Origin of the sequence: Bradyrhizobium sp. CCBAU 11386 (assembly GCF_028128955.1) — a bacterium.
Lineage (GTDB): Bacteria > Pseudomonadota > Alphaproteobacteria > Rhizobiales > Xanthobacteraceae > Bradyrhizobium.
Window position 1 is genome coordinate 1 of the sequence record NZ_LBKA01000241.1, and the last position, 109,395, is coordinate 109,395.

108 protein-coding genes, 1 tRNA gene and 4 pseudogenes are annotated in these 109,395 nt (G+C 65.2%); 49 read left to right on the top strand and 64 right to left on the bottom strand.

Annotated elements, in window-relative coordinates; all coding sequences use genetic code 11:
* On the top strand, positions 1–287 hold a 287-nt coding region (locus tag XI09_RS26680; protein ID WP_271569494.1), incomplete at its 5' end, for a hypothetical protein.
* Positions 288–667: 380 nt separating this feature from the next.
* On the opposite strand, the gene XI09_RS26685 is transcribed toward XI09_RS26680, so the two are convergent.
* Entirely contained in the window at positions 668–1,645 is a 978-nt protein-coding gene (locus XI09_RS26685; protein WP_271569495.1) for a magnesium transporter CorA family protein, read from the bottom strand.
* Positions 1,646–1,982: 337 nt separating this feature from the next.
* Between XI09_RS26685 and XI09_RS26690 the strand changes: the two genes are divergently transcribed.
* Complete coding sequence (locus XI09_RS26690) at positions 1,983–2,663, top strand: L,D-transpeptidase (protein ID WP_092188530.1); 681 nt, start codon at positions 1,983–1,985, stop codon at positions 2,661–2,663.
* A 36-nt stretch (positions 2,664–2,699) separates the two neighbouring features.
* On the opposite strand, the gene XI09_RS26695 is transcribed toward XI09_RS26690, so the two are convergent.
* Entirely contained in the window at positions 2,700–3,770 is a 1,071-nt protein-coding gene (locus XI09_RS26695; RefSeq protein ID WP_271569496.1) for an extensin family protein, read from the bottom strand.
* 65 nt (positions 3,771–3,835) lie between these two features.
* Between XI09_RS26695 and XI09_RS26700 the strand changes: the two genes are divergently transcribed.
* Together XI09_RS26700 and XI09_RS26705 are read left to right on the top strand one after the other, a co-directional pair.
* On the top strand, positions 3,836–5,464 hold the full coding sequence (locus XI09_RS26700; RefSeq protein ID WP_271569497.1) for a fatty-acid--CoA ligase: 1,629 nt from the start codon (positions 3,836–3,838) through the stop codon (positions 5,462–5,464).
* 230 nt (positions 5,465–5,694) lie between these two features.
* Entirely contained in the window at positions 5,695–6,549 is an 855-nt protein-coding gene (locus XI09_RS26705) for a DUF1499 domain-containing protein (protein ID WP_271569498.1), read from the top strand.
* 65 nt (positions 6,550–6,614) lie between these two features.
* On the opposite strand, the gene XI09_RS26710 is transcribed toward XI09_RS26705, so the two are convergent.
* The 4 genes from XI09_RS26710 to XI09_RS26725 form a co-directional block, all read right to left on the bottom strand.
* The gene (locus tag XI09_RS26710; RefSeq protein WP_271569499.1) at positions 6,615–7,532 is read right to left on the bottom strand and encodes an MBL fold metallo-hydrolase; all 918 of its coding nucleotides are present in this window, start codon (positions 7,530–7,532) and stop codon (positions 6,615–6,617) included.
* Positions 7,533–7,711: 179 nt separating this feature from the next.
* On the bottom strand, positions 7,712–8,926 hold the full coding sequence (locus tag XI09_RS26715) for an acyl-CoA dehydrogenase (protein WP_135177394.1): 1,215 nt from the start codon (positions 8,924–8,926) through the stop codon (positions 7,712–7,714).
* A gap of 131 nt (positions 8,927–9,057) precedes the next feature.
* Positions 9,058–10,134: a 3,4-dihydroxy-2-butanone-4-phosphate synthase gene (gene ribB / locus XI09_RS26720; protein WP_271569500.1), complete on the bottom strand. Its 1,077-nt coding sequence runs from the start codon at positions 10,132–10,134 to the stop codon at positions 9,058–9,060.
* Between the two features lie 189 nt (positions 10,135–10,323).
* A complete protein-coding gene (locus tag XI09_RS26725) occupies positions 10,324–12,054 on the bottom strand; it encodes a cation:proton antiporter (RefSeq protein ID WP_271569501.1) in 1,731 nt (576 codons plus the stop codon).
* Between the two features lie 67 nt (positions 12,055–12,121).
* Between XI09_RS26725 and XI09_RS26730 the strand changes: the two genes are divergently transcribed.
* Positions 12,122–12,649, top strand: a complete 528-nt coding sequence (locus tag XI09_RS26730; RefSeq protein WP_271569502.1) for a DUF3124 domain-containing protein — start codon at positions 12,122–12,124, stop codon at positions 12,647–12,649.
* Between the two features lie 88 nt (positions 12,650–12,737).
* A complete protein-coding gene (locus XI09_RS26735; RefSeq protein ID WP_271569503.1) occupies positions 12,738–13,970 on the top strand; it encodes an aminotransferase-like domain-containing protein in 1,233 nt (410 codons plus the stop codon).
* A 7-nt stretch (positions 13,971–13,977) separates the two neighbouring features.
* On the opposite strand, the gene XI09_RS26740 is transcribed toward XI09_RS26735, so the two are convergent.
* Complete coding sequence (locus tag XI09_RS26740; RefSeq protein WP_027546217.1) at positions 13,978–14,250, bottom strand: helix-turn-helix domain-containing protein; 273 nt, start codon at positions 14,248–14,250, stop codon at positions 13,978–13,980.
* A 170-nt stretch (positions 14,251–14,420) separates the two neighbouring features.
* Between XI09_RS26740 and XI09_RS26745 the strand changes: the two genes are divergently transcribed.
* Both XI09_RS26745 and XI09_RS26750 read left to right on the top strand, forming a co-directional pair.
* A complete protein-coding gene (locus XI09_RS26745; protein WP_271569504.1) occupies positions 14,421–14,861 on the top strand; it encodes a hypothetical protein in 441 nt (146 codons plus the stop codon).
* A 95-nt stretch (positions 14,862–14,956) separates the two neighbouring features.
* Entirely contained in the window at positions 14,957–15,181 is a 225-nt protein-coding gene (locus XI09_RS26750) for a hypothetical protein (RefSeq protein WP_271569505.1), read from the top strand.
* Positions 15,182–15,247: 66 nt separating this feature from the next.
* Here XI09_RS26750 and XI09_RS26755 read toward each other — a convergent pair whose 3' ends face one another.
* The 8 genes and pseudogenes from XI09_RS26755 to XI09_RS26795 all read right to left on the bottom strand — a co-directional run bounded on the left by XI09_RS26755 (position 15,248) and on the right by XI09_RS26795 (position 21,459).
* Complete coding sequence (locus XI09_RS26755) at positions 15,248–16,066, bottom strand: aldo/keto reductase (protein ID WP_271569506.1); 819 nt, start codon at positions 16,064–16,066, stop codon at positions 15,248–15,250.
* Between the two features lie 296 nt (positions 16,067–16,362).
* A complete protein-coding gene (locus tag XI09_RS26760) occupies positions 16,363–17,928 on the bottom strand; it encodes an alkaline phosphatase D family protein (protein ID WP_271569507.1) in 1,566 nt (521 codons plus the stop codon).
* A 118-nt stretch (positions 17,929–18,046) separates the two neighbouring features.
* The gene (locus tag XI09_RS26765) at positions 18,047–18,379 is read right to left on the bottom strand and encodes a hypothetical protein (protein ID WP_271569508.1); all 333 of its coding nucleotides are present in this window, start codon (positions 18,377–18,379) and stop codon (positions 18,047–18,049) included.
* Positions 18,380–18,445: 66 nt separating this feature from the next.
* Positions 18,446–18,865 carry a hypothetical protein gene (locus XI09_RS26770; RefSeq protein WP_271569509.1) on the bottom strand — a complete coding sequence of 140 codons (420 nt, stop codon included), beginning with the start codon at positions 18,863–18,865 and terminating at the stop codon, positions 18,446–18,448.
* Between the two features lie 109 nt (positions 18,866–18,974).
* Positions 18,975–19,980, bottom strand: a pseudogene (locus XI09_RS26775) (NAD(P)H-dependent flavin oxidoreductase).
* Positions 19,981–20,042: 62 nt separating this feature from the next.
* Complete coding sequence (locus XI09_RS26780) at positions 20,043–20,801, bottom strand: SDR family NAD(P)-dependent oxidoreductase (RefSeq protein WP_333939133.1); 759 nt, start codon at positions 20,799–20,801, stop codon at positions 20,043–20,045.
* A gap of 102 nt (positions 20,802–20,903) precedes the next feature.
* On the bottom strand, positions 20,904–21,062 hold the full coding sequence (locus tag XI09_RS26790) for a hypothetical protein (RefSeq protein ID WP_177234562.1): 159 nt from the start codon (positions 21,060–21,062) through the stop codon (positions 20,904–20,906).
* Positions 21,063–21,084: 22 nt separating this feature from the next.
* On the bottom strand, positions 21,085–21,459 hold the full coding sequence (locus tag XI09_RS26795; protein WP_271569510.1) for a PRC-barrel domain-containing protein: 375 nt from the start codon (positions 21,457–21,459) through the stop codon (positions 21,085–21,087).
* Positions 21,460–21,589: 130 nt separating this feature from the next.
* Between XI09_RS26795 and XI09_RS26800 the strand changes: the two genes are divergently transcribed.
* Together XI09_RS26800 and XI09_RS46235 are read left to right on the top strand one after the other, a co-directional pair.
* Positions 21,590–21,817 (top strand): hypothetical protein, encoded by a 228-nt coding sequence (locus XI09_RS26800; protein ID WP_027546226.1) that lies wholly within the window; start codon positions 21,590–21,592, stop codon positions 21,815–21,817.
* 256 nt (positions 21,818–22,073) lie between these two features.
* Positions 22,074–22,148, top strand: a pseudogene (locus XI09_RS46235) (DUF3147 family protein); the annotation flags it as partial.
* Between the two features lie 201 nt (positions 22,149–22,349).
* On the opposite strand, the gene XI09_RS26810 reads toward XI09_RS46235, so the two are convergent.
* Positions 22,350–22,508, bottom strand: coding sequence for a hypothetical protein (locus XI09_RS26810; RefSeq protein WP_177234563.1), 159 nt, complete (start codon positions 22,506–22,508; stop codon positions 22,350–22,352).
* Between the two features lie 173 nt (positions 22,509–22,681).
* On the opposite strand from XI09_RS26810, the gene XI09_RS26815 reads away from it, so the two are divergent.
* Positions 22,682–22,942, top strand: a complete 261-nt coding sequence (locus tag XI09_RS26815) for a hypothetical protein (RefSeq protein ID WP_271569511.1) — start codon at positions 22,682–22,684, stop codon at positions 22,940–22,942.
* Between the two features lie 143 nt (positions 22,943–23,085).
* Here XI09_RS26815 and XI09_RS26820 read toward each other — a convergent pair whose 3' ends face one another.
* The 3 genes from XI09_RS26820 to XI09_RS26830 all read right to left on the bottom strand — a co-directional run bounded on the left by XI09_RS26820 (position 23,086) and on the right by XI09_RS26830 (position 23,821).
* Entirely contained in the window at positions 23,086–23,292 is a 207-nt protein-coding gene (locus XI09_RS26820; protein ID WP_271569512.1) for a hypothetical protein, read from the bottom strand.
* Positions 23,293–23,376: 84 nt separating this feature from the next.
* Complete coding sequence (locus XI09_RS26825; RefSeq protein WP_257787559.1) at positions 23,377–23,508, bottom strand: hypothetical protein; 132 nt, start codon at positions 23,506–23,508, stop codon at positions 23,377–23,379.
* Positions 23,509–23,626: 118 nt separating this feature from the next.
* Complete coding sequence (locus tag XI09_RS26830) at positions 23,627–23,821, bottom strand: hypothetical protein (protein WP_271569513.1); 195 nt, start codon at positions 23,819–23,821, stop codon at positions 23,627–23,629.
* 94 nt (positions 23,822–23,915) lie between these two features.
* Between XI09_RS26830 and XI09_RS26835 the strand changes: the two genes are divergently transcribed.
* From XI09_RS26835 to XI09_RS26845, 3 genes are all read left to right on the top strand, one after another.
* Complete coding sequence (locus tag XI09_RS26835) at positions 23,916–24,425, top strand: DUF4142 domain-containing protein (protein WP_271569514.1); 510 nt, start codon at positions 23,916–23,918, stop codon at positions 24,423–24,425.
* A 272-nt stretch (positions 24,426–24,697) separates the two neighbouring features.
* Positions 24,698–30,985, top strand: a complete 6,288-nt coding sequence (locus tag XI09_RS26840) for a HAMP domain-containing protein (RefSeq protein WP_271569515.1) — start codon at positions 24,698–24,700, stop codon at positions 30,983–30,985.
* Between the two features lie 13 nt (positions 30,986–30,998).
* Entirely contained in the window at positions 30,999–32,489 is a 1,491-nt protein-coding gene (locus tag XI09_RS26845; RefSeq protein WP_271569516.1) for an HWE histidine kinase domain-containing protein, read from the top strand.
* Here XI09_RS26845 and XI09_RS26850 read toward each other — a convergent pair.
* The gene (locus XI09_RS26850; RefSeq protein ID WP_271569517.1) at positions 32,486–32,914 is read right to left on the bottom strand and encodes a hypothetical protein; all 429 of its coding nucleotides are present in this window, start codon (positions 32,912–32,914) and stop codon (positions 32,486–32,488) included. The two genes, XI09_RS26845 and XI09_RS26850, sit on opposite strands and share 4 nt — an antisense overlap.
* Between XI09_RS26850 and XI09_RS26855 the strand changes: the two genes are divergently transcribed.
* Together XI09_RS26855 and XI09_RS26860 are read left to right on the top strand one after the other, a co-directional pair.
* On the top strand, positions 32,847–33,116 hold the full coding sequence (locus XI09_RS26855) for a hypothetical protein (protein ID WP_333939134.1): 270 nt from the start codon (positions 32,847–32,849) through the stop codon (positions 33,114–33,116). The genes XI09_RS26850 and XI09_RS26855 overlap by 68 nt on opposite strands.
* A gap of 95 nt (positions 33,117–33,211) precedes the next feature.
* A complete protein-coding gene (locus XI09_RS26860; protein ID WP_271569519.1) occupies positions 33,212–33,451 on the top strand; it encodes a hypothetical protein in 240 nt (79 codons plus the stop codon).
* Between the two features lie 94 nt (positions 33,452–33,545).
* Here XI09_RS26860 and XI09_RS26865 read toward each other — a convergent pair whose 3' ends face one another.
* Positions 33,546–33,755: a hypothetical protein gene (locus XI09_RS26865; protein ID WP_271569520.1), complete on the bottom strand. Its 210-nt coding sequence runs from the start codon at positions 33,753–33,755 to the stop codon at positions 33,546–33,548.
* An 18-nt stretch (positions 33,756–33,773) separates the two neighbouring features.
* The gene (locus XI09_RS26870) at positions 33,774–33,995 is read right to left on the bottom strand and encodes a hypothetical protein (protein ID WP_271569582.1); all 222 of its coding nucleotides are present in this window, start codon (positions 33,993–33,995) and stop codon (positions 33,774–33,776) included.
* 115 nt (positions 33,996–34,110) lie between these two features.
* Between XI09_RS26870 and XI09_RS26875 the strand changes: the two genes are divergently transcribed.
* Positions 34,111–34,305: a DUF3072 domain-containing protein gene (locus XI09_RS26875; RefSeq protein WP_271569521.1), complete on the top strand. Its 195-nt coding sequence runs from the start codon at positions 34,111–34,113 to the stop codon at positions 34,303–34,305.
* Positions 34,306–34,397: 92 nt separating this feature from the next.
* Complete coding sequence (locus tag XI09_RS26880; protein ID WP_271569522.1) at positions 34,398–34,655, top strand: DUF6496 domain-containing protein; 258 nt, start codon at positions 34,398–34,400, stop codon at positions 34,653–34,655.
* 12 nt (positions 34,656–34,667) lie between these two features.
* Here the strand turns inward: XI09_RS26880 and XI09_RS26885 are convergent, their stop codons facing one another.
* The 3 genes from XI09_RS26885 to ftsH form a co-directional block, all read right to left on the bottom strand.
* Positions 34,668–35,030: a hypothetical protein gene (locus XI09_RS26885; RefSeq protein WP_271569523.1), complete on the bottom strand. Its 363-nt coding sequence runs from the start codon at positions 35,028–35,030 to the stop codon at positions 34,668–34,670.
* A gap of 269 nt (positions 35,031–35,299) precedes the next feature.
* A complete protein-coding gene (locus XI09_RS26890; protein WP_271569524.1) occupies positions 35,300–36,847 on the bottom strand; it encodes a Do family serine endopeptidase in 1,548 nt (515 codons plus the stop codon).
* A 150-nt stretch (positions 36,848–36,997) separates the two neighbouring features.
* Positions 36,998–38,839 carry an ATP-dependent zinc metalloprotease FtsH gene (gene ftsH / locus XI09_RS26895; RefSeq protein WP_271569525.1) on the bottom strand — a complete coding sequence of 614 codons (1,842 nt, stop codon included), beginning with the start codon at positions 38,837–38,839 and terminating at the stop codon, positions 36,998–37,000.
* 172 nt (positions 38,840–39,011) lie between these two features.
* Here ftsH and XI09_RS26900 point away from each other — a divergent pair, with 172 nt between their 5' ends.
* Entirely contained in the window at positions 39,012–39,848 is an 837-nt protein-coding gene (locus XI09_RS26900; RefSeq protein ID WP_271569526.1) for a universal stress protein, read from the top strand.
* Between the two features lie 19 nt (positions 39,849–39,867).
* Here XI09_RS26900 and XI09_RS26905 read toward each other — a convergent pair whose 3' ends face one another.
* The 10 genes from XI09_RS26905 to XI09_RS26950 form a co-directional block, all read right to left on the bottom strand.
* Positions 39,868–40,080: a hypothetical protein gene (locus tag XI09_RS26905; RefSeq protein ID WP_271569527.1), complete on the bottom strand. Its 213-nt coding sequence runs from the start codon at positions 40,078–40,080 to the stop codon at positions 39,868–39,870.
* A gap of 387 nt (positions 40,081–40,467) precedes the next feature.
* Entirely contained in the window at positions 40,468–42,318 is a 1,851-nt protein-coding gene (locus XI09_RS26910; protein ID WP_271569528.1) for a putative bifunctional diguanylate cyclase/phosphodiesterase, read from the bottom strand.
* A 230-nt stretch (positions 42,319–42,548) separates the two neighbouring features.
* Positions 42,549–43,286 (bottom strand): ribulose-phosphate 3-epimerase, encoded by a 738-nt coding sequence (gene rpe, locus XI09_RS26915; protein ID WP_271569529.1) that lies wholly within the window; start codon positions 43,284–43,286, stop codon positions 42,549–42,551.
* Positions 43,283–44,215, bottom strand: a complete 933-nt coding sequence (cbbX, locus tag XI09_RS26920; RefSeq protein WP_271569530.1) for a CbbX protein — start codon at positions 44,213–44,215, stop codon at positions 43,283–43,285. The genes rpe and cbbX overlap by 4 nt, the downstream gene beginning before the upstream one ends.
* 99 nt (positions 44,216–44,314) lie before the next feature.
* Positions 44,315–44,719, bottom strand: a complete 405-nt coding sequence (locus XI09_RS26925; RefSeq protein ID WP_271569531.1) for a ribulose bisphosphate carboxylase small subunit — start codon at positions 44,717–44,719, stop codon at positions 44,315–44,317.
* An 11-nt stretch (positions 44,720–44,730) separates the two neighbouring features.
* A complete protein-coding gene (locus tag XI09_RS26930; protein WP_027546249.1) occupies positions 44,731–46,191 on the bottom strand; it encodes a form I ribulose bisphosphate carboxylase large subunit in 1,461 nt (486 codons plus the stop codon).
* 31 nt (positions 46,192–46,222) lie between these two features.
* A complete protein-coding gene (gene fba / locus XI09_RS26935) occupies positions 46,223–47,308 on the bottom strand; it encodes a class II fructose-bisphosphate aldolase (protein ID WP_092187632.1) in 1,086 nt (361 codons plus the stop codon).
* 12 nt (positions 47,309–47,320) lie between these two features.
* The gene (gene tkt, locus XI09_RS26940; protein ID WP_271569532.1) at positions 47,321–49,339 is read right to left on the bottom strand and encodes a transketolase; all 2,019 of its coding nucleotides are present in this window, start codon (positions 49,337–49,339) and stop codon (positions 47,321–47,323) included.
* A 16-nt stretch (positions 49,340–49,355) separates the two neighbouring features.
* Positions 49,356–50,231, bottom strand: coding sequence for a phosphoribulokinase (locus XI09_RS26945; RefSeq protein ID WP_271569533.1), 876 nt, complete (start codon positions 50,229–50,231; stop codon positions 49,356–49,358).
* A 12-nt stretch (positions 50,232–50,243) separates the two neighbouring features.
* Positions 50,244–51,281, bottom strand: coding sequence for a class 1 fructose-bisphosphatase (locus tag XI09_RS26950; protein WP_271569534.1), 1,038 nt, complete (start codon positions 51,279–51,281; stop codon positions 50,244–50,246).
* Between the two features lie 118 nt (positions 51,282–51,399).
* On the opposite strand from XI09_RS26950, the gene XI09_RS26955 reads away from it, so the two are divergent.
* Positions 51,400–52,377 (top strand): LysR family transcriptional regulator, encoded by a 978-nt coding sequence (locus XI09_RS26955; RefSeq protein WP_271569535.1) that lies wholly within the window; start codon positions 51,400–51,402, stop codon positions 52,375–52,377.
* A 257-nt stretch (positions 52,378–52,634) separates the two neighbouring features.
* On the opposite strand, the gene XI09_RS26960 is transcribed toward XI09_RS26955, so the two are convergent.
* The 5 genes from XI09_RS26960 to XI09_RS26980 form a co-directional block, all read right to left on the bottom strand.
* Complete coding sequence (locus XI09_RS26960) at positions 52,635–52,844, bottom strand: hypothetical protein (protein WP_271569536.1); 210 nt, start codon at positions 52,842–52,844, stop codon at positions 52,635–52,637.
* A gap of 138 nt (positions 52,845–52,982) precedes the next feature.
* A complete protein-coding gene (locus XI09_RS26965) occupies positions 52,983–53,402 on the bottom strand; it encodes a DUF4118 domain-containing protein (protein WP_271569537.1) in 420 nt (139 codons plus the stop codon).
* 124 nt (positions 53,403–53,526) lie between these two features.
* Positions 53,527–54,720, bottom strand: a complete 1,194-nt coding sequence (locus XI09_RS26970; RefSeq protein ID WP_271569538.1) for an MFS transporter — start codon at positions 54,718–54,720, stop codon at positions 53,527–53,529.
* A gap of 51 nt (positions 54,721–54,771) precedes the next feature.
* Positions 54,772–55,326, bottom strand: coding sequence for a TetR/AcrR family transcriptional regulator (locus XI09_RS26975; RefSeq protein WP_271569539.1), 555 nt, complete (start codon positions 55,324–55,326; stop codon positions 54,772–54,774).
* Between the two features lie 2,172 nt (positions 55,327–57,498).
* Positions 57,499–58,458: an N-carbamoyl-D-amino-acid hydrolase gene (locus tag XI09_RS26980; protein WP_271569540.1), complete on the bottom strand. Its 960-nt coding sequence runs from the start codon at positions 58,456–58,458 to the stop codon at positions 57,499–57,501.
* Positions 58,459–58,714: 256 nt separating this feature from the next.
* Here XI09_RS26980 and XI09_RS26985 point away from each other — a divergent pair, with 256 nt between their 5' ends.
* Both XI09_RS26985 and XI09_RS26990 read left to right on the top strand, forming a co-directional pair.
* Entirely contained in the window at positions 58,715–58,939 is a 225-nt protein-coding gene (locus XI09_RS26985; RefSeq protein ID WP_011085360.1) for a hypothetical protein, read from the top strand.
* A 204-nt stretch (positions 58,940–59,143) separates the two neighbouring features.
* The gene (locus XI09_RS26990) at positions 59,144–59,470 is read left to right on the top strand and encodes a hypothetical protein (protein ID WP_271569541.1); all 327 of its coding nucleotides are present in this window, start codon (positions 59,144–59,146) and stop codon (positions 59,468–59,470) included.
* Positions 59,471–59,479: 9 nt separating this feature from the next.
* Here XI09_RS26990 and XI09_RS26995 read toward each other — a convergent pair whose 3' ends face one another.
* Both XI09_RS26995 and XI09_RS27000 read right to left on the bottom strand, forming a co-directional pair.
* Entirely contained in the window at positions 59,480–59,641 is a 162-nt protein-coding gene (locus tag XI09_RS26995) for a hypothetical protein (protein ID WP_333939135.1), read from the bottom strand.
* Between the two features lie 392 nt (positions 59,642–60,033).
* Positions 60,034–60,110 (bottom strand) — tRNA-Pro (locus XI09_RS27000).
* Positions 60,111–60,178: 68 nt separating this feature from the next.
* Here XI09_RS27000 and XI09_RS27005 point away from each other — a divergent pair.
* From XI09_RS27005 to XI09_RS27030, 6 genes are all read left to right on the top strand, one after another.
* Entirely contained in the window at positions 60,179–61,168 is a 990-nt protein-coding gene (locus XI09_RS27005; RefSeq protein ID WP_271569542.1) for an L-threonylcarbamoyladenylate synthase, read from the top strand.
* Between the two features lie 99 nt (positions 61,169–61,267).
* Positions 61,268–62,695, top strand: a complete 1,428-nt coding sequence (locus tag XI09_RS27010) for an FAD-binding oxidoreductase (RefSeq protein WP_271569543.1) — start codon at positions 61,268–61,270, stop codon at positions 62,693–62,695.
* Entirely contained in the window at positions 62,692–63,132 is a 441-nt protein-coding gene (locus tag XI09_RS27015) for a GNAT family acetyltransferase (RefSeq protein ID WP_271569544.1), read from the top strand. Before XI09_RS27010 ends, XI09_RS27015 begins: the two co-directional genes overlap by 4 nt.
* A 20-nt stretch (positions 63,133–63,152) precedes the next feature.
* Positions 63,153–63,734 (top strand): NUDIX domain-containing protein, encoded by a 582-nt coding sequence (locus XI09_RS27020; RefSeq protein WP_271569545.1) that lies wholly within the window; start codon positions 63,153–63,155, stop codon positions 63,732–63,734.
* Between the two features lie 295 nt (positions 63,735–64,029).
* Positions 64,030–64,959 carry a glycine/sarcosine/betaine reductase selenoprotein B family protein gene (locus tag XI09_RS27025; RefSeq protein WP_271569546.1) on the top strand — a complete coding sequence of 310 codons (930 nt, stop codon included), beginning with the start codon at positions 64,030–64,032 and terminating at the stop codon, positions 64,957–64,959.
* 36 nt (positions 64,960–64,995) lie between these two features.
* Positions 64,996–66,189 carry a CaiB/BaiF CoA transferase family protein gene (locus XI09_RS27030; protein ID WP_271569547.1) on the top strand — a complete coding sequence of 398 codons (1,194 nt, stop codon included), beginning with the start codon at positions 64,996–64,998 and terminating at the stop codon, positions 66,187–66,189.
* 195 nt (positions 66,190–66,384) lie between these two features.
* On the opposite strand, the gene XI09_RS27035 is transcribed toward XI09_RS27030, so the two are convergent.
* Positions 66,385–67,149: an SOS response-associated peptidase gene (locus XI09_RS27035; protein WP_271569548.1), complete on the bottom strand. Its 765-nt coding sequence runs from the start codon at positions 67,147–67,149 to the stop codon at positions 66,385–66,387.
* A gap of 63 nt (positions 67,150–67,212) precedes the next feature.
* Here XI09_RS27035 and XI09_RS27040 point away from each other — a divergent pair, with 63 nt between their 5' ends.
* From XI09_RS27040 to XI09_RS27055, 4 genes are all read left to right on the top strand, one after another.
* Entirely contained in the window at positions 67,213–67,713 is a 501-nt protein-coding gene (locus XI09_RS27040) for a hypothetical protein (protein WP_271569549.1), read from the top strand.
* A gap of 18 nt (positions 67,714–67,731) precedes the next feature.
* Positions 67,732–68,166, top strand: coding sequence for an NUDIX hydrolase (locus tag XI09_RS27045; protein ID WP_271569550.1), 435 nt, complete (start codon positions 67,732–67,734; stop codon positions 68,164–68,166).
* Between the two features lie 47 nt (positions 68,167–68,213).
* Positions 68,214–68,594 (top strand): TIGR02301 family protein, encoded by a 381-nt coding sequence (locus XI09_RS27050; protein ID WP_271569551.1) that lies wholly within the window; start codon positions 68,214–68,216, stop codon positions 68,592–68,594.
* A gap of 252 nt (positions 68,595–68,846) precedes the next feature.
* Positions 68,847–69,113, top strand: a complete 267-nt coding sequence (locus XI09_RS27055) for a hypothetical protein (RefSeq protein WP_200453665.1) — start codon at positions 68,847–68,849, stop codon at positions 69,111–69,113.
* A gap of 163 nt (positions 69,114–69,276) precedes the next feature.
* Here the strand turns inward: XI09_RS27055 and XI09_RS27060 are convergent, their stop codons facing one another.
* The 5 genes from XI09_RS27060 to XI09_RS27080 form a co-directional block, all read right to left on the bottom strand.
* Complete coding sequence (locus XI09_RS27060; RefSeq protein WP_442869621.1) at positions 69,277–69,597, bottom strand: cupredoxin domain-containing protein; 321 nt, start codon at positions 69,595–69,597, stop codon at positions 69,277–69,279.
* A 10-nt stretch (positions 69,598–69,607) separates the two neighbouring features.
* Positions 69,608–70,129, bottom strand: a complete 522-nt coding sequence (locus tag XI09_RS27065; protein WP_271569552.1) for a DUF4142 domain-containing protein — start codon at positions 70,127–70,129, stop codon at positions 69,608–69,610.
* Positions 70,130–70,217: 88 nt separating this feature from the next.
* On the bottom strand, positions 70,218–70,910 hold the full coding sequence (locus XI09_RS27070) for an RNA polymerase sigma factor (RefSeq protein ID WP_271569553.1): 693 nt from the start codon (positions 70,908–70,910) through the stop codon (positions 70,218–70,220).
* Positions 70,911–71,031: 121 nt separating this feature from the next.
* Complete coding sequence (locus XI09_RS27075; protein WP_271569554.1) at positions 71,032–71,901, bottom strand: sulfurtransferase; 870 nt, start codon at positions 71,899–71,901, stop codon at positions 71,032–71,034.
* A gap of 156 nt (positions 71,902–72,057) precedes the next feature.
* Positions 72,058–73,392 carry a dihydroorotase gene (locus tag XI09_RS27080; RefSeq protein WP_271569555.1) on the bottom strand — a complete coding sequence of 445 codons (1,335 nt, stop codon included), beginning with the start codon at positions 73,390–73,392 and terminating at the stop codon, positions 72,058–72,060.
* A gap of 101 nt (positions 73,393–73,493) precedes the next feature.
* On the opposite strand from XI09_RS27080, the gene ygfZ reads away from it, so the two are divergent.
* From ygfZ to XI09_RS27115, 7 genes are all read left to right on the top strand, one after another.
* Positions 73,494–74,375 (top strand): CAF17-like 4Fe-4S cluster assembly/insertion protein YgfZ, encoded by an 882-nt coding sequence (ygfZ, locus tag XI09_RS27085; protein ID WP_271569556.1) that lies wholly within the window; start codon positions 73,494–73,496, stop codon positions 74,373–74,375.
* Positions 74,372–74,998, top strand: a complete 627-nt coding sequence (locus XI09_RS27090) for a DNA-3-methyladenine glycosylase I (protein ID WP_011085340.1) — start codon at positions 74,372–74,374, stop codon at positions 74,996–74,998. Before ygfZ ends, XI09_RS27090 begins: the two co-directional genes overlap by 4 nt.
* On the top strand, positions 74,995–75,609 hold the full coding sequence (locus XI09_RS27095; RefSeq protein WP_271569557.1) for an HD family hydrolase: 615 nt from the start codon (positions 74,995–74,997) through the stop codon (positions 75,607–75,609). Before XI09_RS27090 ends, XI09_RS27095 begins: the two co-directional genes overlap by 4 nt.
* A gap of 257 nt (positions 75,610–75,866) precedes the next feature.
* Positions 75,867–76,373: a tyrosine phosphatase family protein gene (locus tag XI09_RS27100; protein ID WP_271569558.1), complete on the top strand. Its 507-nt coding sequence runs from the start codon at positions 75,867–75,869 to the stop codon at positions 76,371–76,373.
* 53 nt (positions 76,374–76,426) lie between these two features.
* Positions 76,427–76,591 carry a hypothetical protein gene (locus XI09_RS27105; RefSeq protein WP_271569559.1) on the top strand — a complete coding sequence of 55 codons (165 nt, stop codon included), beginning with the start codon at positions 76,427–76,429 and terminating at the stop codon, positions 76,589–76,591.
* Positions 76,588–77,556 carry an NUDIX hydrolase gene (locus XI09_RS27110; RefSeq protein ID WP_271569560.1) on the top strand — a complete coding sequence of 323 codons (969 nt, stop codon included), beginning with the start codon at positions 76,588–76,590 and terminating at the stop codon, positions 77,554–77,556. The genes XI09_RS27105 and XI09_RS27110 overlap by 4 nt, the downstream gene beginning before the upstream one ends.
* Positions 77,557–77,606: 50 nt before the next feature.
* Positions 77,607–80,303 carry a DUF2339 domain-containing protein gene (locus tag XI09_RS27115; protein WP_271569561.1) on the top strand — a complete coding sequence of 899 codons (2,697 nt, stop codon included), beginning with the start codon at positions 77,607–77,609 and terminating at the stop codon, positions 80,301–80,303.
* Positions 80,304–80,473: 170 nt separating this feature from the next.
* Here the strand turns inward: XI09_RS27115 and XI09_RS27120 are convergent, their stop codons facing one another.
* Entirely contained in the window at positions 80,474–82,162 is a 1,689-nt protein-coding gene (locus tag XI09_RS27120; RefSeq protein ID WP_271569562.1) for a methyl-accepting chemotaxis protein, read from the bottom strand.
* On the opposite strand from XI09_RS27120, the gene XI09_RS27125 reads away from it, so the two are divergent.
* Complete coding sequence (locus tag XI09_RS27125; protein WP_271569563.1) at positions 82,137–82,385, top strand: hypothetical protein; 249 nt, start codon at positions 82,137–82,139, stop codon at positions 82,383–82,385. The genes XI09_RS27120 and XI09_RS27125 overlap by 26 nt on opposite strands.
* Before the next feature lie 51 nt (positions 82,386–82,436).
* Here the strand turns inward: XI09_RS27125 and XI09_RS27130 are convergent.
* The 6 genes and pseudogenes from XI09_RS27130 to XI09_RS27155 form a co-directional block, all read right to left on the bottom strand.
* A pseudogene (locus tag XI09_RS27130) lies at positions 82,437–82,895 on the bottom strand (methyl-accepting chemotaxis protein); the annotation flags it as partial.
* Positions 82,896–83,033: 138 nt separating this feature from the next.
* Positions 83,034–84,056 (bottom strand): annotated as a pseudogene (locus XI09_RS46240) (methyl-accepting chemotaxis protein); the annotation flags it as partial.
* 952 nt (positions 84,057–85,008) lie between these two features.
* The gene (locus tag XI09_RS27140; protein ID WP_092187665.1) at positions 85,009–85,242 is read right to left on the bottom strand and encodes a DUF6894 family protein; all 234 of its coding nucleotides are present in this window, start codon (positions 85,240–85,242) and stop codon (positions 85,009–85,011) included.
* Positions 85,243–85,404: 162 nt separating this feature from the next.
* Complete coding sequence (locus tag XI09_RS27145; protein ID WP_135179127.1) at positions 85,405–86,004, bottom strand: hypothetical protein; 600 nt, start codon at positions 86,002–86,004, stop codon at positions 85,405–85,407.
* Between the two features lie 112 nt (positions 86,005–86,116).
* Positions 86,117–87,103: an acrylyl-CoA reductase (NADPH) gene (gene acuI / locus XI09_RS27150; RefSeq protein WP_271569566.1), complete on the bottom strand. Its 987-nt coding sequence runs from the start codon at positions 87,101–87,103 to the stop codon at positions 86,117–86,119.
* Positions 87,104–87,143: 40 nt separating this feature from the next.
* Positions 87,144–88,397 (bottom strand): MFS transporter, encoded by a 1,254-nt coding sequence (locus tag XI09_RS27155; RefSeq protein ID WP_271569567.1) that lies wholly within the window; start codon positions 88,395–88,397, stop codon positions 87,144–87,146.
* Between the two features lie 341 nt (positions 88,398–88,738).
* Here XI09_RS27155 and nadA point away from each other — a divergent pair, with 341 nt between their 5' ends.
* The 3 genes from nadA to nadC all read left to right on the top strand — a co-directional run bounded on the left by nadA (position 88,739) and on the right by nadC (position 92,556).
* Positions 88,739–89,857: a quinolinate synthase NadA gene (gene nadA, locus XI09_RS27160; RefSeq protein ID WP_271569568.1), complete on the top strand. Its 1,119-nt coding sequence runs from the start codon at positions 88,739–88,741 to the stop codon at positions 89,855–89,857.
* 198 nt (positions 89,858–90,055) lie between these two features.
* Positions 90,056–91,666, top strand: coding sequence for an L-aspartate oxidase (locus XI09_RS27165; protein ID WP_271569569.1), 1,611 nt, complete (start codon positions 90,056–90,058; stop codon positions 91,664–91,666).
* Positions 91,667–91,677: 11 nt separating this feature from the next.
* Positions 91,678–92,556 (top strand): carboxylating nicotinate-nucleotide diphosphorylase, encoded by an 879-nt coding sequence (gene nadC / locus XI09_RS27170; protein ID WP_271569570.1) that lies wholly within the window; start codon positions 91,678–91,680, stop codon positions 92,554–92,556.
* A 124-nt stretch (positions 92,557–92,680) separates the two neighbouring features.
* Here nadC and XI09_RS27175 read toward each other — a convergent pair whose 3' ends face one another.
* From XI09_RS27175 to XI09_RS27185, 3 genes are all read right to left on the bottom strand, one after another.
* Positions 92,681–94,135, bottom strand: coding sequence for a cell wall hydrolase (locus XI09_RS27175; protein WP_271569571.1), 1,455 nt, complete (start codon positions 94,133–94,135; stop codon positions 92,681–92,683).
* 443 nt (positions 94,136–94,578) lie between these two features.
* Positions 94,579–97,527, bottom strand: coding sequence for a pyruvate, phosphate dikinase (gene ppdK, locus XI09_RS27180; protein WP_271569572.1), 2,949 nt, complete (start codon positions 97,525–97,527; stop codon positions 94,579–94,581).
* 96 nt (positions 97,528–97,623) lie between these two features.
* Positions 97,624–97,779 carry a DUF3096 domain-containing protein gene (locus XI09_RS27185; protein WP_074077234.1) on the bottom strand — a complete coding sequence of 52 codons (156 nt, stop codon included), beginning with the start codon at positions 97,777–97,779 and terminating at the stop codon, positions 97,624–97,626.
* 224 nt (positions 97,780–98,003) lie between these two features.
* On the opposite strand from XI09_RS27185, the gene XI09_RS27190 reads away from it, so the two are divergent.
* On the top strand, positions 98,004–98,357 hold the full coding sequence (locus tag XI09_RS27190; protein WP_271569573.1) for a DUF1236 domain-containing protein: 354 nt from the start codon (positions 98,004–98,006) through the stop codon (positions 98,355–98,357).
* Positions 98,358–98,690: 333 nt separating this feature from the next.
* On the opposite strand, the gene glyS is transcribed toward XI09_RS27190, so the two are convergent.
* The 6 genes from glyS to XI09_RS27220 all read right to left on the bottom strand — a co-directional run bounded on the left by glyS (position 98,691) and on the right by XI09_RS27220 (position 104,365).
* The gene (glyS, locus tag XI09_RS27195) at positions 98,691–100,817 is read right to left on the bottom strand and encodes a glycine--tRNA ligase subunit beta (protein ID WP_271569574.1); all 2,127 of its coding nucleotides are present in this window, start codon (positions 100,815–100,817) and stop codon (positions 98,691–98,693) included.
* Complete coding sequence (locus XI09_RS27200) at positions 100,817–101,752, bottom strand: glycine--tRNA ligase subunit alpha (protein WP_271569575.1); 936 nt, start codon at positions 101,750–101,752, stop codon at positions 100,817–100,819. Before XI09_RS27200 ends, glyS begins: the two co-directional genes overlap by 1 nt.
* 198 nt (positions 101,753–101,950) lie before the next feature.
* Positions 101,951–102,142: a hypothetical protein gene (locus XI09_RS27205; protein WP_027543611.1), complete on the bottom strand. Its 192-nt coding sequence runs from the start codon at positions 102,140–102,142 to the stop codon at positions 101,951–101,953.
* Positions 102,143–102,258: 116 nt separating this feature from the next.
* Complete coding sequence (locus XI09_RS27210; protein WP_271569576.1) at positions 102,259–103,167, bottom strand: S49 family peptidase; 909 nt, start codon at positions 103,165–103,167, stop codon at positions 102,259–102,261.
* Positions 103,168–103,383: 216 nt separating this feature from the next.
* Positions 103,384–104,145 (bottom strand): tRNA1(Val) (adenine(37)-N6)-methyltransferase, encoded by a 762-nt coding sequence (locus tag XI09_RS27215; protein ID WP_271569577.1) that lies wholly within the window; start codon positions 104,143–104,145, stop codon positions 103,384–103,386.
* Positions 104,138–104,365, bottom strand: a complete 228-nt coding sequence (locus XI09_RS27220; RefSeq protein ID WP_011085319.1) for a putative signal transducing protein — start codon at positions 104,363–104,365, stop codon at positions 104,138–104,140. Before XI09_RS27220 ends, XI09_RS27215 begins: the two co-directional genes overlap by 8 nt.
* A gap of 132 nt (positions 104,366–104,497) precedes the next feature.
* Here XI09_RS27220 and XI09_RS27225 point away from each other — a divergent pair, with 132 nt between their 5' ends.
* The 5 genes from XI09_RS27225 (at position 104,498) to XI09_RS27245 (ending at position 109,386) form a co-directional block, all read left to right on the top strand.
* A complete protein-coding gene (locus XI09_RS27225; RefSeq protein ID WP_028175606.1) occupies positions 104,498–105,505 on the top strand; it encodes a polyprenyl synthetase family protein in 1,008 nt (335 codons plus the stop codon).
* Positions 105,506–106,058: 553 nt separating this feature from the next.
* Complete coding sequence (locus XI09_RS27230; protein WP_271569578.1) at positions 106,059–106,574, top strand: winged helix-turn-helix transcriptional regulator; 516 nt, start codon at positions 106,059–106,061, stop codon at positions 106,572–106,574.
* A gap of 1 nt (position 106,575) precedes the next feature.
* Positions 106,576–107,838: a beta-ketoacyl-ACP synthase II gene (gene fabF / locus XI09_RS27235; protein ID WP_271569579.1), complete on the top strand. Its 1,263-nt coding sequence runs from the start codon at positions 106,576–106,578 to the stop codon at positions 107,836–107,838.
* 44 nt (positions 107,839–107,882) lie between these two features.
* On the top strand, positions 107,883–108,515 hold the full coding sequence (locus tag XI09_RS27240) for a LysE family translocator (protein WP_271569580.1): 633 nt from the start codon (positions 107,883–107,885) through the stop codon (positions 108,513–108,515).
* A complete protein-coding gene (locus XI09_RS27245) occupies positions 108,508–109,386 on the top strand; it encodes an alpha/beta fold hydrolase (RefSeq protein WP_271569581.1) in 879 nt (292 codons plus the stop codon). Before XI09_RS27240 ends, XI09_RS27245 begins: the two co-directional genes overlap by 8 nt.
* Positions 109,387–109,395: the final 9 nt, after the last annotated feature.

Genomic DNA, 109,395 nt, shown 5'->3' on the forward strand with positions numbered 1-109,395 from the left:
TCTGGTTCGACTCAACATCACCAGTCTGGCACACCGATGCCGTTCGGGGGCCGTCCACCCCATCATTGCGAGCGCAGCGAAGCGAAGCAATCCAGACAATCTCCGCAGAGACGGTCTGGATTGCTTCGTCGCACCAGCGCAAAATTGCTTCGCAATTTTGTCGCGGGCTCCTCGCAATGACGGAATTGGAAACAGTACCATGGGAAGCAAGGCGATCCAGACAAAGCCGCCGCAAGACCTGGATCGCCCTTACCTTCCGTTCCTCAATCGAGTCGAATCCGACGTGACCTCTCGCGTGGCCGTGGCGTGGCCGTGCTGAATGCAGTCGAGCAGTCGTCGTCGTTCTCACCATCGAGCAGCGGAGCACCACAGTGCCGGCACATGCGTGCCGACATCGACGACGCCTTACCGCTCGCCAGGACCTGACGATAGTTCGCCAGATCGATGACGTTGCGGGGCGACGTTATGTGTTTTTCAACCATGGCTGTTCCTCGCGGCTACGCCCTGTTTATCGCAGACAAGTTTCGCGCAAACGTTCAGCTCACTGCTCAAATTTTACCGGAGGAATTGGGGCGGCAGGCACGCATCACCGCACGGCCGCAATCTCGCTCTATTCTGCGACACCAACCACCATGTCTCTACGAACGGCGTAAGGTCTCGGTAGGTATCAGAGCCACTTCTTCCACTTGAAGATCCAGTACGGGACGATGGCCGCGATCAGCATCAGCACCAGTGCCATCGGATAGCCGTGCACCCATTCGAGTTCCGGCATCGACTTGAAGTTCATGCCGTAGATCGAGGCGATCAGCGTCGGCGGCATCAGGACAACAGCCATGACCGAAAACAGCTTGATGATGTTGTTCTGCTCGAGATTGACGACGCCGAGCATGGCGTCGAGCACGAAGGTGATCTTGCTGGAAAGATAAGAGGCGTGGTCGGTCAGCGAGGAGACGTCGCGCTGCATGGTCTTGAGTTGCTCGCGCATGTCCTTGGACCATTTCACGCCCTCCACCACCGCCGAAAGGAAGGCGACGACGCGGCCGATCGAGACCAGGCTCTCGCGAACCTTGGAGGTCAGATCGCCCTTGCGGCCGATCGAGATCAGGATCTGGGAATATTGCTTGGCATGGCCGTGACGCTCGCTCTCGGGCTCGAAGATGTCGTGCGAGACCTGGTCGATTTCGGCACCGCAGCGCTCCAGGATGTCGGCGCAGCGGTCGATCACGGCGTCCAGCAGTTCCATCAGCACCATCTCGCCGGTGATCGCCGGCGTGCAGGAGCGGGCGAGCTTGGCCTCAACCAGGGCGAACGGCTTCGGCAGGTCGTAGCGCACCGTCACCAGGCGGTGGTCGCCGAGAATGAAGGTCACCGCCGTGGTCCGGGGCATATCGGTATCGGAGTGGCACATCAGCGTCGCGGTCATGTAGCGCGCGCCGTTCTCGATATAGAGGCGGCTCGAGATCTCGATCTCCTGCATGTCTTCCCGGGTCGGGATGGCGATGCCCGCCAGCCGCTCCACCGCCTTGTCCTCGACCGCACTCGGAGTGAAGAGGTCGATCCAGACTGCGTTCTCGGGCAGCGCCGTGAGATCCTCGACGACAGCCTTCTTGAGGGAGGACTCGGAGGGGACAAACACCGAAAACATGAACAACTCCAGAGAACCTGCGACAGAATGACAGCCTTTAGCGCGATTCTGACAAGTTCATCATGACAAGCACATTAACGGAGCGTTTGCATTTGTGGCGACGCCGTGGCCCAACCGTGGCACGGAATCGACAGTTCGGCACGCTTTGCCCCAAAACCCGCTCAATGCCGAAAAACTTGCGGCAAAAAAGCCACAGCTGAGGTCTCGCAGCGCGGGAAAAGGCCTTGAGTGCTGGAATTGTGGCAGATTTCAACGATAATGGGATTAACGGAGTCGAGGAACTTGGGCGCTAAGCTCAGGCTTTCCCGCGCGGTATTGTTTTGATTGGAACCAAATCATGTCGTCGCTGAAAGTTAAGTTGGGGATTTTGGCCGCCGGCCTGATGCTGTCGGGCTGCATGCAGGCCACGCATTTCGAGGCGACCGACACCAAGGCCTTCAAGCCGAAGGACAAGGAACTGCTCGCCAAGGTCCGGTACGAGAATACCCCGGTCGCAGAGCCGTTCCGGCGCGCCATCGTCGAGTACCACCGCAAAGAGTCGCCCGGCTCGATCGTGGTCGATTCCGACAACCACTACCTCTATTACGTGCTGGATGGCGGCAAGGCGATCCGTTACGGCATCACCGTCGGTGAAGAAGCCATGGCCTGGTCGGGCATCGCCAAGGTCGGCAGCATGACCGAGTGGCCGGCCTGGCATCCGACCCCGGGCGAGATTTCGCGCCTGGGCGTGCCGACCTATGTTGCGCCCGGTCCGGACAATCCGATGGGCTCCCGCGCGATGTATCTCTACTCGGGCGGCAAGGACACGCTGTTCCGCATCCACGGCACCAACCAGCCGGAATATATCGGCGCCTCCATCTCGTCGGGCTGCATCCGCCTGACCAACGAGGACGCGATCGACCTCTATAACCGGGTCAAGGTCGGCACCATCGTCGTGGTGCTCGAGCCGAAGCACGGCGACTCGCCCTACAATTCGCGCCTTGCGCTCCAGGGTGGCGGTTCCAATTCTTCCTACTAAATCGGCCTTTCCCGAGGCTTTTCAAAAGCGCCGGTTTTACCGGCGCTTTTTTGTTGCAGGCTTGCGCTGCGGGACCTTGTCGCCGCTGGCCGCCGACTTGTCCGCAGGCGCGGGGGATTTCTCCGCCGCCTCATCATCAGCTCCATCCTTTGCCTCAGGCTTGGACGCGACCTCGCGCGGCGGCGCCTCCTCGGGCCGTTCCGCCGGCAGCAGCGGAGCGATCTGCGGCAGGGGATCCCAGACGTTCCACTGGCAGATCCGGTAGTCATTGCGCCGCTGCGCCAGGTCGAGATGGATATGGTCCTCGTGGTACCAGTCCGAGCCCGGGCCGAGCACGGTGGAAAAGCGCGCGCACACCGAATGCAGCACACGCTCGCGCACGTCACGCGACATGGTGCGATCGGTGAGGCCAATCGACTGCCCGTTGGCGAGCTTGATGGCGCGGACGTCGAGGGCGTTGGCCTTGCCGTGCTCGGACAGCATCGCGCCGGCGATGCGGTTGCGGCCGCGGCACTCGAAGCTATCGAAATTGTCGAGATCGGCGATGGTCGAGCCGAGGCTGGTGGCCAGTGGCACCATGTCCTTGCGCACCCAGTCGGCGATCGCAGACGCCATGGTGCAGCGGAGGATCGCCGCCGGCTTGACCGCTACCTTGCGCTTGTCCGGCAGCACGATCGCCTCCAGCCGCACCAGGTCCTCGCCGCCGCAGCCGCCGGGGCCACGGATATCCGGAATGGAGGGTGCAATCGCGATCTCCTCGGTCAGCGCGAGCCGGCAGGCCGAGACCTGCTTCTCGGGTGGCGGCGCGGCCTCGGCCGGCTTGTCCGGGGAAGGCTTGCCGTCGGCCTCCGGTGCGGCCTCGTCCGGTGCTTTGGGGGCTTCCTCGGGGCGTGGTTTCGGTAGCGGGATCTTGACTGAATGAACCGTCGCGCGCGGCCGTGGTGTACCAAAGCCAAAGATATCAAGCGGCGCAGCATATTTTCGCGCCTCCGCCCGATCCGCGAGCACAAGCGTTAGCCCCAGCGCGGCGGTAACCATTGCCGCGCCGGCGGACATATAGCCGCGACAAGACCATTTGCGGCGAAAGTCCGGCAGGCTAAAACTCATGACAATTCTTTGGCCCAACGCTGAGAGCGATAACGCGTCCAGCGACTTCTCGGAGGAACGTCGGAATGCTTGGTTTGATGCAAGACTGGCCCCTGCTCTGCCACCGGATCATCGAACACGCCGCCAGGATTCATGGCAAGCAGGAGGTCGTCACGCGATCGGTCGAGGGACCGATCCATCGCACCACCTACGCCGAAATCCACAAGCGGGCGCTCAAGGTCTCGCAGATGCTGGAGCGCGACGGCATCAAGCTCGGCGACCGCGTCGCAACGATCGCCTGGAACACCTGGCGCCATCTCGAGGTGTGGTACGGCATCATGGGAATCGGCGCCATCTGCCATACCGTCAATCCCCGCCTTTTCCCCGAGCAGATCGCCTGGATCATCAACCATGCGCAGGACCGCGTCGTGATGACCGACATCACCTTCGTTCCGATCCTGGAGAAGATCGCCGACAACCTGCCAAGCGTGGAGCGCTACGTCGTGCTGACCGACAAGGCGCATATGCCTGAGACCACGCTGAAGAACGTGATGGCCTACGAGGACTGGATTGCACAGGCTGACGGCAAGTTCAAATGGAAGGACTTTGACGAGAACACGGCGGCGGCGATGTGCTACACGTCGGGCACCACGGGCGATCCGAAGGGTGTGCTGTATTCGCATCGCTCCAACGTGCTGCACGCGCTGATGGCCAACAACGTCGATGCGCTCGGCACCAGCGCCTCCGAGACGATGCTGCCGGTGGTGCCGCTGTTTCACGCCAACAGCTGGGGCATCGCCTTCTCCGCGCCCTCGCAGGGCACCAAGCTGGTCATGCCCGGCGCCAAGCTCGACGGCGCCTCGGTCTATGAATTGCTCTCGACCGAGAAGGTGACGCACACCGCGGGTGTGCCAACGGTGTGGCTGATGCTGCTCCAGCACATGGCCGCCAACAATCTGAAGCTGCCTGACCTGAAGATGGTGATCTGCGGCGGCTCGGCGATGCCGCGCTCGATGATCAAGGCCTTCCTCGACATGGGCTCGAACGTCCGCCACGCCTGGGGCATGACCGAGATGAGCCCGATCGGCACCGTCGCCGCGCTGAAACCACCGTTCCAGAACGCGACCGGCGATGCGCGGCTCGACGTGCTCCAGATGCAGGGCTATGCACCCTTTGCCGTCGAGATGAAGATCACCGACGATGCCGGCAAGGAGCTGCCCTGGGACGGCAAGACTTTCGGCCGCCTCAAGGTCTCCGGCCCCGCCGTCGCCAGGGCCTATTACCGGATCGATACCAACATCCTCGACGAGGACGGCTTCTTCGACACCGGTGACGTCTCGACCATCGACGAGGACGGCTACATGCGGATCACCGACCGCTCCAAGGACGTGATCAAGTCCGGCGGCGAGTGGATCTCCTCGATCGACCTCGAAAACCTCGCGATCGGCCATCCGGCCGTGGCGGAGGCGGCCGTGATCGGCGTGTTCCACCCCAAATGGGACGAGCGGCCGCTGCTGATCGTGCAGCTCAAGCAGGGCCAGCAGGCCAGCCGCGAGGACATCCTGAAGTACATGGACGGCAAGATCGCCAAATGGTGGATGCCGGACGACGTCGCTTTCGTCGACGGCATCCCGCACACCGCCACCGGCAAGATCCTGAAGACCGCGCTGCGCGACCAGTTCAAGGATTACCGCTTCCCGAATGCGGCGGCGTAGCCAAGCACCACGCACCGTCATTCCGGGATGGTCCGAAGGACCAGACCTCAGGTGCGCAGTTGCGCACCGGGGAATCTCGAGATTCCGGGTTCGCCCTTCGGGCGCCCCGGAATGACGGGCAGTAGCAACCCGGTCTCCCTTGAATTTGCCGCCGGGGCGTGGTCTCAACGCCCCTATCGTCGCGCCAAATCGGCCGGCACCGCCCCCAAAACCCCGGCAGAGCTCACCCGATGGCCCGCAGGTTTTCCGCTCCCTACCAGTCGGAGCCCGTGTCCAGCCTCGCCAGCTGGGCGCGCAATCTGGCCGTGTTCGCGGTGGTGGCGGTGGCGGTGTCGATCATCGTCGTCCGGTTCGGCTTTCTGGAGCCGAAGCCTGCGCTCGTCACCTTCTTCGGCGGCCTCGCCATCGCTGCGCTCTCGATCCTGTTCGGCCTCGCCGGCTTCGCCGCGATCTGGCAGAACGGCTCGCGCGGCATGGCGCGCATCCTGCTCGCCTTCCTGATCGACGGCATGATCCTCGCCTACCCCGCCTATCTCGGCCTGCAATACCGCAAGCTGCCGGCGATCCACGACGTCACTACCGACCCGATCGACCCGCCCCGCTTCGACGCGCTGGCGCGACTGCGCGCCGGTGAAGGCGCCAATACCGCGGTTTATGCCGGCCTCTATTCGGCCGAGCAGCAGCGCCATTTCTATCCCGATATCGAGCCGATCGAACTCGAGATCCCGGTCGACCGCGCCTATGCGATCGCGCTGCAGCTCGTCAACAAGCGCAAATGGCTCGTCATCGACGAGCGCGCGCCGCAGCCGCCGCGCCGCATCGGCCGCATCGAGGCGGTGGCGCGCACACCGATCATGGGTTTGCGCGAGGACATTTCCATCAGGGTCGTGCCCGACGGCGACGATTCCCGCGTCGATATCCGTTCCGCCTCGCGCTATTTCGAAAGCGACCTCGGCAGCAATGCCGCGCGCGTCAAAAAATTCATCGACGATCTCAACACGGCCGCCGATGCGGACGCGCTGAAGCCGGTGAAGAAGACCCCGGTGACGCCGCCGAAGGCGCCGGCGAAGACGGTGAAGAAATAGGATTGGCGAGTGGGGAGTAGCGAATGGAAAGGGCCCATTCGCTACTCCCTATTCGCCATTCGCCCTCAGGCCATCCGATAGGTCCCCGTAATCACGGGATCGCCATCCGTCGCCACCACACCGCGGGCGACCAGATCTTCCAGATGCGCCAGCACGGAATAGCCGGCAGCCGTCGTCAGCCGTGGATCGATGCCGATATAGATCGCGCGCACCATGGTCGGGATGTCGGCCTCGCCCTTGGCGAGACGATGCAGGATCGAGGCTTCGCGCGCCTTGCGGTGGCGGATCAGGAAGCGCACGAAGCGCGGGCCGTCCGGTATCTCGGGGCCGTGGCCCGAGAAATAGAGATCCTCCTCGCGGGCGGCCAAGCGGTCGAGCGATTCCATGTAGTCGATCATCGAGCCGTCGGGCGGCGCAACGATCGAGGTCGACCAGCCCATCACGTGGTCGCCGACGAAGTTGAATTTTCGCTCGGGCCAGGCGAAGGCGAGATGGTTGGCGGTATGGCCCGGCGTCGCCACCGCCTCGAGGCGCCAGCCCGCGCCCTCGACGACGTCGCCATGGGCGATCCTGGTATCAGGCGCGAAATCGCGATCGACGCCGGATTCCGGATTGTGCTTCTCGCTCTCGAAGCGCGGGCGCGAGGCGCGGTGCGGGCCCTCGGCATAAACAGGCGCACCGGTCGCCTGCTTGATCCGCGCCGTGTTCGGCGAATGGTCGCGGTGGGTGTGGGTGACGAAGATATGGCTCACCGTCTCGCCGCGCACGGCATCGAGCAGCGCAGCCGCATGCGCCGCATCGTCCGGACCGGGATCGATGATCGCGACGTTGCCCGTGCCGACGATGTAGCTGATCGTACCGGTGAAGGTGAACGGGCTCGGATTGTTACAGAGCACGCGCCGCACGCCGGGGCGGACTTCCTCGACGACGCCGGCCTTGAGTGGAAAGTTGCGGTTGAACGGGACGTCGTCGTTGTCGGACATGGCTTGCTCACACCTTGCTGACTTCGTCATGCCCGGCCTTGTCCCGGACATCCACGTTCTTCTCGCCGGCTAGAACGTGGATGGCCGGGACATCCAGCGCGAAGACGCGCTTCGCGCTTTTGCCCGGCCATGACGCAATCGGAGAGTTCTATCGTCTCACACGCTCACCGCGCGGCAGCTCAGAAAAACGCCTGAATGCCCGTGATGGCGCGGCCCAGGATCAGGGCGTGGACGTCGTGGGTGCCCTCGTAGGTGTTGACCGTCTCGAGGTTATGGACGTGGCGCATCACGTGGTACTCGATCGAGATGCCGTTGCCGCCGTGCATGTCGCGCGCGACGCGGGCGATGTCGAGCGCCTTGCCGCAATTGTTGCGCTTCATGATCGAGATCATCTCGGGGGCGAACTTGCCCTCGTCCATCAGGCGGCCGACGCGCAACGAGCCCTGGAGGCCCAGCGCAATCTCGGTCTCCATGTCGGCGAGCTTCTTCTGCACGAGCTGGGTCGCGGCCAGCGGCTTGCCGAACTGCTTGCGGTCGAGCGTGTACTGACGGGCGCGGTGCATGCAGTCCTCGGCCGCGCCGAGCGCACCCCAGGAAATGCCGTAGCGGGCGCGGTTGAGGCAGCCGAACGGGCCCTTGAGGCCGGAGACGTTGGGCAGCAGCGCGTCTTCCGGAACCACGACACCGTCCATCACGACTTCGCCGGTGATGGAGGCGCGCAAGCTGAGCTTGCCGCCGATCTTCGGCGCGGAGAGGCCCTTCATGCCCTTCTCCAGCACGAAGCCGCGAATCTGGTTGTCGTGCGCGGCCGACTTGGCCCAGACCACGAACACGTCGGCGATCGGCGCGTTCGAGATCCACATCTTGCTGCCGGTCAGGCGATAGCCGTCCGAGACCTTCTCGGCGCGGGTCTTCATGCCGGCCGGGTCGGAGCCGGCGTCCGGCTCGGTTAGGCCGAAGCAGCCGACCCACTCGCCGCTGGCGAGCTTCGGCAGGTACTTCTTGCGCTGGTTCTCGTCGCCATAGGCGTAGATCGGGTACATCACCAGCGAGGACTGCACCGAGTTCATCGAGCGATAGCCGGAATCGACCCGCTCGATCTCGCGCGCGACCAGGCCGTAGGCGACGTAGCTCGCATTGGCGCAGCCATACTCCTCCGGCAGCGTGATGCCGATCAGGCCGAGTTCGCCCATCTCGTTGAAGATCTCGCGATCCGTCGTCTCTTCGAGATAGGCCTTGGCGACGCGCGGCATCAGCTTGTCCTGGGCGTAGGCGCGCGCGGTGTCGCGCACCATGCGCTCGTCTTCGGTAAGCTGCTCGTCGAGCAGGAACGGATCGTCCCACTGGAAAGAAGCCGCAGCCGGCTTGTCCTTGGCCTGAGGGCGCACGCTCATGAAACGTCCTTTCGCGTCTGGTTCCGTCAAGAATTGCCCGACAAAGTAAAGCGCCGCGGCAACAAGTGCAATTGCATCCTGGTTTCGGTCATTCCGGGGCGCGCAATGGCGCGAGCCCGGAAACAACGCCGTCAGATCTCGAGCTGCTCGTTGGCGACGATCTCAATGCCAAAGCCGGACAGGCCCTTGTAGTCGTGCACCGAGGAAGTGAGATGCCGGATCGAGGTGACGCCGAGATCGCGCAATATCTGCGCGCCGACGCCGACTTCGCGCCACTGGCGGTTGCGGTCGGCCTCCGTCGACGTTTCATCCGGCAGCGGCGACACCGGGACACCGGCCGCGCCGTCGCGCAAATAGACCAGCACGCCGCGGCCGGACTTCTTGAAGTGCTCAAGCACGACCGCCATGCGCTTGTGGCCGGTGAAGGTGTCCTTGACAATGTTCGGCTTGTGGAAGCGCGTCAGCACGTTCTTGCCGTCGCCGACGCCGTTGTAGACGAAGGCGACGTGGGCGATGGAATCGAACGGCGAGCGGTAGGCATAGCCCTGGAGCGGTCCGATCGGGCTCTCGGTGACGAAAGTCGAGACCCGCTCGATCAGCTTCTCGCGCGCCTGGCGATAGGCGATCATGTCCGCGATGGTGACATGTCTCAGCTTGTGCTGGGCGGCGAAGCGGGCGACCTGCTCGCCCTTCATCACGCTGCCGTCGTCGTTCATCAACTCACTGATGACGCCGACCGGCGGCAGGCCGGAGAGCTTGCAGAGGTCGACGGCGGCCTCGGTATGGCCGGAGCGCAGCAGCACGCCACCATCCTTGGCGATCAGCGGGAAGATATGGCCGGGCCGGGCGAAATCGTTGGCGCCGACATTGGGATTGGACAGCGCGCGGCAGCACGAGGCGCGCTCCTCGGCGGAGATGCCGGTGCCACCATCGGGCTTGTAGTCGATCGAGACGGTGAACGCGGTGGTGTGCGCGGAATCGTTGTGGGCGACCATGGGATCGAGCCGCAGGCGGCGCGCGTCCTCCGTGGTCACGGGCGCGCAGACGATGCCGGAGGTGTGGCGGATGATGAAGGCCATCTTCTCGGCGGTGCAGAGCGAGGCGGCGACGATCAGATCGCCCTCGCCCTCGCGGTCCTCGTCGTCGGTGACTACGACGAGCTCGCCCCGGGCAAAGGCCTGCAAGACTTCCTGGACGGTATCGGGCATTTCCCAATCTCTATCGGTTATGGGCCGGAGGCTCAGCCGGACGCCTTAGCCGGACTTGGCCCCAAGCGCTAGTGTCCTGGACGCAACCGCATATGCCGGATGGCCGTCAGGGCGGCGGGTCTCAGGCTTGCACCGAAGATACCAGGGATATAGGCGCACAAACCCCGGAAGGAAGATGGCCGGACGCCGTCAGGGCAGCACCTCTCGCCGCTCACCGAGCCGCAGGTCGAGCTCGGCGCGCTTGTCCGCGAGCAGGCCGGCCTGGGCGGCCTCGATCACGGTAAACAGCTCGTGGGCGTCACTGAGCCGGGTCACGGTGACGTAACTGGCACCGGCCTCGTAGAGCTCGCCGACATCGGCCAGCAGGTCGGCGGTCGCCACGATCAGAGCGGTGGGGTTGAGCGAGCGGACATGGCGGACCAGCTTCTCGTTGCTGGCGCCCTTCAGAAGCGCATCCGGCACGCTGAGGATGATCATCTCAGACTTGCCGACGCCGGCATGGAGCAGCGTGTCCGCGCTGCTGATGTCGCCATAGATCACGTGCAAGCCGCGCGAAAGCAGGGTCTGGTACACATTGGGGTTGAAATCGACCACCGTGATCTGCTCGAGCAACACCGGCGCCTGCCGTTCGATCTCGGCCAGCAGCGCGCTCGCCGCGCGGAAAAAGCCGAGGATGACGATGCGGCGGGCCTCGCCGTGGCCGCCCTCGTGGCCCTCCTCGGCATGGCCGTTGCCGTGATCGAGATCGCGCAGGCCGATCCGCTTCAACGGGCCGATCGCCCAGCGGGTGATCTCGTCGCTGCGGGTCATCACGAAGGTCGAGAGCACGGCCAGCACCACGAAGGCGAAGGAGGCCGCGTTCGCCGTTTCGGCGGCGATGTGGTTGTCGGCGACGCCGGTCTGGATCACCACCAGCGAGAATTCCGATATCTGCGCGAGGTTGAGGGCCGGCAACAGGCTGGCACGCAACCCCTGCTTCATCAGGTAGAGCGGCGTGAATGTCGTGACGAGCCGGCTCACCACCGTGAACGCCGCGATCATCAAGGCAAGCCCGATCACGGAGAGGCCGGGCACGGGAATGGTCATGCCGAGCGCGACGAAGAACAGCGTGATGAAGAAGTCGCGCAGCGTGGTGACCTTGGCGGTGACGTCGAGCGCATAGGGAAAGGTCGAGAGTGAGACGCCGGCGATCAGGGCGCCCATCTCGCGCGACAGCGACAGCCGCTCCGCGGTCTCGGCGACGAGAAAGCACCAGGCGAGCGCGCCGAGCAGGATCAGTTCGGGCCGGCGGGCGATCTGGTGGAACAGGCGCGGCAGCACATAGCGGCTGATCAGCAGCGCAGCGGCGACCAGCACCGCGACGCGGCCGATCGAGAGCAGGATGACGCTCACTTGCAGATTGGCAAGACTCGGCTGCACCGCCAGGAACAGGATGGCGAAGATGTCCTGGAGCACCAGCACGCCGAGCGTGATGCGGCCGGGCAGCGTGTCGAGCTCGCGCTTCTCGTAGAGCACCTTGACGATGATGACGGTGCTCGACAGCGCGCAGGCGATACAGAGATAGACCGCATCGAAATGGCCGCCGCCGAGCGACAGGCCGATGCCGGCGAAGAACAGGACCCCGAGCAGGCAGCCGCCGAGCAGCTGGCCGCCCGCCGCGAACAGGATCACCCTTCCCGCCCGCACGATCTTCTTCAGGTCGATCTCCAGGCCGATCATGAACAGCATGAAGATCAGGCCGAGCTCGGAGATGACGCTGATCGATTCCTGCGACTTGACCCAGCCGGCACCGAATGGACCTATGCAGAAGCCGGCGATAAGGTAGGCCAGGATCAGCGGCTGCCGGGAGAAATGGGCGAGCAGGCCCAGCATCCAGGCAAACAGGATACAGAGAGTGATGTCGCGAATGAGCTCGTGCATGCCAAATTGGTCCGTTTTGCCGCACCCTAGAGACGGGTTGCGCCGCGGCAAGCGAGCAATTCGTCACATGCGGATCGTGCTCTGGCTGATAGCCCTGCTAGGTTCGTTCGCGTCCGCTTTGCCGGCCGCGGCCCAATCCAAGGTCAATATCGAACAAAACTTTGCCGATTCGCTCACCACGCTGCCGAAGGAGGAACTGGCCGTCGCCGGCGGGTTCTATGTGCCGGCCTATTCCAGCGTCGCGATGAGCCAGGGCAAGCTGCGCGTCGATTTCTCGGTGACCTTGAGCGTTCACAACGCCTCCGAGACCCAGCCGCTGGTGGTCAAACGCATCGCCTATTTCAACACCGCAGGCAAGCAGGTCGAAAGCTATCTGAAGGCGCCGGTGGCCTTGAGGCCGCTCGCCACCGTCTCGATCTTCATTCCGACCGATGACGTGCGCGGCGGGACCGGAGCCAATTTCCTCGTCGACTGGGCGGCAACGGGCGAGATTGCCGAGCCGGTGGTCGAGGCCTTGATGGTTGGCGGCGTCGCCAATGCGCATTACGCTTTCATCAGCCAGGGACGTTCGACTAGGACGGCCACAAAGAAGTAGGGGCCGTCCGACCCGGACGGCCAGCAAGACGTAAAGCAGGCCGGCGCAAAGCCGGCCGCTCAACAAGAACAAAACGAGGAACGCTCCCATGACGTCCAGCTTCGATTTCGCGCCCCTGTTTCCCGCAGGGCTGCCGGCCCCTTCCGCGCGCTGGACGGGCCTTGCCAAATACAGCTTCGTCGGTGGCAACAATGATTCCGAGCAGGTGCCGCTGGACGAGCTGATCGAGGCGGCCAACCTCGCCCTGCAACGCGAGGGCCGATCGCTCGCCACTTACGGTCTGGCGCATGGTCCGCAAGGTTACCTGCCGCTGCGCGAATTCCTCGTCACCAAGCTGAAGCGAGATGCCGGCATCAACTGCACGGTCGACGATCTTCTGATCGTCTCCGGCTCGCTTCAGGCGCTCGACCTCGTCAACAATACGCTGCTCGCCCGCGGCGATACCGTGATCTTCGAGCAGGACAGCTATCAGGGCTCACTGACCCGCCTGGCGCGGCTCGGCGTCAACGTCGTCGGCATTCCGCTCGATGCGGACGGCATGCGCATGGACGTGCTGGCCACGACGCTGGCCGACCTGAAGAGCCGCGGCATCCGCCCAAAATACATCTACACCATCCCCACGGTGCAGAACCCGACCGGCAGCATCTTGCCGGAGAGCCGCCGCGCTGAATTGGTACGGCTCGCGGCCGAGTATGGCGTGCCGATCTTCGAGGACGATTGCTATGCCGATCTGGTCTGGTCGGGACAGAGGCCGCCGGCGATTTATGCGATGAGCCCGAACGGCGGCGTGATCCATATCGGCTCGTTCTCGAAATCGATCGCGCCGGCGCTGCGCGTCGGCTTCATCGTCGCGCCCTGGGATGTGATGTCGCGGATGCTGTCGCTGAAGACGGATGCCGGCTCCGGCGCGCTGGAGCAGATGGTGCTGGCGGCCTATTGCAAGCCGCATTTTGCAAGCCACGTGCCGGCCCTGACGAAGGCGCTGCGCACCAAGCTCGATACGCTGATGGAAGCCCTCAATGAGCAGTTCGGGACGGCGGCGGAGTTCGAAGAGCCCAAGGGCGGCATCTTCCTGTGGGTGAAGCTGCCCGACCAGGTCGACACGCTGAAGCTGTATCAGGCCGCGCTTGCTGCCGGTGTCTCGATCAATCCGGGGCCGGAATGGTCGACCAACAAGAGCCATTCCAGCTCACGCCTCAGGCTGTGCTTTGCCAGCCCCACGCATCAGCAGATCCGCGAGGGCGTCGCTGTGCTGGCCGAGGTCTGCCGCAGGGAGTTCGGCCTGCCCGCCCGCAGCGCCAATGTGGAGAGGCGGGCTTAACGCCTCATCAAGCCGCCTGGGGCTGGCTGCCGTGGATCGCGGAGGCCAGCCGCAGCAACAGGACGATCGAGACGTTGCCCTTGCCGGCCTCGATCTGGGCGATATAGCGCTCGGAAATCCCGGAGCGGCGGGCCAGCTCCCGGCGCGACAGGTCGCAGCGCATGCGCGAGGACCTCAAGCGGTCGCCCAGCTCGGCCAGAAACGCGGTCTCCGAATAAGGCGGCACGGCACAGCTGCCCGGCAGCACTTCGCCCGCAAAATCCATGACTTGATTGAGCATTGGTCTATCCACGTTCGCCTTCGGGAAGCGCCATCCTAGCCTGGAAGCGGCCGGCCTCATTGACGCGGATCAAATTCGCGCGCGATCGGCGGCTGCCGTGGACGACCGCGGGCGGGATGCTACACTTTGGAATTCTTCGAGGTGGGGCTTTTCAGGACATGACGCGTTGTATGAGCCGCTGGACAACGGCTGCGGTGGTGTGGGTCGCGTTCACGTCCACGGCCGGTGCCGAGACGCTTGCGGCGACGGTCGAACAATGGGGCCTGCTCGGCTCATGGGCGGTCGATTGCGCGGCCCGGCCCGACCGCGACAGGGGTGCGCTCCTGACTTACGAGATCCGGAAGGACGGCCGGGTGATGTACCGGCGCAATTTCGGCGAGGCCAAGGACGAGAACGAGGTCGTGTCCGCCACGGTCAGCGCCGAGGGCCTGCTCAACGTGATGGTGTACTTTCCATCGCTGCATCAGACCCGCGAATTCGGGCTGCTGCTGGCGAAGGATGGCAGCCTGCGCGCGATCTACAATCGCAGCGAGCGCGGCGCGTACACGATCAGGGACGGCAAATACGTCGCCACGGGCGCGCCCACACCTGTACAGCAACGCTGCGATTGAGCACCTGAACATCCGTTCAGAAATCTCCCGCTGTTCCTCCGGAACGTTCCCGCGAATGCGCGGTTTAGATTTGCATTCGATTGGACGAGGACATCATGAAGAAGCTTGGTTATGTGGTTGCAGCTCTCGGTGCACTCGTCATCGCGGCGCCGACGCTGGCGAGCGCGGAGACGGTGGTGATCAAGCGCGGTCATCACGGCCCGTACAGTGCTCGCGCCGAATTCCGCGAGCATCGCGATCATGGCTGGCATCGCGGCTGGCACCATCGCGACAAGGTCGTCGTGATCAAGCACAGCGGCCACCGCCACCATTGGGACTAACGCGCAACGCAACATGGAAATGGCCCCTTGCGGGGCCATATCTTTGTGTGCGCGGCATGTGTTTGATCAGTCCCACGCCGGCGCAAAGCCGGGATTGACGCAACGTCTGTCCTTCGGCAGCGCGGCGATCTTCTTGCGGTCGGCATCGTCGAGCGTGATCTTCAGCGCGTCGAGATTGGCCTGCTGGCTTTCGCGGCGCGAGGCCTTCGGGATCGCCGCGACGCCGTCCTGGTCGAGCAGCCATTTCAGCGCAACCTGCGCAGCGGTCGCGTTGTGCTTGGTGCCGATCTCCGCCAGCACCGGATCGGAGGCAATGCGCCCCTGCGCCAGCGGGCAATAGGCGACCAGCGCGATCGACCTGGCATTGAGATAGGCCAGCACCTTCGATTGATCGAGCATCGCGTGATATTCGATCTGGTTGCAGGCGATCGGCGCTCTGATGTCGTCGACCGCGATCTTGAGCAGCGCCGTGGTGAAATTGGCGACGCCAATCGCCCGCGTGCGCCCCTCCTCCTTCAGCTTCATCAAGGTCTCGAACACCGCGCCCCAGTTCGCGGACTTGGACGGCCAGTGCACGAGATAGAGGTCGACATGGTCGAGCCGGAGTTTGTTCAGGCTGGCGTCGAAGGCACGCCGGATCGCATCCGGCGCGAGGTTCTCATGCCAGACCTTCGTCGTAACGTGCAGCTCGCTGCGCGGCAGCCGGGCCGCGGCGAGCGCGGCGCCGATAGGTTCCTCGTTGGCGTACATCTCGGCGGTGTCGATGTGGCGATAGCCGACCGACAGCGCGCTCTCGACCGCGGCACGGCAGGCATCGCCCTGCATGCGAAAGGTGCCGAGGCCGAGCTTGGGCATGCTGATGCCCTGCGTGATCAAATTGTCCATGGATCAACTCCTGACGTATTTCAGCCCGCCGGATGCGCGCGGCGATGCCGCGTGAGCAGGCTCCTCGGTGATGGAAAAGAGGTGGCGGGAGACAGCTGTATAGCGTGGAAGCGCCGGAGCGGCCAATCAAGATCGGGTTAGGAGCTTCCCCACCGTCATGTCCGGGCTTGTCCCGGGCATCCACGATCTCCGGGCCGAGCAGCAACGCGTGGATGGCCGGGTCATAGGCGAGCGGAAGCGACGCCGTCCTTCGGACGGCTACGCCCGGCCATGACGACGGAGAGAGTGTCCGCCGTTCACGAATGCTCGGCCACCACGGCCAGGCGCTCCTGCGGTCGCGGCACGATATCGACCGACCAGAGGTCGCGGTTGTCCACGTCCTTCAGCGTCACGGTCATCACGCCGGTCACGCCATCGATATCGACGCGGCCGAAGAACTGCAGTCCGAAACACGGCGCCAAATTCTCGCCCTGCACCTCGCTGCAGCCGTTCTGGTACATCGCGACCGGACCAAAAGTGTCGTCGAGCTCGCCCGGGCCCCAGGTGCCGGCATGCAGAGGGCCGGAGACGAATTCCCAGAACGGCTCGAAATCCTGGAATTGCGCCCTGTTCGGATCGTAGTAATGCGCGGCGGTGTAGTGCATGTCGGCGGTGAGCCAGACGATATTGCGAACGCCGGCACGCCTGATGGAGCTGAGCAGATCGGCGATCTCGTGCTCGCGTCTATCAGGCGACCCATTGCCGAGCGCGACCGCATCGAGGCTGATCAGGCCGATCGGCAGGTCGGCCGCGATCACCTTCCAGGTCGCGCGCGAGGCAGCGAGCTCCCGCTTCAGCCAGGCCAGCTGCTCGGCGCCGAGGATCCAGCCGCGATGGTCGTTGCCCTTGTTCCAGGTGTCATCGCGAAAACTGCGCATGTCGATCATGAAGACGTCGAGCAGCGGTCCATAACCGATCTTGCGATAGACCCGCCCCTGCCGTGCGCCGACGTCGCGGATCGGCATGAAGTCGAAGAAGGCGCGGCGGGCGCGCGCGACCAGGCGCGGCGTGCCGTCGTCCTCATAACCAGCCTCATCATAGCTGCCGGACGGTGACCAGTCGTTACTGACCTCGTGGTCGTCCCACTGCGCAAACATCGGCACGCTCGCGTGGAAATCGCGAAAATGCTCGTCGAGATGGTTGTATTTGTAGTTGCCGCGAAATTGCGCCAGCGTGTGCGCGACCTCGGATTTTTCTTCCGTGACGATGTTGCGCCAGGTCTCGCCGTTCGGCAGCTTCTGTTCGGATGGAATCGTGCAGTCGGCGTAGATATGGTCACCGGAGTGAATGAAGAAGTCAGGGCGGTTGTCGAGCATGGTGCGATAGCTGCGATAGCCGCCGCGCGAGACGTCGATGCCCCAGCCCTGCCCCGCGGTGTCGCCGGACCACATGAACGAGATCGATTGCCCCACGGCGGGCGCAGTCCGGAAATGGCCGACGCGGCTTTCGCCGGCGATGCCGGTCGCGATATCGTCGAAGCGGACGCGATAGAAGATGTCCTGCCCGGGCGGCAGATCGCTCAGCAGCAGCTTCGAGGTGAAGTCGGCGTCGGGCAGCGCGTCGCCTGAGGCCGCCGCAATGATGGTCTTGAAACTCTCGACGGTCGAGCATTCCACCTGCATGCGCGCGGCCCGGTCGGCGCGCGCCCAGATCACGGCGGAGCCGTCCGAGACGTCGCCGGACTGGATGCCGCCTGCGACCCGCGGGCGGTCGGCGGCACGGCTGATGGATGGCTTTGCGAGCGCGGCTAGGGCGAGGCTGGAGGTGGAGCGGACCAGGAATTGCCGCCGGGTCCATGCGCGCGAGGCGCGGAGCGTTGCCATTCAGGAGACCTTCGTCGAATCGCGACGGAAGGTGCCTGCGCTCCTTGACTCCTACCCTTACGGTTTCTTGACTCCGCGCCGACGGTTTTGCGACGCGGGGATGACGGTTGGAGCGGGCCTAGGTTGAATTTGGAAGAATGCCGGCTTGACGGCCATCGGACGAGCGTCTTGCCGCCTTCCTCGCCTGCTGCTCCAGTTTCGCAAGGTATCCGGTCAGCATCGCGAGCGGGTGCGTAACGAAGAGGCTACGCGCGTGCCACAGACTGTAGGCGTACATGGCCTCGCCGACCTCGGTGAGCTTTCCGTGGTTTGCGAGATAGAAATGCCCCGCGACGATCTTGCCATTGACCGCGTCGCCGCCGATCGCGAACGCGCCAGTGACGAAGGCCACGAAGTTCAAGAGACACAGACCGCAGACTATCAGCAGGCCTCGATAGCGGAGATCGGACATCGAGCGTCATCCCGTTGCGCCGTCTCAAGCGATGCCGCGGACATCAATCGCAACTATTTATGCGCCTCAGCGCTGCCAGTTGCAGATGCCGCCGGAGCGGCACGGCCAGGTCTGGATGCGGGTATCCCTCGCCTGCGCATCCAGCGGATTGCCGTGACGATGCGCGAGTTTGGTTCGGGCCGCACCGCGCGGCTGCGCGGGCTTGACGTGCGCGACCTTCGGCTCCGACACATGCACGCGTTCGGCGGCAACCTTCTTCGGCACGTCCACGGGCTCGGCACGGGCCTGCGCCTCGCTGCCGCCGCGGGCCTCGAGTGCGACCGGTGCGAACCGCGTCTCCGGCCCGAGCCGCTTCGGCGACAACACCGCCCTGGACAGATCGAGACCGAGATATTCATCAGGCTTGTAGTCATCACCGCGCGCGACGCCGCCCCATGCGAGCACGAGGGCAACGGCAACAGCAAAATGAGCGCTCTTCAGGACCACGGACGCCTCCTGAAATTGATTTATTAAAGGGGTAATTTACCCCTATTTAGGAAGCGTCGCGCGCAATTCCAGCGGTCAAGTGGCGCCGTGGTTAAGAAGTTTGGCGGTGTCAGGCGACCTTTCGCGTCGCCCCCGTCCCGTCCAGGAACCCCATCAGGCGGCTGCGAATGATGATCTCCGCCTCGCCCATGATGCGATCGACGAGTTCCTTGCAGGAGGGGATGTCGTGGATGAGGCCCGCGACCATGCCGCAGCTCCAGGCGCCCGCGTCCATCTCCCCGTCCAACATGATCCTGGGATAGACGCCCGCGACCTGGTCGTGGATGTCGTTGATGGTGAGCTTGTCGCCCTTCGCGCGCTCGATCTCGAGCAGACGATCGACATTGGCGTTCTTCAGGACGCGTTCGGTGTTGCGCAAGCTCCGCATGATCAGACGGGTGTCGAGCTCGGTCGCCGCAACCAGCGCATTCTTCACGTTCTGATGCACAGGCGCTTCCTTGGTCGCGATGAAGCGCGTGCCCATGTTCATGCCGGCCGCGCCCAGCGACAAGGCGGCGACGAGGCTTCGGCCATCGGCCATGCCGCCGGAGGCGACGAACGGGATCTTCAATTCCTCCGCCGCGCGCGGCAGCAGGATCATGTTGGGAATGTCGTCCTCACCGGGATGGCCGCCGCACTCAAAGCCGTCGACGCTGACGGCGTCGCAGCCGATCCGCTCGGCCTTCAGGGAATGGCGCACCGAGGTGCATTTGTGGATCACCTTGATGCCGGCCGCCTTCAGCGCCGGCATATACTGTTCCGGGCTACGGCCTGCAGTCTCCACCCACGGACTTGACGCCACCTTCGACAATGGCCGCGATGTATTCGGGATACGGCGGTGCCGAGAAGGTCGGCAGAAACGTGAGGTTCACGCCGAACGGCTTGTCCGTCATGTCGCGACAGTGCGCGATCTCTTTTGCCAGCAGCTCCGGCGTCTTCTGCGTGAGGCCGGTAATGATGCCGAGCCCGCCGGCATTCGAGACGGCGGCGGCCAGCTCGGCAAAGCCGACGAAATGCATGCCGCCCTGGATGATCGGGTGCTCGATGCCGAACAGTTCGGTGATCGCGGTCTTCACGTAGGCTTCCTCCGGGATTTCGGTTTGTATGGGATCAGTCTAGCCGCAGTCTCGTGCCGCGGTCACCATTTCTCTCCGAAGGGCCGGATCTCCATCTCGAAGGTCCAGGCGCTCTTCGGCTGCTGATAGAGCTGCCAATAGGAATCGGCCACGGCGGAAGGCGGCATCAGCAGGTCGGGATTGTCCAGCGCGTTCGGACCGAGCGCCTCGAGACGGCGCTGCCGCACCCATTCGGTATCAACGCCGGAATCGATGATGAGATGGGCGACGTGGATGTTCTTCGGTCCAAGCTCGCGCGCCATCGCCTGCGCCACCGCGCGCAGGCCGAATTTGGCGCTGGCGAACGCGGCAAAGCCGCTGCCGCCACGCAAGGAGGCCGTGGCGCCGGTGAAGAAGATATTGCCGCCGCCGCGCGGAAGCATCAGCCGCGCAGCTTCCCGGCCTGCGAGGAAGCCGGAATAGCAGGCCATCTCCCACACCTTCCGGAACACACGCTCGGTGGTGTCGAGGATCGGGAAATTGACGTTGGCGCCGATGTTGAAGATGCAAACTTCCAGCGGCGCGTGCTTGTCGGCATCGTCGAGGAAGGAGATGACCTCTTCCTCTTTCCGCGCATCGAGCGAGCGCGCGTGGATCTCGCCGCCGGAGCGACGAGCGCGGTCGCCCGCTGCTGCATGAGCACAAGGCTTGCGGCAAGCTGTTCGACCCGGAGATGGTGTGCTCGGAATGCGGCGAGGTGCTGCATGCGAAGCAGGTGCTTGTGCATGCGGGGCCAGGGCGGAGGGAAGCGGTGGGGTGAGTGGCGCTGACGTGCGCAGCACTGCCGCCGTGGGATCATCAGCACGGCTGACGAGCGCGAATGAAAGCGCGGTGCCGATGCCGCACTCTTCGTTCGTGATACTTTCAGCCTCGGCGTACCTTCGTCAGTGCGTCTTGGTCTCGTGCCACTTTTCCAGATCGGGCTTCGCCTCTCCCGATCGCTGCTCCTTCTCCGGATTGCCTTTCCAGGGCTTGTCCGTCTGGGCGTGCGATCCCCAATCGTTCTGATGTCGGGGATCGTCGGTGGGCTTTTCCTTGCTCATTGGATCTCCTCAGGTGCGGAGCCTACGCGAAGGGAACGCCATAGTAGGAGTTGATGCCGCGCACCGCCGCATCGTCACCCCAGTTCCAATCGCTCTGCTCACCATATTTCGGCGCACCTTGCAGCTCCTTGGTTGTAATCCCCGTCACGTAGCCACCGAGTTCGGTGTCGTACTTCAGGGACTGCCAAGGCAAGGGATAGTGGTCATTTCCGACGCCCAGAAATCCGCCGAAGCCGAGCACGGCGTAGGACACCTTGCCGCTGATCTTGTCGATCATCACCCGCTCGATCGAACCGATCTTGTTGCGATCCGCGCCATAGACCGACGTTCCCTCGACCTTGTCGCTGCCGATCAACCGGCCCATTTCGCTGCGGTCCAGTTCGCCTTGATTCAACATCTCAATTCTCCACTCCGCCAGTGTGTTGACCAACCTGTTCCGATGGTGATCGTTCCAAAGCGGGTTCGGCGACTCATCAGGAACATCGCTGGAAACGAGCGGTTCTCTGAGTCCTTAAAGGAAATGAACCATGAGCGACTTTCGCGACATCCAGCACGGCGTCAACGATCCCGTCGATGGGCTCGACGTGAAGCGGCACATCAACTCCACCCAGACACCGCATGAGCGCGCGCAGCACCATGCCGACGTACGGTCGGCGCCGTCGGCCTCGCCGGAAGAACCGTTCCTGCCGGAGCGATTGCGGCGCAAGCCGACCGACCCCATCAATCCGCGCACCGGCCGCAATCCGGCCGACTAGCCGCTTGGGAAGATCGGCTCCGGCGCTGTGTCGGTGTCGTCGCAACGTGCAGCTCGCGGCTCTGCAGCCGTCCTGCCGCCGGCGCCGCGCCGGCTTGTGCGCTCCGTCGCAGTCGCGCTTTCGCTGACGCGGGTCGTGTTGCTCGCACATTGGGCGAGCGACGTGGCCGCAGGCTTTGCGCTCGGCGACGACGTCGAGTGGCTGCTGCGGCCGTGGACGCTGGCGAAACCGGTCCACAAGCGCCGGATGCGGGCACGCCCTCCTCGGCGACATGCTCAGGCCCAAAAGTTTCGCCGGACTGCTGGGCGCTGCGCCTTCCGTGTCTCCCGCCGCTCATCGTCCTGACGCTGGCCGCGGTCAGCGAGGCGCCAGAGCTTTCCCGGGCATCAGGAATTCAAACATCTCGGCCGCGGTCTGCAGCTGCTCGATGCGCGCGGCAACGGAATCGCGCTGAACGCCGACCGGCAAGCTCGCAAGCTCATGCTCGAGCTGCAGCCTCTGCGCGTCGAGGCGTTGCTCGAATGTGTGGGGCTCAGACCGTCTTCGCATCATCCGTCCTCGGGGGTTGCAGGCCCGGGCTGTTGGCCCAGCGCTCGACCTGCTCAATGACCTTCTGATGGCTTGGACGCACCGGCTTTGGTGCTTCGCGTTCCTCGGAAAGCTTGCGGGGTAACCTGACCTCGTCCGTCATGGTGCATCTCCCTTTCCCTCTGGAAATGCATCTCCGCGAGAATCGTTTCAAGTAACTTATTGATTTATTTAGACTATATTGCTCAACTGGCGCTTTTTCGGACTCCTGTGGAACTCTCGGCAAATTGGCCGGTTTAGCAAATTACTCATCTTGCTCAATTTGCGTGATTGACCATGAACGACCTTCGCGCCGAGCGGCTCCAAGTCATGCTTTCCCCGGAAGAGCTGGTCGCAGTGGATGATTTCCGGTTCAAGCACCGCATGCCAACGCGTGCCGCCGCGGTCCGCGAACTGCTCAAATTCGGACTCGCAGCCGCGGGCATCGAGACGAGCATCGACCCGTCAACGGGCGTCAAATCAAGCGAGTTTGGTGTATTTGGCCGAGGGCCAGACGGACACACCCCGGGAAAATCCGAGAACGACGCCGAGGATTGATTCGATCGGCCTCGCAAAACAAAACGACCCCGGCACAGTGGGGTGCCGGGGCCGTCCTTGGAGATTGCTTCCGGCGCACCGGGGGCATGACAACCGGAAGCAATCCGTCGACTCTTCGCGCAGGGATCCGTTCCTTGCGAGAACTAGCCCGTCGGGGCGTCGCCGGAATCATCCGGCATCACGCTGGATCCAGGCGTCGTGTTGTTGTCGTCGAGCTTGGGATCGCGGGTCGCCTCACGCGACGGCGAGCCCTTCGAGTTCGTCTTGTGCGCGGTCTGCGCGCGCTGCTTGTCACGCGGTTGATCCTCCGCGCGCTGATCCCTGACGATACCGTGGTCGGAATGAGCCATGTTGTCCTCTCGCCTCTCCAGTTGTCCCGAAGCGCTTACGCACCGGCGCGTCGAATGTTCCGGTGCAGACGAGAGGCCGCGGCGCTAGCTATGCGCCGCATGGACCGCAGCCGATGCATTTTCCAGATGCACCTGCCGCACCGTCGTCACCGTTGCGAACGCCACCGAGACGCCAAAAGCGAGAATGAGCGAAAGAAGAGCAAGACGTGGAGCCATTGCAAAATCTCCTTCTGGAATCGAAAATCAACGCGATTGACTGTTCCCGAATGATCCTGGATTGGTCGCTTGCATTCCGTGCGCAGTCTCACACCCTGATTCACGAAAACGAGAGCGCCTATGCGTCCTGCTTTTGGGAGGTACGGATCGTTACGGGCGGAATTTCGCCATCGAGCCAGTCCTGTTCTCTCGCGAGCGCGGTCCAGGCGTCCGCCATGCGCGAATAGCGCTTATGGGCAGGTTGCCCTTCCGCTCGCTCGGCGAGCTGCAGGCAGTTGTCGGCGTTGTCCCTGAAGATGTCAGACTGTTTCATGAACAAGACGTGGGGACGGAACTGTCGCGTCGCAACCGCCCTTAACGGATCGTAACGTTCGGGGAACTTCGCACGCCATCGGTCATTGATAGCGATGCGAGTTCTTGTCGCGATCATCCTGATGTTCGTCAGCACCGCAGCGCTTGCCGACAGCACCGGCGAGCGAAGGCCGGGCGAACGCGTGCCGACGGCGACCGACGTCATCAACGGCCTGTACGCGTTCAGCCGCTTCCAGCAGGGTCTGCTGGAAAGCACCGACCTGAAGGGCAATGCGGAGGTGAAAAACCTCGCCGCCCTGCGCGCCGAGGAAGCGGCGAAACGCGACAAGGCCTTGAAGGACATCCAAGAGGCGATCGGCGCCGAGCCGCGCGTCGGCAAGACAAAGGCGAGCACAAGCATCGCCGAGCCCGACAATTCGGACGGACCAGCCTACGCCCGAACCTTCTATGCCGCGCAGATCCCCGAATATGAATCCACCATTGGCCTGCTCGAGCACTATCTCAAAGCTCCCGACAATGCCGCACTGGCCGCCTTTGCCCGCGACCAACTGCCGGTGCTGCGCTCGCAGATGAAGGATGCGGAGCGGACGATGGCAGACAAATAGCCCCCCGTTCGTCTTCCGGCCGCCGCCGTCCGTGGTGCCCGCCCCGCCGATTGGCAAGCAAGTGCCCACAAAGGCGGCGAACCGGTCCGAAACTCTCTTGGAACCGGATGGAACTAATCGCCTTTATCGTCGTTGTTGCGGTCGGGCTGAGCAAAGCAGGTTCCATTTCCAGGCGCCGCAACCTTGGCGCTTGATTTCGAATTTGGCTGACGCTCTAGTTTGACTAATTGCGTCACGCCTTAGATTCGGCCGACGCCTGCGGGGGAATCAGAATGAGCGACCTCGATCCCGGATCTGCATCACGCTCCGGTCGTCGCGTCCCAAAGCCAAGAACTAACGGTATGTCAGAGCCGGACTCCCGGCCGGAATTGCTACTCGCCTTGCAGGCCATGCGTAGCGGCGATTTCTCGGTGCGTATGAGCGGCGACTATCTCGGTATCGACGGCAAGATCGCCGACACTCTTAACGAAATCATCGCCGCAAACCAGCGCATGGCGCAGCAGCTCGAGCTGGTCGGCCAGGTGGTGGGACGCGAGGGCAAGACCCGGCAGCGTGTGAAGTTCGGCCTCGCCTCCGGCTCTTGGGCCGACATGGAAGGCTCCGTCAACACGCTGATCGACGATTTGTTGTGGCCGACGCGCGAGGTGACCCGCGCGGTCGCGGCGGTGGCGCAAGGCGACCTGCTCCAGACCGTCAAGCTCGACGTCGACGGCCGTCCGCTCCGCGGCGAATTCCTGCAGTCGGCGAACATCGTCAACACCATGATCAAGCAGCTGGGCGTGTTCACCTCCGAGGTGACGCGCGTGGCGCGCGAGGTCGGCACCGAAGGCAAGCTCGGCGGCCAGGCCCAGGTGCCCGAGGTGACCGGCGTCTGGAAGGATCTGACCGAGAGCGTCAACTCGATGGCGAACAACCTGACCAACCAGGTTCGCAACATCGCCGAGGTCACGATCGCGGTCGCCAACGGCGATTTGTCCAAGAAGATCACCGTCGACGTCCGCGGCGAGATCCTTCAACTCAAGGAGGCCATCAACACGATGGTGGACCAGCTCCGCTCCTTCGCCTCCGAAGTGACGCGCGTGGCGCGCGAGGTCGGCACCGACGGCAAGCTCGGCGGCCAGGCGATCGTGCCCGGCGTCGCCGGCACCTGGAAGGATCTCACCGACTCCGTGAACGCGATGTGCGGCAACCTGACCGCGCAGGTCCGCAACATCGCCAACGTCACCACCGCCGTGGCGCGCGGCGACTTGTCCCGCAAGATCACGGTGGACGTGCGCGGCGAAATCCTGGAGCTGAAGGACACCATCAACACCATGGTGGACCAGCTCAACTCCTTCGCCTCCGAAGTGACGCGCGTCGCCCGCGAGGTCGGTACCGAAGGCAAGCTCGGCGGCCAGGCCCAGGTGCCCGGCGTGGCCGGCACCTGGAAGGACCTCACCGACAACGTCAACTTCATGGCGTCGAACCTGACCGCGCAGGTCCGCAACATCGCCGACGTCGCCACCGCCATCGCCGGCGGCGACCTCTCCAAGAAGATCACCGTGAACGTGTCCGGCGAGATCCTTCAGCTGAAGGAAACCCTGAACACCATGGTGGACCAGCTCAACGCCTTCGCCGGCGAAGTCACGCGCGTTGCGCGCGAGGTCGGCACCGAGGGACGTCTCGGCGGTCAGGCCAACGTGCTCGGCGTCGCCGGCACCTGGAAGGACCTTACCGAGAGCGTCAACTCGATGGCGTCGAACCTGACCGCACAGGTCCGCAACATCGCCGAGGTGACGACCGCGGTCGCAGGCGGCGACTTGTCGAAGAAGATCACGGTGGACGTCCGCGGCGAGATCCTCGAGCTGAAAGACACCATCAACACCATGGTGGACCAGCTCAACGCCTTCGCCGGCGAAGTCACGCGCGTCGCCCGCGAAGTCGGCACCGAAGGCAAGCTCGGCGGCCAGGCCCAGGTGCGCGGCGTCGCCGGCACCTGGAAAGACTTGACGGACAGCGTCAACTCGATGGCCTCGAACCTGACGGGTCAGGTCCGCAACATCGCCGAAGTCGCCACCGCCGTGGCCAAGGGCGACCTGTCGAAGAAGATCACCGTGAACGTGTCGGGCGAAATCCTTCAGCTGAAGGAAACGCTCAACACCATGGTCGACCAGCTCAACGCCTTCGCCGGCGAAGTCACGCGCGTCGCCCGCGAGGTCGGCACCGAAGGCAAGCTCGGCGGCCAGGCCGAGGTGCCCGGCGTCGCCGGCACCTGGAAGGACCTCACCGACAGCGTCAACTCGATGGCCGGTAACCTCACCGCCCAGGTCCGCAACATCGCCGAGGTCGCAACTGCGATTGCCGGCGGCGACCTGTCGCGCAAGATCACGGTGGACGTCCGCGGCGAGATCCTTCAGCTCAAGGACACGCTGAATACGATGGTCGACCAGCTCAACCGCTTCGCGGGCGAAGTGACGCGCGTGGCGCGCGAGGTCGGCACCGAGGGTCGTCTCGGCGGCCAGGCCAACGTGCCCGGCGTCGCCGGCACCTGGAAGGATCTCACCGACAGCGTGAACTCGATGGCGGGCAACCTCACCGCCCAGGTCCGCAACATCGCCGAGGTCACCACCGCCGTGGCGCGCGGCGACCTCTCGCGCAAGATCACCGTGGACGTGCGCGGCGAAATCCTCGAGCTGAAGAACACCATCAACACCATGGTGGACCAGCTCAACGGCTTTGCCGGCGAAGTGACGCGCGTCGCGCGCGAGGTCGGTACCGAAGGCAAGCTCGGCGGCCAGGCCGAAGTGCCCGGCGTCGCCGGCACCTGGAAGGACCTCACCGACAACGTCAACTTCATGGCCTCGAACCTGACGGCCCAGGTCCGCAACATCGCCGAGGTCGCGACCGCGATCGCCGGCGGCGACCTGTCGAAGAAGATCACGGTGGACGTGCGCGGCGAGATCCTGCTGCTCAAGGACACCCTGAACACCATGGTCGAGCAGCTCCGCTCCTTCGCCGCCGAAGTGACGCGCGTGGCGCGCGAGGTCGGCACCGAGGGCCGGCTCGGCGGTCAGGCCGTCGTGCCCGGCGTCGGCGGCACCTGGAAGGACCTCACCGACAACGTCAACCTGCTGGCGGCGAACCTCACCACGCAGGTCCGCAACATCGCCGAAGTGACCACCGCCGTGGCCCGCGGCGACTTGTCGCGCAAGATCACCGTCGACGTGAAGGGAGAAATCCTCGAGCTGAAGAACACCATCAACACCATGGTGGACCAGCTCAACGCCTTCGCCGGCGAAGTCACCCGCGTCGCGCGCGAGGTCGGTACCGAGGGCAAGCTCGGCGGTCAGGCCGCGGTGCCCGGCGTTGCCGGCACCTGGAAGGACCTCACCGACACCGTCAATCTCATGGCCGCGAACCTGACCGAGCAGGTGCGCGGCATCGTCAAGGTGGTGACTGCGGTCGCCAACGGCGACCTCAAGCAGAACCTGACGATGAAATCGCGAGGCGAGGTGGCGGCGCTCGCCGACACCATCAACAACATGACCGAGACGCTCGCGACCTTCGCCGACCAGGTGACGTCGGTGGCGCGCGAGGTCGGCGTCGAGGGCCGCCTCGGCGGCCAGGCCAACGTGCCTGGTGCCGCCGGCACCTGGAAGGACCTCACCGGCAACGTCAACCTCCTGGCGGCCAACCTCACCTCGCAGGTGCGCGCGATCGCGGAAGTGGCGACCGCCGTGACCAAGGGCGACCTGACGCGGTCGATCCAGGTCGACGCCCGCGGCGAAGTCGCGGAATTGAAGGACAACATCAACACGATGATCACGAACCTCCGTCTCACGACGGACGTGAACACCGAGCAGGACTGGCTGAAGACCAACCTCGCGAAATTCACCAACATGCTTCAGGGCCAGCGCGACCTCGCCACCGTCGGCCGGCTGCTGCTGACCGAACTGTCGCCGCTGGTGAACGCCCATACCGGCGTGATCTACCAGGTCGAGAACGAGGACAATCCACAGCTCCTGCTGCTCGCCTCCTACGCCGGTGACGGCGTCTATCCCTATCAGCGCGTACTGCCGTTCGGCGACGGCCTGATCGGCCAATGCGCGCTCGACAGGCGGCCGCGCGTGGTCGCGGATATTCCCTCCGACGTGGTGCCGATCAACTCGGCGCTGTTCCGCGTCGCCCCGAAGAACCTCGTGGTGCTGCCGGTGCTGTTCGAGGGCCAGGTCAAGGCCGTGATCGAGCTCGCCTCGCTGACCTCGTTCACGACCTCGCAGATGACCTTCCTGGAGCAGCTCACCGACTCCATCGGCATCGTGCTCAACTCGATCGAGGCGACGATGCAGACCGAAGGCCTGCTCAAGCAGTCGCAGCAGCTGGCCGGCGAGCTTCAGACCCAGCAGCGCGAATTGCAGCAGACCAACGACCAGCTCGAGCAGAAGGCGCAGCAGCTCGCCGAGCGCAACGTCGAGGTCGAGCGCAAGAACCAGGAAATCGAGCAGGCCCGCCGCGCGCTCGAGGAGAAGGCGACCGAGCTCGCGCTGACCTCGAAGTACAAGTCCGAATTCCTCGCGAATATGAGCCACGAGCTGCGCACGCCGCTGAACTCGATCCTGATCCTGGGGCAGCAGCTCACCGACAATCCGGACGGCAACCTCACGGGCAAGCAGGTCGAATTCGCCCGCACCATCCACGGCGCCGGCACCGACCTGCTCAACCTCATCAGCGACATTCTCGATCTCTCCAAGATCGAGTCCGGCACGGTGACGGTGGACGCCGAGGAAATCCTGACCGCGAACCTGCTCGAAACCGTCGGGCGGCCGTTCCGGCACGAGGCGGAGAACCGCAACCTGTCGTTCAAGATCGACGTCGATCCGAACCTCGCACGCAGCATCGTCACCGACTCCAAGCGCCTGCAACAGGTCCTGAAGAACCTGCTCTCCAACGCCTTCAAGTTCACCGCCGAAGGCGAAGTGCGCCTGAAGGTCGGTGGCGCGCTCGGCGGCTGGGGAACGGATCACCCGGTGCTGAACTCCGCGCCGGCAGTGATCGCATTCGAGGTGTCCGATACCGGCATCGGCATTCCCCTGGAGAAGCAGAAGCTGATCTTCGAGGCGTTCCAGCAGGCAGACGCCGGCACCAGCCGCAAATATGGCGGCACCGGCCTTGGCCTCGCCATCAGCCGCGAACTCGCCAGCCTGCTCGGCGGCGAAATCCATCTGCGCAGCGCACCGGGCAAGGGCTCGTCCTTCACCCTTTATCTGCCGTTGAAATATTCCGGCCCGACACTTGCGCCGCGCGCCACGCCACAGCAATACAGCCAGCCACCGGCGCTGCAACCGACGGCGCCCGAGCCGCGCGTCATCGAGCAGCTTCCCGACGACCGTCTCAACCTCGAACCCGGCGACAGCATCCTCCTGATCGTCGAGGACGACCCGCATTACGCACGCGTGCTGGTCGATCTCGCGCGCGACAAGGGTTTCAAGGTGCTGGTCGCGGCTCGCGGTGCCGAGGCGCTGGAACTTGCCAAGCAATACCAGCCGAGAGCGGTCTCGCTCGACGTGTTCCTGCCGGACATGCTCGGCTGGACGGTGCTGAGCCAGCTCAAGCACAATCCGCTGACGCGCCACATCCCCGTACAGATCATCACGCTCGACGAGGACCGCCAGCATGCGCTGGCGCGCGGCGCGTTCTCCTTCGTCAACAAGCCGACGACGACCGAGGGGGTTTCGGCCGCGCTGACGCAGATCAAGGAATATGCGCGGCCGCGGCGCAAGCGGCTCCTGATCGTCGAGGACAATGAGGCCGAGCGGCTCTCGATCCGCGAGCTCCTGCATCACGACGACATCGAGATCGTGACGACCGACACCGGCGCCGGCGCACTCTCGACGCTGCGCGAAGCGCCCTGCGATTGCGTAGTGCTGGACCTGCGCCTGCCCGACATGAGCGGCTTCGAGGTGCTCGACCAGATCCGCCACGACGAAGCACTTTCGAACATTCCGGTCGTGGTGTTCACCGGCCGCGAGCTCTCGGCGGAGGAAGATGCCGAGCTCCACACCATGGCGCGCAGCATCGTGGTCAAGGGCGTGGAATCGCCCGAGCGCCTGCTCGACGAGACCGCGTTGTTCCTGCACCGCGTGATCACGGAACTGCCGGTCGAGAAGCAGCGCATGCTGGAGAAGCTGAACAGCTCCGACGAGGACCTGATCGGCAAGACCGCGCTGCTCGTCGACGACGACGCCCGCAACATCTTCGCGCTGTCGAGCGTGCTGGAACGGCGCGGCATGAAGGTGCTGACGGCGACGACCGGCCGCGAGGCGGTGACGCTGGTCGAGTCTAATCCGGAAATCGCCATCGTCCTGATGGACATCATGATGCCTCAGATGGATGGATATCAGACCATCGGCGTGATCCGCGAGAACCCGGCCTTCGCGCGCCTGCCGATCATCGCGTTGACCGCCAAGGCAATGAAGGGCGACCGCGAGAAATGCCTGGAAGCCGGCGCGTCCGACTACCTCGCCAAGCCCGTCAACACCGATCAATTGCTGCTTGCGATCCGCATGTGGCTGCACCGCTGAGCTGGATCCGCGAATGGACCACGAAAAGGTCAATATCCTCCTCGTCGACGACCAGCCGGCCAAGCTGCTCGCCTATGAGGTGATCTTGAAGGAACTGGGCGAGAACCTCGTGATCGCTTCGTCCGGCCGCGAGGCGCTGGAGGTGCTGCTCAAGACCGAGATCGCGGTGATCCTGGTCGACGTCTGCATGCCCGAGCTCGACGGCTTCGAGCTCGCGGCGATGATCCGGGAGCATCCGCGCTTCCAGAAGACGGCGATGATCTTCATCTCGGCCATTCAAGTGAGCGACATCGACCGGTTGCGCGGCTATGAGATGGGTGCGGTCGACTATGTTCCTGTGCCTGTCGTGCCGGAGGTGCTGCGCGCCAAGATCAAGGTGTTTGCCGAGCTCTATCGCAAGACCCGCGAGCTCGAACGGCTGAACCAGGAACTCGAGGATCGCGTTCGCGCGCGCACGGCCGAGCTGGAGAACTCAACCGCAAAACTGCGCGAGAGCGAACAGCGCCGCAGCATGGCGATCGCCGCCGGCAAGATGGGATCCTGGGACTGGGACTGGGTCAACGGCGACTGGATGTGGGACGAAGGCCAGTATCGCATTTTCGGCGTGACGCCGGAGACCTTCAACGTCACCTCGGCCAACATCCAGGCGCTGCTGCACCCTGACGACGTCGACCGGTTCGGCCAGGCGATCGCCGCGTTCAACACCGGGGCGCGCGCCTATGAAGGCGAGTTTCGCGTCAGCAGGCCCGACGGCGAGGTGCGCTGGTGCGTCGGCACGGCGGCCGCGACGGTGGACCAGGCCGGCCGCGTGGTGCGCGTGAGCGGTGTCACCGTGGACATCACCGAACGCAAGCGGGCCGAGGAGCGGCAAAATCTGCTGGCGCGGGAAGTCGATCATCGTGCCAAGAATGCGCTGGCGCTGGCGCAATCGATCGTGCGTCTCACCCGTGCCGACGGGGTCAAGGCCTATGTCAACGCCGTCGAGGGGCGTATCAACGCGCTGGCGCGCGTGCATACGATCCTGTCGCTGTCGAGCTGGCAGGGCGCCGAACTCTCGAAGCTGATCGACGAGGAACTCGCGCCCTATTCGCTCGGCGGCCAGATCAAGCTGGCGGGGCCCGAGGTTCAGTTGCTGCCCACAACCGCCCAGACGCTGGCGCTGGCGCTGCACGAGCTTTTCACCAACTCGGCCAAGTATGGCGCCCTCTCGACGCGGTCGGGCCGGCTCATGATCGGCTGGCAGGTCGAGCAGGACCACCTCACATTGATCTGGGAGGAATCCGGCGGCCCACTTGTGAGGACGCCGAAATCTCGCGGCTTCGGCACACGGAGCCTGCTTGCGAGCGTCGAGTCCCAGCTCGGCGGACAGGCGCAATTCGATTGGCGCGCCGAGGGCCTGTTGTGCCGCCTGGAAGTGCCGTTGACCCGGAAGACCCCGACCGCCGCAGCGCAGGGCAAGTTCGACGCCGCTACCTCCCTCGCCCTCCAGCGCGCGTCGGGTTAACCCGACGCGGCGACTTTCATGCGCTGCACCGACCGCGGTTCATGGGCGACGCGCCCTTCGAGCCAGGCTTCCGTTTGTGCGAGATCGCGTAACGCCATCGCATAGCGGCGGGCCGCGCTTCGCTCGGCACCGCGCGGCAGCTTGCGCGCCTTGCGCAGCATATCGGCCGCCGCGTTTCGATAGGCCAGTGAGCGATAGAGAAAGACAACCTTACCCATATCGAATGTTCCCGTGTTGACGGCCTCCATGGTCGCAAGGTTGGCATGAACGTCGGATGAAGCCCGACGTGACAAATCGTTCATGCCGATGGAACCCGTAATCGCCGGCTGCGTTTCAGGGATGATCGAGGGCGGTTCCATGCGTGCGAGAAAGTCGCCGAAAAAGTCGCCAAGTCTGATCTCTCCTACCGGCATCATCACGATCATGACGCATGCGATGATGGGCGCGGCGCTCGGCCTCGCCTTCGGTCTCGCGCTCATTCTATCCAACGCGGCGGTCGCAAATTTGCTGAACCATGGCGGAGATTCGGCCGCTGCCGTTTTTGTCCTCACGCTGGTGACGACGTTCGCGATCGGCGCGATGCTCACGGGTATCGTGTTCATCATCACCGAGGACAAGGAATCTTGAACCACGCGTGAAACCTAGGGGCTGCTTTGTCGGGAACTCCTGCGGCGGATGGCAGTTGGCCGCCTGCGTCATTTTAACTCAGGGAGTTCCCGTGCATGAAGACGACCAAGCTCGCCCTCGCCATGATGTTGGCAACCGGCCTCGCCGCCGCCCCGTTCGCCGCACAGGCGAAGTCGCACAAGGCGAAGCATGAATCCTCGACGTCGTCCTCGCAGACGACGGGCGCCAACACGAAATCCAAGAGCGCCGATCCCTCCGGTCAGGGCGGCTCCGGTCCCGGCTCCGACCAGGGCGGCAGCATGACGAACAACAAGGGCACGACCAACGCCAATTAGGCTCGCCGCCATTCATCGAAGGCCCCGCGATCGCGGGGCCTTCTTGCTTTGGTGTTCGGTGCAATCAGTCTCACGCGCATCGTCGGCGCACGCTTTAGCTGCGCCGGATGTCAGCGATGTTCAGGCCACCGCCCGCGGAGTTCGTCTTCACGAGATGATCGAGCTGCGCCCGCTTGCGTGCGATCAGAAGCTGGCCCGCAGCATCGTCGAGACCCTCGCGCTGCAATTGCCGGATCGACGACCCCAGTTCGAGGATCTCGGCGCGCAGTCTCAAGATCCGGTACGTGTCCGGGTCTTCCTCCACGGCGCGCTCCCAAATGTCTCAGCGGCGCGCGATTGCGCGCACGGGATCTGCGGCTTTCTTGAGGGAACGAAGACGTACACGATCGCGGACATCCGGCAGGACATTACCACCGCCAGCCGCCTTCCATTCGCCGATCAGCAGGTTGATTTTCCGGCGCAGATTCATCTGCGCCAGGGCCTTTTCTGTGCAGTCGCGATCACGCTCGACGAGGTCGCGCACGGACGCCTCGACATCGGCCATTTCCAGCCTCAAGGCACTGATCTTGCGTCGAATTTCATTAATTCTGTTGTCCATGGCTTGTTAGAACAAAATAAGAACATATAGTCAAGTCACGATTTCAGAACGGAGAGGTCAGATGCAGGTTCAAGGTAAATACGACGCCAGGGTTTTCCTCGCGGAGCAGATGACGAGGGCACAAGGCCTGAGGTTGAAGCGGCTCAGCGAGGAGGCCTATCAGCCCGCACAATATGATCGGGATCTGTCCTTCACTGAAGCTGCGCGCCGCATCCAGGTGCTCGAGGCGGAGATCGAACTGGCAAATTCCTTCTAGCCAGGCTGCATCGCGCATCCGGAACGTTGCGGGCGCGCTTTCGGAACCTTGCCTATGTCGAATGGTTTTCTCCCGGCCGAGGGAGAATCCGGATGGCACGCAAGGCAAAGAAACGCCGCTACTCGCGCAGCTCCGGCAGCGACGTCGAAAGCGAAATGCGGCGCTACAAGAAGGGCACGGCAAAGAGCGGCCGCGGTGGACGTGTGAAGAGCCGCAAGCAGGCGATCGCAATCGGCCTGTCGAAGGCGCGCAAGAAAGGCAAGAAGGTCCCGAAGAAGGCCGCGAAGCGGAAGGCATCCAAGAAAAAGACGAGCAAGAAAACGTCCAGGCGTAAATCCGCCAAGCGGTAGCGGCAATCGGCGCTAGATCATGCTGCCCGGCATGAAGCAGCGGATCGAGATGCCAAACGCGGTCTTCACCGGCCATACCATGGTGCGGCCGGCGCGGTTGGGCTCGGTGATGACGGCTTCATCGGGCACATCGACCCACTGCCCATCGAGGCGTACGCGATAGTGCCCGTCATGAGACTCCCAATCCGGATCGGAGACGGCAAATCCGTCGGCGTCCGAGCAGCACGGGCCGAGATGGCTGCGCAGACTGTCGAACCAGGGCTTGAGCGGCGAATCGGCGTAGCGGCCGTCATCACGCCCCAGGGCACTTCCAGCCGACAGCACGAACGGCGCAACAAGCAGCGCACGTCTCAGCGAGAGCTTCAATCGATCCATGTCGGCACCGATCAAATACGAACCGCCGGTTCCACAAGACGGCCGGACGTCCGAAGTTCCACTCTTGCAACTCGCCTGGGCGCCTTCATTGCCGCCAAGGCAACACGCGATTTCGAACTCTGACGAGCGAACGCGGCTTTTTCGGACGAACCTGTCACCAATGCTGCCGTTGACGAGAATGTTATCGGCGGCCTGTGGGTATCTCGGATGCCAACGAGAAAAGGCGGCCCGAAGGCCGCCTTTTTGGATTTGCGCTGGAAGAACTCGACTTACGCGAGTGGCACCGCGACAAACCGGGTCGCGTCCGCACTTCTGACCTGCAACAGCACGCTGGTCTTGCCGGACGATTTGGCCTGCGCCAGCTCGGAGCGGACGTCGCCGACATTGGCGACGGGCTTGCCGCCGACATTGAGGATGACGTCGCCGGTCTGAATGCCGCGCTGCGCCGCCGGCCCTCGCGGATCGACCTCGGTGACGACGACGCCCTTCTGGCCGGCGCCCTGCACGTCGCCGGCCGGCGCCAGGCTGAGCCCGAGGCGCGGCGTGCCGTTGCCCGGCTGCGCCTTGTCCTCGTCGGCTTTTCCGTTTCCTTGGGCCTGCCGCTCGTTCGGCAGCTCGCCGAGCGCGAGGGTCACCGTCTTGCTCGCGCCCTTGTGGAAGACGTCGAGCTTCACGGACGTGCCGGGCGCCAGCGTGGCGATGGTGCGGGCGAGATCGCGGGAGTCCTTGATCGCGGTGCCGTTGACGGCGGTGATGACGTCGCCCGCCTCGATGCCGGCCTTTGCCGCCGGGCTATTGTCCTGCGGATTGTCGACGATCGCGCCACGCGCCTCCTTCAGGCCGAGGCTGTCGGCGATCGCTGATGTCACCGGCTGCACCTGCACGCCGAGCCAGCCGCGGGTGACCGCACCCTTGTCCTTCAACTGCGCGACGACGAGCTTTGCGGTCGTGGCCGGAATGTCGAAGCCGATGCCGACCGAGCCGCCCGACGGCGAGAAGATCGCGGTGTTCACGCCGATCACGTTGCCGTTCATGTCGAAGGCCGGGCCGCCGGAATTGCCCTTGTTGATGGGCGCGTCGATCTGGATGAAGTCGTCATAGGGCCCATTGCCGATGTCGCGGCCGCTGGCCGAGACGATGCCGGCGGTCACGGTGCCGCCGAGGCCGAAGGGATTGCCGACCGCGACAACCCAGTCGCCGATCCGCGGCTTCTGGTCGGAGAACTTGACGAAGGGAAAGTCCTTCTTGCCATCGACCTTGATCAGCGCGAGATCGGTTTTCGGATCGGTGCCGACCACCTTTGCGGTGTAGCTCGCCCCATCATCCATGGTGACCTGCACGGACTCGGCGTGGTCGACGACGTGGTTGTTGGTCACGGCATAGCCGTCGGCTGAGATGAAGAAGCCGGAGCCTTCACCCGTGACCATCTGGTGACGCTGGCGCGGCATGCCGTTCATGCCACCCGGAAAGCGGAAGCCGAACTGACGCGCGAACTGGTCGAACGGCGCGTCCTCGTCGGAATCCATCCGGTTCTGTTGCAGCATCGCGCTCTTGTCGTTGTCCTGGTCTATCCTGACCCGCACCGAGATGACGGCAGGTTTGACCCTGGCGACGAGGTCACCGAAGCCCGGCGGAGTCGCAGCGCTTTCCGCGGCTTGGGCCGGCGCGATGAAGGAGGTTACGTCGAGCGGCGAAGCGCCGGGAGAAGCAGCCAGCACGGCCACGCCAAGCGCGGCCACGGTGCCAAGCAGCGCAAGCCGGCGCGGCTTCAAGATCGTGCGGGACGTGGTGATGTCGGAATTGACGCGGTCATTCATGTCGAAATGTCCATGTTGGGTCAGGTGTCGCCTTGCACGCAACATGATCGCTCGCACCTTACGGTGTTCCGTCCACGCGATTAAATCTTGGCAAAGAAGATGCGATCTGCGGCCGCTGGGGCGGCGCAGCACCCGCATCCTGCGCCGGCATCACGCGGCGGCCCGGCCGCGCGTCAGGCCGTGCGGACGCAACGGCGCGAATTGCTCGGCGGTCAGGCTTTCGTTCGCAATCAGGAGCTCGACGCCGGCCTCGAGGTCGGAGCGGCGCTCGGCGAGGATCTTGCGTGCCGTCGCGTCGCCGGCCTCGACCAGATTGCGCACGGCAAGGTCGATCTCGCGTCCCGTGTCAGCCGCCGCGCTGACGCCCGCGTCCTGAGCCGCCTGAAGGAACATCGACGGCTTTGGTGCATAGGTCCGCTGGCCAACCGTCGCGTCCATGCCGTATTTCGTCACCATCTCGACCGCGATCTCGGTGGCGCGCTGGAGATCGTCGGCAGCGCCCGTCGATACGTCGCCGTCAAATATCAGTCGTTCCGCGGCGCGCCCGCCCATCAGCACGGCAATGCGGCTCTTCAGTTCAGCGACCGTCAGCAGGAAGCGGTCCTCGGTCGGACGCTGCATGGTGTAGCCGAGGGCGCCGATGCCGCGCGGGATGATCGAGACCTTCTGCACGGGATCGACCCCGGACAGATTGGCGGCAACCAGCGCGTGGCCCATCTCGTGATAGGCGACCCGCTTGCGCTCCTCCGTGCTCAGCACCCGGCTCTTCTTCTCGACGCCGGCCACAATCCGCTCGATCGCGGCGGTGAAATCCTCGAACGAAACCTCCTCCGCGTTGCGCCGGGTCGCGGCAATCGCGGCCTCGTTGATCAGGTTGGCGATGTCGGCGCCGGTGAAGCCGGCCGTGAGGCCCGCCACCTTGTCGATATCCACGTCCTTCGCCACGCGGATCTTCTTCACGTGAACGTTGAGGATTGCCACGCGGCCGCCCTTGTCGGGACGATCGACCAGCACCTGGCGATCGAACCGGCCGGCACGCAGAAGCGCGGGATCGAGCACCTCGGGACGGTTGGTCGCAGCAAGCAGGATGACACCAGTCGAGGGATCAAATCCGTCGAGCTCGGCGAGAAGCTGGTTCAGCGTCTGCTCCTTCTCGTCATAGCCGCCGAAGGCGCTCGGCGCACGGCTGCGCCCGAGCGCATCCAGCTCGTCGATGAAGATAATGCAGGGTGCGGCCTTTCGCGCCTGCTCGAACAGGTCGCGCACCCGTGCCGCCCCGACGCCGACAAACATCTCGACGAATTCGGAGCCTGAAATTGAAAAGAAGGGGACGCCGGCCTCCCCCGCCACCGCGCGCGCCAGCAAGGTCTTGCCGGTGCCGGGCGGGCCGACCAGCAGGATGCCCTTCGGCACGTGGGCGCCCAATCGACCGTAGCTCTTGGGGTCCTTCAGGAAAGAGACAACCTCCTGCAACTCGAACTTTGCCTCCTCGACGCCGGCAACATCGGCGAAGGTCACCTTGGTGTCGGTCTCGACAAAGATCTTGGCGTGCGACTTGCCGATCGACATCAATCCGCCAAAACCCTGCCGCTCGGCCAGGCGCCGGCCGAGAAACATCCAGACCAGATAGAACATCAGCGCCGGAACGATCCAGGACAGGATGGTCTGGAACAAGCCGCCTGACGGTACGCCGGTGACCGTGATCCCTTTGTCCTGCAGCTTCTCCGCCAGCGCCAGATCCACGCGTGCGGTGACGAAGGCGGTCTTGCCGCTGGCAAGCTTCTCGTTCTCCCTGAGCTTGCCCTGGATCACGTCCTGCCCGACCGACACCTCCGCGACCTTGCCCTGCGCGATGAGCTGCTCGAACTGGCTGTAGGGAATGCTCTCGACGGAGTTGTAGGCGGCAAATGCCCATTGCAGCAGCACGAGCAGGATACCGGCTGCGAAGATGTAGCCGATCGCGATGGACTGCTGCCGCGAATCCTTTTCCATTGTTCTCTCCGCCAAAACCGCAAAAATGAGACTGCCTCGCCTATTACCTCTAGGCGACGGGAGGCTGGCCGTTTTGCGGAGGATCAAGGCACCGGCTTGACGCAGCTCAACATGGGCGTCCAGAACGATGGAAGATTGGCGGGCAAGATATGATCATCCAGGAGATGTCCCCATGATCAAAGACATTCTCGTCCACATTCCGACCGAGCGGCCGATGCGCGCGGCGATCGACGGCTCCATTTCGCTGGCGGCTGGCCTCAACGCCCATCTCGATGCGGTGTCCGTCGGGTATGTCGCAACCAGCGCGGCGTATGTGATGGAAGGTGGGGCCGCAGTCGCGGCCGTGTTCGAAATGGAGCGCGAGCGCGCGTTGGAGCGGGCCGAGACGGCGCTCACCGTGTTCGAGACCGAGGCGAAGAACGCCGGCGTTTCCCATGGCTGCCATCCGATGGGCGCGATCCCGGCGGACGCCGCAGGCGCGATCGGTGCGATGGCGCGGCTCTACGACCTCTGCATCGTGCTTCAGCCGGATCCGGCGCAAGGCTCGTTCGACAACGACGTGCCCCGCGAGATCCTGTTCCAGGCGGGCGGCCCGGTGCTGTTCCTGCCGTACACTTTCCGAGGAGCCTTCAAGGCAAACCGGATCGGCATCTGCTGGGACGGCAGCCGGCTCGCCGCCCGTGCGTTGCGCGACGCGGCACCGTTCCTGGCGCGCGCCGAAGAGATCGTGATCATCACGATCAACGAAGCCAACGTGGTGCCCGGCGAAGTGTCGGCAAGCAACCTGGCAAGACATCTCGGCCGGCGCGGGCTCTCGACCCGCACGGTCGGCCTGTCAGCCACCCGCTCCGAGATTCAGCCGACCATCCTGTCGCTGGCGGCCGACGAGAGCCTCGATCTCCTGGTGATGGGCGGCTACGGCCATTCGCGATTGCAGGAGCGCGTTCTCGGCGGCGTCACCCGCGCGATGCTGGAAGCCATGACGGTGCCGACGCTGATGTCGCATTAGCGAAGCCGGCCCGACGCTCTCACGCCGCAACGGGGGTCTCCCATGTCGCGGTTGCGGCGGTGTCCTCGTCGCGTTGGGCATTGCACGCGTCGAAATGCGCCTTCAGCGCGAGCTCGGCGAGATATTCGAAATGTTCGGCCTGGCCGAGAAGTTCCCAGTTCTGGAGCGGCCGGTAGGCCGCCTGCTGGCGACAGAGGGACGCCAGCGCCCGGTAGCGACGTACGTTCTCCATGAGAATCTCCCTCTCAGTCACATCCGGCTTATTTCTCCGGTTTGCGTCAGGGTCATTGCACTTGTGCGAAACTTTTTCTGCGCAAAGCCGGTCGGTCTCGGGAACGTTAACGTGTGCTGCAGCGCGGCCACTTTGCGTTGGCGCAAACTTTACAAATGTTTGGCGATTGTTCTCGGCAGCGTACAGCTCAATGCCGACCCAGCCACAAAGTTGCGGCATGTGTGAGGCAAAGCACAGCCGGCCACCTTTGCCGCGCGTATTAATTTCTGCGTGTGGCCGCAAACAAGGTAACGGCGGTACACCAGGGCCACGCTATCAGCGCAGCCTGCGACTTTGGAGCCGTGCGGGCATGGAACCGGCGGCTCATTTCGTTTCTGGCGGCGATGGCTAGGCATAGAGGCGGCGCTCCACGGTCACGCCGACCAGGTCGAGATAGCGCTCGATCAGGCCGGGGCGGCCGACGAGATAGCCCTGCATCTCCTCGCAGGCCTCGTGCGCCAGGAAGGCACGCTGCGCCTCCGTCTCCACCCCTTCAGCGATGACCGGGATATTCAGCGCGTGCGCGAGGCTCAGGACCGCGCGGACGATCTCGGCCGATTGCGGCGTCGCCTCGAGGTTGGAGATGAAGCTGCGATCGATCTTGATCTTGTCGAACGGAAACGACTGGAGATAGGACAGCGAGGAGTAGCCGGTGCCGAAATCGTCCATTGCAATGCGGATGCCGAGTGCCTTTAACCGCCGCAGCAGGTTGAGCGCGCGGGTAAAATCGCCGATCAGCACGCCCTCGGTCATCTCGACCTCAAGCCGCGTCGGCGTAAGGCCCGTCTCCAGCAGAATCTGGTGGATCGAGCGTTCGAGGTCGCCGGCCTGGAACTGGACCGGCGACAAATTGACCGCGACCTGCAACTGCCGTGGCCAGGATGCTGCCTCGCGGCATGCCTCGCGCAAGACCCATTCGCCGATCTGGATGATCAGCCCATTCTCCTCGGCGAGTGGAATGAACTGGTCCGGCGGCACGAAGCCCCGCGTCGGGTGATTCCAGCGCAGCAGCGCTTCGAAGCCGATGACCTCGCCATCCATCCGCGCCTGCGGCTGGAAGTAGACGAGGAACTGGTTCTGCTCCAGCGCCTGTCGCAGATCGTGCTGCAACAGCCTGCGATCGCGCAGCTCCTGGTCCGTCTCGGATTCGAAGAAGCAGACCCGGGCCCTGCCCTCGCGCTTGGCGCGATAGAGCGCGGAATCGGCGTTGGCGAGCAGCGTCGCGGGATCCACGCCGTCATCGGGGTAGACGGCGATGCCGACGCTGACGCCCACCTGGGAGAGATAGTCGTCGATCTCGAGCTCCTTGCCAATCACCTCGACCAGGCGCTCGGCCAGCGTCAGCGCGTCCTCGCGGCGCGCGTTGTCGGGCATCAGGATCATGAATTCGTCGCCGCCGATGCGGGCGACGAAGGCGCCGTCGGCTTCCGCGGCAAGACGATCCGCCGCCGCCCGCATCAGCATGTCGCCGACGGGGTGGCCGAACACGTCGTTGACCTCCTTGAAGCGGTCGAGATCGAGGCTGAGCACTGCAAAACTGGTCGATGCCTCCTGCGCCCGCTCCAGCCGCTCGTCCAGCTCCGCGTTGAAGGCACTGCGGTTCGGCAGGTCGGTCAAGGCATCATGATGAGCAAGATGACTGATCCGCTCATGGTTCGTGACGCGCTCGGTGACGTCCTCGATCACGCCGACCAGATATTGCGGGTCGCCGGCGCCGTCCGAGATCAGCATCTTGCGCGAATTGACGACGCGGTCGTGGCCCTTGACGCCGACTTCGAGCAGGTGCTCCTCGAGGAACATCGGCATTCCACTGGCGACGACCCTGCGGTCCTGCTCGTTGACCACGCGGGCAACGTCCGCCGGAAAAATCTCCTCGGGCGTCCTGCCCAGCATCTGTTCGCGGGGCAGGCCGTAATAGTCCTCGCCGGCGCGGTTGAGCAGAATGTAGCGGGAATCCTTCGCGCATTTTGCGAACACGGCAATCGGGATATTCTCGACGATCGTATCAAGGAACTCGCGGGTCCGGAGCAAATCCTCCTCGACCTGATCGTGCGTCTGGGCGCGCGCGTCGGCCATCCGCTGGCGATCGCGGTCGCTTGCCTCGTAGGCCGCGCTGACGAGTTCGCCCAATTTGGCGAGATCGACCTGTCCGGTCGCTTCGGTGGCACAGCGAAGTTGCTCGGCGAACAAGCGATGCATGCTCATGCCACCCCAACTGGCCGAGTGCAGGCCTCATGCCCGCAGATATCCTCGATCCGCATCCCCGCGCTCTCTCGCGTTCCTAAACCTCAGATTGAGACACCTTAGCATTACGCGGACGTTAATCGAACCTTCGCCTCGGACGCGGTGGTTACCCCCGCCTGAAGGAATCCGATCGGAAAGTGGCACGCGTTGGCACAACCGACACCCGGGTGCACGGCTCCCGTAGTCTACCGGAGGCGCGCGCTTTCGCCGACACGCAGCGGCTGCGCGGAATTATCCTGCGATCGTGGAACCCGGCCCGCTTCAGCGGCGACGCGAATGGCCGCGATATTGCCGGCATAGTCGGCGCTGCTCTTGCCGCGGAACACCGCGGAACCCGCCACGAGCGTATCGGCACCCGCGGCGGCCACAGCAGCAGCGTTGTCGCGCGTGATGCCGCCATCGACCTCGAGCCGGATCGGCCGGTCGCCGATCATGGTTCGAATGCGCCTGATCTTGTCGAGCTGGGATTCGAGGAAGGACTGGCCGCCAAAGCCCGGATTGACCGTCATCACCAGCACCAGATCGACGCGGTCCAGCACGTATTCGAGCGCGCTTTCCGATGTCGCCGGGCACAGGCTGACACCGGCCTTTTTCCCGAGCGCGCGGATCGCCTGCAGCGTGCGGTCGAGATGCGGGCCCGCTTCGGCATGAACGGTGATGACATCGGCCCCGGCCTTCGCGAACGCCTCGAGATAAGGGTCGACGGGCGCGATCATGAGATGCACGTCGAAGATCTTCTTCGTCACCGGCCGGATCGCCTTGATGACATCGGCGCCGAAGCTGATGTTCGGGACGAAATGTCCGTCCATGACGTCGCAATGGATCCAGTCGGCGCCGGCGGCGTCGATGGCCGCGATCTCCTCCCCGAGACGGGCGAAGTCTGCAGCCAGGATCGAGGGAGCGATAAGGATTTCGCTGGTCATGGCTTTGCACTCCGCGCGTCGGCCCCGCCGCTGAAGACGCGGCTTGCCAGCACGTCCACGGGATCGATGGTTTCGAGGTCGGAAATGTCGAGCATCCGGTCGAGATCGGACACCAGGCGATCGGCCTGCCGCAAGCGGATGCGGTCGACGGCATTGCGGATCGAGCGCGCGTTGGAGAAGAATGGCTGGGTCCGGCGCAGCGCGATGTACTTCTCGAACGCCTCGCGCGCGGCCGCCGAGAAGCGATAGCCGCGCTCCTTCAGCATCAGCTCGGCAATGACGAGCAGCTCGGCTTCCGCATAGTCCGGAAATTCGATGTGGTGGGCCATGCGCGAACGGAAGCCGGGATTGGAGGCGAAGAAGCTCGTCATTCGCTCGCCGTAGCCGGCAAGGATCACGACGAGATCCTCGCGCTGGTTCTCCATCACCTGAAGCAGGATCTCGATCGCCTCCTGGCCGTAGTCGCGCTCATTGTCCGGCCGGTGCAGATAATAGGCCTCGTCGATGAACAGCACACCGCCCATCGCCTTCTTCAAGATCTCCTTCGTCTTCGGCGCGGTGTGGCCGATATACTGGCCGACGAGGTCGTCACGCGTCACGGAGATCACGTGACCGCGTCGCACGAAACCGAGCCCGTGCAGGATCTTCGCCATGCGCAGCGCCACGGTGGTCTTGCCGGTGCCGGGATTGCCCGTGAACGACATGTGCAGCGTCGGCGGTGCGGAGGCGAGGCCCGCACGCTGCCGGATGCGCTCGATCAGCAGGAGCGAGGCGATCTGGCGCACGCGATTCTTGACCGGCCGGAGGCCGACCAGCTCCCGCTCGAGCTGCTGCAGCGTATCCGTGATCCCGGCCGCTTCGGCTTCCTTGCGGAGATCGAAATTGGTCTCGCCGCCTTCGGCGGTCGTCGCATGGGGCACGTCAAGCATCGGTACCTCGAAGAAAAGAGCTTCGCCGCGGGGGGAAGCGGCGAAGCAGTGGTCCGCCAAGGATACGGAGCAGGGAGAGCTCCGCGCGGAAACGAATGATCAGGACACGTGTGCGGGCGCCTTTCGCACGGTGGTGTAGCGGATCGCGCGTCCCCCCACTTCCTGCCGCACCAGCTCGAATTCCGCCTCCTGCGGCGGCCGGTTGACCAGGAAGGAGATTCGCACCGATTCCCAGCCATGGCTGGAATCGAAGCCGCTGATACGGATGTACCGGTCGCCGTACACCCTGCGGCATTCGGCGAGCTCCATCATTACGCCGGCGGCGTCCTGGAGATCGAACATCGGCAGACCCCACATCTCCCAATAGGTGTTGCGGGGGTGCGGATCGTCGGTGAACTCGATGTTCACCGCCCACCCCTTCGCAAGGCAGTACTGCACCTGCTTGGTAATCTGGTCGTCGGTGAGATCGGGCAGGAACGAGAAGCAGCCCTGGGTGAGTTTCATGTTGCGTCTCCTCAAACGGTTTCGAGCGCGGTCGGCACGAAGTCCGGCGTGTCGGTGGATTGATAGTTGAAGGTGACGTCCTTCCAGACTTCGAGCGCCGCCTTCAGCGGCGTGCAAGTCTCGGCCGCCCTGGCCAGGATCTCCGGCCCTTCATGGACGTAGTCGCGGCCCTCGTTGCGGGCGAGGATCATCGCCTCCAGCGCCACGCGGTTCGCGATCGCGCCCGCCGCAATGCCCATGGGATGGCCGATCGTGCCGCCGCCGAATTGCAACACGACGTCCTCGCCGAGCAGGTCGAGCAACTGGTGCATCTGGCCGGCGTGGATGCCGCCGGAGGCCACCGGCATCATCTTGTTCAGGCTCGCCCAGGACTGGTCGAAGAACAAGCCATGCTCGAGCTTGGTCGGGTTGAAATCCTCGCGGCAGACATCGTAATAGCCGCGCGTGGTGTTGGGATCGCCTTCGAGCTTGCCAACCACCGTGCCGGCATGGATGTGATCGACGCCGGCAAGCCGCATCCATTTGGCGATGACACGGAACGACACGCCGTGGCTCTTCTGCCGCGTATAGGTCGAGTGACCGGCGCGATGCAGATGCAGGATCATGTCGTTGCGGCGGGCCCATTTCGCCATCGACTGGATCGCGGTATAGCCGATCACGAGGTCGATCATGACGATGCAGGATCCGAGCTCTTTCGCGAACTCCGCGCGCTCGTACATGTCCTCCATCGTTCCCGCGGTGATGTTCAGGTACGTGCCCTTCACCTCGCCGGAAGCGGCCTGCGCACGGTTCACCGCCTCCATGCAATAGAGGAAGCGATCGCGCCAATGCATGAAGGGCTGCGAGTTGATGTTCTCGTCGTCCTTGGTGAAGTCGAGCCCGCCCTTCAGCGCCTCGTAGACCACGCGGCCGTAGTTGCGGCCCGAAAGGCCGAGCTTCGGCTTCACGGTTGCGCCCAGCAGCGGCCGGCCGAACTTGTCGAGCCGCTCGCGCTCGACCACGATGCCGGTCGCCGGCCCCTGGAACGTCTTCACATAAGCGACGGGGAATCGCATGTCCTCGAGCCGCAGCGCCTTCAGCGGCTTGAAGCCGAACACGTTGCCGATGATCGAGGCCGAGAGGTTGGCGATCGAGCCGGGCTCGAACAGGTCGAGATCGTAGGCGATGTAGGCGAAATACGACCCCGGCGTGCCCGGCACCGGATCGACGCGATAGCATTTCGCGCGATATTTTTCGGCGGCCGTCAGCCGGTCAGTCCACACCACCGTCCAGGTCGCGGTCGAGGACTCGCCGGCAACCGCAGCGGACGCCTCGATCGGATCGACGCCTTCCTGCGGTGTGACGCGGAACAGCGCGATGACGTCGGTGTCCTTTGGCGTGTAATCGGGCTCCCAATAGCCCATGCGCTTGTATTCCATGACGCCCGAGCGATAACGCTCCTTGCCGCGAACCGTGCCGGTATGTGCATTCATGACTCTCTCCTGTTCTTCTCTCTCTGAATGACTAGGCGGCGACTGACTCTCGGGCGTCGACGCGCGGATCGAGCTCGCCGGCACGATAACGCCGCGCCATCTCGCTCAAGGGAACGACCTTGATCCTGCTGGCGTGGCCCGCGGTGCCGAACTGCTCGAAGCGCTCGCGGCAGAGATCGCGCATTGCGTCCATCGCCGGCTTGAGGAATTTGCGCGGATCGAACTCATTGCGACTTTGCGCCGCGACCTTGCGGAACACCGCGGTCATCGCCAACCGGCAGTCGGTGTCGATATTGACCTTGCGCACACCGCTCTTGATGCCGCGCACGATCTCTTCCACCGGCACGCCCCAGGTCTGCGGCATCTCGCCGCCGAACTGGTTGAACATGTCCTGGAGCGGCTGCGGCACCGAGGACGAGCCGTGCATGACGAGATGCGTGTTCGGCAGCCGGCGGTGAATCTCCTCGACCACCCGCATCGCCAGGATATCGCCATCGGGCTTGCGGCTGAACTTGTAGGCGCCGTGCGAGGTGCCCATCGCAATGGCCAGCGCATCGACTTTCGTCGCGCGGACGAAATCGACGGCCTGGTCAGGATCGGTCAGCAGCTGGTCGTGGCTGACCTTGCCCTCGACGCCATGACCGTCCTCCTGCTCGCCGCCGCCATGTTCGAGCGAGCCGAGCACGCCGAGCTCGCCTTCGACCGAGGCGCCGACCCAATGGGCGAGATCGACGACGCGGCGGGTGATCGCGACGTTGTAGTCGTAGTCGGCCGCGGTCTTGGCGTCGGCCTTCAGCGAGCCGTCCATCATCACCGAGGTGAAGCCGTGCGCGATGGCGGACGCGCAGGTCGCCTCGTCATTGCCGTGGTCCTGGTGCATGCAGAGCGGGATGTCGGGATAAGTCCGCTCCAGCGCGTCGATCATGTGGGAGAGCATGAGGTCGCCGGCATAGCTGCGCGCGCCGCGCGAGGCCTGGATGATCACGGGCGCATCGACCTCGGCGGCCGCCTGCATGATCGCGATCCCCTGCTCCATGTTGTTGATGTTGAACGCCGGCACCGCGTAGCCGTGGCTGGCGGCGTGATCGAGCAGTTGGCGAAGGGTGATACGGGCCAAGGGTCGTCCTCCTTATTGGCTCTTGCGGGCGATCGCCCGGCGGGCGGCTTCCGCAATGTTTTGCGGCGTGATACCGAATTCGCGGTACAGCACCGGCGCCGGCGCCGAAGCGCCGAAGCCGCGCATGCCGACGAATTCACCGTCGGCGCCGATCCAGCGCGGCCAATCGCCGGGCACGGCCGCCTCGATCCCGACACGCGGCGCGGTGCCGAGCACGGCGGCGCGGTAATCCTCCGGCTGCTCCTCGAAGAGCGCGAAGCAGGGCGCTGAGACGACGGCCGCGCGGATGTGCTCGGTCGCGAGCAGGCGGGCGGCTTCCAGCGCGATCGAGACTTCCGAGCCGGTCGCCATCAGCGTCACATCGCGGCCGCCATCCGGCGAGACCACGAGATAGGCACCGCGCGCGACACGGTTTCTGCCGCGCACATCACTGCGGAACGTCGGCAAGGCTTGCCGCGACAGGCAGAGCACGGAGGGACGATGCTCCGCCGCAAGGGCGCAGTCCCAGGCCTCCAGCGTCTCCACCGCATCGGCGGGGCGGAACACCAGAAGGTTCGGGATCACGCGCAGCGCGGCGAGATGCTCGACCGGCTGGTGCGTCGGGCCGTCCTCTCCGAGACCGATGGAGTCGTGCGTCATCACGTGGATGACGCGCAGCCGCATCAAGGCCGCAAGGCGGATCGCCGGCCGGCTGTAGTCGGAGAACGCGAGGAACGTGCCGCCATAGGGAATGAAGCCGCCGTGCAGCGCGAGGCCGTTCATCGCGGCGGCCATGCCGTGCTCGCGAATGCCGTAGTGGATGTAGTCGCCGGCGAACGCGCCACTCTTGACAGGAGTTTGCGCCTTGGCATGGGTCAGGTTCGAATGCGTCAGGTCCGCAGAGCCGCCGACCAGGCCGGGAATTGTCCCGGCGATGCCGTCGAGCACCTGTTGCGAGGCCTGCCGCGTCGCGAGCTTCGGCCGCTCGCTCGCAAAGCGTTCGCGCAATTTCGCCGCAGCCAGCACATAGGCGGCCGGCAGGGCGACGACCTTGCCTTCGACGAACAGATCGCGCTGCTCGGGCGTCGCACTTTCATAGCGATCGAGCCAGGCGAGACGCTCGACCTGCCCGCGCTGTCCGATCATGCGCCACGCCTTGAGGATCGGGATCGGCACCACGAACGGCTGATAATCCCAGCCGAGCGTTCGGCGCGCCGCAGCGGCCTGCTCGGTGCCGAGCGGCGCGCCATGCGCCTTCTCTGTGCCCTGCCGGTCCGGTGCGCCATAGCCGATGACGGTGCGGCAGGCGATCAGTGACGGCTTTGTGGTCTCGCGCTCTTCGGCAATCGCCTGCGCAACTGCTTCCGGATCGTGCCCATCGACGCGGCGCACCGACCAGCCGGAGGCGGCGAAGCGCGCGAGCTGGTCGTCCGATGTCGCAAGCGACGTCGGCCCGTCGATGGAGATGCCGTTGTCGTCGAACAGCACGATCAGGCGGCCGAGCTGGAGATGGCCGGCGAGCGAGATCGCCTCCTGGCTGATGCCTTCCATCAGGCAGCCGTCGCCCGCGATGACATACGTGAAGTGGTCGACAAGCCCATCGCCATGCCGCGCATTGGCCATGCGCTCGGCGAGCGCCATGCCGACGGCCGTGGCAATCCCCTGCCCCAGCGGTCCGGTCGTGGTCTCGACCCCCGGCGTATGGCCGTATTCGGGATGGCCCGGTGTCTTCGAGCCCCACTGCCGGAAGGCCTTGATGTCATCGAGGCTGACGGCGCCGCCGGTGAGATGGAGCAGTGCATAGAGCAGCATCGAGCCGTGGCCCGCGGAGAGCACGAAGCGATCGCGATCCGGCCAGTTCGGGTGCGCCGAGTCGAACTTCAGGAAGCGCGAGAACAGCACGGTCGCGACATCGGCCATGCCCATGGGCAGGCCGGGATGGCCGGACTGCGATGTCTCGATGGCATCGACCGCGAGGAAGCGGACGGCGTTGGCGAGATCGTTATGCGCGACAGCCGTGAGGTCGGCTTCGGCGTGGACGGAGATGTTCATGGAATTCTCCCCTTGTTCACTTCAGGTTTCGCTTGCGCTCGATGAGCTGCATGATCAGCGGCGTCAGGATCAGCTGCATCGCGAGGTCCAGCTTGGCGCCGGGGCACACGATCGAATTCGCGCGCGACATCCAGCTGTGGGGCAGCATCGAAAGCAGATACGGGAAGTCGATGCCGCGCGGGTTCTTGAAGCGGATCACGACCATCGATTCGTCCGGCGTCGGGATCCAGCGCGCGATGAACGGATTGGAGGTGTCCACCGTGGGCACGCGCTGGAAATTGATGTCCGTCTCGGTGAATTGCGGACAGATGTAGTGGATGTAATCCGGCATCCGCCGCAGGATGGTGTCGGTGACGGCCTCGGTCGAATAGCCCCGCGCGCTGCGGTCGCGGTGCAGCTTCTGGATCCATTCGAGATTGATGACGGGCACGACGCCGATCTTGAGATCGGCATAACGCGCGACGTTGACCTTGTCGGTGACGACGGCGCCGTGCAGGCCCTCGTAGAATAGCAGGTCCGAATTCTCCGGCAGCCGCTCCCATTCCGTGAAGGTGCCGGGAGCAACGCCATGCAGCGCGGATTCCTCGGCATCGTGCACATAGTGTCGCGTCACCGCCGTGCCGGTCTCGCCGTAGTCGCGGAAGGCGCGCTCCAGCTCCTCGAACAGATTGGTCTCGGGGCTGAAATGGCTGAAATGCCTGTTGCCGCGCTCGGCCTCCTTCGCCATCTGCGTGCGCATCTCTGCGCGGTCATAACGATGGAAGGCGTCGCCCTCGATGTAGACGGCGTTGACCTTCTCGCGGAAGAATATCTGCTCGAACGTCTTCTTGACCGAGGTCGTGCCGGCGCCGGAGGAGCCGGTGATGGAGATGATCGGATGCTTCCTGGACATGTGTTCCCCTCCTCACAGCCGGAAGAAGCCGCGCCGCGCGAACAGCGGCGCCGAGACGCTGGCAACCAGCAGCGGATCGCAATGCAGCTCTTCGACGCGCGCCACCTCGTTGCTCGAGCCCATGATCAGCGGCACGCGCTGGTGCAGGCTTTGCGCCGACAGGTCGAGGATGCGCTCGCGTCCGGTCGAGGCCGAGCCGCCGGCCTGCTCGATGATGTAGGCCATCGGATGCGCCTCGTAGGTGAGGCGCAGGCGGCCGTCGCCATAGCCGGGCCGCGCGTCCGAGGGATAGAGGAACACGCCGCCGCGGGTGAGGATGCGGTAAGCCTCCGCGACCAGCGAGCCGATCCAGCGCATGTTGAAATCGTGATTGGCGGGACCTTCGACGCCGGCGAGGCATTCGTCGACGAAGGCGCGCACCGGCGGATCCCAATGCCGGCGGTTCGACGCGTTGATCGCGAACTCCTCGCCCGCCTCGGAGATCTGCACGGCGCTGCGCGCGAGGCGGAAGCAGCCGGATTTGCGGTCGTAAGTGAAGATGTCGACGCCGTCGCCGAGCGTCAGCACCAGCGAGGTCTGCGGACCGTAGGTGACGAAGCCGGCCGCGAGCTGCGCCGAGCCGCGCTGATGGAAGGCGAGCGCGAGATCGTCGGGAGCTGGCAGGATCGAGAAGATCGTGCCGACGGTCATGTTGATGTCGATGTTGGAGGAGCCGTCGAGCGGATCGATCGCAACGCAGATCCTGGCCGCGCGGTCGACGATCTGCGGCTCGCGCATCTCCTCCGACGCCAGCGCTGCGATCGGCAGCTTGCCGAGACAGCGGCGCAGGATCGCATCCGCCTGGACGTCGAGATCCCGCTGGACGTCGCCGTCGCTGTTGCGGCCTGTGGTCAGGCCCGAGGCGTCCGCGAGATCGCCGGTGCCGATGAGGTCGGCGATCTCGATCGCCGCCGCCGCGATGGCATCGACCGCGGTCGCCACCGCCAGCGCGTAGGGCGCGGTCTCCGAGTACCGTTGAAGGTGGTCGTCCAGCCTGAGTTGCCCGGTCATTGCGTCCATCCCCTGGCCGGCGCCGCATCCATGTCCCTCCCCGGTGGAGGTCGGTGCGGTCGGTCCCGGCACGAGGAGATTGACAGGGGTGGCTTAATAAGGAAAATTTCTATTCATAATGAGCGCCAAAGAATTTTCTTATAATGGCCCCGCCCATGCAGCGGCCCAGCTCCGGCATCTGACGATCCGGCAGCTTCGCTCGCTCGCGGCGCTTTCGGCCAAGGGCAGCGTGACGGCGGCCTCCGGCCATCTCGGGCTGACCCAGCCGGCCGTGACCCAGCAGTTGCGCCAGCTTCAGGACCTCGCCGGCCTGCCTTTGGTGCAGCGGACCGGTGACGGCATGCTGCTGACGGAGGCGGGCAAGGAGGTTCTGGCGCTCGCCGAGCGGGTCGAAGCCGCGATCATGGACTGCCAGGGCGCGCTCGACCTGCTCGCCGGGCGGACCGGCGGCACCGTGCATCTCGGCGCGGTCTCGACCGCGAAGTATTTCGTCCCGCATGCGATTGCGGCATTCACCAAGCGGTACCCGAAGATCGAGATCAGGCTAACCATCGGCAATCGCGAGGAGATCCGCGAGGCCATGCACGGCTACGACCTCGATTTCGCGGTGATGGGTCGGCCACCGGCCGACGTCAGCGTCGACGTCCGTCAGCTCGGGCGCAATCCGCACGTCATCGTCGCCCGCAAGGGACACTGGCTGGAGAAGGATTCCGGCCTCAGCCTGACCGACCTCGTGCACGAGACCTTCCTCACCCGCGAGCCGGGATCGGGCACGCGCACGCTCATGGAGGGCATATTCCAGAAGTCGGACCTCGAGCCGGTCATCGGCATGGAGATGAGCAGCAACGAGACCATCAAGCAGGCGGTCATCGCCGGGCTCGGCATCGCCTTCATCTCGGCCCACACCGTGGCGCACGAGCTTGCCGAGGGCCGCCTGATCGTGCTCGACGTCGCCGGCCTTCCGATCGTGCGGCAATGGTACGTGATCCGCCGCAGCGACAAGGTGCTGCTGCCGCCGGCGCAGGCGATGTTCGATTTTCTGGGCTCGGAAGGCTCGAACTATCTGCCCGACGTGCCCGAGCTCGGTGAGCGCTAGCTCGCCGATGCTTACCCCATCAGCTTCATCGCAATCGTCGCTGCGAGAATGACGATGATCTGAAGCAGGCGCTCTGTCGTGAAGATGCGGTTGAAGGTGGTCATCGCTCGCCCCCGGCCGACGTGAAGGAGATCCGGGCGACTTGCTATCATGCGCAGGCGCCGGGGTAACCCCGTAGTTGCCACGGGTTCTGCTCCCGACTGGAGCCAGCGGTCGCCGGTGTTCGTCGCCGATCTCCTTGCGGCGATGGTTAACGATCAGGCTGCGCGCGGAGCGGCGTAATCCATGTGCGTGGCGAAATAGGCTTCCAGCTCCGACAGCGCCCGCGCTTCCCAATCCCGCGCCTGCTCCAGCAGCGACCAGCTCTGGCCCGGGCGGAATGCAGCGGTCTGGCGATAGAGCGATGCGATGCCGCGATAGCGGCGCACGTTCTCCAAGATGGCGTGCCCGTTTACTTGGCCGTTCATGTCCGAAAACTCCCTCGTCATTCCCGGGGGAGAAATTGCGACCAAATCTTTTTCGAAAAGTTAGCGGCGCGCGGCAAGCTGGCGAATGGTTGCCGGACTGTTGCGCGCGCGCAACGTGCGCGCGAGCGCATCGCCGATTTATTGCGAATTCGTTGCCGCGCTCTCGCCCGAACGCTTCAGCCCGCCGCGGCTGACGATCGCCATCGTCTCGCGGCACAGATCGGCAAGGCCGATCAGGAGCACGGCGAGGAGGCAGAACAGGTTGATGGAATCCGCATTCGCGTCGGATAGCGGGGTGAACTGGAAGAAGGGCGGTATGAACGCCCACCACACCAGCGGAATGGTGAGCAACGCGGCGAATGCCGCCGCCGGCGCACCCGCGACAAGTCCGAGCACGAACAGGCCGGGCACGAACGCCGCGAAATAGAGTTTTGCGCCGAGCGCGACGCAGATGCCCTGAAACACCGCCGATAGTCCGACGACGACTAGTCCCAGCAGAAACGCCTGCCACGACAATGGCCGTACCCGCGGTACGCCAAACAGCCCCGCACGTCTCATCAGCCTCCCCCTGCCGCCCGTTAACCGGGCCTTGCGACCAAAGTACTACAGCGGCAGGAAAATCGCGAGGCGGAAAACGCATGCCCGGGCGTTTGGTAAACGGCCGCATCGCACAATTTCACCGTTACTCCGTGGCCGCATAGAGCAGGCCCGCGACGGGCAGAGCGAGGCCGATTCCCGATGCGAGCGCCCAGCCGCCTTGCGCGAAGGCCCAGGCGCCGATCGCGGAGCCGGCAGCGCCGGCTGCGAAGAAGGTCGCCATGTAGAGGCCGTTGAGGCGGCTGCGATGTTCGTGCCCGAGCGCGAAGATGGCGCGGAAGCCGAGCACGACGTTGCCCTGGACGCCGATATCGATGGCGATCGCGGCCACCACCAGGCAGGCGAGGTTCAGCATCGAGCCGGCCTCGCCGATATAGGTCACGAGGAAGCCCGCGGCCGCGAGCAACATCGCAATCAGCGTCGCGATGCGGCTATGGCCGCGATCGGCGAGCCGCCCCGCGATTGGCGCGGCGAACACGCCGGCGACACCGGCCAGCGCAAACAGCGCGATGCCGCGCTGGGAGAAGCCGAACGCGCCGGCAAGCTGGAGTGGCGCGACCGTCCAGAACAGGGTGAAGCAACCGAACAGGCTCGCCTGGTAGAGCGCGCGGCGCCGGAGCAGCGGCATGGTGCGCACCAGATGCGGCATCGACAGCAGCAGCGTGCCATAATGCATGCGCGCGACGGGCTTGCGCGTCGGCAGCACCATCCAGAGCCCGGCTGCGAGCACGATCATCAGCGCGGCGGAGGCGAAGAACACCGCATGCCATGACGAGGCCGCGGTGATGAAGCTCGACACCGGCCGCGCCAGCATGATGCCGAGCATCAGGCCGGTCGAGACGTTGCCGACGACGCGGCCGCGGATGGCCTCGGGCGCCAGATGCGCCGCATAGGGAATGATGATCTGCACCGCGACCGAGCCGAGCCCGATGAACAGCGCGGCGATCAGGAACGGCAGCGCGTGCGTCGCGAACGCAGCGGCGAGCAGCGCCGCGGCGCCGAGCGTGATGACGGAGCAGATCAGCGCACGGTTCTCGACGAGATCGCCGAGCGGCACGATGAAGAGCAGCCCGGTGCCGTAACCGATCTGCGTCATGGTGACGATCAGCCCGGCGGCGGCGTGCGACAGGCCGAGCGCGGCGCTGATCGGGGCGATCAGCGGCTGGGCATAGTAGATATTGGCGGCGACCATGCCACAGGCCGCGGCAAGCACGAAGGTCAGGCGCTGCGACACCGCATCCGGCTCGGGCGCGGTCTCGATGGTGGCATTCATCGTCATTGATATGGTCTCCAGAGATTGGGAACGATCGTTCCCTAATAGGCCAAGAATTCAGGCGAGCAGCTTCATCGCGACGCCGACGAGGCGCGTCCCGTCGAGCGACAGGCGCGCCTTGCCGACGACGCGCATTCCCTGCGTGATGCAGATCATCAGCCGCGCGGTGTCGTCGGCCGCGACATGGCGGGGAATCGAGCCGTCCGCCTGGCCTTCGCGAATGAGGCCGGCGATGAAGCTCTCGTTGGTCGCGAGCTGCGCATTGACGCGGGCGCGGACCACCGGATCGACCGCGGAGAGCTCGACCGCGCTGCCGACCACGATGCAGCCGCGGCGCCCCTCGCTGCCCTGGGAGTACTCGACATAGGACAGCAGCACATGGCGCAGCCGCTCGCGGCCGTTCGCCCCGCGCGCGGCCGCGCCGCGGGTCTGCTCCCGGCGCACCGCGGCGTAGCGCTCGAAGGCGGCGAGGAACACGGCATGCTTGTCGCGAAACGCCTTGTAGACGCTGCCGGTGGCAAGCCGCATCGCGGCGGTGAGGTCTCCGATCGACGTGGCATGATAACCGCGCTCGCAAAACACCCGCACCGCCCCGTCCAGGGCAGTGTCCATGTCAAACTCCCGGGGACGTCCGGGTGGTTGAGCCATGGCTTGCGATCGGCGGGCGGATTTTTGCATTGCGGGATAATAGGGAATGATTGTTTCCTAATCAAGACACCTGGTTGTGATTGGGGGGAGAGACTGGCGGCCACAGCCCCAATGTCGTCATGGGGAAGGCCAGGCCGACATTGGGGTGTTGCGCGCACTCTCTCCACATCGTCATTGCGAGCGCAGCGAAGCAATCCAGAATTCCTCCGCGGAAAGACTCTGGATTGCTTCGCTGCGCTCGCAATGACGGCGTATGAGGCATCGACTTCGTCCTCCAAGTACCACTGTCATTCCCCGCGAAGGCGGGGAATCCAGTACGCCGCAGCTTCTCGATTCAATCACCGCCGTCTCAGAGTACTGGATCGCCCGGTCAAGCCGGGCGATGACGCCGAGTGTGGGGCGAACTGTCTCCACACCGTCATTGCGAGCAAAGCGAAGCAATCCAGAATTCCTCCGCGGAAAGACTCTGGATTGCTTCGCTTTGCTCGCAATTACGGCGTATGAGGCACCGACCTCGTCCTCCAAATACAACTGTCATTCCCCGCGAAGGCGGGGAATCCAGTACACCGCAGCTTCTCGATTCAATCACCGCCGTCTCAGAGTACTGGATCGCCCGGTCAAGCCGGGCGATGACGCCGAGTGTGGGGCGAACTGTCTCCACACCGTCATTGCGAGCAAAGCGAAGCAATCCAGAATCTTTCCGCGGTAGCAGTCTGGATTGCTTCGCTGCGCTCGCAATGACGGAGCAAGGGGCATCGACTTCGTCCTCCAAATACAACGGTCATTCCCCGCGAAGGCGGGGAATCCAGTACACCGCAGCTTCTCGATTCAATCACCGCCGTCTCAGAGTACTGGATCGCCCGGTCAAGCCGGGCGATGACGCCGAGTGTGGGGCGAACTGTCTCCACACCGTCATTGCGAGCAAAGCGAAGCAATCCAGAATCTTTCCGCGGTGGCAGTCTGGATTGCTTCGCTGCGCTCGCAATGACGGAGTATGGAGGATCGTCGCCACTCACTCTCGTGTCCCGGACGCGCTGCAACGCGCATAGTGCGTCAAAGACGCGCGTAAACGCGCTTATGGCGTTGCGGCGCAGAGCCGGGACCCAGAAGCCACGAACTTCCGTGTGGCATGGGCCCCGGCTCTGCAGCGCATCGCTGAAGGAGCGCTGCGCTGCGTCCGGGGCACGAGAGCGGAGCGTGACGTACCGCTGCCTCCACATCGTCATTGCGAGCGCAGCGAAGCAATCCAGAGTCTTTCCGCGGAGGGATTCTGGATTGCTTCGCTGCGCTCGCAATGACGGAGTATGAGGCAACAGCGTCGCTCTTCCAGCGGGCATTTCATCTCGCAGATTCACCTTCTCATCTCGCAGACACGCCTTCCCGTCCTCGCAGCCGATTTCGCCCGAGCTTTGCTTCGTCGCTCCACCCTCTTGATCCAAGAGGGCGCAGGGAAGGCCGGGTGCCGGCTGGCACCCGCGGTCTGCTGCGCGAATGTAGCGCAAAGGAGACCGCACAGCAGCATACAGGTGTAGCCAATCACTCGGCCTTCCCTGCGCAGTGGTTGGACGGCTTATGCCGTGCTCTCCCGGGAGCCGAGTTCGTTCTGGCCTCCCTCACTCCCGCGAAATTCACCGGCATCGCGCCGGTTGACGCGACTGCCGCCTCCGCAAGAGCTTGACCGTAGCAACGACGGCCAGGACCACACGGTTTTGCCGTACGCACGGCTCGCTTGCTCGCCGCAGTTTTTCCAGCCCTGTCGACGGAGCCGGAAACTTGCTGGCGAGACGAACCTGACAGCGCCGCTCGTCTGGCACGAAGTCCTGGGCTCACGGAGAGCAATCCGCCCTGCCCACGCCTCTCGCGCTCGACGCTGCCGCGTCCACCGCAAGCCCGGCTCGCGAAAATGACGACCACATGATCGCCCCTCAAGGTCAAGCCGGGATGGGCGACACATACGACAAATCCGAATTTCGGTAAAGTGGAATATTTTTGGGAAGACGGGTTGACAGCTTCGCCAAGTGTTTTGCCCGTCGGGTCACAAGGCCTGTAGCCCGAATGAGCGAAGCGACATCCGGGGTCTTGCCACAAGCTACAGCGGTCCCGGGTATCGCTGCGCTCATCCGGGCTACAGGAACATCACCCCTTCGGCCGCACCGGCGTGCCGTCGGCCATGGCGGTCACGCCCTTGCGTTCGACGATCATCCCGTAGGCGCGGGGCTGGCGGTGGACGTCGAAATTGAAGGTGGTGCGCTTGTAGGAGTTGCAGAGATCGAGGTCGCAGCGCGCCAGTGCGATCTCGTCGCCCTTGGTCGTGCACGCCGCGACGATCTCACCCGAAGGTGCGATGATGCAGCTGCCGCCGATGTGGTCGACACCCTCCTCGATGCCGGCCTTGGCGACGCCGACCACGAAGGTGCCGTTCTGGTAGGCGCCGGCCTGCATCACCAGGTGATTGTGGAACAGCGAGAGATCGTCGTGCTCGGGCGCAGGCGGATTGTGCACCGGCGTGTTGTAGCCGATCATCACCATCTCGACGCCCTGGAGGCCCATCACCCGGTAGGTTTCGCTCCAGCGGCGGTCGTTGCAGATCGCCATTCCCATCACGCCGCCGAAAGCATCGACCACGCCGAAGCCGTCGCCAGGCTCGAAGTAACGCTTTTCCAGATGCTGGAATTCGCGCCATGGCTCATGCTCGGCATGGCCGGGCAAATGGACCTTGCGGTATTTCGCGACGATTGCACCGCTCTTGTCCACCAGGATGGAGGTATTGTAGCGCTTGGTGACGCCGGCCTCGACCGTCAGCTCGGCATAGCCGAGGTAAAACCCGATGCCGATCTCACGGGCGAGGTCGAACAGCGCGCGCGTCTGCACCCCCGGCATCTCGCGCTCGAAGAAGGCGTCGATCTCTGCCTGATCCTCGAAATACCAGCGCGGAAAGAACGTGGTCAGCGCCAGCTCGGGATAGACGATCAGGTCGCAGCCGCAAGCCTTCGCCTGGCGCATCAACGCCATCAGGCGTGCCACGACCTCGGTCCTCGTCTCGGCTCGAGCAATCGGGCCAAGCTGGCCGGCCGCAACATTCACAAATCTCGCCACGCCTCTATCCTTCATCCTTCGCTTCCTCGACTTGCGTCGCCAGGCGCTATCGCGCGGCGTGCTGTCGTGATCGCCCACATGCAGATTCCGCGCCTGTGGCGCGCGTCGCGCAAGGGCAAGCCAGCCTGCACATCGAGTCGGGGAACCATCGTTGCCGATTTGCAACGGTTCCCCACGGTCTGAAGCCGGACAAGAGAAACTCCCATTGCGGCCACGAACCGCTCTCACAACGCCGTGAGACTACAGGGGAACTACGATGCGTGCACAACGCGTTTGGAAAGTGAACGGGGCCGCCAGCATCGGGCAGCTTCAATCAAGACTGGACGATCTGAACAAGCGTCTCAGTCAGCTCGAAAGCCAGCATCCTGAGAGCTGGAAGGTCGAAGAGCTCAGATCAAGCGCACTCAGCCTGTCGCGCGAGATCGACGACATCCGCTGCGCCGAGGCGACGGCGGCATTGAGCGAGCTGCTGCGGAAGTAGGCGGGACGGCGGCGATTCGGCGTCGCGTTGGGAACCAACATCCGCCGCCGCCATTGCCATGCAGAGCATGGAGCAAAATCATGACCAGGCACCTGACGCGAGCCCATCTCGCGCGCGGCGTGGCCGGCGCGGTTTGCACGCTGGTCCTGTGCGCGACGGCGGCATTCACCATCGCGCACCACTTCGCGCTGTGAGGGATTTCGCATGACGTCCGAGCCCGAGGAGTCGGTGAGGCTGCAAGGTTTTGGCGAGATGACGTTGCGCACGGCGATCGCGACGCTGATGGCGCTCGAGCCACGCGCGCGATCGGAGGCCGCCATCTTCCGCGTCCGTGACGGCTCACGTTTGGCCGCGAGCGAGATCGCCGACCTCGCGTCGGATTGGGGCATGACGCCGATGGCTGAAGTCAGGTCGCCAGGGCTGGTCCCGGAGCAGCACTGGTCGGACATCGTCCGCAGCATGGTGCGCGAGGCGCCGCTGCCGGCGCTGATGGTGGCGTTTCTGGTGGGCGTGCTGGTGGCGCGGCGGTAGTGCCGGGTCTCAAGCGGCGCGGGCCGATTTCGCGCGCTCCTCCAGTGCATTGATCGTCGACACGAGATTATCACGTCGTGCCCGAAGGGTTGCCGCGAGCAACGGATAGGACGGGTGCTGCCTGTCGAACACCCCGGCCTTGGCCTCTTCCTCGAGGATGTCGGAATTCATGAGCTGAACGCGCCACCACAGATCCGCAATCAGCGCGCTAAGCCGAAGCTCTCCAGTGGAGCCGAAACGGGACACTTCTGTCATTGTTTGCCTCAACCTGAAACAGTCCCTCCGCTAGGGGCTGGCTTTGGTCCTGACTGAGCAAACGGAGTGCCAGGCTGCAGGCGAGTCAAATGCGCCAACCTGCACGATCGCGCGGCCTGCACAGGGGCGATCGCAATCGGCATGGCCGGCAAGGCGCATCGGTCGCGCGAGCCATGCCACGCGCACAGACGTCCCTGCCTGGGCCAAATCGGCCGTGGACCCGCCCTGAAAATCGTTGCAAAAAGGCGCTCCCGAGGCGCCGGCGGCCGGTCCGCCAAGCCTCTGGAAAACGTCGACTTTTGGAAGAATGGTCGGAGTGGCAGGATTCGAACCTGCGACCCCTGCGTCCCGAACGCAGTGCTCTACCGGGCTGAGCCACACTCCGACAAGAGGCCGGCTTATAGCGTTGGGTTTGGCGCACCGCAAGCGGCCGAGTTGAGGAATTTTATCCCTGTGAAAACGGGTCTTGAAACGCTGATTCTACCGGCTGGCGATGCCGCCGCCGGGGCCGCCGCCCGGACGCTGGCGGCCGGAGGGCTGGTCGCGTTTCCGACCGAGACGGTCTACGGGCTCGGCGCGGACGCCGCCAATGCCACCGCGATCGCCCATCTCTATGCCGCCAAGGGGCGGCCGGCCTTCAATCCGCTGATCGCCCATGTCGCGGACATAGCCGCCGCGCAGGCCATCGGGCGGTTCGACGTGCGCGCCTTGAAGCTGGCGCAGGCGTTCTGGCCGGGGCCGCTGACGCTGGTGGTGCCGAAGACGGATGGCTGCCCGGTGGCCGATCTCGCCACCGCGGGCCTCGACACGGTCGCGATCCGCATTCCCGCCCACCCGGTGGCGCAGGCGATCCTGCGTGCCTTTGGCGGCGCCGTGGTGGCACCGTCGGCGAACATCTCCGGCCACGTCTCGCCGACGCTGGCCGCCCATGTCGAGAGCGATCTTGCGGGGCGGATCGACCTGATCGTCGATGGCGGGCCGGTCGCGGTCGGCGTCGAATCCACCATTGTCGGCTGCCTCGACGCGCCGATGCTGCTCCGGCCCGGCGGGCTTTCGCGCGAGCGGATCGAGGCCGTGCTCGGCGCAGCCCTGGCGCGGCCGCCGGCGGAGGCGGAGAGCGACGACAGCCAGCCGCTGGCGCCGGGCATGCTGGCCTCGCATTACGCGCCGCGCGCCAATGTGCGGCTCAATGCGCGCGAGGTGGCGCCGGGCGAAGCGCTGCTGGCGTTCGGGTCCTCACGCCTGCCCGGCCTTGACGCCGCAGCGGCCGTCATGAATTTGTCGCCCGCCGGTGATCTCGATGAAGCTGCCGCCAATCTGTTCGGCTATCTTCGCACCCTCGATGCGAAGGGCCCGCGCACGATCGCGGTGATGGCGATCCCCGAAGACGGTCTGGGCGAGGCGATCAACGACCGGCTGCGGCGAGCTGCGGTGGCGAGATAGCGCATGATCCGGACCCGAAGGGCCGCGTTAGCGCAAAGTGTGTAGCGGTTTTCCGATAAGATCATGTGCAAGAGATAAGAGCGAAGTAGAGACGAGACAATGAACATCAATAAATCTGCCACTCCTCCGCTTGCGCCCGAGCTGATCGAACAATTCCGCAAGATCGTCGGCGACCGGCACGCGATCACGGACGCGGCCGACATCGAGGCCTATGTCACCGAGGAGCGCAACCTGTTCCACGGACGCTCGCCGCTGGTGCTGCGGCCGGGCTCGACCGCGGAGGTCGCCGCGATCTGCAAGCTCGCTTCCGCGCACAGAATCGCGCTGGTGCCGCAGGGCGGCAACACCGGGCTCGTCGGCGGCCAGACCCCGCACAATGGCGAGGTCGTGGTGTCGCTGCGGCGGCTGGACAAGATCCGCGAGGTCGATACCGCCTCCAACACCATGACCTGCGAAGCCGGCGTGGTGCTGCAAATCGCGCAGCAGAAGGCGGCCGAGGTGGACCGGCTGTTTCCGCTCTCGCTCGGCGCCGAAGGGAGCTGCACCATCGGCGGCAATCTCTCGACCAATGCCGGCGGCACCGCCGCGCTCGCCTATGGCGTCGCGCGCGAGATGGCGCTGGGGCTCGAGGTCGTGCTCGCCGACGGGCGCGTGCTCAACGTGCTGTCGAAGCTGAAGAAGGACAACACCGGCTACAATCTGCACAACCTCTTCATCGGCGCCGAAGGCACGCTCGGCATCATCACGGCGGCGACGCTGAAGCTGTTTCCGAAGCCGCGGGCGGTCGAGACGGCGTTCGTCGGGCTGAAGTCGCCGGCCGCGGCGCTCAAGCTGCTGACGATCGCGCAGGGCGAAGCCGCCAATGCGCTGACGAGCTTCGAGCTGCTCTCGGAGATGGCGGTCGACTTCTCGATCCGGCACGGCATCGACGTGCGCGATCCGCTGGAAGCGAAGCATCCCTGGTACGTGCTGATGGAATTGTCCTCCCCCGGCGAGGATGCCCGCACGCCGCTGGAGGCGATCCTGACCCGCGCCATGGAGGACGAGATCGTCGACGACGCCGTGATCGCGGCCAACCTCACCCAGCGCGCCGGCTTCTGGAAGCTGCGCGACGAGATGTCGGCGGCGCAGAAGCCGGAGGGCGGCTCGATCAAGCACGACATCTCCGTGCCCGTCGCCGCCGTGCCCGCCTTCATCGACGAGGCCAATGCCGCTGCGGTCAAGCTGATCCCCGGCGCGCGGCCGGTGCCGTTCGGCCACCTCGGCGACGGCAATCTGCACTACAATATCAGCCAGCCGGTCGGCGCCAACACCGCGGACTATCTGGCGCGCTGGCACGAGATGAACGCGGTGGTGTTCGAGATCGTGCTGCGCATGGGCGGCTCGATCTCCGCCGAGCACGGCATCGGCGTGCTCAAGCGCGACGAGCTTCCCGAGGTGAAGGACAAGACCGCGATCGAGCTGATGCGCGCCATCAAGGCCATGCTCGACCCGCTCGGCATCATGAATCCGGGGAAGGTGCTGTGAGCGTGTCCCTCACGATCGACGCGATCGCCGACGCCGACGTCGAACCGGTCGTCGTGCTGTGGCAGCGCTGCGGCCTGACGCGGCCCTGGAACGACCCGCATGCCGACATCGCGCTGGCGCGGCGGCGCGACAACTCGACCGTGCTGGTCGGCCGCGATGGCAGCGCGATCGTCGCCACCGTCATGGTCGGCCATGACGGCCATCGCGGCTGGGTCTATTACGTCGCGGTCGATCCCGATGGCCGCAAGCGCGGTTTTGGCCGGGCGATCATGGCGGCGGCCGAGGACTGGCTGCGCCAGGCGGGCATCGCGAAGCTCCAGCTCCTGGTCCGCCGCGAGAACGCGCAGGCCAATGCGTTCTACCAGTCGCTGGGCTTCGAGGAATCCACCTCGGTGATGTTCCAGAAATGGCTCGACGGCCGCGGGCAGCCCCGTTAGTTCTCACCCGGAAAACAGCAATGACCATTTCCGACCGCGTCCGCATCAAGGACGTCCGCGTGCTCTCGGACAATTGGACCACCCTGAAGAACACGACCTTCGAGTACCGACGCGCCAATGGCGAATGGCAGACGCAGCACCGGGAAACCTATGAGCGCGACAACGCCGCCGCCGTGCTGCCCTACAATCGCGCGCGGCGCACGGTGATCCTGGTGCGCCAGTTCCGCCTGCCGGCGTTCATCCGCGGCTATGACGATCTCCTGATCGAGGCGGCCGCCGGCGTGCTCGACGATGCCTCCCCCGAGGTGCGCATCCGCGCCGAGGCCGAGGAGGAAACCGGCTATCGCCTGCACCACGTCCACAAGGTGTTCGAGGCGTTCATGAGCCCGGGTGCGGTGACCGAGAAGCTGCATTTCTTCGTCGCCGAATATGAACCGGAGATGCGCGTCAGCGACGGCGGCGGCCTCGAGCACGAGGGCGAGGACATCGAGGTGCTGGAGCTTTCCATCGACGAGGCGCTGGCGATGATCGCCGACGGACGGATCATCGACGCCAAGGCGATCATGCTGCTGCAATACGTGGCGCTGCATATTTTTCGGTAGGTGATTTCTTCACCCTCCCCTGGAGGGGGAGGGTCGATCGCGCGAAGCGCGAGCGGGGTGGGGTGATCGCTCCACACGGGCAGTGTTCGATGCGGAGAGACCGTCACCCCACCCCGCTGCGCATTCCGCTTCGCTCCATGCACAGCGACCCTCCCCCTCCAGGGGAGCGTAAGTGGCACCATCAACGCCGCACCTTCCCCATCTGCAATTCTGGCCTGCGCCGCCCCTCCCCCCGTTGAGGTAATCGCCGACTATCTCTAGTCTGGCCCTAACCAAGAACCAGGAGACGCGCCCCATGTCCGCTTCGCGCGACGACGAATTCGGCTTTGCGCCCGACTATGACTCTGCCGTCCCCTACATGCAGCGCACCCGGGACTATTACGCCGCAATCGGCTACACCACGGCGTACCGCTGGGCGCATCATGTCGAGGCGCCGTTCCAGCCGCTGAAGAAGAAGCTTTCGCAGTCCCGCGTCACCATCATCACCACGGCTGCGCCGTTCGATCCGACCAAGGGCGACCAGGGGCCGGGCGCGGCGTATAATGGCAGCGCGAAATTCTACCAGGTCTATGACGGCGACACCGCCGAGCAGCACGATTTGCGCATCTCGCATATCGGCTACGACCGCAAGCACACCTCGGCGACCGACAGCGGCACCTGGTTTCCGCTGCCGCAGCTCCTGAAGGCATCCGCCGCGGGCCGGATCGGCGAAGTGGCTCCGCGCTTCTTCGGCGCGCCGACCAATCGCAGCCATCGCGTCACCCTCGACACCGACGCGCCGGAGATTCTGGCGCGCTGCCTTGCCGACAAGGTCGATGCCGCGGTGCTGGTGCCGAACTGCCCGGTCTGCCACCAGACCACCGCGCTGGTGGCGCGGCACCTGGAGCGGAACGGCATTCCGACCGTGATCATGGGCTGCGCCAAGGACATCATCGAGCACGCCGCCGTGCCGCGCTTCCTGTTCTCCGACTTCCCGCTCGGCAATTCCGCCGGCAAGCCGCACGACGTCACCTCGCAGGCGCAGACGCTCGAGCTGGCGCTTCGGCTGCTCGAGACCGCGAGCGGCCCGCAGACGACGATGCAGTCGCCGCTGCGCTGGAGCGAGGACGCCTCCTGGAAGCTCGACTACAACAATGTCGCGCAGCTCTCGCCCGAAGAGCTGGCGCGCCGCCGCGCCGAATTCGACAAGCAGAAGGAGATCGCGCGCGGCAACCGCGCCGCCTGACGTCCTCCGACAACCAAAACAAAAAGGGAGAGCGACGTGACGCGACCGTTCGAGGGCGTGAAGATCCTGGATTTCACGCAAGTGCTGGCCGGCCCCTATGCGAGCTACCAGCTCGCGCTGCTGGGTGCCGACATCATCAAGGTCGAGCGGCGCGAGGGCGAGGACATGCGCCGCACGCCGCTCAGCCGCGAATGGGCCGAGCGCGGGCTGGCGCCGGCGTTCCAGGCCATCAACGGCAACAAGCGCAGCCTGACGCTCGATTTGCAGAAGCCCGATGCGATCGCCATCGTGAAGAAGCTTGCCGCCCAGGTCGACGTCGTCATGGAAAACTTCCGCCCGGGCGTGATGGACAAGCTCGGCATCGGTTATGAGGCGCTGTCCGCGATCAATCCAAAACTGATCTATTGCGCCGTATCAGGCTTCGGCCAGACCGGCCCTGACCGTTTGCGGCCGGGCTATGACGGCAAGATGCAGGCGCTGTCCGGCATCATGGCGATCACGGGCCACCCCCAGACGGGACCGACGCGCGCCGGCTTTGCGGTCTGCGACGTGCTCTCGGGCGCCACGGCCGCATTCGGCGTGTCGAGCGCGCTGTACCAGCGCGACCGCACCGGCAAGGGGCAGCTCATTGACGTCTCCATGCTGGAGGCGACGCTGGCGTTTCTCTCGGGGCAGATCGCGGACTGGTCGGTCGCGGGCCATCGCCAGCAGCTGTCAGGCAACCAGGCGGTGAGTCGCCGGACCACGGCGAATTTGTTTAGATGCGGCGACGGCCACATCCTGCTCGCCGTCAACAACGAGAAGCAGTACCGCGCGCTGATGAGCGCGCTCGGCCGCGAGGACACGCTCGCCGATCCGCGCTTTGCCGACTGGTTCGCGCGCAACGAGAACGAGCCGGCGCTGCGCGCCATCATCGAGGCGGCGCTCGCGAAAAAGCCGGCGCGCGAGTGGGAGACGATTTTGGAAGACGCAGGCGCGCCCTGCGCCAGCATCTGGAAGGTCGAGGAAGTGATCGATCATCCGCAGATCAAGGCGCGCGGTGCGATCCAGGAGCTGGATACGCCCTATGGCCGCCTGCGTTTTGCCGGCAGCGGATTCAAGCTCGCGCATGGCGGCGGCAAGCTGGACCGGATGGCACCGGAGCTGGGCGCGGATACGGATGCGGTGCTGGGGGAGCTGGGGTTCGATGCAGCGGAGATCGCGGCGTTGAGGGCGCGGGAGATTGTGTGACGCTCCAATAAACTCCGCTGTCGTCCCGGACAAGCGTCAGCGCAGATCCGGGACCCATAGCCACAGGATTGGGTTTGGTGAAGACTCGTGGTTATCAGCCCGCACCACAACGTCTCCCTGGGGTTATGGATCCCGGATCTGCGCGCGCTTTGGGCGCGCTTGTCCGGGACGACGGCGGAATGAATGGCGCCGCCGCTAAAACAGCGACCCCTGCCCGTCGTCCGCCGATCCCGCCGCGGCCTTCCGCACGACCTTCTTCGGCTTCGACGCCTCCAGCTCCGCCTCCATCTCCTCCGCGCTGATCGGCAAGAGCAGCTGATCGTCGTCATTGGCGACGCGGTTGACGCGGGTGGAAACCGGGTGCCAGGCGAATTCGCCGATGCGCGGGGCGGTCATCAGCGGCAGGATCGCGTCGACCTCGTCGCCGCTTATGTCGAGCCAGCGCTCGAAATCACGCGGGCTGATGGTGACGGGCACGCGGTCATGCAGCGCGGCGAGGTCCTCGCCCGCCGCTGCCGTGACGATCGCGACCGTGTCGAGCTCCTCGCCGTTCGGCCCGGCCCAGGTCTCGAACACCGCGGCAAAGCCGAGCGGCGCGCCATCGGCCCGATGGATGAAGAACGGCTGCTTGCGGCCATCCACCGCCTTCCATTCGTAGTACCCGTCGGCCGGGATCAGGCCGCGCCGCCGGCGAATCGCGCGTTTGAAAGCGGGCTTCTCCAGCACCGTCTCCGAGCGGGCATTGATCAGGAGCGTAAAGCCTTTGGGGTCCTTGACCCAGCCCGGCAGCAGACCCCAGCGCATCAGGCGGAAATGGCGCGCGCCATTTTCGACCAGCACGACCGGAATCGGTTGCGTCGGGGCGACATTGTACCGGGGCGGGAAATTCGGCTGCTCGACATAGCCGAACAGTTGCCGCAAAGCCGCGGGGGCTGAAGTTATGACGAAGCGTCCACACATCCTTGGGCGTCTATATAGGGTCCGTTCAGGTCCTTTTAACCCCGAACGTTAACACTGCGGCGGATGAGCTCAATGGCCTCCCAACCCGCGCGGGCGCATGTACAGACGGGCCCCGAGGCTGCGGCCTGGGCCGAACGGCTGCGCGTGGCCAACATCAACCCGCGGACCGGGCTTGCCACCGACTATCTCAACCATTTCAATGAAGCCGTGATGCTGCTCGAAATGGTGCCGGACATGCCGGAATGCGCCGAAGACTTTCTGACCTGGTCGCCGCTGTCCTATGCCGAGCATTTCACGGCGTCGAACTTCAAGGCGCGCGACCTCGCTATCGAAGCCTATGAGAAGGCCGATCCCAACGTGCGCGCGCAGTTCGACCACATCACCGACACCATGACCTCGATCCTGACCGCGGTCGGCTCGGCCATGCGTGAGGTCGAGAAGGACACGACCCGCGTGCGCCTGGCCGAGCAGGCCACCCTCTGGGTCAAGCCGCTGATCGCCGCCTGCGGCGGCATCATCAATGGCGGGGCGGAAGCCGACGTCGACACCATCATGGCGAACTGAGCCAGGTCCTTTAAGAAAATGTCCGCAGTCGTCCAGCCCCAGCGTCCCCAGATCGCGGTCAGCGCGGCGATTTTTCGCGATGGCAAGGTGCTTCTGACCCGCCGCGCCCGCTCGCCCGCCAAGGGGTTCTATTCGCTGCCCGGCGGCCGGGTCGAGTTCGGCGAATCGCTGCACCAGGCGCTCAAGCGCGAGGTGGATGAGGAAACCGGGCTCGAGATCGAGATCATCGGCCTCGCCGGCTGGCGCGAGGTGCTGCCGGCCACGGCCGGCGCCGGCCATTACCTGATCATGTCCTTTGCCGCCCGCTGGGCGGCCCGGGAGCCGGTTTTGAACGACGAGCTCGACGACTACCGCTGGATCGCCCCGGATGCCCTGGCAAGCCTCGGCGACCTCAAGCTGACCGGGGGGCTGGAGGAGGTCATCCAGTCCGCCCACCGGCTGATCGGGACATAGACGGCCCGCCTTGCGCCCGCCGCCCCGAGGGGGCATACACCCCGCCGATGTCCACGCGATTTCTGGCCATTTTCTTCGCCCTGATTCTCGCCTGCGCCTCCGCGCCCGCCCGGGCCCAGGACGTGGCGGCGCCGTTTGACGCCGATTTGCAGCGGCTGGCGGAGATCCTCGGTGGCCTGCACTATCTGCGCGGCATCTGCGGGTCCAACGAGGGCAACAAATGGCGCAGCGAGATGCAGGCGCTGATCGATGCCGAAACCCCCTCCGGCGAGCGCCGCACCCGCATGATCGCCGGATTCAACCGCGGCTATAACGGCTTCCAGCAGACCTACCGGAGCTGCACGCCGGCCGCCACCGTCGCGATCCGCCGCTACATCGAGGAAGGCTCGAAGATCTCGCGCGACCTGACGGCGCGCTACGCGAACTGAACTCTCTCCGTCATTCCGGGGCGTGACGAAGTCGCGAGCCCGGAATCCATCGGGCGCCAGAGTTGGTGGTGCGATGGATTCCGGGTTCGCGCTGCGCGCGCCCCGGAATGACAGCGATCGGATCCCTGTCATCGTCTTTGTTCACAGCCATTAACCGTTCTTAAAGATGTAGCCTAGCGGGCGTTAATACCCGTGCTACACCACTCGCACAGCGCATCGCCGTGGATCGCGCCCCAGCCCTGATCGAGTTTCATGAGCCAGCCGATTTCCTACGCCCCCGCCCGCGCGCCGCTGCCCGACCACGAGCAGAAACAGGCCGCACTGAGCTATCTCAACGAGGCCTGGGCCGAAGCGCGCCACGACGGCGTCGACGGCGACTGCCTGGCGCAGGCAAGCCTGTTTGCAGCCTTTGCCGAGCTCGTCGGCACCTATGGCGAGGACGCGGTGGCGAAGTTCGTCGAAGGCTTCCCCGGCCGCATTCGCAACGGCGAATTCTCGGTCACCCTGGCACGGCAGTAAGCACTCCGAAAATGACCCCGCCACGCGGGCGGGGCCAGTTGACGGATGAATGACTTTGCGACACATCGCGAAGTCTGCGGCGTTTATCGCACGGAAGCCGCTCCCGGCGGCCAAGCATTAGTCTCGCGATGGCCGGGAGATATTCCCGATGCAGTCGGGAATGCTACGGCACGACCTTGAGCGTCGCCTTCATGTTGGGATGAAAGCGGCAGTAATACTCCACCGTTCCCGCCTTCTTCACGACCGTCGTGCCTGATTTCTTCGCCGGCAGGTTCACGTCGAAGTCGCCACTTCCAGCGGTTGCGGTGTGAGCGAATACGTCCTTGTTAATCCACTCGACAGTGTCGCCGACCTTCGCAGACGCATCATTCGGCGATATTTCGAGGTTCTCCATCGTGATCTGAATTGTCGCGGCGCATGCCGGGACGACCATCGTTGCAAAGACGACCGCTATTGCGGTCGAACACACCCGTCCCGGCATCATATCCGCTCCCCTATTTCAGCTCGGCTGCGACATGCTCGGCGTGCTGCTGATGGCCCTGGAATATCTTCAAACCGGTCTGCAACAGGCTCTTCAGCTCCGCATTGCTGGCAGAGGGAATGAGCTGGCTTTCCAGCGCGCCGTTGACCGCCTTGTGATAGGCGACCTCATTGGCGACATAGGCCTTGTCGAAGGCTGCGCCGTCCAGCCTGTCGAGCTCGGCAAGCTTGTCGCTCGCCTGCTTCGACAGCGTGCGGCTGGTGTCGTTGTCCTCGGGCGTGACGTTCAGCTTCTTGACCAGCGCGAGCGCCTGCTTGTTGACCGCCTCGTGGTCGCGCACCATGTCCTCGGCGAATGCCTTGACGTCCTTGCTCTTGGCTTTCTTCATCGCCTGCTTGGCGGCGTTGATGTCGATCACACCTGCAGTATAAGCGATATGCGCGATCTGCGGATCGCTGGGCTTGGCACCCTGCGCGAGCGCAGGGCTGGAAAAAAGGGCGACCGCAGCGATCGCCGCGCTCCATCGAACGAACATGATTTGACACTCCTGTGGCGCCGAGCCTTTGCCGGCGCGTTGCTTACACAGAAGTTGGATGAGAATGCCGCGTGAACGTTCCCCAAAATTACGCGCCGACACCAAGACGTTTCAGCACGGTTTCCGTGAGGCGCTCACAGCGCTGGCCGGCAAACGGAAAGGCATCCATTACGACCGGACCTATCTTCTTCTCGACGTTCGCGCGCAACATCGTGCGCGCGCGGTGCAGCCGGGTCTTGACGGTCTCGGGCTTGACGCCGAGCAGCTCGGCCGTCTCCTCCATGCTCATCCCCTCCATGACCCGCGCAATGAACACCATGCGGAAGACATCGGGCAATTCATCGATCGCGTGCTCGACGACGTGCTGGATCTCACGTTGGGCCATGGATTTTTCCGGATCGCTTGCGGCGGACGAGAAGGGAAACTGGATGATTTGCGCTTCGAGCGTAGCCTCCGGCACCGATCCCAACTCCACATGCGGCCTCCGACTGCGTAGGCGGCCGAGCGCCTCGTTGATCGCAATGCGCGACAACCATGTCGATAGCGAGGACTCGCCGCGAAAGCCGTCGAGATGCATGAATGCGCGGACGTAGGTCTCCTGCACCACATCCTCGGCCTCGTTATCGCTGCGCAGAGTGCCACGGGCGAGCCGATAGAGCCTGCGGTTGTTGGCCTCCATGATGGCGCGCAGCGCCGACTCGTCCCGGGCCTGGGCGCGGCGGACCAGCTCGGCTTCCGATGTCCTTGCGCCGGCGGACAGGCCGGCTGCAGTTCGTTGCATGGCGGTTACCTGCTTGTTTCGCTCTCTTCCGGACCTTGGATGCACGCCTGCGATAAAGGTTCCCGATTTTCTGCCCCTCCCCTGGAGGGTCCTCAAGGGGGAGGGTAAGGGACGTCGTCCCCTAGTCGGTCTCGATCGGAAGCGACGGATCCCTCGCCCATTCGCCCATCGAGGCGTCGTAGAGCGTCAGCTTGTCGAAGCCGAGCTGCGTCAGCAGGAACAGGTCGATCGTCGCCGAGATGCCGCCGCCGCAATAGCAGATCACGGTCTTGTCGCGCGTGATGCTCTGGGCGGCGAATTTCGCTTCGGCATCCGCAAGGCTCGTCAGCGTCTTGTCCGCATTGGTGAGCGTTGCGGCTGATACGTTGACGCTGCCGGGAACGCGGCCGGGCCGGCCGTAGCGGCTCGGCTCGAGGCCGCGATGAAACTGCGGCCCGAGCGCGTTGACGATCACGGTCGCGGGATCGCCGATCCGCGCCATCACGGTGGTCTTGTCGACGAAGAAGCCCGCGCGCGGCGCGGCCTTGAAGGTCGTCGCCGGATAGCCCTTCGGCACCCCGGTCTCGACAGCCCGCCCCTCCTGCTTCCATTTGTCAAAGCCGCCATCGAGCACGCGTGCGTCGACGCCGAGCGCGCGCAGCATCCACCAGAACCGCGTCGACCACATCATCGTGCCGATGCTGTAGAGCACGATGGTCTTGCTCGCATCGAGGCCGTGACGGCCGAAGGCGGCTTCGAGTTGGGCCACACCGGGCATCATGAAGAACTGCTGCGCGGACGTATCCGAGAACTCGCCTTGCAGGTCGAGGAAATCGGCACCCGGAATGTGGCCGGCTGCGAATGTCTTGTCGCCGGGCACCGCGCGATAAGGCACGTCGCTGCCCGGCGGCACCGGCTCGTTGTAGGTCGTGCAATCGTAGAGGCGGAGATTGGGATCGCCGAGGATGGCGGCGAGTTGCTCGGTGGAGATGAGGGATGTTGGCGTGGTCATCGGACTGCACTCCCGTTCGAGAGGGAGTGTAGACCTCTCCCCTCGTCATTGCGAGCGCAGCGAAGCAATCCAGAATCCCTCCGCGGAAAGACTCTGGATTGCTTCGCTGCGCTCGCAATGACGGTGGGGAAGCACTGTGCGTCCCCACACATCGGCCTACGCCTTCAGCGTCTCCAGAAACCGCACCGGCTCGCCTTGCGACGGCGTCGCCAGTTCGCCCTGCCACATCACGCGGCGGCCGCGGATGAAGGTGCCGACGGGCCAGCCCGTGACGCGAACGCCGTCGTAAGGGGTCCAGCCGGCCTTGGACGCCACCCATTTGTTGGTGATGGTTTCGCTGCGCTTCAAGTCGACGATGGTGAAGTCGGCGTCGTAGCCCGCGGCGATGCGGCCCTTGCAGGCCATGTTGTAGAGACGCGCGGGGCCGGCGCTGGTGAGATCGACGAAGCGGGCCAGCGACAGGCGGCCGGCATTGACGTGGTCGAGCATGAGCGGCACCAGCGTCTGCACGCCGGTCATGCCGGAGGGCGAGGCCGGATAGGTCTTCTGCTTTTCTTCCAGCGTATGCGGGGCATGGTCGGAGCCGAGCACGTCGATGATGCCCTGCTCGATGCCGCGCCAGATGCCGGCGCGGTGATCGGCCCCGCGCACCGGCGGGTTCATCTGCGCCAGCGTGCCGAGCCGCTCGTAGCATTCGGGCGCGACCAGCGTGAGGTGATGCGGCGTCGCCTCGCAGGATGCGACGTCCTTGTGGTCGCGCAGGAACTCGATTTCTTCCTTGGTCGAGATGTGCAGCACGTGGATGCGCTTGCCCGTCTCATGCGCGAGCTTGACCAGGCGCTGCGTCGCCATCAGCGCCGCAGTCTCGTCGCGCCAGACCGGATGCGAGCGCGGATCGCCCTCGATGCGCAGCGGCTTGCGCTCGTTGAGGCGGTATTCGTCCTCGGCGTGGAAGGCGGCGCGGCGGCGGATCACCTGGAAGATGCGGCGCAGGCTCTCGTCGTCCTCCACCAGCAGCGCGCCGGTCGAGGAGCCGATGAACACTTTCACGCCGGCACAGCCCGGCGCGCGCTCGAGCACCGGCAGGTCCTGCACGTTCTCGCGGGTGCCGCCGATGAAGAAGGCAAAATCGCAATGCATGCGGTGATGGGCGCGCTTCACCTTGTCGGTGAATTCGGCCTCCGTCACGGTCAAGGGAGATGTGTTCGGCATCTCGAACACGGCGGTGACGCCGCCCATCACGGCGCTGCGCGAGCCGGTCTCGAGGTCTTCCTTCTGCTCCAGCCCCGGCTCGCGAAAATGCACCTGGGTGTCCATCACACCGGGCAGGATGTGCAGGCCCTTGCAGTCGATCACCTCGGCGGCGGAGGCTTGCGACAGCGCGCCGATCTCGGCGATGCGGCCGCCCGCAATGCCGACGTCGCGCAGCCCCTCGCCGTCCTGGTTGACGACGGTGCCGCCCCTGAGGATCACATCGAAACGCTGGGTCATGGCTGAAGGCCCCTCTCATCCCCAAGCGCAGGGCTCGAGGTCTTGTCGTTTATGCGCTGCGGGCTTACGTTCCGGAGCAACATGTCGCAAGAGATTTTCGCATGAAATCAGCGTTTCTTCCCGACCGGGGCGTGGTCAAGGTCGCGGGCGAGGATGCGCGCAACTTCCTCAACGGCCTCGTCACGACCGACCTCGACCGGCTCAAGCCGGGCCTGGGGCGATTCGGCGCGCTGCTGACGCCGCAGGGCAAGATCATCGTCGATTTCCTGATCACGGAGGCGCCGGCCGGCCACGGCGGTGGGTTCCTGATCGATTGCCCCAAGGCGCTGGCCGAGGGTCTCGCCACCAAGCTGAAATTCTACAAGCTGCGCGCCAAGGTCAGCGTGGAAAACCTCTCCGACGATCTCGGCGTGCTCGCGGCCTGGGGCGGCGCGCTCGCGGCCCAGCCGGACCTTGCCTTCGCCGATCCGCGCCATGATGAGCTCGGCTACCGCATTCTGATCCCCGAAGACCTCAAGCAGAAGCTGTCCGACCTCATCGGCGCCGAGCTGGTCGATGCGGCCGCCTATGAGGCCCATCGCATCGCGCTCGGCGTGCCGCGCGGCGGGCTCGACTTCATGTACAGCGATGCGTTCCCGCACGAGACCAATATGGACCGCCTCGCCGGCGTCGACTTCGACAAGGGTTGCTATGTCGGCCAGGAGGTCGTCTCGCGCATGCAGCATCGCGGCACCGCGCGCACCCGCAGCGTCAAGGTGCTGCTCGACGGACCCTCGCCCGAGATTGGCGTTGCCATTCTCGCCGGCGACAAGCCGGTCGGCACCATCGGGTCCTCCGCCGATGGCAAGGGCATCGCACTGGTGCGCATCGACCGCGTCGCCGACGCGCTCGATGCCGGCCAGCCGCTCACGGCCGGCGGACTTGCCTTGACGCTCGCCGAACCTGACGTCGTGCGCATTCCAGCCAAGCAGCCCACCGTATGAGCCGCGCCCCTCGCCTGCATCCCGACGGCCTGACCCGCTGCCCCTGGCCGGGCGAAGATCCGCTCTATGTCGCCTATCACGACACCGAATGGGGCGTGCCTGAGTATGACGACCGCGCGCTCTACGAGAAGCTGATCCTCGATGGCTTTCAGGCCGGCCTGTCCTGGATCACGATCCTGCGCAAGCGCGACAATTTCCGCAAAGCCTTCGACGATTTCCAGCCGGAGAAGATCGCGCGCTACAATGCCAAGAAGGTGCACGCGCTGATGAACGATGCCGGCATCGTGCGCAACCGCGCCAAGATCGACGGCGCGATCCTGAGCGCGAAGTCCTATCTGGATATCATGGAGAAGGGGCCGGGCTTCTCGAAGCTGCTGTGGGACTTCATGGACGGAAGGCCCAAGGTCAACAACTTCAAGACCACGGCGAGCGTGCCGGCCTCGACGCCTTTGTCGGTGCAGATCTCCAAGGAGCTGTCCTCGCGCGGCTTCAAGTTCGTCGGCCCGACGATCGTCTATGCCTTCATGCAGGCGACCGGCATGGTCAACGACCATCTCGTCGACTGCCATTGTCACGCAAGCTGCGGCAAGACGCAGCGCAAGCCGCGCCTCAAGGTCAAATGACGGCGAAGAAGTCGGCACGCGGCGCGGAGTCCCGCGCCTGGCAGCGCATGCTGTCGGGCCGGCGGCTCGATCTGCTCGATCCCTCGCCGCTCGACGTCGAGATCGCCGACATCGCCCATGGGCTGGCGCGCGTGGCGCGCTGGAACGGGCAGACCATCGGCGCGCACATCTTCTCGGTCGCGCAGCACACGCTGCTGGTGGAGACCGTGATGCGGCACGAAACGCCGCGCGTCGACCAGCGCGTGCGGCTCGCAGCGCTGCTGCACGACGCACCCGAATACGTGATCGGCGACATGATCTCGCCGTTCAAGGCCGTGCTCGACGGCCACTACAAGGCGGTCGAGAAGCGCCTGCTCGGCGCCATCCACATCCGCTTCGGCCTGCCGCCGGTGCTGCCCGAGGAGATCACGTCAGCCATCAAGGCCGCCGATCGCGGCGCAGCTTACCTCGAGGCGACCGAGCTTGCCGGCTTCAGCGATGCCGAGGCGAGGCGCCTGTTCGGCCGCGATCCCGGCCTGCCCGACAGCGTCCGGCGCGACTATCTCACGCCCTGGACGGCGGCGCGGGCCGAGAAGCAGTTCCTGGAGCGGTTTGGCGCGGTGTTTGCGTGAGCGTTGTTGGGGGTTGACGGCGCCCCTCGCTCCGCCGTCGTCCCGGCGAAGGCCGGGACCCATACTCCCAGGGAACGGTTGCCGCGCGAAACTGACAACCAAGGGTCTTCGCCAAACCTAATCCTGTGGTTATGGGTCCCGGATCTGCGCGCGCTTCAGGCGCGCTTGTCCGGGACGACGAAAATAGATGAACGGACGCCTTGGGCTTCGCTTTGCCCACCCTCCGGCCGCGGCTATAATCAATGAAAAGGTCCGCCATGATCCACGTCTGTTCCCTCGCCGCGCTTCCCGAAACCGTCCGCCTCACCAAGGCCAGCCATGTGCTGACCGTGATGGCCAATGTCGAGCAGGTGGCGCGGCCGGTGTCGGTGCTGCCGGCCAACCATCTCAAGGTGTCGATGGACGACATCACCGAGGAGATGGACGGCTTTGTCGCCCCATCGGAGACGCATATCGACCAGGTCCTGAACTTCGTGCGCGGCTGGGACCGCAGCGCGCCGCTGGTGGTGCATTGCTACGCCGGCATCAGCCGCTCCACCGCGAGCGCCTTCGCCGCCGCCTGCGCCCTCAATCCGCATCGCGACGAGATCGAGATCGCGAAGAAGATCCGCGCCGCCTCGCCGATCGCATCGCCGAACCGGCGCATCGTCGGCCTCGCCGACCGCGCACTGGGACGCGAGGGCCGCATGCTGCGCGCGCTCGACGAGATGGGCCCGGGCGCGATGATGGTCGAGGGCCGCCCCTTCATGATCGAGCTGGAATGACAGCTGCGCGTCACAGCACAAGTGCGCATAGGGCGTCGGGGCTTGGCAAGTTCGTGCCCTTCTACACCGTCATGGCCGGGCATAGCCGTCCAAAGGACGGCGTCGCTTCGCTCGCCTATGTCCCGGCCATCCACGAGCTTTCCCGCGGCACGAAGAACGTGGATGCCCGGGTCAAGCCCGGGCATGACGTGGCAACATCTGCGATTGCCATCGCATGAGCGAGACGCTGCTGACGCCGATCGAGATCGGCCTGACCGCCGCGATCGTCGCAATCGAGGACCATGAGCCGCTGATCCTCACCGCGCGCGGCAGCGACGGGCTGGCCGGCCTGCCGTTCGGCCCGTTCGATGCGCTGAGCCATCGGACCTTCGAGATCGGCCTGCGTGCCTGGGTCGAGGAACAGGCGGGCTTGCGGCTCGGCTATGTCGAGCAGCTCTACACATTCGGCGATCGCGGTCGTCATGCGGAGGCCGGCGACACCGGCGCGCATATGGTGTCGATCGGCTATCTCGCACTCACCCGCGCTGTTGACGGCGAACTCGCAGCGACCGGAGCAAGCTTCGAGCCGTGGTATCGCTTTCTCCCCTGGGAGGACTGGCGCGAGGAGCCGCCCGCGATCATCGCCCGCGACATCATCCCGGCGCTGGCGACGTGGGCGGAACAGGAGACGCCGGAGACGACGCGCGCATTGCCGCGCAGGGATCGCGTGCGGTTCTATTTCGGCCTCGACGGTGCGCCCTGGGACGAGGAGCGCGTGCTCGACCGCTACGAGCTGCTCTATGAGGCCGGGCTGATTGAGGAGGCGCGGCGCGATGGCCGCCCTGCGGCATTAGTGCGCAAGGTGCTTCCCGCACTCGGCACTTCCATGCGGTTCGATCATCGCCGGATCCTCGCCACCGCGATCGCGCGGCTGCGCGCAAAACTGAAGTATCGTCCTGTGGTATTTGAACTTTTGCCCGCCGAGTTCACACTCACCGAATTGCAGCATACGGTGGAGGCGATCTCCGGCCGGCACCTGCACAAGCAGAATTTCCGCCGCCTGGTCGAAACGGAAGCCCTGGTCGAACCGACCGGCGTGATGTCGACACAGACCGGCGGACGGCCGGCGGCGCTCTACCGCTTCCGCCGCGACGTGCTCCAGGAGCGGCCCGCGCCGGGCTTGCGCATGCGCTCCCGGCGCTAGATACGACATTTGCGCGATCGGCCCCTGCCCGCCGGTTGCCTGGAGGCTTCATGTTCGACGGCCCGTTTGACGTCTTTGCGCTGATCATTGCGATCGTCGCCTTCCTGATCGCGATCAAGGCCTCCAGCCAGGCGGCCGAGCTGCGCCGCCGGCTGAGCTCGCTCGAAGAGATGTTTTACGCGCAACGGCGGGTGCAGCCGCCGCCGCAGATGCCCGCACCGGTGCAGGCTGAAGCGCCCGCAACAACTCCGGCCGAGCCACCGCCGCTTGCGCCCGAAGCCGAGGCGCCGCCGCCGCTCGTCACCGAAGCGGCTTCGCCGCCACCGCTCGAAGCGGACACTGGGGCCGATGCACCGCCTCCGCTGCCTGCGCCGGCGCCCGGCTTCGAGGAACGGCTCGGCACGCGCTGGGTGGTATGGATCGGCGGCCTTGCGCTCGCGCTCGGCGGCTTCTTCATGGTGCGCTATTCGATCGAGGCCGGCCTCGTCGGTCCAGGCGTGCGCGTGTTCCTCGGCGGCCTGTTCGCGCTGGCGCTGCTCGGCGCCGGCGAATGGTCGCGGCGCAAGGAGAGCATCTCCAACATCGCGGCGCTGCCGATCGCCAACATTCCCGCGATCCTCACCGCGGCCGGCACGGCCGTGGCGTTCGCGACCATCTATGCCGCCTACGCGCTCTATGGCTTCCTCGTGCCCGCGACCGCCTTCGTGCTACTCGGCCTCGTCGCGCTCGGCACGCTTGCCGCCGCCCTGCTGCACGGGCCCGCGCTTGCAGGTCTCGGTGTGGTCGGCGCGTTCGTGACCCCGCTCCTCGTCTCCAGCGGCAAGCCGGACTATTGGGCGCTCTACATCTATCTTGCGATCGTCACCGCCGCGAGCTTCGGCCTTGCCCGTATCCGGCTGTGGCGCTGGCTTGCCGTGACCACGATCGTCTTCGCCGTGCTGTGGATCTTCCCGGGTCTCGACGCGGGCGACTTGCAGGTCGCACCGCACGCCTTCCATGTGATCGCGGGATTCGTGCTCGCCGCGCTGCTCGTCGTCTGCGGCTTCATGTTCGGCCCGACGATCGAGGACGGCGAGATCGAGCCGGTGTCGTCGAGCTCGCTCGGCGCCTATCTGTTCGGCGCGATGCTGATCGTGCTGTCGAGCGCGCATGCGGATCTGGCGCTGATCGCCTTCACGCTTCTGGTCGGTGCGACGCTTCTCGTCGCCTGGCGTGCCCCCGCGGCCACCGGCGCGCTCGGCGCGGCCGCGGCGACCGTCTTCATCGTGTTCGCCGAATGGGCGGTGCGCGCCAATCCTGACATGCTGGTGCTGCCGGGCGGCCCCATACCCGGCATCGGACCGGCCGCGACCGACAGCGCGGTGACGCTGCATCTGGTGACGGCCGCGATCTTCGCCGCCGGCTTCGGCATTGCCGGCTTCCTCGCTCAGGGCCGTTCGAACTCGGCGATCATTCCGGTGGTGTGGTCGGCGGCGGCGGTTGCGACGCCGATCGCGATCCTCGTCGCGCTCTATGCGCGCATCGCCCATCTCGACCGCTCGATCCCGTTCGCGATCCTCGCGGTGCTGCTCGCCGCCGCCTTCGGTGCCGCGACCGAAGCCCTCACCCGGCGCGAGACCCGGCCCGGCGTCGCAATATCAACTGCGCTGTTCGCGACCGGCACGCTCGGCGCGCTCGCGCTGGCGCTGACCTTCGCGCTGGAGAAGGGCTGGCTCACCATCGCGCTGGCGCTGATGTCGCTCGGCACCGCCTGGATCTCGCTGCAGCGCCCGATCCCGGTCCTGCGCCGGCTCGCGGCCATTTTCGCCGCGATCGTCACCGCGCGCATCGTCTACGATCCGCGCATCGTCGGCGATGCCGTCGGCACGACGCCTATCTTCAATTGGCTGTTGTGGGGCTACGGCCTGCCTGCGGCGTCGTTCTGGGCGGCGAGCATCTTCCTGCGCCGCCGCGGCGACGACGCGCCGCTGCGCATCGTGGAAGCCGCCGCGATCCTGTTCACTGCGCTGCTCGCCTTCATGGAGATCCGGCACTTTGCGACTGGCGGCCGGATGACGTCTGCGCCCTCGCTGCTCGAATGCGCGCTGCAGGTCTGCATCGCGTTCGCCATGGCGATCGGGCTGGAACGCTTACGGCTGCGCAGCCGCAGCATCGTGCACAATGTCGGCGCGGTCGTGCTGACGGCGATCGGCGGGCTCGTCAGCGTGTTCGGCCTGCTGATCCTGGAGAACCCGCTGCTATGGCGCATCGACGTCGGCGGCGCCGTATTCAACCTGCTGCTGCTCGGCTATGCGCTGCCGGCGGTGCTGATGCTGTCGCTGTCCTATGCGGTGGTCGGCGATCGCGACAAGGCCTATGCCAACACCATCGCGGGCGGCGCGCTCGTGTTCGCGCTCGCCTATGTCACGCTGGAGATCCGCCGCTTCTATCACGGCCCGATCCTGTCCAGCGGCGAGACGACGGGGGCCGAGCAATATAGCTACTCGATCGGCTGGCTCGCCTTCGGCGTGGTGCTGCTCGGCGTCGGCATCCTCGTCAACTCGGAACGCGCGCGACTTGCGTCCGCCGCCGTCATCGCGCTGACGATCCTGAAGGCCTTCGTCATCGACATGTCGACGCTGACAGGCGTCTACCGCGCGCTGTCGTTCATGTGCCTCGGCGTCGTGCTGGTCGCGATCGGATGGCTCTACCAGCGCATCCTGTTCCGGCGGCAGGCCCCGCCGCCGGCTCCACAGACGGGCACGTAACACGTCGGGCGAGGTGCTTCACCTCTCCCCGGCGGGGAGAGGTCGGATTGCGCAGCAATCCGGGTGAGGGGCCGCAGCATTCAGTGCGACTGTAACCCCTCACCCGGATCGCATCTTCGACGCGATCCGACCTCCCTACGGGAGAGGTGAACCACTAGCACGCGACGCTTCTAGGCCGCGCGGACCGAATCCAGGAACTGCGCGACCTCGACCTTGAGGCGCGTGCTGTCGGTCGCCAGCGATTTCGCCGCCGACAGCACTTCGGTCGAGGCCTCGCCGGTCTCGATCGCACCGCGCTGCACGTCGGTGATGTTCGCCGAGACCTCCTGCGTGCCGACCGAGGCCTGCTGGACGTTGCGCGAGATCTCCTGCGTGGCCGCGCCCTGCTCCTCGACGGCGGCCGCAATCGCCGCGGACACTTCGGACAGCCGCTCGATGGTGCCGCCGATCTCCTGGATGGCGCTGACGGATTCCTGCGTTGCAGCCTGGATGCCCGAAACCTGCGCCCCGATCTCGCCGGTCGCCTTCGCGGTCTGCTCGGCCAATGCCTTGACCTCGGAAGCGACGACCGCAAAGCCGCGGCCGGCTTCGCCCGCGCGCGCCGCCTCGATGGTCGCGTTCAGCGCCAGCAAATTGGTCTGGCCTGCGATGGTGTTGATGAGCTCGACGACGTCGCCGATGCGGGAGGCGGCCTGCGACAGCGCGTTGACGCGCTCGTTGGTCCGCGCCGCCTGCTCGACGGCTTCCGCGGCCATCCGCGCCGAATCCTGCACGCGGCGGCTGATCTCGGTGATGGAGGACGACAGCTCCTCCGAGGCGGAGGCCACGGCCTGGACGTTGGTGGAGGCTTCCTCGGAGGCCGCCGCGACGACGGTCGCGAGCTCCTGTCCGCGCCGCGCGGTGCTGGTCAGCGTCGATGCCGACGCCTCGAGCTCGGTCGAGGCCGAGGAGACGGTGCCGACGACTTCGCCGATCATGGCTTCGAACTTGCGGGTGATGGCATCGACACGGCGGCCGCGCTCGATCTTGGCTTCGGCGTCGGCCGCAGCAGCCTCGTCGGCGGCCTTCTTGGCGATCAGCGCTTCCTTGAAGATCTGGAGCGCATCCGCCATCGAACCGATCTCGGTCTTCTCGCCGCGATGCGGCACCTCGGCCGAAAGGTCGCCCTCGCCGAGCGACTGCATCGGCTTGATGATCGAGGCAATGCCACGCGAGACGTCGCGCACCAGATAATAGGCGGCGGCGATCGCGATCACGACCGAGAACACGATGATGCCGACCAGCACGCGGAAGATCATGGCGTAGCTGTCGGCGGCCTGCTTGGTTTCCAGCTCGGCGCCGCGGTTGTTGAGCTCGATGCCCTTCTGAAGCAGCGGGTCGGCCGCTTGCGCCATCTTCGCGACCTTGGTCTGCAACAGCTCGTTGGCCTCGGTGGGGAAACGGCCGACGCTCTTGCGCGACAGCGCCATCACGTCCTGCACGCCGTTCAGATACTCGGCCCATGCCTTGGTCCACTGCTCGTAGAGCGAACGCTCTTCGGCGGAGGTGATCAGCGGCTCGTACACCTTGCGGGTCTTCTCGATGCGCTCGCGCAGCGAGGCGAGGCGCTTCTCGGCCGCGTCCTTGCCTTCGGCGGTTTCCTGCATCAGGTGCAGACGGAGCGCGACGCGCAGCTCATTGATGTCGGCGCGAAGCGAACCGAGCGCGCGCACGCTCGGCAACCAGCTCTCCGCGATCTCGACCGTATGCGCATTGATGTTCTGCATGGTGCCGATCGCGGTCACGCCGACGCCGGCGAGTGACAGCACGAGGACCGACAGCACGGCCAGAAGCTTGAAGACGATCGACAACTTCGACATCACGACAAATCCCGATGATACCCAGCAACGCGTGAATCACCTGCGCCGCAATCGTCGCGACGGACGACAGGGCGGAAGTCAGTTCATCGATGCTGGCTGGTTCTTATCCCGTGAGATTGCGCCTAATAATCGCAAACAGGCGTTAACAGGAACCTACGTAAAATTACGCGACCGCCCGCGTCGTCGTTATTGTCCCTGCAACCATCTGTTGTGGCCGCACTGATATCTCGTGTTGCGATACGGTTGACGCATCGCAACATCGAACGCAACGCCGTCACGCCGCCCGCACCGATTCCAGGAAGCGCGCGACCTCGCCCTTCAGCCGGTTGCTTTTCTGCGACAGCGACTGCGCGGCCGAATGCACCTGCGCCGAGGCGGCTCCGGTCTCGCCGGCGCCGCGCTGGACGTCGCCGATATTCGCCGAGACTTCGGAGGTGCCGTGCGCGGCATGCTGGATGTTGCGGGAGATCTCCTGCGTCGCGGCGCCCTGCTCCTCCACCGCGGCCGCGATGGTCGACGAGATCTCCGACATCCGCGCGATGGTGTCGCCGATCTCCTTGATCGCGCCGACGGAGTCCTCCGTCGCGGCCTGGATCGCACCGATGTGCTGGCCGATCTCGCCCGTGGCCTTCGCGGTCTGCTCGGCGAGCGCCTTCACTTCGGTTGCGACCACCGCGAAGCCCTTGCCGGCTTCGCCCGCCCGCGCCGCCTCGATCGTCGCGTTCAGCGCCAGGCGGGCATCATGACTGCGTCGCTTTTCCGGAAGGTTAACCCTGCGTATATCGATCACCGCGTCGAAGTACGAACGCGCGCAACCGCCGTGCAGTCACGCGCGGCGGCTGCAAGAAAGATCTGTTGAAGGGCGCCGCCGTCAGGCGGCGCGCACGGTGTCGAGGAACTTGCCGACCTCGAGCTTCAGACGATTACTGTCACCGGACAACATCTGCGCAGCGGACAGCACTTGCGAGGACGCCGAACCGGTCTCGCTCGCACCGCGCTGCACGTCGGTGATGTTGGATGACACCTGGTGGGTGCCCTCCGCCGCCTGCTGCACGTTGCGGGAGATCTCCTGCGTCGCGGCGCCCTGCTCCTCGACGGCGGCTGCGATGGTCGAGGAAATCTCCGACAGCTTCTCGATGGTGTCGCTGATGTCCCTGATCGCGCCGACCGAATGCTCGGTCGCGGTCTGGATGCTGGCGATCTGCTGGCCGATCTCGCCCGTCGCCTTCGCGGTCTGCTCGGCGAGCGCCTTGACCTCGGAGGCCACCACAGCGAAGCCGCGGCCGGCCTCACCTGCGCGCGCCGCCTCGATCGTGGCGTTGAGCGCCAGGAGGTTGGTCTGACCCGCGATGGTGTTGATCAGCTCGACCACGTCGCCGATCCGCGTCGCGGCCTTGGACAGTTCGCTGACGCGCTCGGTCGTGGTGCGAGCCTGGCCGACGGCCTCGCTTGCCACACGCGCGGATTCCTGCACCTGCCGGCTGATCTCCGTAATTGAAGACGACAGCTCCTCGGTCGCCGATGCCACCGACTGCACGTTGGTTGAGGCTTCCTCCGAGGCTGCTGCAACCACGGTCGTGAGCTGTTGCGTGCGCTCGGCGGTCGAGGTCAGGGTCGTGGCGGACGCCTCGAGCTCGGTCGAGGCTGACGACACCGTGCCGACGATCTCGCCGACGGCACCTTCGAAGCTGTCGGCGAGCCTGCGCATCTCGGCCTTGCGCTGTTCGGCCGCGATCTGATCCTGCCGCATCTTGGCCTCCGCTTCCTCGCGCGCCTTCTGCTCGGACACGATCTTGAATTTCTCGACGGCACCGGCGACCTCGCCAACCTCGTCCTTGCGGCCGAGGCCTGGCAGCACCACGGAAAAGTCGCCGCCGGCGAGCTTCTCCATCGCTGCCGTGAGTGCGCGCATCGGCCGTGCGATGCTGAAGACGGAGAAGATGCACGCGCCGATCAGGACCAGCGCGACCAGGACGCCGGAGACGAATGACGTCCGGGCAACCGACGCCGCCTCGGCTTCCGCCTCCGCGCGCGCCTCGACGCTCTTCTCCTTGGCGAAGTCGATGATCTGATTGGTCAGCTCGGAAATCTCTTCGTTGATCGGCGCCAGCGTCCCCTTGCGGATGCGGTCCACCTCGGCCACGAGTTTTGCCAGCTGCGCCGCCGCTTCGCCGTCCTTCTTCCCGTCGAGCGCAAGCTCCTGCTTGCGGATGCCTTCGATCTGTTGCTCGCCCTTGCTGAAATTGCCGATCAGCGTGGTCAGCCGATCGATCCGCTTGTGGTTTTCGGGCGAATGCGAGAGCCGCGCCATTTCGCCCGAGAATTTCAGGGCCGCCGTCTGCCGGTCGTTGAAATAGGTAACGGCCTTCTGCACCTCGGCCGGGGAGCTGGACGTCAGGATGTCGCGAATGCCGATCTGCATGCCGCGCACCGAGGCCTTCGCCTCCGCTGCGTTCTGCGCGATCGTCTGCTGTTGCGTTGCCGCAGTGCCAAGCTTCTGAGCTTCGGTGCTACCGCTCATCTGAAGAAAGATCATCAGCGCGACGAGCCCGATGGTCAGTGCCGAGGTGATGGCGAGCTTGGTGCCAATTCGCAGATTCTGAATGAACATCATCGAACTATTCCCGGGATACGGATTGCCGCGACGAAGCGCGTGAACATCCCGGAAAGGCTAACCGGCAGGTTGGTCATTAACGTTAAGCGGGGCCCTCGCGTCTTAGGTAGAAGTACTGAAAACGCGGCTTAAATCTGTGGACTTCCACACGTTTCACGCGCAGCTAAATAAAGCTTCGCGGATTTGCATGCTTCGCGTTCGTTAACGCCGACGCCATCATTTGCGGATGGTGTCAGCTCACCGCCTCACCGACGAGGCTGATGCGAAAGACCGGCTTCTTGTTCTCGTCGAGCAGCTCCATGCACCACTCGGCGTTCGGCTTCAGGCTGCGCGAGATGCCGCCTAGCAGATTGGCGCAGACCTCGGTCATCTCGGTCCACGCGGCTGCGCGATCCTCGAACTCGTACGGCTGATCGGCGGCGCCGGAATAGCGACCGGTACTGATGCGGAAGAAGTACAGCGACATCGTTGAACCCTTGGTTAGGGCCGCACCCCCCGGCCGTACGCAAACTGGGCGCGAACAGCTACCAACGCATGAAAGCCGCCGTCCGTATGACTACGGCGCGGCGGCTTCGTGTTCGATGGTCGTCTTCAACGAGAAAATGCGCGGACGGCCCCGCGCAGCCGCTCACTGGGTCGAGCGGCGCAGCTCCAGCGGACCCTCGTTCCTGGCGGGCTCGGACTTTGCTTCCGACTTCACCGGCTCGAGCCGGCCGCTCTCGACACGCGGGGTCTCGACGCGCGCGGCGACTTCGGTGTTCGAGGTGGCGACCGACCCGGTGTGCTCGGAGGAGCGCAGCGAACGCGGACGCGCGACCGCACGCGCCATCAGCATCTGGTTGCCGCCCTGATGGTGGAAGTCGCAATAGGCGAAGCCCATGCCCGACACCGAACCGCGGAAGCTGCGATCGTCGGTCTTTTCCAGGTTGAAGCAGGGCTCGAACGGAATTCCCTTGATCGAGGCGCAGACGTTCTGGCCGCGGATCTGGAGCGTGTTGCCGGGCAGGCGGAGATGCTTGACCGGGCCTGCACCCGAGAACTGCACGGCGCCGGCGGCGCCGAGGTCGTCCAGGATGCGGCCTGCGCCGCGGGTGCCGTCGAAACAGGTGAAAGCGAACACCTTGCCGGCGACGAAGCGGCGCGCCTCGTCGGCATTCATGCTTCCAGCAATGGCCGGCGCAAACGTCGCTGCCGCCGTGACAGCCCCCAACACAATACGCGCAAGCATGCTCAACTCCGAACCAACCCCAGCGCGGGCGATGCCTTATCTCTTTACCCGCTGCTTACCATACTAACCATGGCGACATTGAAGCAGCTTGGTTGGTAAAGTCTGAACGCCGTTAGACAATTTTTACCACGATCCGGCCGCGGACCTGGCCGGACAGGATTTTCGCGCCCCATTCGGAAACCTCGGCGAGCGGGATTTCGTGAGTAATTTCAGATAGTTTCGACCGATCCAGATCGGACGCCAGACGCTGCCAGGCGGCCTTCCTGGGCTCGATCGGGCACATCACGGAATCGATGCCGAGAAGGCACACTCCGCGCAAAATGAAAGGCGCGACGGAAGACGGCAGGTCCATGCCGGCGGCAAGGCCGCACGCCGCGATCGCGCCGCCGTACTTCGTCATCGACAAGAGGTTGGCGAGCGTGGTCGAGCCGACGCTGTCGACGCCGCCCGCCCAGCGCTCCTTGGCGAGCGGCTTGGCCGGCGCCGACAATTCGTTGCGGTCGATGATCTCGGCGGCGCCGAGCTGCTTGAGGTAGTCGGCCTCCGAGGTGCGGCCGGTCGAGGCGATGACGTGATAGCCGAGCTTGGACAGCACGGCGGTCGCGACCGAGCCGACGCCGCCGGCCGCGCCCGTCACCACCACGGGACCGCTCTTCGGCGACAGGCCGTGCTTCTCCAGCGCCAGCACCGAGAGCATTGCGGTAAAACCGGCAGTGCCGATTGCCATGGCGTCGCGCGCCGACAGGCCCTGCGGCAGGGCGACCAGCCAGTCACCCTTCACCCGTGCCTTCTCGGCGTAGGCGCCGAGATGGGTCTCGCCCATGCCCCAGCCGGTGCAGACGACCTTGTCGCCCGCCTTCCACTGCGGATGCGAGGACTGCTCGACCGTGCCGGCAAAGTCGATGCCGGCGATCATCGGGAACCGGCGCACCACCGGCGCCTTGCCGGTGAGCGCAAGGCCGTCCTTGTAGTTCAGCGTCGACCATTCGACGCCGACGGTGACGTCGCCCTCCATCAGCTCGGCTTCGTCGAACTGCGTAAGCTGCGCGGTGGTGCCCTTGTCCGCCTTGTCGATCCGGATCGCCTTGAATGTGGCCACGGCTGAACTCCCTGACTTGTTTCAGGGGATGTTTAGCCGATCAGGCAGGCTGCGCAACCGCCCGCTCGACGGGTTTCTCCACGATCGGAAGATTGATCAGTGCGGACAGCACGCCGAACAGAATCGAGAGCCACCAGATCGGCGTGTAGGAACCGAACCGCTCGAACACGATGCCGCCGAGCCAGACGCCGAGGAAGCCGCCGACCTGATGGCTGACGAAGGCGAAGCCATAGAGCGTCGCGAGCCAGCGCGTGCCGAACATCAGCGCCACCAGCGCCGAGGTCGGCGGCACCGTCGACAGCCAGGTCAGGCCGGAGATCGCACCGAACGCGATCGCCGAGAACGGCGTGATCGGGAACGAGATGAAGGCCAGCGTCGCAAGCGCGCGGGTGAAGTAGATGGTCGAGAGGATGTAGCGCTTGGGCAGCGAGTTCTGGAGATAACCGACGCTGAGCGAGCCGATGATGTTGAAAAGACCGATCGCCGCGATCACCCAGCCGCCGGTTTGCGTCGAGATGCCGCGATCGACCAGGAACGCCGGCAGATGCACCGTGATGAAGGCAAGCTGGAAGCCGCAGGTGAAGAAGCCGAGCACCAGCAGCACATAGGAGCGATGGCCAAAGGCTTCCGCGAGCGCCTTCATGAAGGTCTGCTCATCCGCTGGCGCCGCGTTTGCCGTGCTTGCGACCGGCGGCGTCGAGAGCGCCAGCGACAGCGGAATGATCAGCAGCATCAGGAAGCCGAACACGCTGAGCGCCTGCTGCCAGCCGAAATTGTCGATCAGCGCGACGCCGATCGGCGCGAACAGGAACTGTCCAAACGAGCCCGCCGCCGTGCCGGCGCCGAGCGCGAGGCCGCGCTTCTCGGCCGGCAACAGCTTGCTGAACGCCGACAGCACCAGGTTGAACGAGCAGCCGGCGAGACCAAAGCCGACCATCACGCCTGCACCGAGATTCAGTGACAGCGGCGTCGAGGAATAGCGCATCAGGAGCAGTCCGCCGGCATAGAGCAGCGCGCCGCCGCACATCACCCGGAACAGGCCGAAGCGATCGGCGACCGCGCCGGCGAGGGGCTGGCCCAATCCCCACAACAGGTTCTGCACGGCGATGGCGAGGCCAAACACGTCACGGCCCCAGGCGAACTCATGGCTCATCGGCTGCACGAAGAAGCCGAGCGCCGAGCGCGGGCCGAAGCCGAGCATGCCGATGGCGCAGCCGCAGAGGATGATGAAGGCCGGCGTGCGCCAGGTGGAGGAACGCGAGACCGGTCCGAGCTCGCCCGCTTGTGTCGACATGGTGTTCCTCATGTTCTCGTTGGCGGATCCGGAATAGGCAGCCACAGGCCAGCCCGTTTAATGCAAGTGCATGAACATCCCAAGTCAAAAATGGTTGCGTTCTACGAAGGGCTGCCGCGGGAGCATTGCGTTTCAACCAGACCTGGTCCGGCGCAGTGAGTGCGACTTGACGAGAATGTGTGCGAGGAGGCCTAGCAACGCCCGGCCATGCGTGATATCTTAGATTTACTCAGATTGAGCATATTGGAGTGCTGATGACATACGACCCGGCCTCTCGGCCGGATTTCTCAGGCTCCATATATACTCAATTTGAGTATAATAACCATGCACGGGAGGCTTCGATGCCGATTACTGGACTTTACGGCCCTGACGACTTCACGAGCCGGCCGCAGGGCCAAGCCACCAACCAGGTCACGACCTCCCCGCGCGCCGCGCCGGCGCGGCCGGGATCCACACTGCCGATGCCCTCGCTGCAATGGACCGATGAGGTCGAGCGCGCCACCGCGCCTCTCTATGAGCGCGTGAAGCACGTGATCCCGCCGATCGAGTGGCCGGTGATGGCGCCGACGATCAAGGCGATCAACGAGCTGAAGCAGGCGCGGGGCGCGGTGATCCTCGCGCACAACTACCAGGCCCCGGAGATCTTCCACTGCGTTGCCGACATCGGCGGCGATTCGCTCCAGCTCGCCGTCGAAGCCACCAAGGTGAAGGCCGGAATCATCGTCCAGTGCGGCGTGCACTTCATGGCGGAGACCTCGAAACTGCTCAACCCGGACAAGACGGTGCTGATCCCGGACTCCCGCGCCGGCTGCTCGCTTGCCGCCAGCATCACCGGCGCCGACGTTCGTCTGCTCCGGGAAAAATTTCCCGGCGTTCCCGTCGTCGCCTATGTCAACACGTCGGCGGAGGTGAAGGCCGAGGTGGACATCTGCTGCACCTCGTCGAACGCGGTGCAGGTGGTCGAGAGCCTGAATGCGCCGAGCGTGATCTTCCTGCCCGACCGCTATCTCGCGACCTACGTGGCCTCGAAGACCGACGTGAAGATCATCGCCTGGAAGGGCGCCTGCGAGGTGCATGAGCGCTTCACCGGCGCGGAGCTGCGCGGGCTTCGCGAGGCCGATCCCTCCGTTCAGATCATCGCCCATCCCGAATGCCCGCCGGACGTTCTGGCGGAGGCCGACTTCACCGGCTCGACCGCGCACATGATCAACTGGGTGCGCGCAAAGCGGCCGCGGCGGCTGGTGATGATCACGGAATGCTCGATGGCCGACAATGTGCGCGCCGAGCTGCCTGACGTGGAGATGCTGCGTCCGTGCAATCTCTGCCCGCACATGAAGCGCATCACGCTCGCCAACATTCTGGAGAGCCTGCTGACGCTGCGCGAGGAGGTCACGATCGATCCCGCGCTCGCGATGCGCGCGCGACGATCGGTCGAGCGGATGATCAATCTGAGGAACTAGCAACACACACAACCGTCGTCCCGGACAAGCGCGCCCAAAGCGCGCGCCGATCCGGGACCCATAACCACAGGACGTGGGTATTGGCACGCTGGCAGCTCCAGCTTGCCGCAACAACTCACAGCCGGGGTTATGGGTCCCGGCCCCCCGCGCGCAATTGCGCGCTAGGCCGGGACGACGGTTGAGAGCTTGGAGAAAGCCATGACAACAAACAACATCCCGAACCTCACCCGCGCCACCGACGACGTCGTCATCGTCGGCGGCGGCCTTGCCGGTCTGTTTTGCGCGCTGAAGCTCGCGCCGCGGCCGGTGACGCTGATCTCGGCGGCACCGCTCGGACAGGGTGCATCGTCCGCATGGGCGCAAGGCGGCATCGCCGCGGCGGTGGCCGAGGGCGATACGCCGGAAGCCCATGCCGCGGACACGATTGCCGTCGGCGGCGGCCTCGTCGACGAAGCAGTCGCGCTTGGGATCGCTCGCGAGGCTGTGCCGCGCATCCATGACCTGCTCGCTTATGGCGTGCCGTTCGACCGCGATCTCGAAGGCAGGCTCGCGGTGGGGCGGGAAGCCGCGCATTCGGCGCGCCGCATCGTGCATGTGCGCGGCGACGGCGCGGGCGCAGCGATCATCGCGGCGCTGGGCGAGGCCGTGCGCCGGACGCCGTCGATCCGGCTGATCGAAGGTTTCGTCGCCGAAGCACTGTTGACGGAAGACGGCGCTGTTGCCGGCCTTCAATTGCGCGCGGCCGGCAATCCTGCCGCCCCGCCGGTCCTGCTCGCCTCACGCGCGGTGGTGCTCGCGACCGGCGGCCTCGGCCATCTCTATGCCGTCACCACCAATCCGTTTGAAGCGAGCGGATCGGGCCTCGCGATCGCCGCGCGCGCCGGCGCCGTGATCGCCGATCCTGAATTCGTGCAATTCCACCCCACCGCCATCATGGTCGGCCGCGATCCGGCACCGCTTGCGACGGAGGCGCTGCGCGGCGAAGGGGCGACGCTGATCAACGGCCATGGCGAGCGTTTCATGCTGACGCGTCATCCGCTCGCCGAACTCGCGCCGCGCGACATCGTGGCCCGCGGCGTGTTCGCCGAGATCGCGGCCGGGCGCGGCGCGTTCCTCGACGCGCGGCAGGCGCTGGGCGCGCGTTTCGCCGACAAATTCCCGACCGTGCATGCGAGCTGCATCGCCGCCGGCATCGATCCCGCCACGCAGGCCATCCCGATCGCGCCGGCCGCGCACTACCACATGGGCGGCATCGCGGTGGACCCGCACGGCCGCAGCTCGATCGACGGGCTCTGGGCCGGCGGCGAGGTGTCCTCCACCGGTGCGCATGGCGCCAACCGCCTCGCCTCGAATTCGCTGCTGGAGGCAGTGGTCTATGCCGCGCGCATCGCCGACGACATCGCCAGCCGCGCGATCCCCTCGCCTGCCCACCTCCCCGACGCGTTGGTGACGCCGCGCGGCGGCACGCCGGATGCTGCGGCCGTGAAGCGGCTGCGCGCGATGATGAGCGCGCATGTCGGCGTCATCCGTCACAGTGACGGGATTGCGGAGGCCGTGCGCAGCTTCGCCGCGCTCGAACGTGACGCAACGAGCATGGCTGTCCGCAACATGGCGACATCAGCCCTGCTCGTCGCCGCTGCGGCCTGGATGCGGCGCGAGAGCCGCGGCGCGCATTTCCGCATCGACCATCCGGCCGATGTCCCCGCGCTGGCCCGGAGAACGATGACCACCCTCGCCGCAGCACACGAAGCCGCGGAGAGCCTGAGCGAGCGTCCGCTGCCGCGCATTGCGCAACCCGTGATCGCCTGATGGAGTCCCTTATGATCACCCCGACATCCCTGCTCTATCCCGACGCCTTCCTCTCGCCCCTCGCGATCGATGAAGCCGTGCACCGTGCGCTCGACGAGGACCTCGGCCGCGCCGGCGACATCACCTCGCTGGCAACGATACCAGAAGCAACGAAGGCACAGGCGATCCTGGTCGCGCGCCAGTCCGGCGTGATCGCCGGCCTGCCGCTGGCGCTGGCGACGCTGCAAAAGCTGTCGCCCGACATCGAGCTGCGGGCGCATGTCCGGGATGCCGCCCGCGTGGCCCGAGGACAGCATGTGCTGACGATCTCGGGCCCCGCTCGCGCCATTCTCACCGCGGAGCGGACCGCACTGAATTTCGTCGGCCGGCTGTCGGGCGTTGCGACGTTGACGGCGGACTATGTCGCGCGCACCGAAGGCACCAGGATGCGGATCTGCTGCACGCGAAAAACCACGCCGGGATTGCGCGCACTGGAGAAATACGCGGTGCGCTGCGGCGGCGGATTCAACCACCGCTTCGGCCTCGACGATGCGATCCTGATCAAGGACAACCACATCGCGGTCGCCGGCGGCATCCGCCCCGTGCTGGAGCGCGCGCGTGCGCACGCCGGCCATCTCGTCAAGATCGAGATCGAGGTCGATACGCTGGCGCAATTGCGCGAGGTGCTGGACACGAGGATGGCTGACGCCGTGCTGCTCGACAACATGGACCTTGCGACGCTGCGCGAGGCGGTGAGGATCACGGAAGGCCGCGTCGCACTGGAAGCATCCGGCGGCGTCACGCTGGACTCGATCGCCGCGATCGCGGCAACAGGCGTCGACTACGCGTCCTCCGGCGCACTGACGCATTCCGCGCCGAACTTCGACTGTGCCCTGGATATCGAGGCGTGATCGGGGCGCCAATGCCTCCACGACGTCATGGCCGGGCTTGTCCCGGCCATCCACGTGTTGCCGCACAGCGCGAAGAACGTGGATGCCCGGGACAAGCCCGGGCATGACGAACTTCTGGGAATGACTACCGCCGCTCGGTCGCGCCCATCTCGGCGGAGCTCTTGGCTTGCTGCGCGAGTTCGGCGGAGAGCGCGGCGGTCTGGGCCGGGGAACCCCAGCTCGGTTCCTCGCTGCCGTCGCCCCAGGCGCGCGGGCGATAGAAGGTGTGCACGCCGGTCTTGTACATCTTCTTCATCTCGGCGACCCAGGACGGGCGCACCCAATAGGCGTGGTAATGCGTGGACTTGCCGACCTCGGGCAGCCAGATCTGGCCGTCGAGCATCGCCTTCGCGATCTTCTTGGCCCGCTCCCACATCTCGGGCTCGCGGATCACGTCGGCATTGTTGTCGCAGGCAAAGGTGAACTGGCAGGCGAGATGGCGGTGCTTGTTCTGATAGACCGCTCCGCACACCGTATCAGGATATTTGCCGGAGAACACGCGGTTCATCACCACCTGCGCGACGGCTATCTGGCCGCGCACGGCCTCGCCGCGGGATTCGAAATAGACGGCTTCGGCCAGGCACTTCTCGGATTTCGCGCGCGACTTGTCGTCGAGCGCGAGCCGTTCCGCCGGCGACCTGGCGCGCTGGTTGTCGGCGTTGACCTCGCCCTTCGGCGCGACGCTCTCGCCGCTCTCGATGTCCTTGGCGATCTCCTCGGTCGGCGGCGACAGCGAGGCCGTCACCTTCATGTCGGGGTCGGGCATCACGATCAGCGGCTCGGCGCCGGGCTGCCAGCTCTCGATGCTCTCGAGATTGCCGCCGAGCGAGGAACTGCCGAAGAACAGGTTCGAGGTCTTGACGCTGAAGGGATCGCGGGCAGGCGCGGCCGGCGCGGTAGCCCGCTTCAGCGCCTCCAGCGGCTGAACCGCGAACGAGCGCGCGAGGTCGCTGGCCTTCGGCGGATTGGCATATTGCGGCAGCGGCGGCGCGCGAAGCGCTTCCTGGAGCTCGGGGTCGAGCGCGGCCGCGGACTCCGGCGACATCGCTTGCGGCAACGCGGCGGTCTTGGCGCCAAACACCGAGCTGTTCGACGTCGCGGGATCTTCCTGCGCGGGTGCTGCGGCCGGTGCGGCAGCGTCGGGAGACGTCGTCGGTGTCACGATCGCGAGGCGATCGCCCTTCATGGAGCGATCGACCTTGGGAAAGTCGGCGGCCTGGTAGCGCGGCGGCGCTTGAAGCGCCGGATTGCGGCTGATCGCGCCGGTGACGTCGCGGCCGTCGAGGCTTGCGAGGCGAACCATCGCGCTCTGCGGAACCGAGGTGCCGATGGGGCGGGAAAAGCTGTAGGTGGCGAGCTGGATCGAGGACGCCGCGGAATACACCTGCTTCTGCCAACGCTCGGCGACGCCGGGCTGACGCGCCAGCAGCGAGGCAATATCCTGATAGCCGGTCTCTCTCGGCATCAATGCGAAGATGCAGAGACCGATGCCGAAGGACGCGAACCGCGCGCCCTTCGGATGGTTACGCAACACTGACATCGATACGCTCACGCTACGCTTACGCCCGAAAAATCGAACCGCAGTACATCCGTGCAATTCGATCTTTCTCGTAAGTATCCAATTTAGGTTGCCGGGGCGTTAATCGGCGTTGCGCGCTGGGCACACTCAAGCGATCGCAAGTGTTTTCACGGGGCAATGATGCGCATTGGTAAATGCCGCCCCACGTAAAGCGGTAAACATCGGGTCAACGCGAATGGTGAAGGAACTCTTGCGCGCACGTATCATTACGGGACGCGTGATGAGTTCCCACTGTTGCAACAGACTCGTCATTGCGAGCGCAGCGAAGCAATCCAGACTGCCGCCGCGGAGGGATTCTGGATTGCTTCGCTGCGCTCGCAATGACGATGTCGCGAGAGTGCCGCTCAAAATGAAAGAGGCGGGGCCAAAGCCCCGCCTCTCTCAACTCAATCCTGCGCTCCGCCTTACGCCTGGCTCGCGACCGCCTTGCCGAGCGCGGCTTGCGCCGCGGCGAGGCGGGCGATCGGCACGCGGTAGGGCGAGCAGGAGACGTAGTCGAGGCCGATATTGTGGCAGAAGGCGACGGACGCGGGATCGCCGCCGTGCTCGCCGCAGATGCCGACCTTGAGCGAGGGCCGTGTCTTGCGGCCGCGCGCGACGCCGATCTTGACCAGCTCGCCGACGCCTTCCTGATCGAGCGCGACGAAGGGATCGATCGGAAGGATGCCCTTGGACACGTAGGTGCCGAGGAAGCTTGCGGCATCGTCGCGGCTGATGCCGTAGGTGGTCTGCGTCAGATCGTTGGTGCCGAACGAGAAGAACTCGGCGCTCTCCGCGATCTCGGCCGCGAGCAGACAGGCGCGCGGCAGCTCGATCATGGTGCCGACCTGATAGGCGAGCTTGGTGTTGGTGTCGCGCATCACGGCCTGTGCGGTGGCGTCGATGCGCGCCTTGACGAGGTCGAGCTCCATCTTGGTGGCGATCAGCGGCACCATCACCTCGAGGCCCACGGCCTTGCCGGTGCGCTTCTCGGCCTCGACCGCAGCCTCGAAGATCGCGCGCGCCTGCATCTCTGCGATCTCAGGGTAGGCGATCGCGATACGGCAGCCGCGGAAGCCGAGCATCGGGTTGAACTCCGACAGCTCGCGCGCGCGGTCGGCCAGGCGCCGCGGGTCGGTGTTCATGGCGCGCGCCACTTCCTCGACCTCGGCGTGGGTGTGCGGCAGGAATTCATGGAGGGGAGGATCCAAAAGCCGGATCGTGACGGGCAGGCCCTTCATGATCTCGAACAGCTCGACGAAGTCGGCACGCTGCATCGGCAACAGCTTGGCGAGCGCGGCGCGGCGCGACTGCTCGTCCTCCGAGAGGATCATCTCGCGCACCGTGCGGATGCGCGTCTCCTCGAAGAACATGTGCTCGGTGCGGCACAGGCCGATGCCTTCCGCGCCGAACTTGATCGCGGTGCGGGCGTCTTCCGGCGTATCGCCATTGACGCGGACGCCGATCTTGCGGACCTGGTCGGCCCACTTCATCAGCGTGCCGAACTCGCCGGACAGCTCCGGCTCGATCATCGGCATGCGGCCGGCGAGCACCTGACCGAGCGAGCCGTCGATGGTGATGACGTCGCCGGTCTTGAAGGTGCGCGAGCCGATGCTCATGGTGCCGCGGCCGTAGTCGACGCGGATGGTGCCGCAACCGGAGACGCAGGGCTTGCCCATGCCGCGTGCGACGACCGCCGCGTGCGAGGTCATGCCGCCGCGTGTGGTGAGGATGCCTTCGGCGGCGTGCATGCCGTGGATGTCTTCCGGGCTGGTCTCGATGCGGACCAGAATCACCTTGCGCCCGTCGGCCTGAAGCTTGGCCGCTTCGTCCGAGGAGAACACGATCTCGCCGGAGGCAGCACCCGGGGATGCCGGCAGGCCGGTCGCAATCACATCGCGCTTGGCGCCGGGATCGATGGCCGGATGCAGCAGCTGGTCGAGCGAAGCGGGATCGATCCGCATCACCGCTTCCTTCTTGGTGATCAGGCCCTCATTGGCGAGCTCGACCGCGATGCGCAGCGCCGCCTTGGCGGTGCGCTTGCCGCCGCGGGTCTGGAGCATCCACAGCTTGCCCTGCTCGACCGTGAACTCCATGTCCTGCATGTCGCGGTAGTGCTTCTCGAGCAGCGTGTAGATCCGCGTCAGTTCCTTGAAGGCCTCCGGCATCGCCGCTTCCATCGACGCCTTGTCGGAGCCCGACTCTTTCCGCGCTTCCTCGGTGATGTCCTGCGGCGTGCGGATGCCCGCCACCACGTCCTCGCCTTGCGCGTTGATCAGGAACTCGCCGTAGAGCTTGCTCTCGCCGGTCGAGGGGTTGCGCGTGAAGGCGACGCCGGTCGCCGACGTATCGCCCATGTTGCCGAACACCATGGCCTGCACGTTGACCGCGGTGCCCCAGGATTCCGGAATGTCGTGCAGCTTGCGGTAGGTCACCGCGCGTGCGTTCATCCAGGATGAAAACACAGCACCGATCGCGCCCCAGAGCTGGTCGTGCGGATCCTGCGGGAAGTCCTTCCCGGTCTCGCGGGCGACCGCGTCCTTGTACTTGCCGACCAGCTCGACCCAGTCCTCCGCCGACAGGTCGGTGTCGAGCGTGTAGCCCTGGCTGTCCTTGAAGGTGTCGAGGATTTCCTCGAAGTGATGATGCTCGAAACCGAGCACCACGTCGGAATACATGGTGATGAAGCGGCGATAGCTGTCGTAGGCGAAGCGGCGGTCGCCGGACAGTTCCGAGAGCGCTTCCACGGTCTCGTCGTTGAGGCCGAGATTGAGCACGGTGTCCATCATGCCCGGCATCGAGGCGCGTGCGCCGGAGCGCACGGAGACGAGCAGCGGGTTCTTGGTGTCGCCGAACACCTTGCCGGTCAACTTGCCGACATGGTCAAGCGCCTTCTCAACCTGCGACTGCAACTCCTTCGGGTAGGTCTTGCCGTGTGCGTAGAAGTAGGTGCAGACCGAGGTCGGGATGGTGAAACCGGGAGGCACCGGCAGGCCGAGATTGGCCATCTCGGCGAGGTTGGCGCCCTTGCCGCCGAGCAGGTCGCGCATCTCCGTCCGGCCCTCGGCCTTGCCGTCGCCGAACGTGAACACCCATTTGCCGGCCTTGGCTGCAGCTGGCGCGGCCTTGCTCGGTGCCGGCTTCAGAGCGACCTTGGCGGCGAGCTTCGGCGCAACCGGCTTGGTTGCAGCCTTTGAGACAGCCTTTACGACAGACTTGGCGGCGGGCTTCGCAGCCGGCTTGGCCACGGGCTTGGCAACTGGCTTCGGGGCGCTCTTGGGAAGCGCCTTGCGGGCCGCCGGCGCGGCTTTCGCCTTGGCGGAGGACTTTGATTTCGCTGGGATTTTCTTAGGCTTCGAGGCGGCTTTGGCCATAGCTTGCACACAACCTGCGAGAGGAATGGGAAATCGCGCGCCTTACACCACTTTGGACAGGCCCGCGCAAGTCGAAGAGTTCCGGAAAATGAAGGCCTAGAGATGGAGCCACTTCAACAATCCGAGCCCAATCGCACCATTTATGATGAGAAAGATCGCGACGATGAGGTTGAGAAGCCGCGGCATGATCAGGATGAGCACGCCCGCAATCAACGACAGGATCGGCGAAATGTGGGCGACGGTGATGTGCATGAATTATCTTTCCGTGGAGGTGGGGCGAATCGCGGGCGGATCATAGCGGACCCGGTTCCGCGGGTAGAGACGCACTAGGGGGCGCACGAGTTCCGGGCTTCGCGAAAACTGCCCAAAAATGCCGCGAATGCGGCAAGGCATTTTCCGGAACATCGCGCGCGTCGCAGCATTGGCAACCGGTCGCGCCACTGGCGCCGGCTAAAATCATGTCGAAGGAGTTGCCCATGCGGAACAGGATTCTCGCTCTCGCCGCGCTTGGCGTCGCGCTCGGTGCGCCGATCTCGGCACAGGCGCAAACAGGCATTACGGTTGGACGCGCGCCCGTCGTGGTCGACGGCGGCCCGACGATTGCGGTCGAACAGCGGCCAGCCTTCCGCGACTATGTCGTCGAACAACGTGTGCCGGCCTTCCGCATTCCGGATCGCGTGGTGGTCGGAGCCACCTTACCCGAGGCCGGCGTGACCTATTATGACGTGCCGCAACGTTTCGGCGCCACCACCTATCGCTACACCGTCGTGAACGGCGAGACCGTGCTGGTCGAGCCGCGCTCGCGGCGCATCGTCGAGGTGCTGGACTAGACTCTTGTTTGGACGCGTTTTCCTTGTGCGACCCGGTATCCACTTCGCTCGAAAACGCTCTGCACAACTCGATGTCCGGCGCGTCAAATCAGGCTGACGCGTAGAGCTGAGTAGCGGACATCAGGCCCCGCCCGGTCTCCCCCCACCGGGTGGGGCTTTTTCATCTTCAGCAGTAGTCGTCATTCCGGGACACGCCAAAGGCGTGGGCCCGGAATCCATGGGGCCGCAGAGCGTGACGATGAATGGATTCCGGGCTCGCGCTTCCGCCTTCGCTCTTCGGCGGACAGGTCGCGCGCCCCGGAATGACAGTGGTGTTTGCCGCGCGGCCGCGCCTCAATCCTGGATCTTCGAAAAATCCGCGACCGCGCGCGTGGCGCTGCGGATCTCGTTGAGCAGCTTCAGGCGATTCTCGCGCACTTTCGGATCGTCGTCGTTGACGCGGACCTTGTCGAAGAACGCATCCACCGGCGGGCGCAGCTTCGCCATCGCACTCATCGCGGCGGCAAAGTCCTCCTTGGCGACGGCAGCACTTGCTTCCGCCTGCACCTCGCCGATCGCCTTGGCCAGCGCCTTCTCCTCGCCGAGGCCATAGAGCGCAGCATCCGGCGCACCGTCGAACGTGCGCTTGTCCTTCTTCTCCTCGATCGAGAGGATGTTGCCGGCGCGCTTGGTGCCGGCGAGCAGGTTCTTGCCGTCGTCCGATTCGAGGAACTTGCCGAGCGCCTCGACGCGGCGGACGATCATCAGGAGATCGTCCTGGCCGCCGAGCGCGAACACGGCATCGACGAGATCGTGCCGCGCGCCCTGCTCGCGGAGCTGGACCTTCAGGCGGTCGGCGAAGAAGGCCAGGAGATCACTCGGAACCTTGTAGTGATCGACGAGCGCGTACGGAGTACCAACTTCACGCAATCCAGCGATTGCGGACTCAGCCACCTTCAATAACGAGAGACGAAGTGCATTCTCGGCGACGAGGCGGATCACACCGAGCGCAGCTCTTCGCAGTGCATACGGGTCCTTGCTGCCCGTCGGCTTCTCGTCGATCGCCCAGAACCCGACCAGCGTATCGAGCTTGTCCGCGAGCGCCACCGCAACGCTGACCGGATCGGCCGGCACCCGATCGGCGGGGCCTTGCGGCTTGTAATGCTCCTCGCAGGCGGCGGCGACGGAAGCATCCTCGCCCTGCGCCAGCCCGTAGTACTTGCCCATCAGGCCCTGCACTTCAGGGAATTCGCCGACGACTTCAGTCAGCAGATCCGCCTTTGCCAGATGCGCAGCGCGCGTCGCCTTGCCGACATCGGCGCCGACCAGCGGCGCGACCTCCGCGGCAAGCCGCTCGATGCGCTTGATGCGCGCAGCCTGCGTCCCGAGCTTCTCGTGAAACACGATCTGCTCGAACTTCGGCAGCCGGTCCTCGAGCTTGGTCTTCAGGTCCGTCTCGTAGAAGAATTTCGCATCCGACAGGCGCGCGCGGATGACGCGCTCGTTGCCGGCGATAATGGTCTTGCCGCCATCGGTCGCCTCGATGTTGGCCACCAGGATGAACTTGTTGGCGAGCTTCCCGGCCTTGTCAGTGCTCTTGGGGTCGCTGACGACAAAGCACTTCTGGTTGTTGCGGATGGTGGCACGGATCACTTCCGCGGGCGTCGCCAGAAATTCCGGCTCGAACGAGCCCATCAGCACGACCGGCCATTCGACGAGGCCGGCGACCTCGTCGAGCAGGTTCTGGTCCTCGACGAGATCAAACCCCTGCGCGAACGCCAGCTGCTTGGCGTCGGTGAGGATCGCGTCCTTGCGGCGCTCCGGATCGAGCACGACCTTCGCGTCCAGCAGCTTGGCTTCGTAGTCCTCGAAGCGGCGCACCTGAATCGCGGCCGGTGCGAGGAAGCGATGGCCGTAGGTGGTCTGGCCGGCTTCGATGCCGTCCACCGAGAACGGCACGACATCAGGCTCTTCGGTCTCGAGCCCAAACGTCGCGGTGATCGCGTGCAGCGGACGCACCCAGTTCAGCGAGCCGGGTTTTCCGGAACGCGCGCCCCAGCGCATCGACTTCGGCCAGGGGAAGGTACGGATGATCACCGGCAGAATCTCGGCGAGCACGTCGATCGCGTCGCGGCCGGGCTTCTCGATCAGCGCGATGTAGAAGTCGCCCTTCGGGTCGCGCTGGATCTTGGCCTCATCCAGCGACTTCAACCCTGTCGCTTTCAGAAAACCCTGCACGGCCGCATCGGGCGCGCCCATTTTCGGTCCGCGGCGTTCGGTCTTCAGGTCGGGCTGGCGCGCAGGGATTCCGTGCACGGTGAGCGCGAGGCGGCGCGGCGTCGCGAAGGCTTTCGCGCCTTCATAGACCAGGCCTTCGGCGACGAGCTTGTCGGTGACCATGCGGCGCAGATCGTCGGCCGCCTTGGCGTGCATGCGCGCGGGGATTTCTTCCGAGAACAGTTCAAGCAAAAGATCGGGCATCAAGCCACTCCGCCCGCTTCAGTATGGATCCAGGCCTCGCCGCAGGCCTTGGCCAGCTCGCGCACGCGAAGAATGTAGCTCTGCCGCTCCGTCACGGAGATCACGCCGCGCGCATCGAGCAGGTTGAAGACATGGCTCGCCTTGATGCACTGGTCGTAGGCGGGCAGCGCCATCAAATGCTCTTTCCGGTTTCCCTCGCGCCAGCCCGCGTCGAGATAATTCCTGCAGGCGGCTTCCGCCATCTTGAACTGCTCGAACAGCATCGCGGTGTCGGCGACTTCGAAATTGTGCCGCGAATATTCCCGCTCGGCCTGGAGGAAGACGTCGCCATAGGTGACCTTGGCGTCGCCGTCGCGGCCGTTGAAGTTGAGGTCGTAGACGCGGTCGACGCCCTGCACATACATCGCGAGGCGCTCGAGCCCGTAGGTGAGCTCGCCCGCGACCGGCGCGCATTCGAAGCCCGCGACCTGCTGGAAATAGGTGAACTGGGAGACTTCCATGCCGTCGCACCAGCATTCCCAGCCGAGGCCCCAGGCACCGAGTGTCGGGCTCTCCCAGTCGTCCTCGACGAAACGGATGTCGTGCACGGCGGAATCGATGCCGATCGCGGCTAGCGACTTCAGGTACAGCTCCTGAAGGTTCGGCGGCGACGGCTTCATGATCACCTGGAACTGGTAGTAGTGCTGCATCCGGTTCGGGTTCTCGCCGTAGCGGCCGTCCTTGGGCCGCCGCGAGGGCTGCACATAGGCCGCGTTCCAGGGTTTTGGCCCGAGCGCGCGAAGGGTGGTCGCCGGATGGAAGGTACCCGCGCCCATCTCCATGTCGTAGGGCTGCAAGATCACGCAGCCCTGCTCGGCCCAGAACCGCTGGAGCGCGAGGATGAAGCCCTGGAACGAGCGTTCCGGGCGCATATGGGCGGGCAATGAGGCGTCCATCGTCAGATCAGGCTCTCGCGGGGGGGTTTTGAATCGCGCGGGACCGTATCGACGGCGGGGATGGGAATCAAGGCGAAGGGGCCCGGAAAGCGGCCCCATACTCCGTCATGGCCGGGCTTGTCCCGGGCATCCACGGTCTTGTCGCCGCACGAAGAACGTGGATGCCCGGGACAAGCCCGGGCATGACGACTGCGGCAACTAACCCGGCCGATAAGCTCCGGTCACCGGATCCTGTTTCAGCGTCCGGATTTCCCCCATATGGGCGGCTTCGGCGACGCGTGAGAGGCGCATCTCCTCCAGCTCCTGGTTGATCCGGACAGCGGTCTTGTAGGCCCAGCGGACCACGGCAAGCCCGCCCAGGACGCCCGCGAAAGCGACGAACGGCGGCATCTGTCGATCCTTGTCTAGTGCTCAGCCCCCACGCACATTCTTGCGCAGACCGGGCCGCGCCGCAATTGGCTCGGCTTCAAGTCTCCTTGGGACCAAATGGCGCGGGAGGCCGCGCCCTAGAACCCGAATTTCGCCCAAATCGCTCGCGTTTCGACCGCCGAGATCAGCTCGTCCGGCAGCCCGGCCATTGATTCCAGGGCCGAAAGCTGGCCCGCGCCGGGCGATTTGCGCCCCAAAAGGCCGGACAGCAGCCCGGTCGGCTGCGCGATCACGGGGGTGAGAACCTTCTCACCATAGCGGGCACGAAGAGTTGAGCGGAGATCGCCGATGCCGTCGGCGAGCCCCAGCCCGACCGAACTCTCGCCGGCCCAGTATTCACCGGTGAACAGGGTGTCGTCGTCGCCCTTCAGCCGCGCGCCGCGGCTCTCCTTCACCAGCGAAATGAAGATCTGATGGATCTCGCGCTGGATCGCCTTCAGCTTGGCGACGTCGTCGGGGTTTTCGGGCAGGAACGGATCGAGCATCGCCTTGTGCGCGCCGGCCGTGTAGAGCCGCCGCTCGATGCCGAGCCGCCTGATCGCGTCCTGGAAACCAAAACTGCCGCCGACCACGCCGATCGAGCCGAGGATCGAGGACGGATCGCAGAAGATCTCGTCGCCGGCGCAAGCGATCATGTAACCGCCGGAGGCCGCGACGTCCTCGACAAACACCAGCACCGGCAGCTTCTTCTCCGCCGCGAGCTGCTTGATGCGCAGGTAGATCTGGCGCGACTGCACCGGCGAGCCGCCGGGCGAATTGATCACCAGCGCCACCGCCTTGGCGTTCCGCATCGAGAAGGCCCGCTCCAGCACCCGCGCGACGCCTGCGAGCGACATGCCCGGGCGCAGCGGCGTCACCGCGCCGATCACGCCTGACAGCCGCACCACCGGCACCACCGCCGTGCCCGGACGAAAGCGCGCCGGCAGATATTGCATGAGCTTGTCGGCCAGGCCGGAACTCTCACGATCGTTCAATTGTTCGGCCATGCCGTTACCCCTGATTAACCATTTCTTATCACGCGACTGTCATTGGAAGTGCCTGGAACGTGTTTTGCAGATTTCCCGTTGGGAAGCTGCAATGAAGCAGCGGAGGAAACGTCATGAAGATCTATCTGCTGTTGATGCTGATCGGTGCGCTTTTCACGGCGATTCGCTTTACGTCCCCGCAAGAACAGCAGACGGAATCGCTGCCGCAGTAAGCCGTCACGGCTCCGCCAGCGGCAACACCGCCCTCCCCTCCAGAATATCCCTCACCTCTTTTTTAGGCACGTTTGACTCTTCGTTAAGCATGAGGCCCGGCAACAGGCGCGTCGGCGCCCTGCCGCCTTTGATCGCGCGCACCAGCACGCGGATCGCGGGCCGCCCCGCTTCGCCATGAACCGGCAGGACCGACAGGCTGCCGAAGCCGCGTGACAGCGCTGCCAAGACGTCGGCGATTCCATCCGCGCGCCAGATCAATGTCAGCACACCGTTCGATCGCAGGATACGCCGCGCTGCATGCACCCACGCATGCAGCGTCTCCTCCGTCGCCACATGCGCGGTGTGGCGGGCCTGATCCGGCGAGCCACGATGGCGCACCGGATCGTTGAAGGGCGGGTTCATCAGCACACGATCGACGCTGTCGGGCACCAGCCCATGCGCCACGAAAGCCTGCGCATCGGCCGTGACGTCGAGCACGATCGTCTCGGCGACAATCGCGTTCGCCGCCGCGTTGGCACGCGCCAGCTCCGCCAGTTCCGGATCGATCTCGACCAGGCTGAGCCTGATCCCCGCCACGCGCTGCGCCAGCGCCAGCCCGGCCGTGCCGATGCCGGCGCCGAGATCGACCACGCGGTCGCCCGCTCTCGCCTCCGTCGCCGCGGCGAGCAGGATGGCATCATGCCCGGCGCGATGGCCGGACCGCTTCTGCTTCAGGCGTAGTTGCCCGCCGAGAAAGGCGTCCTCGGTGATGTCGGCCTCAATCATCGCCGCGCAGTTCGTGGCTGAGCCCCGCCTCGGTCAGGAGCTGCCGGGCCTCCTGGGCGTCGTCCTCATGGACCAGGATCCGCCGCGGCAAAATGCCGAGCGAGCCCTCGATGATGCTCATGTTCTGGTCCAGCACCAGATGATGGATATTGGCGCCGTCGAGCAGCGCGCCGATCGCCGACACCAGCACCATATCGTTGGTCCGAACCAGTTCACGCAAAACGCAGGTCTCCTGCCTGAAAGGGGTTAAGCGGCAAATGTCAATGGTTCCGCAGCACTTGCCGCATCCGCCTCCAGTTTCTATTGTATTTCCATCAGAATAGCCCTTCCGGGGCAAATATTGGAGACCGGCGTGGCCGTCATCGTACCTTTCGAAACTCCCGGCGCGTCGATCGAAGAGCTGGTTGCCCTTGTCGCCGGAGACATGGAGCGCGTCAACGCCACGATCCTGTCGCGCACCGGCTCCGACGTGACCATGATCCCGGAGGTCGCCAACCATCTGATCTCCTCCGGGGGCAAGCGCCTGCGGCCGATGCTGACGCTCGCCATGGCCAATCTTGCCGGTTACACCGGCGACGGCCACATCAAGCTCGCGGCCTCCGTCGAGTTCATGCACACCGCCACCCTGCTCCATGACGACGTCGTGGACGAGAGCGAGATGCGCCGCGGCAAGCTGTCGGCGCGCATGCTCTGGGGCAACGAGGCGAGCGTGCTGGTCGGCGACTTCCTGCTCGGTCAGGCGTTCCGCATGATGGTCGAGGTCGGCTCGCTCCGCGCGCTGGACATTCTTTCGGCGGCCGCCGCCACCATCGCCGAAGGCGAGGTGATGCAGCTTGCGGCTGCCAAGAACACCGCGACCACCGAGGACGAATATCTCGCCGTGATCCGCGGCAAGACCGCCGAGTTGTTCGCCGCCGCCTGCGAGGTCGGCCCCGTGATCGCGAACCGCCCCAAGGCGGAGCAGACCGCCTGCCGCTCGGTCGGCATGAATCTCGGCATTGCCTTCCAGCTCGTCGACGACGTGCTCGATTATGGCGGCAAGAGCGCAAAGCTCGGCAAGAACACCGGCGACGATTTCCGCGAGGGCAAGATCACGCTGCCGGTCGTGCTCGCCTTCCGCCGCGGCAACGACACCGAGCGTGCTTTCTGGATCAAGGCGCTCGAACGCGGCGAGATCGGCGACAGCGATCTCGATCACGCCATCGGGCTGATGAACAAGCACCGCGCGCTCGAGGACACGCTGAGCCGCGCCCAGCATTACGGCGCCATGGCGGTGGATGCGCTGGCACTGTTCCCGTCCTCGCCGATGAAGAGCGCGCTGGAGCAGGTCGTGGCGTTCTGCCTGGCGCGGTCGCATTAGGTCTCGCGTTTCGGCGCACTGCCGCAACATTCTCGATGTCGTCCCGGCCTAGTGCGCAATTGCGCACGGGGGGCCGGGTCCCATACCGCGCGATCCATCGGCAAGCACGGGCTATTTGTACCGCGCGACGACATTTTCACGACCAGTCTTCGTCAAACCTCTCCCTGTGGTTATGGGTCCCGGCCTTCGCCGGGACGACGCTGGTGAGATAGCATCGCCACCGCACCACCACCGTCATTGCGAGCGCAGCGAAGCAATCCAGTCTGTCCCCACGGCAAGACTCTGGATTGCTTCGCTGCGCTCGCAATGACGGAGCAAGGTGCATCTCCACCGCTCACTCTCGTGTCCCGGACGCGCTGCAACGCCCTTGGCGTTGCGGCGCAGAGCCGGGACCCATGCGACACGCACGAACGTCTGCAACGAGAGCGGTCCAGCTGCCGGCTTCCTCACATCTCGCAAAGGATCGTCGCGCCATCTCGCGGCGTGCTTGTCAGCGCCCCTGGCCATTTCCAAGTCACTTGCATTTTGCAAGCCACTCCCCTACCTTCCCGCCATGCAGCCCAAATCCGCCTCCATCCTGGAATGCCCGGTCGGCCGCGCCGTGGAGACGGTCGGCGAATGGTGGAGCATTTTGATCCTGCGGGATGCGTTTCAGGGGGCGACGCGCTTCGACGAGTTTTCGCAGAAACTCGGGATCGCGCCGAACATCCTGTCGCGGCGCCTGGCCCATCTCACCGCGTCAGGCATGTTCGTCCGCCGCCGCTACAGCGAACGGCCGCCGCGTTACGAATATGTGCTGACGGACAAGGCGCGGGATTTCTTCCCCGTGGTCGCGGCGCTGCTCGCCTGGGGCAACAGGCATCTCGCGCCGAAGGGCGAAGCCATTCTGCTGGCGAGCCGGGCCGATCGTCGTCCGTTCGACCCGGTCGTGGTCGATGCCGCCGACATGCAGCCGATCACGCTCAACAATGCGGTCGTCATCGCGGGGCCGGGCGCCAGCCGCGGGATGCGCAAACGGCTCGCTTCGCTCAAGGCCATGAACCCGGCCGTTGCGCCGGCTGGAGACTGACATGCGTCGTATCGTCGTGACGGGAATGGGCGCAGTGTCGCCGCTCGCCTGCGGTGTCGAACTGTCCTGGCGCCGGCTGCTCGCCGGTCAAAGCGGGCTGCGTCCCCTGCCCGAATGGTCGCAGGCGCTGCCCGCACGCATTGCCGGCCTCGTGCCCGACAAGGCCGATGATGCCGACGGCGGCTTCGACCCGGCGCAGGCCGCCGCGCCAAAAGACCAGCGCAAGATGGACCGCTTCATCCTGTTCGCGCTGCTCGCCACCGCAGAAGCGGTCGCGCAGGCCAAATGGACGCCGCAGGACGCGGCCGCGCTGGAGCGGACCGCGACCATTATCGCCTCCGGCGTCGGCGGCTTTCCGGCGATGGCGGAAGCGGTGCGCATCACCGAGCAGCGCGGCGTGCGCCGGCTCTCGCCATTCACGATCCCCTCGTTCCTCGCCAATCTCGCCGCCGGCCACGTCTCGATCAAATACGGCTACCGGGGACCGCTGGGGACGCCGGTCACTGCCTGTGCCGCCAGCGTTCAGGCGATCGGCGATGCCGCGCGCATGATCCGCGCCGGCGAGGCCGATGTGGCGATCTGCGGCGGCGCCGAGGCCTGCATCGATATCGTCAGCCTCGGCGGCTTCGCGGCGGCGCGCGCACTGTCGAGCTCCTTCAACGAGGACCCCAGGCGCGCCTCGCGCCCGTTCGATCGCGACCGCGACGGCTTCGTCATGGGCGAAGGCGCCGGCATTCTGGTTGTCGAGGCGCTCGAGCATGCGCTGGCGCGCGGCGCCACGCCGATCGCGGAGATCGTCGGATACGGCACGACGGCGGATGCCTACCACATGACGTCGGGACCGCCCGATGGCGACGGCGCGCGCCGCGCCATGGAGATCGCGCTGCGGCAGGCGCGGCTTGCGCCCGGCGAATTGCAGCATTTGAACGCGCACGCGACGTCAACGCCGGCCGGTGACGAAAGCGAGCTTGGCGCGATCGGCGCGCTGTTCGGCCGTAACCGCAGCATCGCGGTGAGCGCGACGAAATCAGCGACCGGCCATCTACTCGGCGCCGCCGGCGGGCTCGAGGCAATCTTCACCGTGCTCGCCTTGCGCGACCAGGTCGCGCCGCCGACGCTCAATTTCGAGAACCCCGATCCCGGCGCGGATGGCATCGACATCGTCTCGGGCGCGGCGCGGCCGATGCAGATGCGGCACGCCATCTCCAACGGATTTGGCTTCGGCGGGGTGAATGCCAGCGTGATCTTCCGCCGGATGGACTAAACGACAGGCCTTGCAATCGCGCCGGGCATCGCTACGAAAGCGGGATGACCGACACGAATTTCTGGCTGTTCCTTGCCGCGGCATGTCTCATTGCCGCCATTCCAGGTCCCGGCATTTTCTACGTCGCGGCGCGGACCTTGTCCGAGGGGCGCGGCAGCGGCTTTGCCTCGACCGCGGGCACGGCGCTGGGCGGGCTGGTTCACGTTGTGGCGGGCAGTCTCGGTATCTCTGCCATCATTCTCGCCAGCGCCGAGCTGTTTGCCGCCGTCAAATTCGTCGGCGCACTCTATCTGGTCTGGCTCGGCATCAAGACTTTTCGTAGCGCCGGCCGTACGCTGTCGCTGGAGAGCGAAGCCGTCGGCGACAAGCGCGCGTTCCGCGACGGCGTGCTGGTCGAGGCGCTGAACCCGAAGACCGCCGCCTTCTTCCTCGCCTTCATTCCGCAATTCCTCGATCCCCTGGGATCGAACCCCACGCTGCAATTCATCGTGCTCGGCGCGATCTCGGTGACGCTGAACACGCTCGCCGATGTCGTCGTGGTGCTGATGGCCTCCGCGACGCGCACGCAACTGATCGGGCGGCCGCATCTGATGCGGCGTCTCACCCAGGGCTCCGGCGTCTTCATCGCGGGCCTCGGTCTCTCGCTCGCGCTGGCGCGGCGGCCGGCAAATGGCTAGTGCCCCGCAAAGCCGTTTCTACGAGTCGCACGGCCTGCGGCTGCATTATGCCGATTGGGGCAACGAGGGCGCGCCGCCCCTCATCCTGGTCCATGGCGGCCGCGATCATTGCCGCAGCTGGGACGTCATCGCCAGATCGCTGCAACCGCATTTTCACGTGCTGGCGCCCGACCTGCGCGGTCACGGCGATTCCGACTGGACCAAGGGCGGCAGCTACGCGCTGACGGAATATGTGTACGATCTCGCCCAGCTCGTCCGCAGCGTCGCAGCGCCTCAAGTGACTCTCATCGGCCATTCGATGGGCGGCATGGTGAGCCTGATCTTTTCGGGGTCATTCCCCGAGCAGGTTACGAAGCTGGTCGTGCTCGACGGCGTGACCATGCTGCCGGATGCACCGAAGCCGCCGGCGCATGAGCGCATCGGCAAATGGGTCGGCCAGCTCGACAAGCTGCACGACCGCACGCCGCGCCGCTATTCGACCCTCGAGGATGCCGCCGCGCAGATGGTGCTTCACAACAAGCGGCTGTCCCGCGACCTCGCGCTGCATCTGGCGACGCACGGCGCGCGGCAGAACGAGGACGGTACCTATAGCTGGAAGTTCGATCCCTACCAGCGCGCCTCCGCGCCGCACCGGCTCTGGCCGGACGATCACGTCGAACTCTGGTCACGCATCGCCTGCCCGACACTGCTGCTGAATGCCGGCGAAAGCTTTCTCGGCGGGTCCAGAGCGGCAGGCCTGGAGCGCTACTTCGCGCAGGCGCGTGTCGAGACGATCGCCGGCGCGGGGCACTGGCTGCAGCATGACAAGCCGCAAGAGGTGTTGGGTGCGATCCGGCGGTTTCTCGGGCTGGCCGAGGAAAGCAGCGGCTAGCCCGGCCTC

What these genes read in the sequence shown, in the direction of transcription:
- XI09_RS26685 (WP_271569495.1), bottom strand. Translation starts at nt 1,645, where the DNA reads ATGTTTTCGGTGTTTGTCCCCTCCGAGTCCTCCCTCAAGAAGGCTGTC.
- XI09_RS26690 (WP_092188530.1), top strand. Translation starts at nt 1,983, where the DNA reads ATGTCGTCGCTGAAAGTTAAGTTGGGGATTTTGGCCGCCGGCCTGATG.
- XI09_RS26695 (WP_271569496.1), bottom strand. Translation starts at nt 3,770, where the DNA reads ATGAGTTTTAGCCTGCCGGACTTTCGCCGCAAATGGTCTTGTCGCGGC.
- XI09_RS26700 (WP_271569497.1), top strand. Translation starts at nt 3,836, where the DNA reads ATGCTTGGTTTGATGCAAGACTGGCCCCTGCTCTGCCACCGGATCATC.
- XI09_RS26705 (WP_271569498.1), top strand. Translation starts at nt 5,695, where the DNA reads ATGGCCCGCAGGTTTTCCGCTCCCTACCAGTCGGAGCCCGTGTCCAGC.
- XI09_RS26710 (WP_271569499.1), bottom strand. Translation starts at nt 7,532, where the DNA reads ATGTCCGACAACGACGACGTCCCGTTCAACCGCAACTTTCCACTCAAG.
- XI09_RS26715 (WP_135177394.1), bottom strand. Translation starts at nt 8,926, where the DNA reads ATGAGCGTGCGCCCTCAGGCCAAGGACAAGCCGGCTGCGGCTTCTTTC.
- ribB (WP_271569500.1), bottom strand. Translation starts at nt 10,134, where the DNA reads ATGCCCGATACCGTCCAGGAAGTCTTGCAGGCCTTTGCCCGGGGCGAG.
- XI09_RS26725 (WP_271569501.1), bottom strand. Translation starts at nt 12,054, where the DNA reads ATGCACGAGCTCATTCGCGACATCACTCTCTGTATCCTGTTTGCCTGG.
- XI09_RS26730 (WP_271569502.1), top strand. Translation starts at nt 12,122, where the DNA reads ATGCGGATCGTGCTCTGGCTGATAGCCCTGCTAGGTTCGTTCGCGTCC.
- XI09_RS26735 (WP_271569503.1), top strand. Translation starts at nt 12,738, where the DNA reads ATGACGTCCAGCTTCGATTTCGCGCCCCTGTTTCCCGCAGGGCTGCCG.
- XI09_RS26740 (WP_027546217.1), bottom strand. Translation starts at nt 14,250, where the DNA reads ATGCTCAATCAAGTCATGGATTTTGCGGGCGAAGTGCTGCCGGGCAGC.
- XI09_RS26745 (WP_271569504.1), top strand. Translation starts at nt 14,421, where the DNA reads ATGAGCCGCTGGACAACGGCTGCGGTGGTGTGGGTCGCGTTCACGTCC.
- XI09_RS26750 (WP_271569505.1), top strand. Translation starts at nt 14,957, where the DNA reads ATGAAGAAGCTTGGTTATGTGGTTGCAGCTCTCGGTGCACTCGTCATC.
- XI09_RS26755 (WP_271569506.1), bottom strand. Translation starts at nt 16,066, where the DNA reads ATGGACAATTTGATCACGCAGGGCATCAGCATGCCCAAGCTCGGCCTC.
- XI09_RS26760 (WP_271569507.1), bottom strand. Translation starts at nt 17,928, where the DNA reads ATGGCAACGCTCCGCGCCTCGCGCGCATGGACCCGGCGGCAATTCCTG.
- XI09_RS26765 (WP_271569508.1), bottom strand. Translation starts at nt 18,379, where the DNA reads ATGTCCGATCTCCGCTATCGAGGCCTGCTGATAGTCTGCGGTCTGTGT.
- XI09_RS26790 (WP_177234562.1), bottom strand. Translation starts at nt 21,062, where the DNA reads ATGAGCAAGGAAAAGCCCACCGACGATCCCCGACATCAGAACGATTGG.
- XI09_RS26795 (WP_271569510.1), bottom strand. Translation starts at nt 21,459, where the DNA reads ATGTTGAATCAAGGCGAACTGGACCGCAGCGAAATGGGCCGGTTGATC.
- XI09_RS26800 (WP_027546226.1), top strand. Translation starts at nt 21,590, where the DNA reads ATGAGCGACTTTCGCGACATCCAGCACGGCGTCAACGATCCCGTCGAT.
- XI09_RS26810 (WP_177234563.1), bottom strand. Translation starts at nt 22,508, where the DNA reads ATGACGGACGAGGTCAGGTTACCCCGCAAGCTTTCCGAGGAACGCGAA.
- XI09_RS26815 (WP_271569511.1), top strand. Translation starts at nt 22,682, where the DNA reads ATGAACGACCTTCGCGCCGAGCGGCTCCAAGTCATGCTTTCCCCGGAA.
- XI09_RS26820 (WP_271569512.1), bottom strand. Translation starts at nt 23,292, where the DNA reads ATGGCTCATTCCGACCACGGTATCGTCAGGGATCAGCGCGCGGAGGAT.
- XI09_RS26825 (WP_257787559.1), bottom strand. Translation starts at nt 23,508, where the DNA reads ATGGCTCCACGTCTTGCTCTTCTTTCGCTCATTCTCGCTTTTGGCGTC.
- XI09_RS26830 (WP_271569513.1), bottom strand. Translation starts at nt 23,821, where the DNA reads ATGAAACAGTCTGACATCTTCAGGGACAACGCCGACAACTGCCTGCAG.
- XI09_RS26835 (WP_271569514.1), top strand. Translation starts at nt 23,916, where the DNA reads ATGCGAGTTCTTGTCGCGATCATCCTGATGTTCGTCAGCACCGCAGCG.
- XI09_RS26840 (WP_271569515.1), top strand. Translation starts at nt 24,698, where the DNA reads ATGAGCGACCTCGATCCCGGATCTGCATCACGCTCCGGTCGTCGCGTC.
- XI09_RS26845 (WP_271569516.1), top strand. Translation starts at nt 30,999, where the DNA reads ATGGACCACGAAAAGGTCAATATCCTCCTCGTCGACGACCAGCCGGCC.
- XI09_RS26855 (WP_333939134.1), top strand. Translation starts at nt 32,847, where the DNA reads ATGCGTGCGAGAAAGTCGCCGAAAAAGTCGCCAAGTCTGATCTCTCCT.
- XI09_RS26850 (WP_271569517.1), bottom strand. Translation starts at nt 32,914, where the DNA reads ATGATCGTGATGATGCCGGTAGGAGAGATCAGACTTGGCGACTTTTTC.
- XI09_RS26860 (WP_271569519.1), top strand. Translation starts at nt 33,212, where the DNA reads ATGAAGACGACCAAGCTCGCCCTCGCCATGATGTTGGCAACCGGCCTC.
- XI09_RS26870 (WP_271569582.1), bottom strand. Translation starts at nt 33,995, where the DNA reads ATGGCCGATGTCGAGGCGTCCGTGCGCGACCTCGTCGAGCGTGATCGC.
- XI09_RS26875 (WP_271569521.1), top strand. Translation starts at nt 34,111, where the DNA reads ATGCAGGTTCAAGGTAAATACGACGCCAGGGTTTTCCTCGCGGAGCAG.
- XI09_RS26880 (WP_271569522.1), top strand. Translation starts at nt 34,398, where the DNA reads ATGGCACGCAAGGCAAAGAAACGCCGCTACTCGCGCAGCTCCGGCAGC.
- XI09_RS26885 (WP_271569523.1), bottom strand. Translation starts at nt 35,030, where the DNA reads ATGGATCGATTGAAGCTCTCGCTGAGACGTGCGCTGCTTGTTGCGCCG.
- XI09_RS26890 (WP_271569524.1), bottom strand. Translation starts at nt 36,847, where the DNA reads ATGAATGACCGCGTCAATTCCGACATCACCACGTCCCGCACGATCTTG.
- ftsH (WP_271569525.1), bottom strand. Translation starts at nt 38,839, where the DNA reads ATGGAAAAGGATTCGCGGCAGCAGTCCATCGCGATCGGCTACATCTTC.
- XI09_RS26900 (WP_271569526.1), top strand. Translation starts at nt 39,012, where the DNA reads ATGATCAAAGACATTCTCGTCCACATTCCGACCGAGCGGCCGATGCGC.
- XI09_RS26905 (WP_271569527.1), bottom strand. Translation starts at nt 40,080, where the DNA reads ATGGAGAACGTACGTCGCTACCGGGCGCTGGCGTCCCTCTGTCGCCAG.
- XI09_RS26910 (WP_271569528.1), bottom strand. Translation starts at nt 42,318, where the DNA reads ATGCATCGCTTGTTCGCCGAGCAACTTCGCTGTGCCACCGAAGCGACC.
- rpe (WP_271569529.1), bottom strand. Translation starts at nt 43,286, where the DNA reads ATGACCAGCGAAATCCTTATCGCTCCCTCGATCCTGGCTGCAGACTTC.
- cbbX (WP_271569530.1), bottom strand. Translation starts at nt 44,215, where the DNA reads ATGCTTGACGTGCCCCATGCGACGACCGCCGAAGGCGGCGAGACCAAT.
- XI09_RS26925 (WP_271569531.1), bottom strand. Translation starts at nt 44,719, where the DNA reads ATGAAACTCACCCAGGGCTGCTTCTCGTTCCTGCCCGATCTCACCGAC.
- XI09_RS26930 (WP_027546249.1), bottom strand. Translation starts at nt 46,191, where the DNA reads ATGAATGCACATACCGGCACGGTTCGCGGCAAGGAGCGTTATCGCTCG.
- tkt (WP_271569532.1), bottom strand. Translation starts at nt 49,339, where the DNA reads ATGAACATCTCCGTCCACGCCGAAGCCGACCTCACGGCTGTCGCGCAT.
- XI09_RS26945 (WP_271569533.1), bottom strand. Translation starts at nt 50,231, where the DNA reads ATGTCCAGGAAGCATCCGATCATCTCCATCACCGGCTCCTCCGGCGCC.
- XI09_RS26950 (WP_271569534.1), bottom strand. Translation starts at nt 51,281, where the DNA reads ATGACCGGGCAACTCAGGCTGGACGACCACCTTCAACGGTACTCGGAG.
- XI09_RS26955 (WP_271569535.1), top strand. Translation starts at nt 51,400, where the DNA reads ATGAGCGCCAAAGAATTTTCTTATAATGGCCCCGCCCATGCAGCGGCC.
- XI09_RS26960 (WP_271569536.1), bottom strand. Translation starts at nt 52,844, where the DNA reads ATGAACGGCCAAGTAAACGGGCACGCCATCTTGGAGAACGTGCGCCGC.
- XI09_RS26965 (WP_271569537.1), bottom strand. Translation starts at nt 53,402, where the DNA reads ATGAGACGTGCGGGGCTGTTTGGCGTACCGCGGGTACGGCCATTGTCG.
- XI09_RS26970 (WP_271569538.1), bottom strand. Translation starts at nt 54,720, where the DNA reads ATGACGATGAATGCCACCATCGAGACCGCGCCCGAGCCGGATGCGGTG.
- XI09_RS26975 (WP_271569539.1), bottom strand. Translation starts at nt 55,326, where the DNA reads ATGGACACTGCCCTGGACGGGGCGGTGCGGGTGTTTTGCGAGCGCGGT.
- XI09_RS26985 (WP_011085360.1), top strand. Translation starts at nt 58,715, where the DNA reads ATGCGTGCACAACGCGTTTGGAAAGTGAACGGGGCCGCCAGCATCGGG.
- XI09_RS26990 (WP_271569541.1), top strand. Translation starts at nt 59,144, where the DNA reads ATGACGTCCGAGCCCGAGGAGTCGGTGAGGCTGCAAGGTTTTGGCGAG.
- XI09_RS26995 (WP_333939135.1), bottom strand. Translation starts at nt 59,641, where the DNA reads ATGAATTCCGACATCCTCGAGGAAGAGGCCAAGGCCGGGGTGTTCGAC.
- XI09_RS27010 (WP_271569543.1), top strand. Translation starts at nt 61,268, where the DNA reads ATGAACATCAATAAATCTGCCACTCCTCCGCTTGCGCCCGAGCTGATC.
- XI09_RS27020 (WP_271569545.1), top strand. Translation starts at nt 63,153, where the DNA reads ATGACCATTTCCGACCGCGTCCGCATCAAGGACGTCCGCGTGCTCTCG.
- XI09_RS27025 (WP_271569546.1), top strand. Translation starts at nt 64,030, where the DNA reads ATGTCCGCTTCGCGCGACGACGAATTCGGCTTTGCGCCCGACTATGAC.
- XI09_RS27035 (WP_271569548.1), bottom strand. Translation starts at nt 67,149, where the DNA reads ATGTGTGGACGCTTCGTCATAACTTCAGCCCCCGCGGCTTTGCGGCAA.
- XI09_RS27040 (WP_271569549.1), top strand. Translation starts at nt 67,213, where the DNA reads ATGAGCTCAATGGCCTCCCAACCCGCGCGGGCGCATGTACAGACGGGC.
- XI09_RS27045 (WP_271569550.1), top strand. Translation starts at nt 67,732, where the DNA reads ATGTCCGCAGTCGTCCAGCCCCAGCGTCCCCAGATCGCGGTCAGCGCG.
- XI09_RS27050 (WP_271569551.1), top strand. Translation starts at nt 68,214, where the DNA reads ATGTCCACGCGATTTCTGGCCATTTTCTTCGCCCTGATTCTCGCCTGC.
- XI09_RS27055 (WP_200453665.1), top strand. Translation starts at nt 68,847, where the DNA reads ATGAGCCAGCCGATTTCCTACGCCCCCGCCCGCGCGCCGCTGCCCGAC.
- XI09_RS27060 (WP_442869621.1), bottom strand. Translation starts at nt 69,597, where the DNA reads ATGATGCCGGGACGGGTGTGTTCGACCGCAATAGCGGTCGTCTTTGCA.
- XI09_RS27065 (WP_271569552.1), bottom strand. Translation starts at nt 70,129, where the DNA reads ATGTTCGTTCGATGGAGCGCGGCGATCGCTGCGGTCGCCCTTTTTTCC.
- XI09_RS27070 (WP_271569553.1), bottom strand. Translation starts at nt 70,910, where the DNA reads ATGCAACGAACTGCAGCCGGCCTGTCCGCCGGCGCAAGGACATCGGAA.
- XI09_RS27075 (WP_271569554.1), bottom strand. Translation starts at nt 71,901, where the DNA reads ATGACCACGCCAACATCCCTCATCTCCACCGAGCAACTCGCCGCCATC.
- XI09_RS27080 (WP_271569555.1), bottom strand. Translation starts at nt 73,392, where the DNA reads ATGACCCAGCGTTTCGATGTGATCCTCAGGGGCGGCACCGTCGTCAAC.
- ygfZ (WP_271569556.1), top strand. Translation starts at nt 73,494, where the DNA reads ATGAAATCAGCGTTTCTTCCCGACCGGGGCGTGGTCAAGGTCGCGGGC.
- XI09_RS27090 (WP_011085340.1), top strand. Translation starts at nt 74,372, where the DNA reads ATGAGCCGCGCCCCTCGCCTGCATCCCGACGGCCTGACCCGCTGCCCC.
- XI09_RS27095 (WP_271569557.1), top strand. Translation starts at nt 74,995, where the DNA reads ATGACGGCGAAGAAGTCGGCACGCGGCGCGGAGTCCCGCGCCTGGCAG.
- XI09_RS27100 (WP_271569558.1), top strand. Translation starts at nt 75,867, where the DNA reads ATGATCCACGTCTGTTCCCTCGCCGCGCTTCCCGAAACCGTCCGCCTC.
- XI09_RS27110 (WP_271569560.1), top strand. Translation starts at nt 76,588, where the DNA reads ATGAGCGAGACGCTGCTGACGCCGATCGAGATCGGCCTGACCGCCGCG.
- XI09_RS27115 (WP_271569561.1), top strand. Translation starts at nt 77,607, where the DNA reads ATGTTCGACGGCCCGTTTGACGTCTTTGCGCTGATCATTGCGATCGTC.
- XI09_RS27120 (WP_271569562.1), bottom strand. Translation starts at nt 82,162, where the DNA reads ATGTCGAAGTTGTCGATCGTCTTCAAGCTTCTGGCCGTGCTGTCGGTC.
- XI09_RS27140 (WP_092187665.1), bottom strand. Translation starts at nt 85,242, where the DNA reads ATGTCGCTGTACTTCTTCCGCATCAGTACCGGTCGCTATTCCGGCGCC.
- XI09_RS27145 (WP_135179127.1), bottom strand. Translation starts at nt 86,004, where the DNA reads ATGCTTGCGCGTATTGTGTTGGGGGCTGTCACGGCGGCAGCGACGTTT.
- XI09_RS27155 (WP_271569567.1), bottom strand. Translation starts at nt 88,397, where the DNA reads ATGTCGACACAAGCGGGCGAGCTCGGACCGGTCTCGCGTTCCTCCACC.
- nadA (WP_271569568.1), top strand. Translation starts at nt 88,739, where the DNA reads ATGCCGATTACTGGACTTTACGGCCCTGACGACTTCACGAGCCGGCCG.
- XI09_RS27165 (WP_271569569.1), top strand. Translation starts at nt 90,056, where the DNA reads ATGACAACAAACAACATCCCGAACCTCACCCGCGCCACCGACGACGTC.
- nadC (WP_271569570.1), top strand. Translation starts at nt 91,678, where the DNA reads ATGATCACCCCGACATCCCTGCTCTATCCCGACGCCTTCCTCTCGCCC.
- XI09_RS27175 (WP_271569571.1), bottom strand. Translation starts at nt 94,135, where the DNA reads ATGTCAGTGTTGCGTAACCATCCGAAGGGCGCGCGGTTCGCGTCCTTC.
- ppdK (WP_271569572.1), bottom strand. Translation starts at nt 97,527, where the DNA reads ATGGCCAAAGCCGCCTCGAAGCCTAAGAAAATCCCAGCGAAATCAAAG.
- XI09_RS27185 (WP_074077234.1), bottom strand. Translation starts at nt 97,779, where the DNA reads ATGCACATCACCGTCGCCCACATTTCGCCGATCCTGTCGTTGATTGCG.
- XI09_RS27190 (WP_271569573.1), top strand. Translation starts at nt 98,004, where the DNA reads ATGCGGAACAGGATTCTCGCTCTCGCCGCGCTTGGCGTCGCGCTCGGT.
- glyS (WP_271569574.1), bottom strand. Translation starts at nt 100,817, where the DNA reads ATGCCCGATCTTTTGCTTGAACTGTTCTCGGAAGAAATCCCCGCGCGC.
- XI09_RS27200 (WP_271569575.1), bottom strand. Translation starts at nt 101,752, where the DNA reads ATGGACGCCTCATTGCCCGCCCATATGCGCCCGGAACGCTCGTTCCAG.
- XI09_RS27205 (WP_027543611.1), bottom strand. Translation starts at nt 102,142, where the DNA reads ATGCCGCCGTTCGTCGCTTTCGCGGGCGTCCTGGGCGGGCTTGCCGTG.
- XI09_RS27210 (WP_271569576.1), bottom strand. Translation starts at nt 103,167, where the DNA reads ATGGCCGAACAATTGAACGATCGTGAGAGTTCCGGCCTGGCCGACAAG.
- XI09_RS27215 (WP_271569577.1), bottom strand. Translation starts at nt 104,145, where the DNA reads ATGATTGAGGCCGACATCACCGAGGACGCCTTTCTCGGCGGGCAACTA.
- XI09_RS27230 (WP_271569578.1), top strand. Translation starts at nt 106,059, where the DNA reads ATGCAGCCCAAATCCGCCTCCATCCTGGAATGCCCGGTCGGCCGCGCC.
- fabF (WP_271569579.1), top strand. Translation starts at nt 106,576, where the DNA reads ATGCGTCGTATCGTCGTGACGGGAATGGGCGCAGTGTCGCCGCTCGCC.
- XI09_RS27240 (WP_271569580.1), top strand. Translation starts at nt 107,883, where the DNA reads ATGACCGACACGAATTTCTGGCTGTTCCTTGCCGCGGCATGTCTCATT.
- XI09_RS27245 (WP_271569581.1), top strand. Translation starts at nt 108,508, where the DNA reads ATGGCTAGTGCCCCGCAAAGCCGTTTCTACGAGTCGCACGGCCTGCGG.